This is a genomic window from Bacteroidota bacterium (assembly GCA_037133915.1).
Classification (GTDB): Bacteria; Bacteroidota; Bacteroidia; order Bacteroidales; family CAIWKO01; genus JBAXND01.
This window is the reverse complement of the sequence record JBAXND010000014.1, coordinates 1-90,599: the sequence shown is the minus strand read 5'-3', so window position 1 is coordinate 90,599 and position 90,599 is coordinate 1. Positions and strand designations below refer to the sequence as shown.

Here is a 90,599-nt window from a genome sequence, read left to right as displayed (position 1 = left end):
GAATTTCACTCACGATGTGATCAGCGTTCTGTTTGTCGGTTTGAATTTCACTCACGATGTGATCGGCGTTCTGTTTGTCGGTTTGAATTTCACTCACGATGTGATCAGCGTTCTGTTTGTCGGTTTGAATTTCACTCACAATGTGATCGGCGTTTTGTTTGTCGGTTTGAATTTCACTCACGATATGATCAGCGTTCTGTTTGTCAGTTTGAATTTCACTCACGATGTGATCAGCGTTCTGTTTGTCAGTTTGAATTTCGCTCACGATGTGATCAGCGTTCTGTTTGTCGGTTTGAATTTCGCTCACGATGTGATCGGCATTTTGTTTATCCTGTTGCAGCTCATTTATTATATTATCAGCTGTATGTTTATTTTCCTGCAGCTCATTAATAAGCCCGTCGAGTGCACTTTTTTCATGGTTGACTTCAGCTAAAATTCCGTCAAAATTTTCTTTTTCAGATTGCAGTTCTGCGATGAGGGCCTCTGCGGTGTGTTTGTCATTTTGTAATTCGGTATTAATAATATGCGAATCGCCAACATCGGCGCTGGAATTGTGCTGTAATGATTCCATTTCGCTACGCAAAGTTTCAATATCATGTCGTAGCTGCTCATTCTCTGTTTTTAACAATTGAAGTTCATTGTTGAGATTTTCGAGGGCGATGTTAATCTGAACATCTGAAATATCTGAAGCCATTTTTCTAAATTTACTGAACGGTTATTTTTTTAGTGCATTTTTTAACGCAAGCGATTTTGAAAGTACCTCCGATGCAGCACCGCTTAATATTCCATTATTTTTACCCGTACTAAGTTTATAGTCTTTATAGTATGCTTTTTTATAGTCTTCTAAATTCTTGTATTTCTCTTGTGCATATACATTTTCAAACCCATCAGACGTCTTTTTTATACCAATTTTTTCGTTCTGTTTCCATTTGTCTTCAATGATTTTATCCCAATAACCCGATTCGTTAGACTTAATCTTGCCGTTCTCATCAAAGCATTCTTTTATGTGATGTATTCTATGATCTCCGAAAATTGATTTATCATAAAGATTCGATTCATCGGGAGGCCTTGTATAAATATTCGTCACATCGCCAAACCGATTATTTGCTATATCTGTACTTACATGACTTCCATTAACAACATAGCTCTGATGATTGCTCATGTTAATGTTTTTTCCGTCTGGCACATATTTATCAATGATATTTTTTATTGGAGGGGCATCAAATGCCCACGAATTTTTTCCATTGGAAGCGGCAGCGAATTGAGCGAGCCCGCCACCTAATGAATGACCAGTGTTCGTTACATCAGCTCCGGCAAATTGTTCACTAAATTTTTTCGCATCTTCAAACTGCTGAGGCAAGTCTGGTCTATCGGTGAATTGATTTCTGCCTATTTCCAGATCTGTATTCCAATCTCTCCAATCTGTTGTTTCAGTTCCTCTGTGAGAAATGAAAATAGCCCCATTCTCATCCTTAAAAGCAACACCGTAATACCCCGATGGTTTATTACAAACATCGAGAACTGTATATGAATGGCCGCTAAAACTAACTTTTTGTCCTTTTCCCCAATCCTGGTAACTCGCTTCAGCAAGTTCTAAGAATTCTTTTGGGTTTGTATTCATAATTTCTACAATTGGTGCCGACATAAGTTGTTAGAATATTTGCAGAACAAATCTGTTGACCACGCAATTCTTCATACAATAGTTGTTTTTTCAAAAAATTGCATTGTAAATATATAAAAGAAATTAATAAAATTAATACTTTGTTAATTATTTTTATTTTAGTTAATTCCTTTTTTATAATTTAGCGAAAAAATGGAACGATGCGTTTTAAAACCTACTATTTTACTGTACTATTTTTGTTGCTTCATGGCTTAACTAATGCCCAGATAATTATACCGGATAACAAGCCAAAACAAAATAATAACACAAATCCACAGCCAGCGAATACTGATAATAAGCTCGTTCTTAAGATATCTCCTAATTTGAAATGCAAAATTAAAGTGGATGGAGAGGATAAGGGTATCGTGGATGCCGGTGGAATAAAAAAGGTGTATTTGCAAAAAGGTGAATTTAAAATTGAAGCCATCAGCACTGAAAATGTACTGGATATTTTTGTAACAAAATATACAGTTGAAGAGAAAGATATTAACTCTGAGAGGTTATATGAAATTGATCTTGAAAAATTACGCGAAACCCGTCTTGATAATGAAAAATTACAGCTTAAAGCGAAAATAGATGAACTCATTAAAAATGGAAATACGTATACATCTCAGGGAAATTATGAAAAGGCAATAATTGAGTTCTCAAAAGTTATTTTATTAGATCCTCAAAATCCAATTTCGTATAATAATCGTGCGAACTCATACAATAGCTTAAAAATCTATGACCTAGCTATCAAAGATTATTCGATTGCGATAGAATTGAATCCCAATGACCCCATCTATTACAACAATAGAGCTGTTTCCTTTAACGATCAGGGAAAGTATGATCTTGCCATCGCTGATTTTTCAAAAGTAATTGAACTTCTTCCAACTTTCATTTATGCATATATTGGTCGTGGGGATGCTTATAATTCACAAGGGAAATATGATCTTGCGATTGCAGACTATTCTCAGATTATTTCTGTTAATCAAAATTCGGCTGAAGCGTTTGCATCGCGGGGCAATACATATTACGAACAAGGCAATTATGATCTTGCTATAAAAGATTGCACCAAAGCTATAGAAATTGACCCTCAATATTCGTGGGCCTTCAATATTCGAGGGATCGCGTTCTATAATAAAGCCATGTACGATACAGCAATAGCGGATTATACTAAGGCTATTATCATCAATCCAAATTATACTGACGCTTATGTGAATCGTGGTGACGCATATATGAGTCTAAATAATTATACTCTTGCTATTGCGGACTACTCTAAGCTGATTGAAATTGATCCAAAAAGCAGTAAAGCATTTTGTGGGCGTGGCGATGCATATTTTTACCAAAAATTATACGATTTGGCAATTGCCGACTATTCGAAGTCAATAGAAATTGATCCACAATATATAGAAGCCTACCTCGGTCGGGGCGCGTTTTATAAATTTCAGGGAAAATACGAGCTTGCCATTGCGGATTATTCTAAAGTCATTGAGATATCTCCAGAATATTTTGAAGGCTATCGCGAGCTAGGGGATATTTACTCTGATCTAGGAATGTATGAAATGGCTTTGAAAGATTACGATAAAGTAATTGAGCAGGAACCTGATTGCTATTATTGTACCGTGGAGCGGGGAAATATTTTCAAGCAGATGGGAAATCTAAGAATGGCTCTTGTTGATTTTACAAAGTCCATTGATTCAGGGAACACCTGGGCATATGTAGACAGGGGGATGATATACTACGCTCAAGGCAAGTTTCGGCTTGCAATTTCAGATTTTACAAAAATTAAAGATGAGGAGCGTGAAGCATTTCCTTGGTTATCTATAAATTATAGATTGAGAGGATATACATATTATAAGCTAGGGGATAAAGTTAATGCAGTATCTGATTTTATTAAATATAAAAATCTCACCGGTTATGATTGCAACAATGACATTGATTGGGACAAAATGACCGATACCTTGAAAACAAGTGAACAAAAAGAGAGTGCCCATAATAACATTTTGAAGGAAATTAAATCAAATATGGTGTTTGTTCAGGGTGGCACATTTATGATGGGATGCAGGGCAAAAAGTGATATGGATTGCCGAGAAGATGAAGAGTCAAGTCATCCTATTACCGTTGGAGATTTTTATATCAGTAAATTTGAATTAACACAGAAACAATGGGAAATAATAATGGGTAGGAACTACTCTCTCACGAACGGTTGCGAGGACTGTCCCGTTGAATCGGTGAATTGGTTTGATGTTCAGGAGTTCCTTGCTAAATTGAATTTAATAACAAGCCGAAAATTTAGATTGCCAATGGAATCTGAATGGGAATTTGCTGCACGAGGTGGAAATAATTCAAAAGGGTACAAATACCCTGGAAGCAATAATATTTGTGACATAGCCGATACAAACCAAAAAAATAAATTTAATTATAGAGTCGGTCAGTTTGCACCTAATGAACTGGGAATTTACGATATGTGTGGTAATGTTGATGAACTCTGTTCAGACGTATACTTTCCAGCAAAGTTAACGCCTATTAATCAATCGGGGATAAATGACAAATACAGGGAAAAAATACATGCTGTAAGGGGTGGGTGGGGTTCAAATCCTTTTAGTTGGGATCAGAAAAGGGATTATCGTATAACAAATCGGTATGGTGTTCCGGCTGGAAAAAATGTAGGGACAATAGGTCTTCGGCTTGTATTGACTCCGTAACTTAGGCTAATTGCATAAGGTCAGTAACCTTTTTAGAACGTGTGAGGAAAAGAGGTGAGGAGTTGTATAGCCGAAAGTTTACCTCTGTGCACTCACAGTATTATTATTAAAAAAAATAGTTCAAGCATGAAAATAAAAATCAAATTAATTAATCTCATTTTTATACTGCACCTTCTTATACCGCTTGCGGTGCAGGCACAGATAATTATACCGGAGAACAAACCGAAACAAAATAATAAGCCGACCAACTCGCAGCCAGAAAATCTAAATAAACTTACGCTGAAGATTCTGGCGAATAAAAATTGTATAATTACGATCGATACCGAAGATAAGGGTCTTGCACAGGCCAATGTTATAAAAAAGATTTATTTGCCGAAAGGGGAGTTTCTGCTAGAAGCCAAAAGTACAGAAGACAGCCGCGATATTTTTTATATGAAATATACCGTCGTACAGGAAGATATCAATTCCGAGAAGCTGCTCGGCATTGATATTGCCAAAGTAACAGAAGCCCGCCTCGAAAAAGAAAAAGCCGATATCGAAGCGAAAAAGGATGCAGAATATCTAGCACAACAGCAGAAATATTCACAACTCGATGCCGAAGAAGAACAGCGCAAAGCAAACGAAGAGCTAGAGAAGGATAAGGCCCGCCTTAATGTGATGCTGAAAGAGCTCTCTGATAATATGGTAGTGGTGGAAGGTGGGACATATACCATGGGCTGTACTTCCGATCAATGGCCCAATTGTTATGGAAGTGAAAAGCCAGCGCATGAGGTGAGCGTCGGGAGTTTTTATATCAGCAAATATGAAGTTACACGCACTCAATGGAAAGCTGTAATGGGAGTGGATGTAGATAATAACTCCGCCTGTGATAACTGTCCTGTAGAAAATGTTAGTTGGGATGATGCCCAGGAATTTATTGCCAAACTAAACGCGCTTACCGGACAAACTTATCGCCTTCCAACCGAAGCTGAATGGGAGTTTGCAGCTCGTGGAGGAAACCTCAGTAAAAAGTATAAATACCCGGGAAGTAATAAACTCAATGATGTTGCATGGTTGGCGGAGAATAGTAATTATATAATTCACCCTGTAGGGATGAAAAAACCTAATGAGTTAGGTCTTTACGATATGGGCGGCAACGTGTGGGAATGGTGCAGCGATTGGTTTGGCGATTTTACGACGGATAAACAGGCAGATCCACCCGGTGCTGATATTGGCTCAGGGCGGGTTGTTAAAGGTGGCAGTTACCTGATCGGGGCACTGCGAGGGCGCTGTGCATCGAGGGGTACCTCAGATCAAACTACAGCAGAGGCTGGGACTGGTTTCAGACTCGCCAAGGGAAAATAGTGTGTTAATATTAAGTAATACTATATTTATATTTATTAGTTTTGTTTACATTTAACACTAAATTTATATAAAATGAAAAAGTTATCCATTCTATTATTTGCATTAGTAATTTTAACTTCATGCAAGTTTTATAAATTAACCGTGAGCGACCGCAAGATTTTTGAAGGCAGCAAAATGGATATTAAAAGTCTGCAACTCTACAGTCCCGATTACGATTGCATTTTCATTGCAGGGGTTGAGGATTCCAGAAATGCTGTTAATGAAAAATCTCCAATGCCCTCAATGCCTTTTCCCGGAAAGGTCGCCGGTGAAAGTGTCAATACCAAAACATGTGCAATAGAGCGAATTAGTGATGTTTACCATGAGCGAATAATTTTGCGTAAGCATACAAAATTAACCTGTACATCAGCAGACTCTACCGGCCTTTTTGTATCGCTTGATAAGGCGTATTCTCCTGTGCTTTTTAAGGTGACCAAAGATGGCTATTTCCATATTGAAAAGAATAGTTTCATAAAAATGACCGGGAAGGAATATTATGTATTGAACGAGGTGTTTTTAAATGTTAAAGGGAAATTTGTTGACAAGCATCACTCTATTATTATTAAGTTGAAAGGAAATGCTCCTGAATGTAAATAAATATTAATGTCAATACTTATAAACCTCTGTCTTATGAAAAAATTATTTTTTCTGGTGGCTGTTTCAGTTCTATTAATTTCCTGTAACAAAAATATTTTCAAGTTTGCGCCAAACGATAAAAGAATATTTGATCAATGTAAACTTGATTTAAAAAATCTGCAGTTGTTCAGTCCGCAGTACAAATGTTTCCTGATAGGCGGCACCTATAATGTGGCGGAAAGTGTAAATCCATTGAACTGTCGCATCGAAGCGCTTGGCAAGATCAAAACAGATATCCTTTATTTGCGACCTTATACTAAGTTGACCTGTGTAAAAGAAGAGAATGGCGAACTGTATATTTCAATTGACGAGTCGTTTCCACTGCTCGTGTTTCACGAAGGGTTGGATGGCTATTATCTAAAAACAGACAATAGCGGATTCATTACAATCGATGGCAAAGATTATTATTGCCCACAAGCTTTTTATTTGATGGTTAAGGGAAAATATATGGATAAATCAAAGTCCTCTATAAGGCGAATCAAAGGAAATAAACCGAAATGCCAATAGTCCGGCAATAAGTGCTTTAATTCAAATGATATGAGTAAATCAATTATTGCATTCGCGATATTTTGCTTCAGTCTTGTAAACACTTTTTCGCAACCGCGAAACATCGAGCAAACTTACGGGCCGTTCAGGTTTTCAGTTCCTGAGAACTGGAGTACGAATGCTAATTCGCCCGTGACACATAGTCGCTTATATGAAAATCCGGCAGGTGACTGTTTTTTTGGGATAATAACTTTGCAGGATACAACGAGGCTTTTTGAAAAGCTATCATCAGAGATTCCGGGTATGACCGGCGCAACGGGGCTGCTTGAAGAAAGCGAGGAAGCGGCATCAATAAATCAATATACGCTGCTCACGTATAATAGTGCATCAAAAAAAATGATCGTACAGTTATATCAGATCAATAAAATGACCTACTGTTGCTTTTTATCTTTTACCAATACGCTTTCAGACCGTGATCTTAAAATAGTAAAAAATATAATAACGACGGTATCGACAGCGGAAGGGCCGGCCCCCGTTGCTGTAAAACAGAAAACTTTTTTTCAGAAATATTGGTGGTTGCTTTTGATAATTCTGTTAGTTTTGAGGGCCGCCTGAGAGAATTGCGGAATAATATTTTTCTTAATGAAAAGCAGGAATATCTTAATAAAATGTCTTGCGACTATAGCTTGTCTATTGTTCAACAGTGTGCTATATGCGCAGATAATAATTCCTGAGAATAAGCCGAAGCAAAATAATAACACGAGTCCGCAGCAAGCCACATCGAATAAATTTATACTTAAAATTTCATCTAATCTTAGATGCAGAATTAAAATTGACGGAGAAGATAAGGGTATAGTCGAGAATGGTGGGATAAAGAAAGTGTATCTGATAAAGGGCGTTTATAAAATTGAAGCCATCAGTACAGAAAATAATTCTGATTTTTTTAGTTCTAAATATACTGTTATTGAACAAGACCTGAATACTGAAGACTTGTATGAGATAGACCTATTGAAAATCCGAAATAATAGGATTGCAAATGAGAAGGCAGCAGAAAATGAAAAAGCTGCTGTGAAAGCGAAAGCCAAATATGATTCGATTGCCCGGGCAAACGCTGAAATTGCAGCCAGAGTTAAAGCTCTAGCACAGGCAAAATCAGATTCTATAGAAAGGATTAAACGTGAAGACATTGCTAAAGCGTTGGCAATTGCGGAGTTTAAGGCGGATTCGACAGCGAAAGCCAAGGCAGATTCAATTGCAAAAGCCATTGAATCTGCATGGAATGCAATGCCACAGGAAATAATTGATCAATATGATCTTACTTTTGTTAAAGTAAATGGGGGCTATTTTTTAATGGGCAGTCCATATTCTGAAGTTGAAAGGAATAGCTATGAAACGCAGCACCGAATCGAGCTTAGTAATTATTATTTGGGAAAATATGAAGTGACAGTCGCGCAGTTTAAGGAATTTGTTGATGCGACAGGAATAAAAACTGATGCCGAAAAGGATGGTTGGAGTTGGGTGATGAAGGGCAAGAAATGGAAAAAGCAAAAAAAAGTTACCTGGCAATATGATAATAAAGGCCGCAGATATAAGGGCGACCTTACCGAAAATGATCAGGCTGTTGTTCATGTAAGTTGGCATGACGCCAGTGCCTATTGCAACTGGCTTAGTGAAAGAACAGGAAATGATTATCGCTTGCCTAATGAAGCGCAGTGGGAGTACGCTGCAAAAGGCGGATTAAAAAGTAAAAACTACATTTTTTCTGGTAGCAATAACATAGATGCAGTAGCTTGGTACCTGGGAAATGGGGAAAATAGAATCCATGCCGTTGGACTGAAGCAGCCCAATGAACTTGGAATTTATGATATGAGCGGGAATGTGTCAGAGTGGTGTAGTGATTGGTATGAGAATGCATACTATGAAAAAGGTCCTACACAAAATCCTGAAGGACCTACAGATGGGACTGAACGTATTTACCGTGGTGGTTTTTGGGGGGCTAATTCTGGGGATTGCCGAGCATCTTTTCGGAATTACAGCAATCCTGGGAATAGAGGTGGTAGCGTTGGCATCAGATTGGTCTTAATACCATAACTCACAGGTTGGAAATTTTGTAAAAAAACGCTTTAGAACTTGGATTATATTGGGGGCGCATCAATGTTATACATGTTCTTTAAGATTTTTTTTCCAGAGCCGGGATTAACATTGAATGTAATTCCGAACAATAAATTACCAGAGTATGTTTTATTTATTTCTTGAAGTTTTGAGATATCTGAGAGGCCGATATTATTTCTTGCTTCGATAGAAAAACCTCGTAATAATTGAACACCCAATCCGACAGTTAGTCCAGCATCTATTGTTTTGAATACTTTATTGGAATTTTGAGTTCCTGAAATATTAGGGTCTTTATACTCCTTGCTATGATTCAATAAAAGCCCCATGTAGGGTCCGAATGTGACAAATATATTATGCCCAAATCTAATTAATGCGGGGATAACTAAATAATCTAATTTGTTTATTTCTCTTACTCCCCGCCCCACGGAGTCCATAATTTGATACCCGAACCCTTTGCGTTCATAGCAAATGTTTGTTGAAATTGAAAAAAAATGCCCCATAAAAATGGTATAAGAAAGTCCGGCTGAAAACCCTACCCTGACATTATATTTTGCAAAATCTGAACTGATATGTGTTATTGTTGGCCCTACTAATACTCCTATTCGTTGCTGGCCAAAACTTAATTCTCCGATAAAAAGGAGTGAGATGAACATTAAAAATTTGATTATTTTCATCACATATATTTTTCTCATTAATAATCAGAATCAAAATCATTACGATGTTTAGCTAAGGTCAATACGCTATTTGAGATAATTAGTAATGCACAGATTACAATTTTGCAATCTCGCTGCGTCCAACTTTGGCATATTAATTTATTCCTGTTTCAAAATGATATCCCCATCTTTTTGTTCAGTGGTCCAGATACCGTCAATGTAGCCATACCCGCCGCCGGGTGTTGTTATATAAAAAGCATAAAAAAGCACACTGCCATCCCAGCTTATGCTATTTCCTCGTACGTCTTTTCCATAATACTCAAGCACCGGAGTTGTCTTGCCCGGGTCCAATGGATATTTCCAGAAAAAGGCAAGATGCTTTAATTGTTTATTTTCATCCAAAAATAGCACTGACATGCGTGTAATCGTAAACTGATATTCCGATTTGTTAGCGATCTTTAATTTGCCATTCTTCATAAATGGAGCAAATGAAGAATGCAACTGCGTGGAATCAGCGCGAAGTTTTGAGATGATTGTTTCCTGTCCTTTCATTACTTTATCGCGCTTCATAAACATGATAAAAAATGACAATCCAACGGCAAAAAATATGACAGATCCTAATAAAAACATCACAGGCAGCCCCTTGCTCTTTAGGGGTTTATTCTGCGGTTTTTTATCATCTTTTTTGCTTTCAACCTTATTTGAGATATTAATATTTATATTTGAAGGTGAAGTCCCTATCAACGGCTTGTCGGTTGGTAAAAACTGCGTTTGGTCAACCTCCGCATCAGGGCAGAGTACCCTAAAAGCGTCTTCAAGTTTCTGGATGTTCTGATTGTAGATCTTTTTAAGATTGGGTGTTGGCGCATTTGTAAGCCTTAACATAAAATCGGAATACATTTCGCGATATTTTTCCAAAATATCATCGTTGCTAGCTTCATTCGATAAGTCGAATAATTCGAGCGCTTCTTCTCTGGTCATACTAAACAATTTATTGTAATATTGTTGACTAACGCTTTTTGCGTGTAAAGGTAATTGCTTTCAGCTCCATGCATCCCGAAGGTCTGATTCAATTGTTGCCCCGTTTGCGGGTCAAATGCTTTCACATTAACAGTCCCGTTAATAGTATTTTCTATAGTAACTTCAATAGGATAATTCCGCTCTGTACCGCGGTTAAGTAAGATGACCATATTGCCAAGGCTTATAGGGGCGGTCGTTTTGTCAATGTATTGAACAAAGTCAAGCAGCATTTTTTCCTGCAGGGGATGCGTTGTATAATACGTTTTGCATACCGTTACCGGTAAGGGTGTATTTTTGCTGATTAGTGTATCTATTTTTACTCTTCCAGTCGCAGAGTCGATGCTTCGGATGCCTGTATTATATCCGCAAACACCCTTAAGTTCCGGGGGAATATTATATTTTGCAGCATCGCCGTCGAGCTGACAAACATGCATGGCCGCGCCTGCGGCAACCGCTTTCATTGGATTATGAAACAGTACTTTTTGGGTGTCCTTATGGAAGATCTGATGTATCCTATTTTTTATCAACGGCACCATGGATGAGCCTCCGACCATAATTACCGAATCAATATCTTCTGTCCCAATGCTTGCACTTTTTATGCAGCGGAGCAATACTTCCACTGTATTTTCAACATGTGGTGCAATCGCTTTTTCAAATTCGTCAGCGGTCACATAAGCCTCAAAAGGCTTGTTCCCGAGCAGGCACATTTTTTTTACAAAACGTGTCCCAGGCATTCCCAGCTCTATTTTTATTTGTTCGGAAACCTTGCGCAGGTTAAGTAAAAATTTTGCATCGGGTTCTGTTTCTTTACCATAATGATGCCAGTATTGTTTCAAGATAATCTCGCCGATACGCTCGTCAAATTCTTTACCGCCGAGCTCAGTCAGGCCGTCCTTGGCCAGTACAAAAACACCTTTTTCATTCATGCTTAGTAACGTAACGTCAAAAGTTCCGCCCCCAAGGTCATACACCAGAATCAGTTTATCCATCGTGTTTTCGGTGATACCGTAATGCAGGGCGGCCGCTACAGGTTCTTCAACGAGACCTAGTACGGGAATTCCTGCCATAAACGCCGCGTTGAGCACTGATTTGCGTTGCGGATCCGAAAAATGAGCAGGTATAGTAATTACGGCACCATCAAGCATTTCTGATGCATATCCTTCAGCATCCGCCTTTAGCTTTTTCAACACAAGCGCGCCGATAGTGTCAGGGTACCACGGTGTTCCTTTGCTGTCGTAAAATAGCGGTTTTTGTTCACCGAAATTTCTTTTAAAAAATCGGATCGCAGGATGGTCGGGATTTTGCTCAAGATAGGATTCGGCAAAAAGCCCTACCAGTGCCGTTTCATTGTTGAAATTTACGATTGATGGCGTAAACAAATTCTGCCTGTAGGTGATATCCGGTATATAAATTACACTGCCGCCACTACCCATTCGGGTGATCAACGAAAATGTTGTTCCTAAATCAATTCCTACTTTCATAATTTTTGTTGAACAATTAACAGGGATTATTTACACTGGTGTAATCGCATCGGCAATTGTTTTGATTTGCTGCCTAAGCTCTTTTTCATATTGCACAATATGGTGCTGCAATTGGTTATTACTTATCTGTGCAGCCGCGAGTTTTTTTTCTTTAACGTCAATACCCTGTATCTGTTTATTGAGTAGCTGTTTTTTGTCGCCCTGATCGGAAAGGCGTTTTGAGAGCACCCCCTTCACATGCCTTTCGATATGGGCAATATACGCCTGCATTTGTTCTCGCTGATGTTCGGTTATCACTGAAGGCCATTCGCGCTGGACATCCGAAAACATCCGCTTGGTTTCGTTCAGAAGTGATTCTTTGGCTTTGTCTAATTCTTTTACTGCCATTTCATCCTTTTCTTTTTTTACCGTTTTGAAAACAAAGTATCCACCTATAACCAGTAAAATGATGGTCAGTGGTATCATTATTTCGAGCATCCCACGGATAAATGACAGTCCAAAAGTAGAGAACATCATAAAAAATATCATTTGATACCTTCTAATTGCCATGAAATATTCGTATCCCCCCATACGCCTTAATTCGCTTTTATACGGGCGATCAATGCGGACCGTGCTATCAAGTATTTTCCGGTAAGAATCATCAGTAAGATGCTTGAAATAATATGGTACAACTGCAATATTTGATTTGCCTAAGTCTTCCTCCATTTTTAAGCTGAACGAATCATACATGTCGCTCATTGAAGATATATCCTTGGCACAGTGATCGTTCAGATGCTGATATAAATTATTCAGGAAATTATTTTCAAATAATGGAGGGATGACGAACTCATGTCGTTTAGCTTTTTTTTCCGAATCCAGTGCCGCAAGCTCGTCTAATGAAGTTTCTGTCGCATACCACAACCGCCCTGTTTTAGTGCGAAAATTTTCATCAAGATGCCTTTTAACTCCTTTTTCAAAATCATTAAATACAAGTTGGGTTTGGTTTTTGACATTCTGAATTATATCGCTCTGAATGTTACGGTCCTCATTTTGCTTTTGGGATATCCCTATTTGCTGTTGAAGAGACATTTTTTTTGTCTGGATCTCGGCAATATCCTGTTCGATATACATTCCCAGGTAGGAACTGATATTATTCAAAGAGCATATTGCAGACAAATCTGTCAGATTAGTTTGCAGTGCATCATTATCCAAAAAATGAGCAAATACTGATCGGTTTTCATCTGTGACGTCTCCAATATCTTTGATAAATACGAAGATCCCCAGGTTTTTTAACCCCAGACTTACTTTTTTCTCTACTGTGATCCCGTTGCTGGTAATTAGAAATAAAAAAGGAGCATTATCTATGAACCTGCTTAATTCAAGCATAAATGATTCAGCATTGGAAATAGGTTCATTTACATAAACGATCGTGCAGGAGGGGGTAATCCTTTCAGTTTTTTGGGGTGGCGGTTCTCCTATTAAATATATTGGGATGCTTGCCCGAAATCCTGATTCATTTATTATGATATTTGTTCTTTGTGTATTGAACGTGAGGCCATCTATGATGTGCTGATTTATTTTACCAAAAATAGCGTTTGACAGAGATTCTGCTTCAGAAATCTCAAGGCGTTTTAGTAAAATTATCTCTTGAATTAATATTTCTTTTTCAATAAACTCTGTCAAAGCATTCAGCGCTTTAATTAGCGGCTCAGGGTATACAAACAGTTCCGCAGATTGCAAATTTTTTTGCATTTCCCGGAGAAACTGGTTTGTTTTGTCGTGTTTAGTCGAAACCATAACTCACTGCTTGTGCCGCAAACATACATAAAATAAATTATTTTTTTCAACTTGTTAACAATAGAAGCATTCTTACTAAAGTTAGAATGAAATGCTGAAGCCAATCGAAACTTATTGTTGTTAGTATTTGTGTAATGCATGCTCAGGTGAATACATGCTCCCCATCAAGTAATGTCATTGAAAATGCGATTAAATGCACGAATAGATTTCAATATGATAAAAAATAGTAACTTGCCATGCCCTCAAACGCGAAATCACGAAATATCCTTTATTATCTAAGGCGAGCGAAAGAATTGACCGGAACTTGGGTATGCAAAATTGTTGATTTTCCGGAAAGTGGGCAGCGCATAAAAACCTTGTCAATAATGGGCTGCAAAAGGTGCATTTCTTTATTCTTACCCTTATTCTTACCCCAAAAAAACAAAAGCCCCATAAACAGGGGCTTTCAGAAGGATAATCGTACCCGGAGCGGGACTTCATATATTTTAATCAGGATTAATTATTGTTTATTAATAATGCTGTTTATCAACACATTATAAAATATAGATTTATTTAGTTTTGTTATGTTTGTTCTTATTTTTGCATAAATTTGGGTACCCAATTTGGGTACCCACTTTTTATTATCTTTGACCTCTCAAAACTCAACACAAATGGCAAATATTAACTTCTATCTTAAATCCGGAAAACAAAATAAATTAGGTGAAAAGTCGATTGTAATGCGAATTACTTTCGATATGCAGCGTACGATAATTTTTACAAAATGTATGATTCATCCTAAATTCTGGAATGCCAATAAGCAATTAGTAAGGCCTCCAACCCAGCGTGAACCAGAAAACAATCACGTATTCATCAATGAAATGATTCGGACATACCGGAACAAAGTCGAAAAAGCCATTCAGGAAGCATTGGAAAATAACCTGACATTGAGTGAAGCATACTTCAAGAATTGTTTAGTGAACAAACATACCCGTAAAATAAGGAAGGGCTTTTTTGAATGGATGGATGATTATATTGAATCCGGCAGGCCTCAGAAGGCACCCAGAACAATTACAGGTTATATAACCGTTAAGAATTTCCTGAAAGCATTTGAGGAAGATACACACTACAATATCGACCTCAACGCAATTGACATGAACTTTTATGACAGCCTTAAGAAATATGCTTTTCTCAAACGTCGCATACAGGACAATTACCTTGCAAAGATTATTAATGTGCTGAAGTCTTTCCTAACATGGGCGAAAGACAGGGATGCGAAAGTCAGCGACCATTATTTCAAGTTCTCCGCACCGGAACGGGAGAAAGATATCATTTTTCTGACCATTGAAGAATTAATGACGCTATATCGTTTTAAGTTTCCCAATAAAAAACATGAGAAGGCTCGCGACCTTTATTGCTTTGGCTGTTTTACTGGTTTGAGGGTTTCTGATATACAAGAGCTCCGCCGGGAGCATATCAAAGAAGGCAGTATCCATAAAACAATCCGTAAAACTAAAGTGAGCGAGATCATTCCACTGAACCAGTTTTCTGAGGAAATTCTGAAAAAATACGATGATGGAGGTGACCGGCCACTCCCGGTAATTTCCAGCCAGAAGCTGAACGATTATATCAAAGAGTGCTGCAAAAAAGCAGAGATAAACGACCCCATCTCAATTACCCGTTTCTTTGGTGGAAAAACGGAAGTGCTTACTTTTCCCAAGTATGAGCTTATAACAACACACACAGCCCGAAAGACCTTTCTTACCAATAGTATATTACTTGGGATGAATTACATGGCAGCACGAGGTATTTCCGGCCATAAGCGGGATAAAAATTTCAACCGTTATGTGAAAATTGCCGAAGATTTCAAGCAAAAGGAAATGGATAGAACATGGGGGCAGTTGGAGAATCGAAAATAATTAAATGTATCTTTATCATCCGGAACACGGATATTAAAAGTTGTCTATGCAGAAGTTAAAAGTATTTATAAGCAGCGTGCAGAAGGAATTTGCCAAAGAACGCAAGCAACTTTTTGAGCATTTTAAAACGGATGCCCTCTTAAATAGTTTTTTTGAACCTGTAATATTTGAAAAGCTTCCGGCAAGCAGTCAAGCTCCGAATAAAGTTTATATTGATGAAGTCAAACAATCGCAGGTATATCTGATTCTCTTAGGACAAGATTACGGCTTCGAGGACAAAAATGGCATTTCCCCTACTGAGCAGGAATATACACAGGCAAGAGCACTTCATCTGGACTGCCTAGCGTTTATTAAAGGAGATACAGGAATCTTCCGCCATCCCAAAGAGAGTGAGCTTATAAGTAAAATTCAAGACACACTTTCGTATAAGCGATTCTGGAAAATCGAAGAATTGATTCAGGAGGTGAATTATGCCTGTGTCACTTTGTTAAAAGATAAAGGTCTTGTTCAATTGACGTCTTTCGATGAATCAGTGCATCCCACGGCCAAAATCATAAATTTGAATGTGGCAAAGGTTGACAATTTCATCGGCATCGCCAGAGCGAAAAGGGGATTTCCATTAAGGCAGGGAACTGCTATTGAGAAAGTGTTGTCGCATCTTCATCTGCTCCAAGGGAAGAAAGTCTGCAACAGTGCCTTGCTTGCATTTGGAAAAGAGCCACAACAGTTTTTCCCCACGGCGGTTACGAAATGTGCACACTATCATGGTCTGATTGTAGAAAAACCCATTCCCGACCACAAGGTATTTCAGGGAGACGTATTTGAGCAGGTTGATCAGGCGGTTGACTTTATTTTGTCCAAAATAAGCGTCTCTGTTGGAATAAGGGATATAAGCACTCAGGCACCCATACAATATGAAATACCGAAGGCTGTTATTGCCGAGGCAATAGTCAATGCTGTGGCTCATCGTGATTATACGAGCAATGGCAGTGTTCAGGTGATGCTGTTTGCCAATCGCCTTGAAATATCTAACCCCGGTCGTCTGGCACCTGAATTAAGCATCTCCCAATTAAAGGCAGATCATTCCTCCTATCCAACGAATCCGCGCTTAGCCGAGCCGATGTATCAGGCAGGCTATATTGAACGTTTCGGAACTGGAACCGGAGAGATTTACAGATTAACAAAAGAAGCTGGATTAAAGGAGCCTGTATTTGATTTATCAGAAGGTTTTAAAGTTATTATCTGGAGACCTGCCGAACAAGCCACCGACCATGTTACCGACTATGTTACCGACCATGTTACCGACCATGTTGATGAGTTGGTTATAAGGCTTATTATGGTACTATCAAAGAATAAAAGCCGCACGGAATTAATGGAGTTACTTGACTTACGACACTCAGGAAATTTTCGCGATAATTATCTCTACCCTGCAATAGAAGCCGGTTATGTTGAAATGACCTTACCCGAAACGCCTAAAAGCATAAAACAGAAATACCGGCTTACACAAAAGGGTATAGAACTGAAAAAGGGATTAGACAATAAAAAATGACACGTAGCAAACCTTACGAATAAAATGCAACCGCCTTACCCTTATCCTCGGCAGATGTTTATTTATCCTTTATGCGGAGGGGTAAACCAAGAAATGATAAAATGCTTCAAAAGAAACGTCCAACTCATGGTAATCAAATCAAAATTACCATATTGATTATAAAAATAAGTCCAATAATTCGTTTCAATTATACTTCCAATACGGTTGAAACAGAAAGAAAATTCCGTTATGAATACTATAAATAATTTTCTTTAGACTATATCCTTCTCCCAGTAAAACAGCATCATTAACGAAGGTAAAACAACCGTCAGCAGAGGAATAGCGACAAGAAACCCTCCGATAACAGCCGTTGCAAGTGGTTGATGTAACTGCGAACCTGTTCCTATGCCCAGTGCCAGCGGCATTAAGGCAATAATAGCTCCGAAGGCTGTCATCAGGTTCGGGCGTAAACGCAAAGAAACAGCCGTATTAATGGCTGTTCTGATGTCCATATCCAGCCGACATTGCGTGAATTGCCTAAACGTGAAAATAGCATTTTCGCCAACTATTCCCACAATCATAATCAGGCCGGTATAGCTGCCCACATTAAGCGGCGTGCCTGTCAGGAAAAGTGCCAGTACACTTCCCCCGGCGCCAATTACAGAAATAAATAAAATGAGCAGCGATGCTTTTAAATCTTTGAAAAGAATCAGTATCAGCAAAAAGACCAATGAACTTGCAAGAAAAAGAATCATAAGCAGCTCCTTGAATGATTGCTGCTGTTCGGCATAAGCGCCCCCATAATCAATATGGTAACCCTTAGGCGTATTAACCTTATGCTTGACATTAGTTTGAATATCTTTCATTACGCCGCCCAGATCACGGTTCTCAAGACGTCCGGTAACGGCCACCATTGTCTGAAGATTTTCGCGTTCTATCTCTACGTCACCTTCGTCAATATGAATATCGGCCACTGACGACATTGGCAAAAGTTTTCCAGTTGGAAGAAATATATTTTGTCCGGATAGCTTACTAATGGGCAATTTAAATGTTCCGGGATACAGAAGCCGGATTGCAGTTAGCTGTTCTTTTTCCGGAATGCTGCCACATTCCAAACCTTCGAGCTGTAATTTTACCTGACTCTGAAAATCGGCCGGCGAGATCTGGTACAGTGCCAGTTTTGACTGATCGGGCTGCACATTTATAGCCGGGCCAACAACGGTTATGCCATCGAATACATCGGCTGTGCCGGGCGTTGCTTCAACAACAGCCGAGACTTGACCGGCAATTTCCTTTAATTTTTCATGATCATCACCGAAAATTTTAATCTCGACAGGCTGTACCGAAGCCATCAGGTCGCCCAGCATATCGCCTATCACTTGCCCAAAATCCACACGCAATGCCGGCTGCGTGGCTTCAATGCGCTGACGAAGTTCGCTTGTGACTTCTTCTGTAGTGCGGCTTCTCTGAGTTTTTAATTGTATCAGATAATCGCCTGTGTTGGGTTCCGTAATAAAAAACCCCATCTGTGTTCCGGTTCGTCGCGAGTAGCTTTCCACTTCCGGTATTTTGGCAATAATCTTCTCAACTTCCTTCAGCATACGGTCGGTTTCTTCCAGCGATGTTCCCGGTGGTGAAACATAATCCAGCACAATGGAACCTTCATCCATTTCGGGAAGAAAACCTTTTTCAAGTTTCGTAAATAACAAGGCAGATGAAGCCAGTAGAAGCACAATAAAAATGATACTCCAAACTGGATTACGTGAAAAATAGGATATCCATTTTTTCGGACGTATCACTGCAGGTATTGACTCTGTTATTCTTGTCTTATCACGATGCAGGAAAACATAAAAATATCTAAGGCCAATCCATGTAACAAAGAACGAACAAACCAGTGTGATGATCATGGTCGTAGTAAGCACCTTGAAATAAGCGCCGGCCACACCACTCATCAAAAAGAATGGAATAAATATTACAATCGTGCTGATGGACGATCCAAGCATGGACGGGAATAATTGTTTGATAGACGTTGACACCAGCCAACTGCTTTTTTCCGCAGGATGCAGTTCATGCGTTCGATGAAATTGTTCAACAAGCACAATAGCATCATCAATTATCAGACCGATGGATGCGGCAATAGCGCCCAGAGTCATGATGTTAATCGTGTAGCCACAGGCGTAAAGGACAATCAGCGTCAATCCAAGTGTTACCGGGATAGTAAACAAAATGGTTAGTCCCGCCTTAACGGAACGCAGGTAAAGGAAAACGACAAATAATGCAAGTAAAAGTCCGATCCATAAGCTATCGGTAACGCTCCGCATCGCGCCTTTCACAAAATCAGCCTGCACATAATAGGGTTGTATAACGACACCCTTTGGCAGGATGGTTTTCAGCTCGGTAACTTTCTTTTCCAGATCTTCTGATACTGTGAGCAGGTTGGCGTTGGGCTGTTTCACAATTCCAATCAGCAGAGATTCCTTGCCGTCTGCATTGATCTTAACATATTCCGGCCGTACTCCCACACCAACACTCGCTATATCTTTTACTTTAATCACACGCTTGCCATCGCTGCGCAGTACACAATTTTCAATATCCTCTTTATTATCAAAAACGGCATCGGTAAGGGCAAGATACATGCGGTGATAATCGCTCACAAAACCATTTGAGGAGATAAAATTCGCCCGCCCAATAGCTTCCTGCACCATCTGCGGAGTGATGGAAAAAGAGCTCATTTTATTCTGGTCGAGTGTAACATAATACTCTTTGTTCTTCCCGCCGAGAATGCGTACTGCCGATACACCATTCACCTGAGAAATATATGGCTTGATGATATTGTTTGCTATTAGATTCAGTGCAATGGAATCCTTTGAATTGCTTTCCAACTTAAATCCCATGATGAGCAGAATAGAAGGATTCATCTGCTCAACAGTAAGCTGTGTGCCGTCGGGCAAATCATTTTTGATCTCGGCAATTCGTGACTCCATCAATTGCTGGCAAAGATTGATATCGGAATTCCAGTTGAAGAAGGCAGATATTTCGCAGCTTCCGCGGCTGGTAATACTTCGAACGGTTTTCAGGTTCGGTACTTGCTTTATGGCATTCTCAAGGGGCTTTGTAACGGTAATCATCATTTTGTCGGCAGGCTGTAATCCGCAGTCAGCAATAATCTTAATCTTTGGAAACGTAATTTCAGGGAAAAGAGACGTTTGAATTTGCTGATAAACGAAGATGCCACCCGCTATAATAAGCAGCATAATGACCATTACCGGGACCTTATAATCCGAAAACCCTTTCCCGTCTTTCATTTTATGATGTGTATTTTTGCAGTATCCGACAATCCATAGCTTCCGGTTACAACGATACGATCCTCCGGTGTGAAAAGCGGAGCTATAATTTCGACACTTTTGTCTGTTTCTATTCCTTTCGACACAGGAACCTTAACTGCGAGGCTATCGGAGATAAGTTTCATGACCCACCAGTTGGTCTGGGCTTCATCACATAATACAGCTTCTTTCGGCACTGTGACTGCATTGGGTTTTAGATTCTTGGTGAAATGAACAACGGCAACAAGGTTTTCCGGCAAGCTTAACGTACCTTCAGGATTTAGGATAAATTTTTCTGTCTGCGCAAGCGGTTCAATTGTTGAAAGCTTTGCCCCAACGGTGGCTGTGATCACTTTACCATCGGGCAATGTGATTCTGCAATGTTTCCCTGAAGTAACGTATGCATGCTGATCATAAGGAACCTCAAGGATAAAGACGAGGCTGCTCAGCGAAGATATTGTTGACAACTCCTGCCCTTCCTGCACATAATCGCCTTGCTGAATATTTGAAGCGGTAATCTGTCCGTAAGCGGGTGCACTGACTTTAATAATACCGGCAAAATTGCCGATACTGTCGCGCTGTTTTCCTTCAAGTGCCAGGCCTTCTTTGGTCTGAACATAGAACATGATATCGCCTTTTTTCAAGGTGCTGCCGAGGTTCACCAACACCTGTTTAATATACCCGCTGATGGGTGACCTGACACTGCTTTTGTCAAGAAAGGAAGATGTAGCATTGAAGTCAACGGTCTCTTCAAGGGTTTCCTTATTGACATTGGCGACTGTTACAGGCGTGATGGACTCTGTCGCACTATCCGCGGCATTGTCAACAGGTGAATTGCATGAGGCAATCATACCAAAGAGAGCGAGAACCAAAATATACGGGCGAAACTTATTCATCATACATTTCTCTTTTACAAATAAAAAAATCAATTGCCCAGCCAATAGCTCAGCTCATTCAACAACAGCAAGCGTTGAGTCAGTAAAGAAGACTTGTTGCGTCTGACTTCCACAAAATTCCGAAGGACGGTTATGAAATCAATCACAGAGATGCTCCCTGTATTTATCAGGAGACGGTCGGCATCTAACAGTTCTTTGTAAGGCGCGACCTGCAGTTCCGTCATTGCAATTAGCGAATCATACTGGCTGATCTGCGCTCGTAACTGGGACACCTGCATTGTGTATTGCTTGCTGAAGAATTCTTTGTAGGTCTTACGGCTGTCTTCTATCAGGCTCAACTTTGACAATTCAAGATTTTTCTGTTTTCCTGAATTCAGCGGCATCGAGAAATTCAATCCAGCGCTAAATCCAAAATTCTTATGAATAAGCATCGGATCGGTATTATTCAGCCCGGCGTCGGCATACCAACTAAGCTTGGGGATGTATTTCAGCCGCGTCATCTCCATTTCATTCTGTGTTTTCAGGCTGTCAATCCGAAACTGTTCAAAAAAAGGTAATTGCTGAGGATTTTCCTTAACCGGATTTATCGCCGGCTCTGTCAACGAATATACGGTTGTATCCGTAATCCCGCAAATACGATTCATTTCAAAAAGACCCTGAATGTATGCCAGCTTTAGCTGCTTGATATTTATCTGCTGCGTTTGTATCTCTATCTGCATTGCAAGATACTCGGCCTTGTTATACAAGCCTTGCCCTGCAAGTTGTTTCACAACATTTTCCTGCTCCTGAAGCATTGCAAGCACTTCATAATTGTATGCTACTTCTTTACCTGATGCCCAAACGGTGATGAATTGATTGGCTATTTGACGTTTCAGTTCCCGGCGTGTGAGTTGTGAGCTGTTTTGTACTGAACGACCCAGTAAATGTATGTTCTCGTATTGATTCTGATTTGTCCTTTTTACAAGAAGTTCCTGCGAAAATCCAACAACTGCAGAAAATGTATTTCCGTTCGTAATTGCTTCATCATAGCCATAACCATTAATCACCGGTGCCGCGAGCATAATTCCGTTGGCACTGATTTGCGGCTTGCGGGATATTCTAACCAGCAGGCTATCGTAGTGAAGTGCGCTTTGTTGATTGCTAAAATCCTTTAATGACGGGCTATTGCTTATGCCGGTCTGCAAATAATATTCAAGAGTTTGCATGGGTGCCTGTCCTGCTGCAATGCAGGAAAGCCCGGTTACATAAAACAATATGAGCAAAAGTTTTTTCATCATACAGGATGTAAAGATAATTAATTTAAAAAACCGCCTTTCACCCAATTGCAATGAAAGGCGGGTCGATTACCTGCTGTCTATATCTTCTTGACTGGTTCCCTGTTGCTATTCTTCCTTTTTATAATTGAAAATGTACGTAAACCCTGGGCGGTATAACAAGGCGTTATTATTATCATAGGTAACTCCAAGCGCAATAAAAAACTGTGGTTTAATATAAAACCTCGCCCCGATCATGCCTGTAAGTTCTCCACCGGCCAATTCAGGTGAAATATTTGCAGCATTCTCCGGCGAAGAATTAATATTATCAGGTGATTCGGACATTGAGCTCGTGTTTCCGACAACTTCGGCAAGCAGGTCAATCCTTTTGCTTAGATGAAATTCTGTTGCAAAGGCATAATCAATTATGTTATCAATTTTAATCGTATCAGGATTTCCAAGAAAAGTATACCCGATATTTCCATGGAAGTTAAATTTCCCAATCTTTTTACTGGCGACCAAATAAACGGTATAATCTGTCATTCCTGTACCTATTAATTTGTTGTGCGCGGTTGGTATCTTCACTTCACCTGCAACAGCAATGGCCGGACAGTATTTCTTTTCATGAATAAAATTCCATGTAAGTGTCACTTCAGCATCTCCGATACCGGTGGTGCTTTTACCGTGCTTGGGACTAATATTGGTATAGAAAACAGGCTCTACCAATAATTCCCAATAATCAGAGATGCCATAAGCAATGGCCATTGGATACGCCGCCTCTTTTCCTTCGCCTGAAAGTTGATATTCAAACGTATTTTCCCATTCCAAAGACTTTGCTTTCAGTAGTTGCCCGGTTTCTGTTTCAAGCGGCTGTTGCGCATTGGCTTGACAGAAGATGAATAATCCAAGGAAAACAAAAAGTGCGGAAATTATAGTTTTGAGTTCGACAATAAAATCAGTCTTTGTCTTCATCAGCCTCAGAATTTTTTGTTTTGGAAATAAAAATTCCGTCCTTATCATAAATGAGATCATAGGAATCGGCGCCAATCTTCGCTTCTGCCTCATAAGTGATTATACCTTTCTTTTCAATTTTTGCGGCTTCATTGATCTTGCTGCCGGGATAGGTTGTCTCAATGTTTGATTTAATATTAGCGGGCAGGTCTTTAACGGCCATTTCCGTTTCGGTTTCCAGCAATTCTGCCGTAGCGCTAATCACGCATGACATTTCCTGTTTATTCAAAGTAAATTCCGCTTCGAAGTTATTATCTTCTTTGCTCCATTTTACAGATTTAGCATCCGGAAACGATGCGACCATCTTTATTTTTACATTCGACGGAACATTGGCTTCATTGAGTTTTTGTCCGTACGAACAACTTGCAAGCATGCCTGCAAAAACGAGAATCAAAAGTTTTTTCATTTTGAAAGTTTTTAAGTTTTAGAGTACAAATGTATTTCGCAATTCTGTAGTGAATTGGGAATGGCAGGCTTTATACCGCAGGCCAGAATCAATCCTTATCGCCTGTATCGCATTCGCAACTGGAATTATTATCGTTATTATCCTGATGGTCACCTTGCTGTTCAATATCTGTTTGTTCGTTCACAAAAGAGCCATCGGTGTTAAACTGGCATAATTTCTTTTGGCCATTTAATGTTATCAGAACGCAATAGCCAGTGTTATCCTTATTAAACCATTTTTCAGCGACAACATTGGGATATTTTTCCTGAAATGCACTATTTACGGAAACAGGAACTGCCTCTGCAGGCACAACAGGACACGAGTTTTTGTTTTCTTTCCGTTTTTCGCATGAAACCAAGATGACAGCACAAGCAAGAATAATAAACAGTTTTTTCATTTTTTAAGTTTCTAGTGTTCGGAAGTAAAAATAAGAGTAAATTCTGTATCGAATTGGGAATAAATCAAACTTAAAATTGATTGACATTGGGCGATCGTTGGTTATAGCCGCTTTCAATCGTAAAGCGGTAATTATTTACCTAAAATATCTGTTACTTCGGGATCAATGGTGATTCCGCTCTCATAGCGAGGATTTACAATATTGTTAAAAATAGCGCCAAAGGTGTATGTAATCCCAATCCGCAATCCATAACTGTAGTCTGTAAGAATTTCCTTGTGTTGCAAAATTATTTCTTCGGGTGTTAACCCTACATTGCTTATTGAACGTTGATTTTTGATGTATGATAAATTTCCAACAAGATTCAGGAACAAGCCCTGCGCGATATGAAAATCCATATGTCCTGTAATATCAAAACGATACCGCGATGGATGATTGATAAAATGATTTGCAGTAAGCGTCGTGGAAATGTTCCCCCAGCGTTCTATGCGGGTGTAGGTAGCGTCAAAAATTTCATTAAGCAGAAATTCCTGCTTAAACCACCGTAAGATGTTATTTCCGATAATTCAGGTCCATGATATAGAATTAGTTGTTTATCTTTGGTTAGCTGAGCATCTATTTCCATCCCATCAGCGCCCATTATATCTATTCCTGCCTCAATACTTTCAAGAGTATTCATAGGGTAAGTACTTCCAAAACTAATTCCCGAACCACGGTGTCCGAGAACAGCAATCACATTATTATTAAGATTCGTCAGCCCTTTTGTATTTGTTTTTTTACACCCGCAAATTACAATGAAAAATATCAAGGAAAATGCCAGCGGATATTTAGTGAATATTTTCACGGAATCGTTTTTGGTAACTTTTATAATGAAAATGGCGCCCTGACAACACAATATTACAACATTACTATGACTCTATGTTCCATTTCAGAATAACTGTACTTGGCAGAGAACTTATACAGATCAGCTATTTGCTTTACAATTGCCAATCCAAGTCCGGACGATGATGAAGACTGATCGTTTTTTCTGAAGCGTTCAAACAAAGTTTCCGGATTTACAAGCAGCGGCACCCCTGAATTTGAAATTGCAATTTCATGAAGGCTAATGTTAATCCTGATGCTCCCGTTCTCAATATTATGCCTAATAGCATTTGATAAAAGATTCTCGATAAAAATATCGGCTAATTCCGGACTCATTAGTATATGCAATGATTCCCTGATATCAATATTCACATCGAGTTTTTTAAAAAGAATCCGTTCTTTATAAAATGCAAGCTTTTCTTTTACTATAGATCCAATATCTACAGAAGATTTTGGAAACTGGTCATTGTTGATTTTTGCCAGTAACAGCAGAACTTCATTGATCTTACTTAATCTTAAGACCGTATTATACATCCGGTGAACGCTCAAAGCCATATCTTCAGAAATGTTCTCATTTTGCAGCAACCGCTCGCTATCCAGCAGTAAGGATGCTAGTGGCGTTTGTAATTCGTGAGATGCATTTTCAGTAAAAGCCCGTAGTTGTATATAGTTCATTTTGGCCTTTTTTGCCATTTCGCGGATCTCTTCATTCAGCATCCTGAACTCTTTTGTTTTAACGTCAGGGAGATCAAGAGTGTCTCGTTCATTCAAATCAAGTTTCTTTATTTCATTAAGGGTATTAAAAAAGGGCTTCCATAATCGCAGTGAGAACACCCCGTTAATCACCAACAGCATCACCACTAATACTGCGGCAATAGCGAGTAAAGTATATCCAATAGTATTAATTAAGTCTTCCGATTCAAAAGAAGGAACGCTCAGAAGCACATTGAATGAAGTGTTCCTGTTTTTCATCGAAAACGCAAGCACCTTATATTCAAGAAATTCTTCCTCCCCTTGATCGTAGATCATCGTGTCATGTATATATTCTGCTGCAGGGACTACTCGCGTAGTGTCTATCTTACCTGAAAAAAGAACGTGATTATTGGGTAATGAACCATGTAAAAGGTAGTATTCAGTAATCTTTTTTTTGTCTGATCGGAGGGTTTCAGTGACTTCTTCGTCGGCAAGGCGTTTAAGCTGAAAATAGAAAATGACACCCCCTGCAAAAAAAAGCAACAGAGTTGCGGCAATATAAACAAGTGCAGTTTTTGTCAGGAGTTTCATTAAATTCCGAATTTATATCCTATGCCATAAATAGTCTGGATGTGATCGGTACCGCCTGCATCCACAATTTTTTTTCGGACGTTTTTGACCTGTGAGTAAAGGAAATTGAATGAGTCGGCAGTATCGGCCTCGTCTCCCCATAAATGTTCTGCAATAGATTCACGAGTGAGTACTCTATTTCTATTGACGATGAAAAACAGTAGAAGATCGTATTCTTTTCGTGTAAGTTTTATTTCATTTCCTAACACAAAAACGGCTTGTTGATCGGGTATAATTCTTATTTCTTCAAAAATTACATCCTTTTTACCGTCAAAAGCCCTGCGTCTAATCACAGATTTTACACGAGAATTTAGTTCGGCAATATGAAATGGCTTTGTGAGGTAATCATCGGCACCTAGATCAAGACCGGCCAGTTTATCCGTTAATGAATTCTTTGCCGAAATAATTATTACACCCGTTGACGGGGCAATCTGCTTTAGGCGTTCAATAATACCCAGACCGCTGCCACCAGGCAATGTAATATCCACAAGTACACAATCATATTCGTACAGGGAAACTTTTTCTAGCCCCAAATCATACGTATCAGCAACCTGACAAATATATCCTTCGCTTGTGAGAAAATCACGTATGTTACAGGCTAAACCCGGTTCATCCTCAATTAAAAGAAGCTTCATGCTGTAAAAGTAAGGATTGAATCTGTACCAAATGTGGAATTAGTAAAAATGCAAGCGGATATAAATATATTTCATGCACTATTCTTATCTGACAAAAACAAGATGAAAAATCCCAGCGCTACAACGCCCTCCATAAAATTCCAGACAATGCGCCGCGGCCACCACTTCATGCTCGCCACAGTCCTTATTCTGCAAATTTCGGCCATCGCAACCTTGCCCCTGAGGAGCAAGTTTCAGAAAAGCCATGCTCACTTCGATTTTTTCAGAACGATCTGCGACACTGCCATCACATTTCTTTCCAATTACTCCAAAACGCCCTATTAATAGGGCCTCTTGAAAGTTCAGGCTGCTCCTGTCCCGATAGTTGTACAACTGTACAAGCACTTGTACAGATTCCCAACACTTGATTGAACAGGGGCACTTATGAATATGGCGCATGCTGAAATGACCGCCAAATAAGTAATTCAACCAGTTCTGCATTTGCTTTCCCTAAATAAGTCTGCAACAATTTCAGACGTATTTCTGTACCGAATCCTGTACAAATTATGCCGTAGTTTCATCATTATGGGTCAAAAAGGACGAAATCCTATACAATTGCTGGTAAATTGGATGTCCATTGCTGAGTAAAACGGGTTATGCAGGCCGAAATTTCTGTACAACCTCTCCGGGATGGTTAATCTCCGGCACATTTTTACACTAAACGGCAATATTGCGGCACTTCCACTGCATGGTTTCAACTTTTCCAGCATCCTGTTGACCATTTGCAACTATTATTAGGACAAATCGGCCCAGAAACGCAGACTTAGTCATGAGATTCTGTTAAAATCACGCACGTGCCAGCGTAAAAACGGAATTTTCAGCACTCACTCAGCTTTTTTACTCAGTCCGTTGGCGATTTCCCGGAAACTTTCGAGTCCTGCTTCGAGGTTTTCGATGATTTCGAGGGCAAGCACATCTGGATCGGGCAGGTTGTCGAGGTTGATGATTATTCTTGCATTTTGAAACTCAAAATAGGTTTTGCCCATTTAAACCCTCACATCTTCATCCCGTCCATGGGGTTGGAGCCGTTTTTGAGTATGTATTCGCTGTTGAGCAGATAGGAGCCTGAAATGACCACCTTTTCGCCTACCGCAAGTCCTGAAATAATCTCAATCCTGTCTGAATTACGAATGCCGGTGGTAACCATCCTTACGTTGAACATTCCGTCAGCATCCTGAACCCAAACGGTGCTGCTATTTGCCTCCTCAATAACAGCATCAACAGGTAGTGCGATCGCGTCTTTCTCATTTGATTTCAACCGGACTTCAGCCATCATACCCGGCTTGTACTTATTGCCAGCATTGCCGATATTCACACGAATCAGGCTGATAGACGAGCTTCTTTCAAGTTCAGGATTCAAGAAAGATATCTTGCCGGGCATCACTTCATCCGGAAAGGCATCAACTACCCAGTTTACTGTTGCGTTTTCACGGATACTACCTATATCACTTGTATAAGTCTGTGCTTCTATCCACAGCGTGGAATAATCAGCTAATTGAAATATCAGTGAACCAGGCATTACATAATCACCTTCTCGTGCGTTTACCTCCAAAATATATCCCGAAACATCGCTCTGTATTGAAATTGTATTTATTACTTTCGCACTTGCCTTGAGCTGTTCAAGCTGTTTCCCGCTAAGGCCGTAAAGCAATAGTTTGTTTTTGGCAGATTCAATGAATTGGGAATAATCATTACCGGAACCCCCGAGTTTCTTTTGTTTCTCCAGCGCCAGAATATATTCTTTCTGTGCTGATACCAGATCTTCACTGTATATATCATAGAGAAGGTCTCCCTTTTTAATCATGTCGCCGGTAGTTTTCAAATAAAGCTTGTCTATCCGTCCCTTCACTTTGGATGTAATCACCTGCGTAGTGTTCTGATCGACCACGAGCTTACCTGAAAAAGTAGTTTCTTCACCAATTTTCTCAAGTTTTACAACGGCAGTTTTGATATTGGCAAGCTGCATCTGAACTTTGCTGAGACTGATTCCCTGTCCGGAGGCCATGCCGGGCACAGCTTCCTCTGTAACCTTTTTACGGCTGCATGAGGCTGTAATCATCAGCCCCACTATTCCATACAGCAGGAATTGTTTACCTCTCATGGCTCACGGTCTTTATAAAACTTTCACTATCTGCCATAAACTGTGCATTTGAAGTGATCACTGTTTCGGCATCAATTCCTGAAGTAATTTCTATACGGTCACCATTTACGAGTCCTGTTGTCACAACTGCAGGAACAAAAACGTTTCCTGACTTCACAAGCGCTATCTTCTGCTTGCCGAGGTTAAGGATTGCATTTTTCGGAACCCATAATCCGGTGTGATTCCCTGCTTCAATTTTCGCTGTGACCAGTTGACCAATTTTAAATTGACGACCCGTGTTATTCATATACACCCTGACGTTCACGAACCTGTTGTTATCAGGATTGGTCGCCTCAATGTAGTTGATAATGCCTTTATACGCAGGTGCCGCCGTGCCGCCGACAAATATTTCCGCATTCTGTCCTGTTTTTATTGCTGCGATATCAGAATTATTAACACTCAACAATGCCCAGACACTTTCATTGCTCACCACTTTAAAAACAGTTTCGCCCTGCGTAACATACATTCCTTCTTTAATGCTGATGCTTTCTGTACTTTTAATGTTATTTCCCTTTTCTGACATTCCTTTTGATTCAGGCGTTGCGCTTATGTTCCCTGAAAAATCTCTTCCAACAACGTATCCGGAATAATTACTGAAAATGGCAACAAGATTTTTTGGTTTACCACTATTCTCAACTTCTTTCAGCTCTGTTTCGTTCATACCCAACAGACGAAGCTTCTCACGAGCCGAGTTGATAAGGTCGGATTCTTTGCTGTCATTCTTGATAAGGAACAACAAATCTTGCTGCGCTGTCATCAATTCCGGGCTGTAGATTTCAAACAGTTTTTGTCCCTTCACAACCGGCTGAAACGAATAACGGACGTACAATTTATCTATCCTGCCATCTACTCTGGAACTGATATTATTTATGAAACGGGTATCGTAGATTATGATGCCATTTGCTTTAATAGCCACTGGAAGTTCAAGTTTGACGGGCTTTACGGTATCCAGTGTTGAAAGAAATTTCTGAAATGTAGCGCCAAGTACAGTTTCCAGACCGGTCAATGTGTCTCCTTCCATACCACTCTTTTTCTCCACCAGTGTCATGCCACAAATAGGGCAGTTGCCGGGTTCTGAACGTATCACCTGCGGGTGCATAGAGCAGGTGTATGTCTTGTGCGAATGCTGTGCATCTCCACCATGACGGCCATTACATGATGATACCACAATAGCAGTAATTAAAGTAATAAGTAATATGAAAAATTTATTTTTCATAATTTTCCATGAGTTTTTCAAATTCTGCCTGTTGCAACAGCAACTCCTTTAATTGATCAAGATATTCAAGCTTTGCCATTTTCAGAGCCTGCCATGCATCCAGCACCATAAAAAGGTCTTCAGTGTTTTGTTCATAAGCCAACATGGTGACCTTATAGTTCTTTTCGAGTGCGGGAATGATATTTTTTTCATATAAATCAACCTGCTTTTTCTTGCTCTTTATTTGCGCTTGAAGTGATTGTATCATCCCGCTCACATCGTTCAGCAATGCTTCTTTTTCTTTCTGGCTTGATGCGATCTCAAAATTGATCCCGGCTATATTGGCCTTGTACATTTTAGATGACCAGGGCGCGATGGGAATCGTTATCATTCCCATGATCGTAAATTGTGTGGGCTGTGATCCAAAGCCAAACATATTGTCATAACGAATGCCGAAATCGGGCATGCGCTTGCTCCATTCGGCCCGTTGTTTTAGTGTGAGCACATTTATTTCCTGATCTATGGCACGTAAGTCACTGCGGGTTTTAGCAATAGTTGCCGTATCGATAAGGGTCATTTCATAATCATGGATAATATAAGTGGTGTCGATATCAAAAGTGATATTTCGATCCCTGTTCATTAGCGTATTTAGCTTTATCTGTTGTTGTGTAATATCATTGTCAGCCATCAGCTCCATGCTCTGAACTTCGGCAAGGCCTGCTTTTGCTTTATAAATATTGCCCAGCTTTTCCTGCTCCAGTGGGTAGCGTATCTCCGAAACCTTGATGATATAACTCATCAGGTCTTCACTTTCCGTCAACACAGCTTTTTTTCTTTTCAGTATAAGCCATTCTGTGTAAGCCATTTTTGCTTGCGCGAAAAGTTCATTTTTAGCAGCACTTTTATTCTGAACTTCTACAGAGGCCATTCCCTGCATATAGTTATACGATGCTTTGAGTTTAGCCGGGTTGGTAATCATTTGTTGGGCAGAGATCATGTAGGCACCCATGTTTTTCTCAAACGAGTAAGGCGTCATGTACAGACCGGTACCAATTTGCGGTGCTTCCCAACTTTTGGCACCTGCCGCGTAAGCATTATAGGCTTTAATCCTCAGGTCATACATTGCCAGCTCTGGATGCTGTTTTTCAATTATCGCTTTGATACTGTCGAATGGCAACACTTGTGCCCTTGAAAGCAATGGGGCAAACAACAACGTTGTCACAAGAAAAATGATTGCCTTTTTCATGATGTGCCTCCTTCCTTCAATCCAAAAACGTCGATCCTTCCTTTTCGTTTCAGTTCGCGCTCCTTCACGATTTCAAAAACAACGGGTGTAACAAGCAATACATAAATAGTGGACGTAAGAACCCCGCCGATGAGAGGCAGAGCAATCGGAAGCATTACATCGCTGCCTACACCGGTAGCCCATAATATTGGCAATAAACCGAACAGTGCAACCGAAACGGTCATGATTTTCGGACGAAGCCTTTTGGCTGCACCGGCTATCACGTATTCACGGATATCGGCATTCGTTATAGTTTCGCTGGAATTGCCTTTGAGCTTTACAAGGTTTTGCATGGCCTCGTTCAGGTAGATAGTCATCAACATCGCCGTTTCAACGGCTATTCCGAACAGGGCAATAAATCCAACGGCCACGGCAACCGACAAATTCACTCCATAAAAGTAGATCATGAAAACGCCGCCTATCAGCGCGAAGGGAATAGTGATCATCGTCACCAACGCTTCTTTCACGGATTTGTATGTAAAGTAAAGTACAAGCAGTATTATCAGCACTACGAATGGCATTATCAGCATCAGCGTTTTGTTTGCCCTGATCTGATTCTCATACTGCCCGCTCCATTCAATGAAATAGCCTTTCGGCATTTTTTTTATCAGCTTGTCAAGCTTGGCCTGGCATTCTTTTACGGTGCTGCCAAGGTCGCGGTCGCGGACATTGAATAGCACCGAACCCCTCAGCATGGCATTCTCTGAATTGATCATCGGTGGGCCATCGGAGATGATGATATCGGCAACAGAAGATAAAGGAATACTGCCAAAATTCTCGGTGAGTATCGGGATGCGTTTGATGTCCTCAATACTCTTTCTGAAATCCTGTGAAAGCCTCACGCTGATGCTGAAGCGCTCCCGCCCTTCAATGGTATTGGTAAGGTTCATTCCGCCAATGGCCGATTCCACGATCATATTTACATCATCAACACTAAGTCCGTAGCGACCAATTTCATCACGTTTAATCTTTATATCGAGATATTTTCCGCCCGTGATTGGTTCCACATAAAGGTCCTTGACACCGTCTATTCCTGCCAGCTCTTTTTTGAACATCTGCGCAAGCGAATAAATAGAATCAAGATTCTGACCGTAAACTTTTAGCCCTACATCCGTCCGAATACCTGTTGATAGCATGTTTATGCGGTTGATGATAGGCTGCGTCCATCCGTTCACAACGCCCGGAATTTGGAGCTTTTCATTCAGCTCATTTACAATATCTGCCTTCGAAATTCCTTTCCGCCATTCCGATTTTGGCTTTAGCAGGATGATGGTTTCGATCATGCTAACCGGAGAATTATCTGTTGCAGTACTTGCCCTGCCAGCCTTTCCAAGCACGTTATCAACTTCAGGAACGCTTTTGATGATCTTGTCCTGAACCTGTAGTATCCTTTTTATCTCCGAATTTGAAACATCAGGCAGGGTTACCGGCATAAAAAGGATGGAGCCTTCATCAAGGGGTGGAAAAAATTCACTGCCAAGACTTAGGAACATCGGAATACTCACCAGCAGTGCCATTAAATTTACTCCGATGGTCGTTTTTCGCCAGATAAGACAAAATTTCAGGATGGGCGTGTAGATCTTTTCAAGTGTCCGTGTTATGGGATTCTTGTGTTCGGGCTTCAGTTTTCCTTTCAGAAAAAATGAGATCAGGACAGGAGCCAGCGTGATGGCCACTACTGCATCAACAAGCAAAATAAGTGTTTTTGTCCAAGCAAGCGGATGGAAGAGTTTCCCTTCCATACCTGTCAAAAGAAAGACAGGCAGGAAGGAAACCACCACCACAATGGTAGAGTAGAACACACCGGGGCCTACCTGGTGCGACGACTTCTCAATTATTTTTATACGCTCCTCTTTGTTCATTTTCAGTTGCAATAAGTAATTGTTCCATACCCGAAAAATAATGAATCAACATTCGGATTACCTGTATTTGCAACAACCCGGCAATTTGTTGTATGCTTTATCCGGCGCTTTGCCAAGCTCGGTGTCGTGGCCTGCTTTTCCCACTGCGGTACTTACATCTTCTTTTTTCACGCTTCCGTCATAAGAATATACGAGCATGCCTGTGGTCTCATTCCACTGCGCATCTTTAATGCCTTTAACCGTAAGGGCTGCTGTCTCAATGCGGGTTTTACACATGCCGCATTTACCGGATACTTTCAATGAATCCTTTACTGCACCGGCAGTTCTGTTCTGTGAATTTGACGGTGTCGATTTATGGCAGGAAGCTTTTTCTTTACCGCCGCAACATTGTGCATTCGCTGCATTCGGACTGATGATGGCTATTCCAAAGAACATGGCCATCGTGATAATCATAGTTTTCATAAGTTGAATTTTAGAGTTGTTTGTGTTAATGTTGAACAGAAAATTTTCCATTTGAATATTGAATATTTAACTTGTTTACCAGATAATAGATGTAATTACCATTGGCAAATTCAGAAGTGTTTATTTTAAAAGCAGTGCCTGAAATACTTTTCTCCTCCATAATGTTACCAAGCATATCTGAAATAATTATCCGGTCTCCCTGTTGAAATGTAGTAGTACAGGCAAATCCGATCTCTTCATTTGCAGGATTTGGATAACTGTTTACCACCATTGATTGCACATTGTTTTCTGAAATTCCGGCGACTGAACCTGAAAACGCCAGATTATCAACCCACAGGTAATCATTTTGTGCAGGGTTTGAACCACTTGCTTTGAGAACAATAATACATGTATCAGGAAACTCTCCCGACTGGTACACGAAATTGATATTGAAATTCCCCCAGCTCATCACCATTCCTGTTAATGTCTGGCTTGCTGTGGCAACAGTTTCTCTCACACTAAGTGCAGTATTCCATCTTGTGAGAAGTACAGAAACAGATCCCTGGCTTGAGCCATAGATCATGTGCTGCCATTTTCCACCAAAGCTCTGAGGCCTGAGTGTAAAAGGGAATCCTGATTTCGGTGTCTGTGTTATCGAATCCAGTATTCCACTTACAGCGATTCCATTCAGAACACTGATGCCAATTAATTTAGAAGTGAGCTTCAGATAAAATGAACCGGGATTGCCCGGGCTGCCCTTGGTTGCAGTAAATATACTCGTTGCTGCGGTTGCATTGTTCATAGTGCCCCATGATTGAGGGTTTTCATAGATGCCCATTGTCGTCCAGTTCTCAAATCCCGAATTCTGGATCTGCGCAAAGCCAGTACTGGCAATAAGTGCGAGAAGAATCGTTTGAAGTGCTTTTCTCATAACATCATTCATTATTTTGCTGAAATTATTTATGTTTCCGTTTGTTGTTTTTCCGAAATATGCCGGTATGAATTTTCAACCATCACAATGCCATCGTCAACGATTACACTTATCGCAAGGGCAATACCTGTCAGCGACATGATATTGGATGAAATGTTGAATGCTTCGAGAAAGATAAAGGCCACCGCTATAGAAATGGGCATCTGAATCAGTATGATCAGCGCACTTCTCCAATGAAACAGGAACATCAGTACGATGAGTGACACAGCGATCATTTCCTCTATCAGGGTTCCCTTTACAGAACTTATAGCATCTTCTATCAGGCCGCTGCGGTCATAAGCCGTATGAAATTTCACCCCCGCCGGAAGGCACTTTTCTACATCAGTCATTTTTGCCTTGACGGCACGTATCACCTTGTCGGCATTTTCGCCATAGCGCATCACAACAATACCGCCTACAACTTCACCTTCGCCATTCTCATCAAAGATGCCAAGCCGCAGGTCGCCACCCATCTGCACTGTAGCAACATCTTTTATTCGCACAGGAATAGTATTGTAATTTCCCACCGGGATGTTTTCAATGTCAGCCGTACTTTTTATATAGCCCTGACCACGCACGATGTAGCCCATGTCACTCAGTTCGTATTTTCTTCCGCCGACATCATTATTATTTGTTCTCACGGCTTTGAGAACATTCATAAGCGGAATGTTGTAATAAATGAGCTTGTTTGGATTGATGGTTATCTGGTATTGTTTCTGGAAGCCACCGTAAGATGCCACTTCGCTCACTCCCGGAACCGTCTGCAAGGCGAACTTCACGTACCAGTCTTGTATAGCACGCAATTCGCCAAGGTCAAAGCCTTTTGCCTCCAGAGTATACCAGAAAACATGGCCGACACCGGTCCCGTCCGGTCCAAGTGTCGGCGTCACATTCTCAGGTAAGAGGCGTTGAGCATAATTCAAACGTTCCAAAACCCTTGTCCTTGCCCAGTATATATCCACGTCATCTTCAAAGATCAGGTAAATGAAGCTCATCCCGAACATAGAGGCAGCCCGAATATTCTTTATTTTGGGGATGCCCTGAAGATTCGACACCAGCGGATATGTGACTTGATCCTCAATCACCTGCGGGCTGCGTCCCATCCATTCCGTGTAAACGATCACCTGGTTCTCGGAGAGGTCAGGGATGGCATCAACAGGATTTTTCTGTATGGAAAATATTCCCCATACAAACAAACAGGCCGAAATGAGCAGGACGACAAATCGGTTTTTAAGTGATAAAGAAATTATTTTTTCGATCATCGCACTAAGGTGTATGATGAAATATTATTTATGGATTGCACGCTTACATCTTTTTCATTGCAGCAGAATCCATATTCATGGCTGGTTCTTTTTTCACCAGTTCCATACCGCATTTTGGACATTTACCCGGTTTGTCGCTGATAACCTCCGGATGCATCGGGCAGGTGTAAACTACTTTTTCGGTACCGTTCTGTTCGGTAGGTTCTGTCTTTTTATTTTGGGAAGAACAGGCAGTAAAGGCGATACTCATGGTCGCAAGGCCAATAACAACTAAAAAAATTCTCGTTTTCATAATGATCGGTTTTGAGTTGAAGCATTAAATGTATGACAATTTAAGCAGAATCGGAAAACTTCCGCATGCGGGCTGCGCTGAAATTCCTGTGTGTGAGGCTGACTGCATCAGCTCCGAATGATATTTCCGGCTAATGAAAATACAGCTCAATGCCCTTTGTGCATGTTCTGATACCTTAATTAAGATAGCATGAAAATGACCTCCGGCAATGGCTACACAGAAATTCGAATCATCATAATAGAAACACCTGCAGAAAGGATGGCGCGTATCGGTATTCCGGCGGGGAAGTCTCCGTAATGCACGAAAGCACCGGAGCTGAAACGGGTTCGGATAAAAATGAAACTAATACAGGGCAGGCCGCAGTATCTACCGGTGCCTGGCATAACATACTTACCTGTGATGACTGGAAGGAATCTCCAATCTTGTAAAAATGAATTTCGTGCCGGCAGCAGCTATGATCTTTGCAGCAATCTGCACTTTTACCAAGAGTCGTTGAAACAAGGCTGTTCCCACAAAAATGCCTGTCAATGATAACTCCGCTTGTCGAAATCAGCAAGATCAGAATAACGATAATATGCAGGCTCTTTTTAAGCATATAGTTTCAACAAGAGTACAAAATTACGACATCAGTTAAGCGATAGCAATCAATCAACCTTAATTGACACAAGTTTAACACAGGGAAAACGAAGACCGTCATGAAATATTGTATCGTGACTCTAAACAGCCATTAACTAATCTCACTAATTCTCATTTTCCGATATTCATAACCCAAGTTCAACATATTGTGTCTTGGACACCACCGAATGTTGAAGCTAGTCCTTGAATTATTTGCTGCTTCTGTGCCGGTGCGATACTATTGAATTTCTGTATTAGTTCATTTATCTGAGGCTCGATATCTTTCAATGAGTTGATATTTTTATTAGTGATGAGCGTTGTTACAATATCGGAAGCAACAGGCATAAAAGGTGCAATCCAATCTTTCCAAACATTCTTGTCGGGTTTGTTATCTAGCTTTTTATTGACCTTATCAAATTCTTTTAGAATATCAGATTGGGTTTTCATAAAATCGTTTTTCAGGGAGAGGCTCTCGATATCTCGCTTCTGGATTTCTATATATAGCCTCTCAATTGTTGCCTTATTTGATGTGTTCTCGGCGACTTTAACCAAAAGCTTTTCCTTTTCATCTGAAAAATCAATTTTTTTCTCACATAGCTCATCATAGGCCTGACTTAGCTCTTGCTCCCTGTTGCGAATATCATTATCTGTTGAACGTTGCTCATTTTCCAAATGCCTGATCCGGTCTTCCCGCAATTGAAGTTGCTTTTCCCGTTGAGCCAGCTCCATGGCTTTTTGTTGCACTTGTATTGTTGTAGATAATAACACTGCGTTTTGATCGCAATTTTCAGCATTCTGGCCAAGACCAGCAATATTATCCTGCAAGCCGAAGGTGAAATACTCAGATACTAAACTTGACAAAGACGTCTGTTTCCCGGAAGCCGATTTTCTTTTCCGTTGCTCCTCGCAAAGCAATCTGTGTATCTCATCAGATACATTTACCCTAATTCCTACGTTCATCATGACACAAAGAATTTATGGAGGGGTTGCCCCCTCCGGTTACACATTAAAAATTATTCATCCTCCGGTTCAACGATCTCCATCAGTTCGAACACTGCAGCTCTTTCGTCAGAGTCATAGCTTACTTCCACAATCATTTCGTCATCACCTGAGGTTCCAACAATAGTGTTGGTTAATCCACTGTTTTCAATGGCTTCAGCAAACTCCAACATGGAATCTACCGGTACAGAAAATTGTCTGCTTTTCATGATACTCTTGTAATTGGTTAGTACATATTTGATTTTGATTTACGTAAATCCGCATTTGCATCAAGCAATACATTTCTGGGTATGGCAAAAGTCTTCCCATACTGCCTGTACAGATTTTTTGGAATAGTGTTCTTGATTTTCTGGGCTGTTGGCAGAGAACAATGGAATAGTTTTGCTATAGCACCGAGACTGGTTAGTAATTCCTCTTGACCAACTATATTTTCAATAGTGTCAGGCGAGATTCTACTCTCTGCTAAAACCTCTTTAAAAATCCGTCTAAGATCATCTTCGTCTAAAACAATTATTCGTCCCATTTTTTCTATATTTAGGGACAAGATGACCTAATGTGAAGGCAAAATCCTGCATGTTTGCCGGGTCGGCAAAAAATCACAAAGTCGGCAAATTAAATACAGGCAAATAGTTCCTTAAAACCACTTTTGGAGAGGGTTTCGGAAGCAATAGTTATCACTGAATTTTTCAATAGAAATTTTGCCGAAACTGGAATTCGGCAATAAGAGAGCAAATTATTGCTCCGGAAAAAGAGTTTGATAGTACGTTATTGCTTCGTCAAAAGCATAGCCTTTTGAACGTGCCGTTCTATCCACAAATTTCAGATTCAATCTTGCGCAAAATATCTTTACCGCGGCAGTTCGGGATCGACATTTGATATACCCGAAATCTTCAAGAAGTTCAACTAATGCAGGAACATCCTGAAATTTTCCTGTGTGCCCCTTCCACACACCCTGGAAGTCAATAAGATTACCTTTAATTACTCTTTCTGCAATATCAAATGCATGTGCACTTACAAACAATTTTCTATATTGAACCTCAGGACTAACCGTATTGCCCAGTGGATTCGTACTTTTTGAAATGTTCTTTTTTAATGCTTTTCGAATAACGCTAATATGCGATTGAAACAGATCGCATATTTCATTATAAGCTGCCAAATGTGCGAGTTTAACGACGATAGCTTCATCGGTCTGCTTCAAGAATATTTTAATTTGGGGCAAATACGAATGACCCTTATAATCGGATAAGACTTTATTTCTAGACCTTTCGACTTTTTCCTCATAGGTGAAAGGGCCACCATTCAAAAAGGAGATTTCTCTGGCAAAGGCTTCGATCCAGTGATATTTTTCTTTAGGATCTACATTTTGCGTAAAAAACAACTCTTGCCGTTCCAACAAGAATAGTTTCTTGTTGTATTCTATCGCAGCAACCTGATCACTTTGGGGCACGCTGTTAATTTGGTCTTTTATCTTGCTGAAAACATCAAAGACCTTTTCTTGCTTTTCCTTTTCAAACAATTCTGAGAGCAGCATATCGTATTTGTAATTTTTGATTGAAGTCAAAATTAGGCAAAATGCAGTTCCCGAATTGAGGTATCGGATTTAATAGGCTGAAAGTGGGATAAAAAGAGATGTTTAGTTCTGAACATAAATTTGGGTACTTATTTGGGTACCCAAAAAAAAGAAAGCCCCATAAACAGGGGCTTTCAGAAGGATAATCGTACCCGGAGCGGGAATTGAACCCGCACGCTCGCGAGAGCACAGGATTTTAAGTCCTGCGTGTCTACCAGTTCCACCATCCGGGCAATGGATAATGAACATTTTGATATTGTTACACTGCATTCAAATAACACCTAAAAAAAATCCCTCGATATTTCAGAGGGCATTTTTGGAGCAGAAGACGAGACTCGAACTCGCGACCCTGACCTTGGCAAGGTCATGCTCTACCAACTGAGCTACTTCTGCATGGTCAAATAAGGGCTGCAAATATAAACAAAATTATGTTTTCGCAAAAAAAAAATCACTTTTTTTCATTCCCCGAATTAAAACATCCTAATATGGAAGAAAAAAACACTCCCCGACACCAACTTTATTATATATAATGAGTAATTTCGCACCTGTGAAAAATCAGGATATTACGTAAAACTCACGATATTAAGTTATTAAACAGATTTTATTATGGAAAAGAAAGACCGTTTTGTAACGTGTGACGGCAATTACGCAGCAGCACACATTGCCTACATGTTCAGCGAAGTAGCATGTATTTACCCCATCACGCCCTCATCGAATATGGCAGAAAATGTGGACGAATGGGCCGCAGCAGGAAAAAAGAATATTTTTGGTGAAATCGTCAGCGTTTCTGAAATGCAGTCGGAAGCAGGTGCCGCAGGCGCTGTTCACGGAGCCCTTCAGTCAGGCGCTCTTTGCTCAACCTATACTGCCTCACAAGGTCTGTTGCTGATGATACCTAATATGTATAAAATTGCCGGTGAACTTTTGCCGGGCGTTTTTCACGTATCAGCACGCAGCATCGCCGCTCAGGCATTGTCAATTTTTGGTGATCACAGCGACGTGATGAGTACCCGCTCATGCGGTTTCGCTATGTTAGCTACCGGCAGTGTTCAGGAAATAATGGACTTGGCCGCTGTGGCTCACCTTACAGCCATTAAATCAAGAATTCCTTTCCTGCATTTCTTTGATGGCTTCCGCACATCTCATGAAATTCAGAAAGTAGAAACCGTCCCTATGGAAGAATGGGCAAAACTGCTTGACTGGAAAGCATTGCAGGAATTCCGCGACAGGGCGCTCAATCCCGAACATCCCGTTACACGCGGTACTGCTCAGAATCCGGATATCTATTTCCAGACCCGCGAAGCATCCAATAAATTCTACACCGTCATCCCCGACATGGTAGAAGATTATATGGTAAAAGTTAAAGAACTCACCGGCAGGGAATATCATCCGTTCACCTACTACGGTGCACCCGATGCCGACCGCGTTATTGTTGCCATGGGCTCCATTACGGAAACCATCAAAGAAGTGATTGACCATATGATGGAAAAAGGCGAGAAAATAGGTCTTGTCAACGTACATCTTTACAGACCATTCTCAGCCGATTATTTCTTCAAAGTATTCCCGAAAACAGTTAAAAAACTGACTGTACTTGATCGTACCAAAGAACCGGGCGCCAACGGCGAACCCCTGTATCTGGACGTAAAAGATATTTTTTACGGTAAAGAAAATGCGCCAACAATTTATGGCGGTCGCTACGGACTCAGCTCAAAAGATACGACACCTGCCATGATGCTCTCCGTATTTGAGAACATGAAATTGAAAGAACCTAAAGATCATTTTACGGTTGGTATCGTTGATGATGTTACCTTCCTGTCATTGCCGCTGCTCCCCGAGATTAGTGTTACGAAAAAAGGAACATACGAAGCCAAATTCTATGGTCTTGGTGCCGACGGTACTGTAGGTGCAAATAAAAACTCCATCAAAATTATCGGTGAAACAACCGATAAATACTGCCAGGCATACTTTGCTTATGACTCCAAAAAATCGGGTGGTTTTACTGCATCACACCTTCGTTTTGGTGATGCACCCATCCGCGCACCGTATCTTGTAAACAACCCCGACTTTGTGGCCTGTCATGTTCCATCATACATCGATAAGTATGACATGATTCTTGGTCTTAAAAAAGGCGGTTCATTCCTGTTCAACAGCATCTGGGATGCCGAAGAAACAAAACGCCGTTTACCTGATCATTTTAAAAAATACCTTGCCGAGAACGAAATCAGATTCTATATCATCAACGCGACCAAAATTGCAGAAGAAATAGGACTGGGCAATCGCACCAACACTATCATGCAGTCGGCATTCTTCAAAGTTTCAAACGTTATCTCGTTTGAAATGGCCATCGACCATATGAAAACCGCTATCAAGAAAACATACGGACGCAAAGGCGAAGAGATTGTAAAGATGAATATTGCCTCTATTGAAAAAGGCGCCGAAGTTGAAGAAGTAGCCGTTCCTAAAGAATGGGCATCTATTGTTGTAAAAACAAAAACAGAAACCAGCAACGTTCCTAAGTTCATCCATGATGTGGTTGAACCTATCAATGCCATGAAAGGCGACTTGCTGCCGGTAAGCGCATTCAACGGACGCGAAGACGGAACCTTCCCCTGCGGGACTACCCGTTACGAAAAAAGAGGTATTGCCGTGAATGTTCCCGAATGGATTCCCGCAAACTGTATTCAGTGCAACCAGTGCGCGTATGTATGCCCTCACGCTTCTATCAGACCTTTCCTTATGACAGAAGAAGAAGTGAAAAACGCTCCTGCCGGAACAACTACTCTTAAAGCTATCGGTAAAGAACTTGACGGACTGCATTTCAGACTGCAGTTAAGCCCGCTCGATTGCACCGGATGCGGAAACTGCGCCGATGTTTGTCCTGCCAAGGTAAAAGCCCTTGAAATGAAACCGCTGGGTTCGCAACAGGCAGAGATTGCCCGCTGGGAGCATATGGAACATAAAGTGGGTTACAAACCTGCTGCATTCGATAAATTCAAAACATTTAAAAACAGTCAATTCGCACAGCCGTTGTTCGAGTTCTCCGGAGCTTGCGCAGGTTGCGGCGAAACACCGTATATCAAACTTATCACTCAGCTTTACGGCGAACGCATGATTGTTGCCAACGCTACAGGCTGTACCTCTATTTATGGCGGTTCTGCACCATCCACCCCTTATTCCGCAAATAAAGACGGTAAAGGTGTTGCCTGGGCAAACTCACTGTTTGAAGACAATGCGGAATATGGATTCGGTATTGCTCTCGGCGTGCGCAAAATGCGCGACCGCATTGCAAGACTGATGAAAGAAGCGATGGAGTCAAACCTGAGCGCAGGAGTTAAAGAAGCATTCACCGGCTGGCTCGATGGCATGAACAATGCCGAGGCATCTATGGCTGCAACCGAAAAAGTTCTTGCCGTGATGAAAGATGTAAATGATCCTATCGTTAAACAAATCACCGAACTGAAACAGTACCTCATCAAAAAATCTGTATGGGTATTTGGTGGCGACGGCTGGGCATATGATATCGGTTACGGCGGTCTCGACCATGTACTGGCATCAGGCGAAGACATCAATCTGCTGGTTGTTGATACCGAAGTGTATTCAAACACCGGTGGTCAGTCATCCAAATCCACACCTATCGGCGCAGTTGCAAAATTTGCTGCAGCAGGTAAACGCATCCGTAAAAAAGATCTTGGTATGATGGCCATGTCATACGGTTATGTTTATGTAGCACAGGTTGCTATGGGAGCCAATCCCGGTCAGTATTTCAGAGCACTGAAAGAAGCCGAAGCATATCCTGGACCTTCCATTATTATTGCATACGCACCCTGCATCAACCACGGTATCCGCTCGGGAATGAACAAAGCCCAGGAAGAGGCCGATAAAGCTGTAAAAGCAGGTTACTGGCATCTGTACAGGTACAATCCGCTGCACGAAGCCGAAGGAAAGAACCCATTCACGCTCGATTCGAAAGAACCGGCATGGGATGAATTCCAGGGATTCCTGGCAGGCGAAGTAAGGTACGTTTCACTCAAGCAGTCGTTCCCGAAAGAAGCAGACGAACTGTTTAAAGCAGCCGAAGAAGCCGCCAAGTGGAGATTCAGAAGCTATAAACGCCTTGCTGACGCAGATTATACAAAATAATAAACCCGTAAATCAATCTAAATAATAATCAGTAAACAACATATCAATATGGCAAACCTGAGCATTAAATACATGGGTATCGAACTTAAGAACCCATTGATTGTCGGGGCCTGTAATCTGGTAACCGATATAAAAAATCTCAAAAAGATAGAAGAAGCAGGCGCAGCAGCCGTTGTATACAAATCACTTTTTGAAGAACAAATCCAGCTCGAAGGACTCGAGCTGGAAAATGATATTGCCGAATACACCGAGCGCAATGCAGAAATGGTAAACCTGTTTCCCGACATCAAACATGCCGGTCCCGTGGAATACCTGATGCACCTTGCCGCAGCAAAGAAGAGCCTGACCATTCCGGTTATCGCCAGCCTCAATGCAGTATATCAGGATTCATGGATTGAGTATGCACAGAAAATTGAAGAGACCGGTGTTGACGGAATTGAACTCAATTTTTATTCGGTTCCCAAAAGTCTTGACATAACAGCTGCACAGATAGAAGACGAACAAGTGGAAATTTTGAAAGCGGTGAAGGCTGCCGTAAAAATTCCGGTAAGCGTGAAACTGAGCCCCTACTACAGCAATCCATTAAACATTGTAAGTAAAATGGATAAAGCCGGTGCCGGCGCATTCGTTTTATTCAATCGTCTTTTTCAGCCCGACATCGATATCGAAAAATTAGAGCAGCACTTCCCCTACAATCTCAGTAATGTTGAAGATAACAAGCTTGCCATGCATTTTGCAGGCCTTCTCTTCGGCGAGGTAAAAGGAACTATTTGCAGCAACACAGGCATCTTCACCGGCGAGGATATGATTAAAATGATTCTTTGTGGCGCAGACAGCGTGCAGGTTGTAAGCACTCTTTACAAAAATCATGTAACACAAATTACCACGATGCTTGATGAACTGAACGCATGGATGGATAAAAAAGGATATAAAACCATTGCCGACTTCAAAGGAAAACTTTCAAAGAAGAACAGCAAGGATCCTTTTGCCTACAAAAGAGCGCAGTATGTTGACATCATGATGAAATCAAACAGCATCTTTAAGAAATTCCCAATAGTATAACCGAATACAAATCAGAAAACGGCTATTATAATGAAAAAAACTATTGCACTTATTTTTCTCGCCGGCGCGTTGTTAGTGTCATGCACTCCCAAAAAGGAAAACACCGCTGATAAAAAATGTTGTAAAACTGACTCAAGCTGCTGCGCCAACGAACATTTGGTAATGGGCGTGCTCTACAGCCAGAAAGCAGCAGAATTCAGAGCGCTGACCTATCAGGCATATACCCTGGCCGGGATGATGCTGGAAAAGAATCTGGCCGATAAAGCAATCAAACAAAAACGCGCCGTTGTCCTCGATATTGATGAGACTGTTCTCGACAATAGCCCTTATGAAGCCAAATGTGCTGCCGAAGGAATCGGTTATCCCGAAAAATGGGACGACTGGTGCAATTTGGCAAAGGCAAAAGCAATCCCCGGCGTGGTTGATTTTTTGAAATATGCCGATTCAAAAGGTGTTGACATATATTATGTGACCAACCGCAAAGAAAACCTGAAAGACGCCACGATTAAAAATCTGAAAGAAACAGGTTGTCCTCAGGCAGATGAAAAGCACCTGATGCTCCGCGTTGAAGAAAACAGCAAAGAAGGCCGTCGTCAGGAAATCATGAAAACACATTACATTGCCCTGTTGATTGGTGATAATCTTGCTGATTTTGCGGTTGCTTTTGATGGTAAATTAAGCACTGAAAAAAGAGCACAGCTTACTGATAGTCTGAAGGCTGAATTTGGTCGTCGTTTTATTGTACTTCCGAATGCCATGTACGGAGACTGGGAAGGCGCAATCTACGATTGGGATTATAAAAAGTCAGCTGCCGAAAAGAAAAAAATCAGGCATGAAAAGCTTGAAAAATTCTAAGCAAAACACCCATTTTTTATAGGTTAAAGTTACGTTAAAGCCCTGCCAATGTTTGGTGGGGCTTTTTTTATTTATTATTTTTGTACAGATTTATTCTAAATAAGATAATTAAGAATTTGATTAATTGATTTTTGGGTATAGGTTCTTTGATTATTGATTTTCTGCTTTTGCACAAAATAAAAAATGATTTTCATAACCGGTCAGTACTGCATTTTACTACGACACTTGATAATCGACCGGACTCGAACTGCTTATATACTGTGCAAAAGCAAGCTATTTGAAAAACGAAAGAGACCTGTTCTGATGTAGACGTTTCAGGTCGGAACTAAATCAACTGTTGAGCTTAAAAGCCATTCCTTTAAGGAGTGGCTTTTTTTTTGTGATTATCAATCCTGATAAAAAACTGTGGGTATTTGTTGCATCGGGTTTATTTGTTGGGTATCTTTGGCTTCATAGAACCTAATCTAATATTCGACCAATATGAAAAAATACACACTTATTCTGGCTACGTTTTTGCTGGTTCTTTTTACTGCCAACGTTGCAAAAACACAAACATTAAAACCCACACTGAAGTTTGATGATGAACCGCGCACCCACAACGTTCACATCGCATCCGACGGTCAATACCTGTATTCCGTAAACGGCGGAAAGCAGATGGAAGGACAAATCAGCCGGTTCTCTCTTGAAGGTAAATGGATCGCAAGTTTTGATATCGACCTCGACATGCGCTCTATTATGTATAATGGTAAAGACAAAAAGTTCTATGTGTGCACTTACGAACGGAAAATTTATCGGTTAACAGACATTGAAAAAGGAACCTACGAACTGGTACTTGATGGTATATACGATAACGAACAGGCCAATCTTGCCTTAAGTCCCGACGGTAAGTACTTATATTATTTTGACGCAGGAACCTTGAAAATATTCAAGTTCCCCGGCGGCAAACTCAGCAAAACAATTACCGGGCTTGATTGCGGTAAAGAGGTTGGTGATGGCAGTTCGGCGGTAGCCGTTGATGCCAAACATATCTACACATGGAATGCAGCCTACGGTCTTGTATTTATCTATGACCTTAAAGGAAAAAAAATAAAATCGGTTACAATAAAAGAGGGTACTTACGGGTTCTCTTTGTCTGTAGCCAACGGACTGGTATTTGTTTCTAAAGACGGGGATTATGAAACAGGCACCTGGTTTGGATATGATGTCTGGACCAAATAAGCCTCAGTATCGCTGCTGATAATTCATTGTCGAAACCGTCAAATCCTGCCAATGGAAAAGATTGCCGTTTTACAGAAAAAATTTGAGCCTATTTCTTTAAAAGAAATGGACTATGTTCAATTGATGAACAGAGTAGATTCCAAGTATATTGCAAATTTCAGCAGCTTACACTTATTGCTTGAAGGCGCATGGAATCATGGTTATCGTATTCTCGAAATTGAAGGGAATCGCACGTTCAACTATCTCACCACGTATTACGACACCCCCGATTATAAATTTTATTACGATCATCATAACGCACGTTCAAACCGCATAAAAGTGAGAACCCGTGCATATCTCAACACAGAACAATATTTTATTGAAATAAAAATAAAAAACAATAAAGGCAAGACTGCCAAGAAAAGAAAAGAAATAATTTCAGCCGGTCTTGGCCTGGACGAAAAAGACTATAAATACATTAATAAAGTATCGGAGGGAGAATATAATGACCTCGAACCGAAACTTTCCAGTGAGTTTTCTCGTTTCACCCTTGTTAATATCGAGAATAAGGAGCGCGTGACTTTTGACTTCGGAATAACATTTTCATACAACGAAGAAAAAGTGCCGTTGAAATCGCTGCTTATAATTGAGATTAAACAGGAAAGTGCCAGTGCCCGTGATAACTTCACGGAAATGCTGAGGCGGGAACGGATACCCATCACGAATTTCAGCAAGTACTGCATCGGTGTTGTCCTGTTGCACAAAGATGTGAAGTATAATAATTTCAAATCAAAAGTTTTAAAAATAAACAGGATTTGCAATGGCTGTCTTACTCTTAAACACAATCAATGATGTAACCTTTCTTGGGATAAACCTGATTAATGTTGAGGATTTCGCGGATCTTGTGATCCGCTTTTTCTTTAATACGCTGGTCTGTTTTATTCTTATCAGGCTTTTATATTATAAAAGAAGCCGTCGCAAAGATTACCTGTTCACGTATTTTCTGATAACAACCATTGTATTTCTATTGTGCTGCTTACTCGGAAACGTGAAGCTGCAGCTTGGATTTGCACTCGGATTATTTGCCGTTTTCGGAATTTTGCGCTATCGCACCAATCCTATTCCCATCAAGGAAATGACTTACCTGTTTGTACTCATAGGCATTTCGGTTATTAATGCCCTTGCAAACAAAAAAATCAGTGTTGCGGAATTGTTTTTTACCAATTTTGCGCTTGTATTTATTACCTGGGGACTGGAATTTGTATGGCTTTCAAGAACAGAATCGCGTAAGCTGGTTATTTACGAAAAGATTGAAAATATAAAACCCGAAAACAGGACACGCCTGATAGAAGACCTTCAAATCAGACTTGGCGTGAAAATAAACCGCGTGGATGTTGGTCGTGTTGACCTTATGAAAGACGCGGCACAGGTAATTGTTTATTACGTAAAAGCAGACAACTTGCCCAACCTTGCCGACGATTTGTACGGCGGAGGCGGCGATGATGATGACTGATTAATAAAAAAGAGAGGCTCGGGAGCGCCTCTCTTTTTTTTACTAAAATATTTTTTTGGGATTTAATAGATGATTAAATCAAATGGCAGCCGTGCCTGAACACCGCTTACTTTCGACATATTTTTCAGATACTGGTAATACACATAATTCTCACCCAGTTCCTTTTTAATCATTGCATCACCGCCTTCACCGGTCATTTGTTCAATAATCTGGGTAAACGGATCTTTTTGCTTGGGATAATTTACGAGCTTATAATCGGTAATGTTTGCAAGACCTGCAGCCACTTCAATCGCCTTGTCAATTCCACCAAAATCGTCGATGAGCCCGATGCGTTTTGCATCCACACCACTCCAAACGCGGCCCTGACCAATGCTGTCAACCTGGGCTGTGGTCATTTTACGTCCATCGGCCACATGCTTGATAAATATCTGATAAATATGCTCTATCTCATTCTGCAAAACTTTGGTTTCATATTCATCCATAGGACGTGCGGTCGACATAAAATCAGAATGCTCATTGGTATTTACGCCATCGAATGTAATCCCGAGTTTGTTTTTAAAGAATTTCTCCATATTCGGGATAAGTCCGAAAACACCGATAGAACCGGTAATTGTGTTGGGGTCGGCAATGATTTTATTCGCCGCGCAAGCAATATAATATCCGCCTGATGCAGCCACATCGCCCATAGAAACAACCACCGGTTTTTCTTTACGTGCCAGTTCCACTTCGCGCCAGATAATTTCCGATGCCAGAGCGCTGCCCCCCGGAGAGTTCACGCGAAGTACAATTGCTTTAACCGATTTATCGGTACGTGCAGCACGAATTGCTTCCGATATGCGGTCGGAGCCAATAGTCTGATCATCGCCTTCACCGCTCTGTATCTGACCTACAGCATATACAACCGCTATTTTTTCTTTCTTAAGTTTGTTTTCGACTCTGGTGCCTTTTGCATTTTTATATTTTGCAATGCTCACAAAATTAATCTTGTCATTATCACCAATGCCAAGGTCTTTGCGAAGTTCTGCCTGCATTTCATCTTTATATTTGAGCCCGTCCACCATTTTATATTTTAAGGCATCGGCGCCGGTTTGTACCAGCAGGCTGTCGGCAATTACTTTCAGCTTTGCGGAAGTCAGTTTGCGTTCTTTTGCCATATTGGTAACCATATAATCCCAGATAGATCCAACATATTTTTCCACCTGCTCACGGTTTGCATCGCTCATTTTATCCATGATGAACGGCTCTATGGCACTTTTGAATTTACCATGACGAATTACCTGTGCCTGCACTTCAAGTTTCTCAAGCGTGCCTTTGAAAAACATCATTTGTGCCGACAATCCTTTGAAAATAATGAAGCCTTCGGGATTCATGAAAATTTTATCGGCAGCAGTTGCCAGATAATATGCTCCTTGCGAATAGCCTTCGCTGTAAGCATAAATAAATTTCCCCGATTTTTTGAATTCGAGCAGGGCATTCCGTATTTCTTCAATCGTAGCAATGCCCGAAGGAATGTTTGTTATATCAAGATAAATGCCTTTGATACGATCGTCGCTGGCAGCTTTTTTAAGGCTTTTGAGAATGTCGTCGAGCCCGGGATTATTCATTGATTTCATACTTCCGAAATCAAAATTCTGGAACGGATTTGACGGAGCCCTTTCATAAATAGGCTGATCGAGTTTAAGTGTTAGAATCGATTTATCTTTAATCTGAATAACCTGCTTTGACGATAATGATGCCACAGAAGCAACCATTATAAAAAAGAATAGTCCGCAGATGATGCAAACCAGGAGGTATCCCACCATGGATGCAAACATAAATTTAAAAAACTGTTTCATAGAAATTGAGATTAGGTATGTGAATACAATTTTACTAAGAATTTTGATAAAAAGGCACACTATGTATACCCGATTTGTTAAATTTCCGGGGACAATAATATGAATTTGACATTTATGACGTTGTCAGCCCTTGAAAGTTACAGCGTTGAATAACTTTTCAATAGATTTGAACAGGCATAAATCTGAATACAGGAATTATTATTTTTACAAAACGGAAGTGGGAAAATGGCATGTACTTACCTATTATTAGGCAGTAATCTTGGCAACAGCCTGAATATCTTGAAGAAGGCAATCGAAATGATAAGCCGGGAAGCAGGAGCGCCAAAAGCATTTTCATCAGTTTACGAAACAGCTCCCTGGGGCGATGTATCAGGAAACAATTTTTATAATTGCGTTGTTTTAATTGATACAAAACTGGAACCGCAGGCGTTGCTCGAAGTACTGCTCCGTATAGAATCAGAATTAGGGCGCGTCCGTATAGAAAACAAGCCGGAGCCGAGGACGATAGATATTGACATACTGCTTTACAACGATGTGGTAATAAACGAACATGGGCTGCAGGTACCACATCCGAAGATGCATTTACGGCGGTTCACGCTTGAACCTATGGCTGAAGTGGCTCCCGGAGTGATTCATCCCGTAATCGGGAAAAGTATGATGCAATTAACAGAAGAATGCAGCGACACATTGCAGGTGACAAAAATTTTTGACAACAACATATTCCGGAATTAATGCTGGGCCGATGACATACAATTACATTGCAATAGAAGGAAATATTGGCGCAGGCAAAACATCGCTGGCAACAAGAATATCACAGGATTTCAACGCCCGGCTTATACTTGAGCAGTTTGAGGATAACGCCTTTCTGCCAAAGTTTTATCGCGACCCCCAGAAGTATGCTTTTCCACTTGAACTTTCATTTCTTTCATCACGCTATCAGCAGCTCAAAGAGCAATTATCGCAAGGCGATCTTTTTAAAAGTTTTACTGTTTCCGATTATTTCATTTATAAATCGCTGATTTTTGCCCGCAAAACATTGCAGGATGACGAACTGAGCCTTTACACGCGTTTATATTTCATCATCAATTCGGTACTTCCACGGCCCGACTTACTGGTGTATCTTTATGTAAGTGTGAAGCGCTTAAAATGCAACATTGTAAAGCGTGGTCGCAGCTATGAACAGGATATCGAAAGCGAATACTTATCGAAAATTCAGGATGGTTATTTTGAATTCATCAATCAGCAGCAGGATTTGCGTGTGCTTATTATAGATGTGAATGAAATTGATTTCGTAAAAAACCCCGACGATTATAAACTCATTGTCGATACCATAATGCAGGAGTATTCGGTTGGGGTTCACCGCATCTCGCTCAAAGGCTCTAACAGCAGCACTTCCGAAGAATGCAGCGCCCAAAAATGCGGTGAACAGTATACTGCACAAAAATAAAAAAGACCATCCTTTGCAGGACAGCCTTTTAATAATTAATGAGGTGGAATATTATTCCTTGGGGGCCTGTTCAGGATTATGCGTACAGGCACTTTTAATCGTTGTTCCGGCAGGTGTATATTCAGTGCGGTAGCCTAATTTTTCAATAGCAGCAACCAGCTTATCCTGATTTGTTTTGTCGACGTCATAAACAATGGTTACTATCTTCGTATCAAGGTCGGCAACAACAGTTTTCACACCGGGTTCTTTCACTATTTCCGTTTCAATATTTGCCTTGCCGTTGGGACAATGAAAACCGGTTTTTATTTTAGCTTCCTTGGTTGCAGTTTGCGCCATTATTGAGGTACAAAAAAGCAGTAATAACGGAAGTATAATTAATTTAATTGCGGTTCTTTTCATGATAAACAAGTATTTTGTTTTGATTATTTTTCAAAAATAAACGTGCTGGAACCAATGTTATTACCATCCACAAAAATGTCGATATAATAAGTGCCCACGGTAAAGTCTTTGGCTTTTTTCCAGTAGCTGCAAAGGTCAATCGGTTTGTTTGTATAATTGATTTGCTCTTTAACAGAATACTGAAGTTTTTTACCCTGATATTCGAAGGAATATTCATCGCCGGTACCCAGGCTGAGAATACTGCCACTGGGTTCAGCAATTCTCAAGTATACAGTTTTTGGACCCGGAGTCGTGAGTGGATTTTCGCCAATGGTGAAACAAACACGAAGTCTGTCGGCACGTTTTGCTTTTTTGGTGGGAAGTTCTTTGCCCGATGATTTTGAAATAATACCGCCTGCATTGATGTCGTAGCTGGTAAGAACAGAACCTTTGTTCACTTTATCGCTCAGGTTGGTGTTCTGGTTTGACAGTTCTTTATTTTCAACGGTTGCCGAATCAAGCTGGGTTTTAATATTGAAGTTGGTTTCAATCAATTCTTTATTCTGAGATTTCAGCTGTTCAATCTGCTGTTCATATTCTTTCAGCCGGCCTTCCATGGCCGCAACTTTACCTTTATATACTTCTATAGAGCCGCTGCTTTTTTTAACTTTTTCGAGCAATGTGCTGACACGTTCTTTTTCTTTGTTGAACATATCGCTCAACTCGGTATTTTCCTTGCTCAGCTTATCATAATCTGCTTTAAGCCCTTCGAGCTTGGTAATGAGTTGCCCCTTTTCGTCATTCACAGCCTGCTTTTCAATAGTAATCGTTTCTATCTGTTTTGTGGCGGTGAGAAGTCGCCATCCAAGAATGGCAATTACTAATAAAAGCACAAACGAAAGCCACATAAACCAGTTTACTTTACTTTTTTCTGCCACGGGGGCATTTTCCTGAGTATCCATAAATTGTTGAATTTTGAGGTTATTATTAATTATTTTATAATTCTATTCAAGTGAAAAACTGCCCGGTGTAATTGCTTTATCAAGGTACACTTCTACGGAATATTTTCCTTTTTTATACTGTTCCGTACGCGTAAGGTACATGCAAAGATCGAGTGGATTTCCATCAAAATAAAAGCTTTTGCGCATCGAGTACATCAACTTTTTTCCCTGCCATTCAAATTCACCCGAACCGCCCGTATTATCAAGTAAAACAATGCCACTTTGGTCGATTATTCTTACATACGCTACTTTCGATCCTTTATCTGCTGAATAATTTTGCAATACCCTGAAACATACCCTGATCTTTGATACTTTGGTTGTCTCTCTTACCGGTGTTTCTTTTTGATCAATGCCTTCGGCAGCAAGTTTTCCAATTCCCAGATCGTTTTTGCTGACGGTGTGAGTTTTGTTATCAGCGCCTGTCTTTACTTTGAGCAAGGAGTCGTAACTTATCTTATAACGATTCGATGAAGAAAGCAACTTTCTGTTTTCCGCTTCCAAATCTCTGATTTTTTCTTTGAATACCTGCAGAGAAATCTCAAGCTTTGTGACATCGGTTTTAACTTTATCTGTATTATTCTTCTCCCCTTCCACGTCGTTCAGCATGCTGTGCAGCTTTTCCTTTTCACGGCTGAAGAGCGAATCGAGCCCTTCATATTCGCTTCCAAGTTCATCATACTGCTTTTCCAGATTCTGGAGGTACAGTTTGAATCGTTGATTATCTGTAACAGCTTTCTCGGCTACTACACGATTTGCAATACTGGTTCTTGTACTGAAGTACACATAAATCAAAAACCCGGTTGACAGAAAAAATAACGATGCAAGAAAGATAAGAACACGAATTCTCACTTTTGATTTACCGTTGTTGTTTTTTTCTGAAACCGGCAGATTTTCTTGCCGTTCCATGGTATTTTGGTTTTGTTGATTTTTTTATTTCAGCGTTAGCTGAGTCTGGCCAATCTCCTGACCGCCTGTAAAGATAGCAAAATGATAAGTTCCGGCGACAATACGATCGGTTTTTTCGTAATACAGTGAAATATCAATCGGCTTACTTTGATAATTAACCGTCGTTTTTAAGGAATACATAATAGCTTTACCTTCAAAATCAAATTCCCCACCGTCGTTTAGTATTTGATTGTCGGGGCGGGCAATGCGAATATATACTTCTTTCGGACCTTCCGATACCAACGGATTCTTGGCAAGAGTAAACGTAATTTTTATTTTATCAGCTTTTTTGGCTCTGTCGGTTGCTTCCTCCTTTTTACCTCTGAATTTGATTGCCTCAGCTTTTATTGAATAGGCGGCCAGCACGGCGGCTTTGGTTATCTGCTCTTTCAGGTCTTCTTTATCTTTCGTCAGCGCGGCACTTTTTTGCTTCTCATCTTTGATGTTATCTTCCATGCCGGCAATTTCCGTTTTAAGCTCTTTATTTTCTTTAAGGAGTTTGTCAATCTGCGCAACATAATCCTGGGTTATTCCGCGCAAGTAATCCAGTTTTTTCTGGATTTGATTTTTGCCGGCATTACTCACGATAAGTTTTTGTATTTCTGTTGCCTGAGCCTGAATCATGCTGTCTTTTGCAATCAGCGCCGTACTCATACTGCCATATTCTTTTTTAATCTTATCGTGTATTGTAATAAGACTGTCAAGCTGGTGCTGCAAACCCTGCCGTTCACCAACCGCTTTTTCCTTTTCTACAATAAAGGTATTTACTCTTGTTTTGGTGACAATCAACTGCCACAACAAAACCACAATAATCAGGGAAAGAACCCCGATAATGACCTGATGTACTCTCAGGCTTTTTTTATTTGTATTTTCTTCACTCATAAGGCATACGGTAATATGGCGGCAAAGATATTTATTTTTTTTTGATAGTCTTGCATCAACAACGTCAAATAATCAATTAGTTTTGAATAAAAAAACTATGAAGGGAGCAAACCTTTTCTACGACCTTTTTGCCGTTTTTTTTCCGAGAACCTGCGCAGCCTGCGAAACAACGCTGCTTAAGCACGAACGCGTTATCTGCAGCTATTGCGAATTCAATCTTCCGCGCACCGGTTTTCATCTTGAAGAAGAAAACGCCGTAAGCGCTGCCTTCTGGGGCAGAGCAATCATTAACCGCGCTGCGGCATTTTATTATTTCAACAAAGGCAACAAAGTACAAACGATGATTCATAAACTTAAGTATAAAGGTCGAAAAGATGTTGGAATGCGCATAGGAGAAATCTATGGAAAAGAGCTGGCTAAAGCCCCTTCATTTTCTTCTGCCGACCTGATTATTCCGGTACCATTACATCCAAAACGCCAGCGAAAAAGAGGATACAACCAAAGTGAGTGTTTTGCAAACGGGCTGGCACTGTCAATGAACGCCAAAGTAAATACTACCGCGCTTATCAGAACCGTTGCGTCACAAACACAGACAAAAAAATCGAGGATGAGCCGTTGGGACAACGTAAGCGAAATATTTGAAGTGAAAAGACCGGAAGAATTAGCAGGAAAAAATATTTTATTAGTCGACGATGTAATGACGACCGGCGCCACCCTCGAAGCCTGTGCAATGCGGATTCTTACCGTTCCCGGAACTAAAATCTGTATTGCAACCATAGCATGTGCTATAAAATAAGCTCAATCATAGCGCTTTAATATATGGATATTATTGTTATTTCACGACTTTCGTCCTTTTTAATAGTACATTTGATGGTTACATTACGTTTATGGTAACCGTTGTAGAAATCGATATTAATAAAGTAGCATCGCGTGTTGAAGTATTTTATATCCGCACGCAGGTTTTTATTTTTGAGCAGGGCGTTGATCCATCGTTAGAGTACGATGAATTTGACGACAATGCACATCATTATCTTGCCCTTGAAAACGAAACATCTGTTGGTGCTGCCCGATGGAGATACACAGATGAAGGTATAAAGCTTGAACGATTTGCTGTTTTGGCAGCGTTCAGAAATTGTGGTGTTGGTGCCGCCATTCTAAAGAAGGTAATGGAAGATGTAAGACCACTCTCTAAAAAAATATACCTGCACGCACAAATAAAGGCTGTGCCTTTTTATGAAAGGTATGGTTTCGTTAAAGAAGGGGATGAATTTACAGAAGCCGGAATGAAACACTTTGCCATGGTATGGAAAGACCAAACCGGATTCTGAACTTCACAATTCGAGCGGAAAAGCTAATATCGGCGTTCATCTTAAACAGACAACAGGATTCTTATAATACAGGTATTTTCAAACTTTCAGTTTGTCCTTCAGCACGAACGTTGAGATAATAAATACCGCCACTTAAATGTCCTGTATTTATTGATGATGCGAATTTTTCATCGCATGAAGCGTCAAACCTTGTGCTCCCTATTTTCTTCCCGGAAATATCAAACAACGAAACATCATAAGACGTGCCTGCCTTGAGGTTCATGCTAAATTTAATTTCATTGGTTGACGCATCAGGATAAGCATAATTAATTATCGTATTTTTTTTTTCGGTGCCCTCTATGCCCAGCTGGCTCCCGTTAATCGGACTTCCGGCTTCATACCATGCAGTATAAATCAGGTCTGCCAACGATACCGCCGCGTGCTGAAATAATATTTTTGTGCAATTGCTGGTTTTAGCCCATAATGCATCATAATACACAGTGGATGTATCGTTGCCGGCAAGCGCTAAGGCATACGTATCAGCCATCAGCACTGTATCAACATACTGAAAATTACTATAAATGTAATTGAAGACATACTGGTTCACATCGGGCACATAATGTACTGCTTGCCCTGTGATACTTATCTGGCCAATGTAATACCAAATCATATCCGATTCATAGCGCGAATGTATTCCATCCTGTCCCGTGAGCTGCCCGTCGTAATTCGCGCATATATGCAGCGGCATGTGACCGTCGGCAACATAATGACCAAGGTCAGAAGCAAACAGCATCGCTTTATGCCAGTCGTGACGGATAAAAGCATTTTTCAGCGAGTCAAAAGTTACCATCGTTGCCCAGGGCAGAATACCCGTGTTATACACAAAATAACTTCCGTGTATCATAATGGCTGAATCAAGCGTTGAAGGAATGCGGCCTGTGCCAACAAATTCCGAGTAATCGTCGATATCAATATAATGTTTCGGCGACTCAGTACTGTCCGTGTATTTTCTGTCATCGGCATCCGATGCATGAGCTGCAAGAGAATCGGCCCAAACAGTAAAAGAATTCATCTCAAACGGAAACGACAAGGTCGATTTTTTATTGATTTTTTTATGACCACTCCAACCCCAGCTTCCAAGCAGAATAGTGAGTGCGAGTAAGACGAAAGTGCGAATAATAGTTCTGTTCATCACGATTAATTTTGACAAAGGTATTGAAAAATGAGGGATTTCCCCATCTTTTTGCTATTTTTGCAGTAAATTCATAAGCACCTAATTGTTTATAACATATACTATTACGAACATGCGAAAAATAATTACTACTGCGGCATTCATTCTGTTCCTTTTCCAGGGATGGGTTTTTGGACAGGGAACTTCTATTAATACTACCGGCGCTCCGGCCGATCCTTCAGCTATGATTGATGTGAGCAGCCTTGATAAAGGAGCATTGCTGCCACGCATGACAGATGCTCAACGCAATGCCATCACAAACCCTGCGGAAGGCTTACTTATTTTCAACACGACCACAAAATGTTTCAATGTTTTTAAAACAGGTGCATGGTTTGAACTGTGCGGCAACTGCCTCACACCACCCACACCCGTAATAGGAAGTAACAGCCCGGTTTGTGCAGGCGATACGCTCAAACTTACGGCATCCACCATTCCAAATGCCACGTTTCAATGGACAGGTCCCAACGGATTTTCATCCACACTTCAAAATCCTAAATTACCAAATTCCACTTCAGCAGAAGCAGGTATTTATTCACTCACAGCAAGTGTTAGCGGTTGCAACAGCGCAGCAACCTCTGTATTCGTAAGCGTTAATTTGCTGCCTGTTTCGACATTTACATATTTACCAAACCCTATTCCGCTTAATCAAAATATTACCTTTTCGCCTGCGACTTCCGGAGCCGCTTATAGCTGGACATTTCAGAGCGGAACCCCTGCTACCAGTACCGTTCAGAATCCGGTTGTACAATGGACTTCTACCGGTACATACAGTGTTAGCTTAACGGTTACTCAGAACGGTTGTTCATCATCGACAACAAGCACTGTTACACCCACAAACTGCACCAACCTTCACGGAACGCAGACATTCAGTTATACCGGCGGTGTTCAGACATTCACAGTTCCAACCTGCGTTTCACTTGTGACTATTGAGGTTTGGGGTGGTCGTGGTGGTAATTCAATTCAGAATGGTGTTGCACCCAACTGGGATCATTATGGTGGATTAGGAGGCTATGCTAAAGGCGACCTTGCCGTAACTGCCGGACAGGTATTGAATATTTACGCAGGAGGTCAGGGTGGCGATGCCCCGAGCGACGTCTATATCACTCCTATTTGCGTTCGCGCCGGATGGAATGGTGGCGGCTGCGCAACAGAGAATCGTGACGGTGCCGGTGGTGGCGCCAGCGATGTTCGCGTTGGCGGAACAACATTAAACGACCGGGTTATTGTTGGCGGAGCCGGCGGCGGCGCCGACCAATCGCAGGGCAATGGTGGTGCAGGCGGTTATCCAAGCGGAACCAATGGTTTCGGCGATCCTTCAGGATACGGATATGGAGGTACACAAACAGCCGGCGGTCAACAGGGAACGTATCAGGGCGGTGCAACTCCGGGCACATTCGGTATCGGAGGCAATGGCGGAACAACGTACGCTCCCGGCGGCGGCGGCGGCTGGTATGGCGGCGGCGGCGGTACCGATGTTGGTGGCGGTGGCGGTGGCTCTTCCTATATTGGAGGCGTTACAAATACATCTACCCAAAACGGTATCTGGTCAGGAGATGGCAAAGTTGTTATTACCTGGTAAATCAGGTAACAGAAAATTTGAAACATTTAATTTCTTTTCTTAAATACTACCCGTAATGAACTTTCTGAAGGTCTTACCATTTGCGCTTTTAATGACAATAGCAAGCGCAGCTTTTTCTCAAGGAACTGCCATAAACAGCACCGGTGCAGCACCCGACGCTTCTGCCGGACTGGATGTAGATTTCAGTAACCGTGGTATGCTGGCTCCACGTCTTACCGATGCTCAGCGAAACGCGATTGTAAATCCCGCAGAGGGTTTATTTATTTTTAATCTCACTTCCGGATGTTTCAATTATTACCATGGGGGTGCCTGGTTTCAATGGTGTGGCAATTGTATTCCTCCGGCATCTCCTGTTGCGGGCAGCAACAGCCCTGTATGTTCCGGAAATGCCGTAAATCTGACGGCATCTTCAGTTCCCGGAGCATCCTATTCATGGACCGGACCAAACGGCTTTACGTCTACCGCTCAAAACCCTGCTATAGCCAATGCACAAACGGCAGCATCGGGCGTGTATTCCGTTTCTGTTGTGCTTGGCGGATGCCCGAGCGCGCCGTCTACCGTAAATGTTACCGTAAACCAAACTCCGGTTTCAAGTTTCAGTGCATCGCCGAGTCAGGGCAGCATCAATCAGGACGTAACCTTCACACCAACGGTCACAGGAGCGGTTTATCTATGGAAATTCCAGAGCGGAAATCCCTCCACAAGTACGGTGCAGAACCCCTTAGTACAATGGTCATCAACCGGAACGTTTAACGTAAGCCTGGTTGTTACGGCCAATGGCTGCACTTCAGATACGACACATTCCACCATTACAATCAGCACGTGCGCTCACAGCAGCCAGACGTTTTCGTATACCGGCAGCATTGTAACATGGACAGTTCCCACGAATATTTGTTCTCCTGCCACCATTGAAGTTAAAGGCGGCGAAGGCGGACAAAACTTTTTTAACGACCGTATTACCGGCAAAGGCGCGATTATTAAAGGTGATTTTGTTCTTACCGGAGGTCAGCAATTGCGGATAATTGTAGGTCAGCAAGGGCTCACAGGTGTGAGCAATCCTTACGGAGCAGGCTCCGGCGGCGGCGCATCAGCTGTATCTGTGGTAGGCAGCAGCACGCCGCTTATAGTTGCAGGCGGCGGCGGCGGTTGCGGCGGAAGGCAAAGCACCTATTACGACGGCGGTCCGGCACAAACCGGGAATAACGGCGGAAGCGCGTATCCGGGCGGACCATCTGTTGGCGGAACAAGCGGTAATGGCGGTAATGGCGGTATCGGTCATCAGCATTGCGGCGCAGCAGGTGGCGGATGGTACACTGCCGGTGGCAATACTATTTCTGATGCTACATGCGGCAGTGCGCTCAACGGAACCGCGGCAGGCGGTATTGGCGGCTCTTACGGCAACACAGGCGGTTTCGGCAGCGGCGGCGGCAGCAATATTGCAGGTGGCGGCGGCGGTGGTTACTCAGGTGGTGCCGGCGGCGACCAGACCTCGGGCTGGAATGAATGGGGCGGCGGCGGCGGCGGCTCATTCAACACAGGTACCAACCAATCGAATACGGTAGGCAACACCGGAAATGGTGTAGTAACGATAACGTGGTAGAAAAACTGTAGATAATTCAGCTAAAAATGCGGTCACGGCAAGCTTTCGCAAACCGTGAACCGCATCAAATAAAGTTTAACCCAAACCAGATTTTTGTTCGTTTAAATATTCATCATTTCACAAACGCCCGGCTGACAGTGCTTCCGTCATCCATAAGTAAAACGAGGCGGTAAACTCCTGAAGCTAGTTTTTGATTGTCAATCGTAATTTCATTTTCGCCAATTGTGAGTTCAATATCCTTTTCAGAAAGTTGCCTTCCGGTAATATCAAATACCTGCATTTGCATGCCTGTAGGCTTTTTAACGCCCAAACGAATTGCGGCATTTTCATTCACAGGGTTCGGAAAAATTTCACTTATAAATGAAAGTGATGGTTCCGCAACTTCAACCCCCGCAACCACATTATTCCCGGTTACGGTAAACACCAAATTAGTAACTGTTGGATTAGCGGCACTGATGGTTATTGTGATGGGTGTAGTTGTTTTTCCTGCTATTTCAGGATAAATAATATAGGTGCCGTAAGCAATTCCTGAAAAGGAAAATCCTCCATACTGATCGGTATTCATGTATGTAAGCACGTTGCCGGCGTTATCTTGCAGCATTATTTCAACACCTGCAAGCGGACCCGTTTTGGCGCCCTGCTGAATAATCCCGCCTATCTGGCCTTGTCCGGGGCTGGGACCGGGAATGGCAAGTAAATGAATGTCCTCACCATAAAGATCCATATTCAGATTTATAATGGTGGCATTTGACCAGTTCAACACATCGCCATAATAGGTGGGTGCGTAATTTCCAAATTCAGATGATACAGACGATGGCTCGCATTTTACATAATAATCAGCCGCCGGCTGCTGCATGAAAAAATAATAACCGAGGGTATCAAAATTCATCCATCCTGCCTGTGTTATATTTTGTCCGTTTATAACCGAAAGGGTGGAGTTTCCGTTATCAAGCGGCAATAAGCCTGCAAAAACCTGCCCGGCCAAAATAAAGCCCGGATAGGTTACATGAATTGTATCGGAAGTACATGCTGTTAAAGGATTTGCGCAAGGCGCATTAGAGGTCATTATGCAACATATTAAATCTCCATTCGCAAGGCTGTCATTTGAATACGTAATAGAATTTGTACCCACTGCAACGCCATTGAGCGACCATTGAAACACAGGTGCTGTTCCGCCATTGCCGGGATATGCAGTATAAACTACGTTCGTGCCATAGTTTACAATACCTGCAGGTGATGCGATGATACTTACACTCGGCACAACATTATTATTCACGACAACATTTACTGTGGCTGTTGCTGTTCCGCAACTGTTGGTTGCGCTCAACTTATAGATTCCTGCTTGCGCGGCGGTTGTGATTGTGAATGCTGCCGGGTTTTGTGCCGTTGAGGTGTATGAATTTGGTCCACTCCAATTCCAGCTTGTTACGCCGGTTCCGGCGCCAGTCAATGTAAGCGTGCTGCCCAAACAAACCGGGTTTGGGTTTGCAACAGCGGTTACTGCGGCAGGGGGCGTATTTACAACTATTACAATTGTATCTGTCATTCTAGCACAACCATGGACATCTGTAACCATTGCCCAGTAGTTTCCGCTTTGGTTTACACTGATGGTGGAATTTACCGATCCCGTTGACCATACTATAGTTTGTATATTCGGAATACAGCAAGGGGCTAATTGCAAAGACGTTCCCTGGCAAATTGTCGTATCATTATAATTAAGATGTCTGTCCGGAGACGTCAGCGTAATGATATTTGAAATTACAAAATTAGGGTTCGCACAAATTAATGACGACGTCATCTCGCACCACACACTGTCACCTGACGATAACGTACTTGACGTATATGTTGATGTATTTGCGCCAACATTTATCCCGTTTACTTTCCATTGCCACGATGGTGATGTTCCGCCATTGACAGATGTTGCAGAAAAAGCAATCGGCATACCACTGCAAAGTGCGCCGGGAGGATTGGCCACAATGCTTATTGATGGCACCGCTCCAGTGCTAAAACTCCAGCCGGTATTATTACCATTATCTATACTGTTGGCTCCGGCATTAAAACCGGCACCGCCCGTTGCTTTACTATCCTGCAGGTTTATATAATCCAAAGACACACAACCCGAGGCTTTGTAAATACTAGCCTGACTTCCCGGTATTGATGCATTGATTGTAATTAGATTTGCCGGTGCGCCTGTTGCCGACAAGGTGGCCGTCGCATTCAGTGTTTGTGTTTTTGCAGATTGCAATGTGTATGTTTTAGCCGGAGCAAATGACAAAGTCCCGCTGTATGAATTGTTTCCATTTATATTTGCACTTCCAGTGAAAGAAACATTATAGAAATTGCACGTATTCCCGCTTCCGTTATTAAGCGTTCCGGTTATCGAAGCATTTGTCCATTGGAGGTTGTAGAAGGTGAGGGCATTCCCTGTAAGCATATCAAGAGTCGGTGCAGAACTTCCCGAAAAAATAAATGTCGAGGCTCCGGAATTAAAAATAAGTCCCGAAGGATTAATCGTACTTCCCGCACCGGTAAGGGTTACTATCGAGCTACCAAGATAAAGTGCTCTTGCATTTGTAAAATTCTCATTGAGAAAAGTACAGCGAACACTGTTATTATTCGTGTTAAGTGTTCCGTAAGAATGGTCTATTTCACCTGTTGTAATAAAATTATCCATCAGTGTCCACAGACCTCCGTTGCCACTGAAGTGTACAGTATTGCTGAATTGCTTTCCGGCCATTGTTATCGATTTACCGGTTGTTGTGGCTTCAAAATAAATTTTGCCTGAAAAGTTTTGTGTCATTGCGGAAATAAATTTCAGGCTTCCGTAAATCGATAATGTATTTGCTGAAGAACCTGACAATACAGGTACATTCATCGCGCCTGTCCAATCCATGTCATTGCAAATTGATGCCACATTTATGGTAACGGTTTGCCCTGCACCGGAAAAACTGTTTACATCAAAAAATACATTATCTGTAGCGGAAGGAACCACTGCCATATTTGGTACGCCCCCGGATGTTGCCGACCAGTGGCTAAGATCGTTCCAGTTGCCGCTTCCTCCTATCCAATAATAATTTGTCGAAAATGAAAACTGACTAAAGAAAATCATCACAGCAAATAAAATAAGTGCGCGAAAATCTTTCATTGTTTTGTTTGTGTTCATAGCTGTATATTTTATAAATTGTTTGTTTTTCCTCATTGATAATTTTTGCAAGATTCATGGGTAAGCGTTATTCAATCTTCACAAAAACCCCGGCACGCAGGCCAAGCGAACAAGGCTTAATTCCTGCATCTGCGTTTGTTCCGTATATATTCTTTAAGTAATACCTTAATGACGGTTCTATCGTGAATCCCAGCAATCGGTTGATGTCATATGATAATCCGCAATCGAGCAACAGCACATAGCCATTTTTATTCGGTGCTGAACCCGTTTCATTATCGCGGTAACTGACTATACCATTCATTGATGGCTCCGGTATATTAATTCTGTCGGCAATACGCATTGAATATCTGAAACCGGCTTTAGGTGTTACTGAAAATCGTCCGAACTGCTTTTTATATCCTGCCATCAATTGAATATGAAGCAGGGTGCTTTTTTGTTCAGCTTGTACATTCTCACTTTTCTGAACGCTGTCATAGAGGTTAACCGTTTCGGTAATAAATGCGGGAGCGTTGGAAATGCTGTCCCAAAAAATGCGCACAACGTCCTGATAAGTTGCCGTCAACTCATTTACTTTATAGCGTAGTTCATGGTCCGTCTTGATTTTTGAAAACCCCAGGCCCAGGCCGCCTTCAATGACCCATCCTTTACAATTGTATTCGCCAAATAGTTCATAGGAATACGTCCATCTGTCAGGTGTACTATTATTATTTTGAATGAAATATTCCGGCGTAATATTCAGAAAAAGTTGCCATAAAGAACAGGAACCGCCATTCAAATTATTGTGAAGCTGTAATGGTGTTATTTCGTCTGTCATAGTGTGTTTAACCTCTGCCACGGGTTTTCCCAATGAATCTGTAATTAATTTTATTTCATCAACGGCGATTAATTGTGTGCCATTTAAATCGTTTCCTTCTTCATTTATAATCATTGGGATGACACTATTTTCTTCAACAAGCGGCAATTCCATAATGTTGGTCTTGTCTTCTGAAATCGCATCTATATTCGTCTCCTGAGTGTCGGCAGCAACTTCATTTTGCAGTGTATTGTTATCATCACCGGATTGTACTTCCGTCGTTTTTTCAATTGAATTTACACTGAGTATTTTCTTCGTTTTGATTTTTTTATCATGAACAGTATTGAAATTTGTTGAGCCTTTTCTAATTTGATTATTATTCATTGAGAATTGAAGTTTTAAAACTGATTTTTCAGTAATTCCGCGGGAAGCGCAATTTGTCACCGAAACCCCAACAATAATAAATGCGGGTAAAATAACGATAAGCATTAACGACCAGAACTTCCAACCCGGCGACCTGCGTTTATTGCGACGCATTGAATGTTTGATATTTTTCCAAATGCGCGGAGGCGGTTCTTCCTTATACTGACCGAAATTCTCTCTGAACAAATCATCTATATCAAATTGCTTGTTCATAGCTGTGAATATTATAATGTGTTTTCATTTTTTCCTTAATGATTTTTCGTGCGCGAAGCAATGTTATCCGCGATGAAGCTTCGCTCATTCCGAGCAACTGTGCAATCTCGGCATGGCCAAACCCTTCTATCACGCTGAGATTAAAAACCAAACGATAGTTATCCTGAAGATTGTTGATTACCGCCATCAGCTCGCGCGTGCTTATTTGCCCAACGGCTTCGTTTTCCACAGATTCATCCGGCATAAATCGCTCATCTTTATAATCAAATTTCAAACTGCTTTTGTAATGATTCAATGCGGTGTTTACAATAATCCGTTTAATCCAGCCTTCAAAAGAGCCATCGTCCCTGAAATTTTCAAGATTATCAAAAACCTTGATAAACGCCTCCTGCATGATATCGTCAGCTTCTGCTCTATTGCGCACATATCGCAAACATATACCGTACATCAATGGTGCAAAACGACGGTATAACTGCTCCTGCGCAACAACATCATTTCTCAAACAGCCGAATATTATTTCCTTCTCAGTCCTCATTTTCTATTGACGGTTAAACAAAAGACAATACAAGTTAATCTTTCGTTACTCGAAAACGAAGGATTTTTATAAAAAATAATTGATATAATATACACTATATTAAAGAGTTAAAATAGGCAGCTGTTTCCCTTTTATGCATTGGTCATTATATTGCGGAGGTATGTTATTTTGCTTTAGCGAACCGGAAGTTGTGTGGTTATCCCCGTCATAGGCGCATTAGAAGCGATATGAGATTCAAAAAGTAAATTTCAATGGAATCCAACCATTGAAAAAAATATTAGTTCGTCTATTAATTGAAATTTACAAATAGGCTTATAGTCCAACAAAAATGGCCATCCCGCAGGACAGCCATTTTTTCAAAAGAAAGTGAAGATGGGTATATATATAGAGCAATTCTTAGCCGTAATTCTGCATCACAAAATCAAAGCGATAGTAAAACGTTTTTCCGGCATAGGCCGATGCGTTGTCTACCGACACCTCCGCTAAGTCGGCTGTAAAATGTTGCTGAAAACCCGGTTCACTGGCGTTGATGGCTTTTATATTCAGTTTGCCGTTTTCCATTACTTCAAGAGACACCACCACAAATCCTGATGTCAGCGTTTCTTTTGCAAAGTCAGGGAATGAAACGTGATCTGTTAGAATTTTGCGCAATGCTTCCGATGTTCCCGGAACAGGCTTGCCTGCAGATACAAATCCGCTGGTGAGCAGTACCACAAATAATGTGGCAATTCCTGTGATAATTTTATGGTTTTTCATGTTGCTTAGATTAGAGTTGAACATTTTGTTGATTATTGAATTGTATTATTAATCTGTGATGAAACAAAAGTATATGCGGCGGTTTCTGTTTACAAATAACTTATACACACAGTCACATCTGCTATACCACAGGCACAACTACCCAAATCATGGGTTTGTTTAATGCGAATAATGGTTTGTTGAATGTCGCTTCCCGTTCATTGAACCTTCAATTGTAAACATTACCGTGTTTTCAGTAATGCGACGGACAGCCTTATAAAAAAGTTACAGGGAAAATTAAAAGTTGAGGCATAGCCGAAATCCGCCAATGGCGGATTGTGAGTCGTGAGTCAAAAGTCGTGTTAACTGATAACTGTTAACTGCTATTTGTTTCCAGACACAACGATGACTACTTCGCCTTTGATGCTGCGGTTTTCGTAATGCTTGATAAGTTCCTGCAGCGTGCCACGGGTGTTTTCTTCATGAATTTTACTCAGCTCGCGCGATACTGAAACAAGCCTGTCGGGGCCCAATGCTGTTGATAATTCGCCGAGCGCCTTTAATAAACGGTGAGGCGATTCGTAAAGTATAAATGTGCAATTATGTTGTTTCAGAGATTCCAGTTTTGTTTGCCTGCCTTTTTTCTGCGGAAGAAAGCCTTCGAAAATAAAACGCTCATTCGGAAGTCCTGAGTTGACCAGTGCAGGCACAAATGCCGTTGGTCCCGGAAGGCATTCAACCGGAATGTTTGCCTGCACACAGGCGCGCACCAGCAAAAATCCGGGGTCGCTGATACAGGGCGTTCCTGCATCGCTGATTAAAGCAGCCTTTTCGCCATTTGCAATGCGAACAACAACATCCTGCAGCGTACGGTGCTCATTGAATAAATGATGGGAAACCATCTTGTTTTTAATATCGTAATGCTTGAGCAGGAAGCCCGAAGTACGGGTATCTTCCGCAAGTATAAAATCAACCTCCTTTAAAATCCTAACAGCCCTATACGTTATATCTTCCAAATTACCTATAGGCGTAGGTACTACATAGAGTCTCGACATGTTCTGAATTTTGAGTAAAATTAAAAATTATTCCGGAGCAAACGGATTTCACTTTATATTTGAATCTAAAATCATCAGAATACGATGGAAATAATTTCAATGCTGCTGCTCATTATACCGTTGGCAATTGCACCGGGCATCGCTATTTCTCTTTTCATTTATTACAAAGATAAATATGAAAAAGAACCGTTCAGGCTGCTGCTGTTCTGTTTTCTTTTCGGCTTATTAAGCATTGTACCTGCACTGATAGTTGAACTTTCTGCCGGCGCCATTGGTATCGACGACATGCACGGTCCATTCATCACTTTTGTTTACGCGTTCTTTATCGTTTCCCTTTCCGAAGAATTATCAAAATTCTTTTTTCTGCGAGTATTTGCCTTCCGGAAAAAAGAGTTCAACGAACCTTTTGATGGCATTGTGTATTCGGTAATGATATCAATGGGTTTTGCCACACTTGAAAATGTTATCTACTCTTTCAGCGGCGGTTTTTCTTCTACCATGCTGCGCATGTTTACGGCGGTACCGCTGCATGCCAGCTGTGCCATACTTATGGGCTATTTTGTCGGACTTGCCAAATTCCGCTCTGCGCCTGCACTGTATATGTTCTTAGGTGTAATCTTCGCAGTAATGCTGCATGGCATTTACGATTTCTTTTTATTTATGAATGATATCCCTGCGCTCGCCGTTGTTGCTTTTGCTTCATTGGGTGGAGGTGTCGCCTTATCATTTATTTCCATGAATAAATCAGTGAAAATGTCGCCATTCAAAAACAAGCAAACAGAAACTGTACCAGCAGAAAAAGACGTACCGACTTCATCATCGGATTAGCCTGTATACCTTGCCGGGAAGACATTTTATCAATCCGCTGAATTCCAGATTTAGTAATAACGAAGCCATGCGCCCCGGCATAATTCCCGTGTCGGTGCATAATTCGTCAATACTTAGTTCTTCTGATTGCCTAAGCAACTCTACAATTTTTTCTTCTTCGGGTTTTAATTCCGGAAACAACAATTGTTGAACAGGCTTACCGTTTTTTGCCGTATCGTCCCAACCCATGATATATTTGATATCATCGGCAGAAACTGCGAGCGCGGCTTTGTTTATTTTAATAAAATAATTGCATCCTTCAGAATACACATCTCCTACTCTGCCCGGTACGGCAAAGACATCACGGCTGTATGAATTGGCTATTTCACCGGTTATCAGCGCACCCCCTTTTTTTGCAGCTTCAATTATAAGTACTGCATCAGCCATACCGGCAATGATACGATTCCGCTTCGGAAAATTTTCCTTTTCGGTTCTTGTTCCTGATGGAAAATCAGTAATCAAGGCACCATTCTCAAGCATTTTTTCAGCCAGCGATTTATGCAAGGGCGGATAAAGTAAATCATGCCCGTGAGCCACAACACCCACCGTAGGAATATTATTATTAAGCGCTGCTTTGTGCGCCTGACCGTCAATCCCGTATGCAAGGCCACTTACAATAAGCATATCAGGACCGGCAAGTCCAGCAACAAAACGATCGCATAACTCGCGCCCATAGTCCGTTGCGCTGCGCGTGCCTACAATACTGACAACACGTGCCGCGTTCAGGTTGGTTCGTCCTTTCATATAGAGCATTACGGGACCGTCAATACAGTTTTTCAGGCGAAACGGGTAATCCGTATCGAGAAAAAATAAGGGCGTAATGTCTGATTTTTCAAGAAAAGCCATCTCCTGTTCCGCTCGGCAGAGTGCTTGTTCTTTACTGAGAAGAATAAACTCGGCAATGGTCTCACCTATGCCGGGAATGCGTGTAAGCAGGCTTTGCTTCTCACTGAAAACGGCCTCGGCGCTCCCACAATAAGCAACGAGTTTTTTAGCAGTAATATCCCCTATACCCGGAAGAAAGGTAAGGGCCAATTGAAACTTAAGCATTTAATTTTATTAGATGTGATTTAAGAAATTTTAACAAAAAAACTAATCCTGTTTGTCTTTGATTTTTTCGATATAAAAATAATAAAAAATTAGAATGGTCGCGGATTTCAACGCATCTGATGCATTTTTTTTTTGCAGATGCATTCCAGCCTGTTAATAGCCACAGAATAAAGACGTATGCTGATTGAAAATATTTTATACTTTTGCCCGCTTGTTTCACTAAACTAATGTATGATGCGGAAACTTTATGCTATTCTGTTTTTTCTTCCCTTTCTTTTTTCTACGGCAGTTGCTCAACAAGCAACCATAGAGGGAAAGATTATCAACAACAGTTCAAAAGAAACGCTTCCCGGCGTGAATGTAATCCTTAATACTACCACGGGCGTTGTTACGGATATCAACGGGAACTACTCGATAAAAGTAAATGCCGGCAAAATCAAACTCACGTATAAATACATTGGTTTTGCTTCAAAAGAAGTTACTTATACCGTTACCGCGGGACAAAAACTCACGGCCGACGTTGCTATGACAGAAGAGTCGATGATTATTGAAGGCGTGGTTGTGAGTGCCGGAAAATTCGAACAGAAAATTTCTGACGTTACGATTTCAATGTCGGTGCTTCGGCCCGAGCAAATGGAAAATCAGAACACCAATTGTGTTACCGAAGCACTGAATAAAATACCGGGTGTTGACATTATGGAGTCGCAGCCCAGTATTCGCGGAGGTAGCGGCTACAGCTACGGTGCCGGAAGCCGCGTGCTGGTAATGGTTGATGATATGCCATTGCTGTCGCCCGATGCCGGCGATGCCAAATGGAACTACATTCCTATCGAAAATGTTTCACAAATAGAAGTACTGAAAGGTGCGTCATCGGCACTGTTTGGTTCTTCTGCGCTCAATGGAGTGATAAATGTTCGTACAGCTTTTCCGACGGATAAACCAAAAACGAAGATTTTATACAACGCGGGCATTTACATGAACCCGGCGCGCAAAGAAACAAAATGGTGGGGACAAGACAGACCCTGGTATGAGTTCTGGAAAGATGAACAACCGTGGTTTTCAGGTTTAAACCTGTTTCACTCACGCAAAATCGGCGACCTTGACTTAGTTGTGGGCGCAAACGGGTATAAAGATCAAAGCTTCCGGAAAACTTCGGAAGAGCTGCATGGCAGATTAAACGTGAACCTTCGCTATCGTCCCAAAAAAGTCGAAGGCCTTTCACTTGGTGTCAATACAAACTTTATGTACGTTGGCAAAACAGACTTCTTTCTGTGGCAGAATGACTCAACGGGAGCACTTATGCAAAACCCGGGATCAATCAATGTTAATCAAGGTTATCGTGTGAATGTGGATCCCTATTTTCTCTATTTCAATAAAAGAGGAAGCAAGTACAGCCTTAAAACCAGGTATTTCAGATCGACGAACCTGTTTAAAGATAACCCGGATAAAAACAATATTGCAGACCTTTATTACGGCGATTACCAGTATCAGCGCTTCATAAAAAACAAACTGAACTGGACTGCCGGCATTTCCGGTTCATACACAAAAAGTACTGCCGAACTTTTTGGTGATCATTATGGCGTAAATGCATCATTTTACAGCCAGTTTGATGCAAAACTCTGGAAAAAACTATCTGTGTCTCTTGGTATACGTGTTGAATACTATCGTATTGATACGGCTGAATCGGTTTCAACCTATGCGCTGTATGTTTCAAAAGACACCATCAAGCTGCCTATCTGGCCGGTGTTCAGAGCCGGAGTAAATTATCAGCTTGCGAAATATACATTTATCAGAGCATCATTCGGTCAGGGTTACCGTTTCCCGTCTATCGCCGAGCGTTTCATAAAAACGAATATCGGAGGACTGAATCTCTTCCCGAATACAGCATTAAAACCCGAAACCGGATGGAGCGCTGAAATTGGCGCCAAACAAGGGTTTAAGATGGGCTCATGGAATGGTTTTCTTGATATCGCAGGATTCTGGACAGAATATTCCAATATGATGGAATTTACCTTCGGTATCTTTAAACCGGATACGGCATTATACCCCACGCTCAACGATATCGGCTTCAAGTCAATCAACGTTGGTCACGCACGCATTACCGGTCTTGATATGTCGTTTGCCGGACAAGGCAGCATTGGCGGATTCCCGGCTTACTACCTGATTGGTTATACGTATACCAATCCTATTGATCTTGGTGACACTACCGGTAAAATTGAAAACAAAATTCTTAAATACCGTTATTATCACTCCATTAAAGGCGATTATGAGATGTCATTCAGTCGTTTCACGGTTGGTGTAAGTTTTAACTATACCAGCAAAATGATAAACATTGATACCATTTTTGGGGCAGAACTTGTAACTGGTCTGAAAAGCTCCGTTATTCTACCCGGTATAAACGAGTATCGTGCAAAACATGATAAAGGATATTTCGTGTTCGACCTTCGCGGCTCTTTTGATATAACCGAAAAAATGAAAATCGGGCTCATCCTTAAAAATGTTTTGAATAATGAGTATATGACACGTCCGGGGTATATTGAAGCACCGCGGAATCTGGCAGTTCAATATTCGCTCACATTCTGATAACAATAATGTGGAACGCAGGACGGTATTGGTTTGTCCACTCAACTGGGGACTGGGTCATGCCAGCCGTTGCATCCCGCTGATTGAGCAATTGCTTACCGCCAATACGAATGTAATCATTGCCGGAAACGGCGATTCGCTTGAATTATTAAACAAAGAATTTCCCGGAATTGAAAAAATCAATCTTCCGGGATTTTCTGTTTCATACCCCAAAGGAAAAAATTTGGTGCGTAAAATGATGTGGCAAATGCCTCGCATTATTTATGGAATATGCCGCGAACACAGGCAGCTCAGAAAGATTATCAAAAAATTTCACGTTGACCTGGTGATTTCAGATAACCGTTTCGGCCTGTGGAACAAAAAGACAAAATGCATCTTCATCACACACCAGATTTTTATTAAATACCCTTCGTCCGCATCTTTTGAGAAAAAAATATTGCGTCTCAACAATTGGTTTATCTCCCATTTTTCCGAATGCTGGATTCCCGATCATGAAAAAGAAAATGTACTCTCCGGAACGTTGTCGCACGATTACCAACTTCCTAAAAATGCCTGTTATATTGGTCCGTTATCAAGATTTTCAGGAAAATTACTTACTAAAAATTCACAAAAAAAACATGATGTTGCAGTGATTCTGTCCGGACCGGAGCCGCAGCGCAGCATTTTCGAAGAACTACTGCTTCGTCAGTTGAAGGAGTTTACCGGCTCGGCGTTGATTATAAGAGGCGTCTCAACAAAAGAAACAAAAATTGATTTACCTCCACGCGTAGAAATCATTGACATGGCCGATTCCGAACGGCTGCTCGAAATATTCGCCACCTCATCACTCATCATATGCCGCTCGGGTTATTCAAGTATTATGGATCTCGCGTGTCTTGGCGTAAAAGCTGTTCTTGTGCCCACACCCGGGCAAACCGAGCAGGAATATCTCGCAGAATATCTTTTTGAAAAAGGATATTATTTCACGATGCCACAAGATGAATTTGATCTTGGTAAAGCTATCGTCCGGTCACAAAAATTCAAAGGGCTGCATTTTGATTTTGATAATTCCGTTCTTACGGAACGCTTGAAATTACCGGACTTTTAGGCACAAATCCTCACGTCCCATTTTTACCCATGACTATCCGCTCATGTCCGTTTTTTGCCATTTTTTGGACATGAACCAATTCTCATGTCCGTTCTCTACCCATAATCCTTTTCTCATGTCCAAATTTTGCCATTTTTTGGACATGACTATTTTAACTGAGAACTTAAAATGCCTGTCCGCCTCTGTCAGGAAGAATTAAAAACTGAAACTGTGATTTGTTGAATTGTCAAATTGACAAATTATCAAATTGACAAATTGAGGAACAGTTCTCTTATTTTATCCAGCCCAGTTCTCACGGTCCAGATTGCGAAAGTGAATCGCTTCGGCAAGGTGTTCAGACAAAATATGTTCGCTTCCGCTCATATCGGCAATAGTACGCGAAACCTTAAGAATACGGTCATAGGCGCGTGCCGAAAGACACAATTTTTCCATCGCATTTTTTAGCAGCGCGGAGCCGGCTTCATCAATTTCGCAGCAGCTATGCAGCAATTTCGTTGTCATTTGGGCATTGCAGTAAACGCCTTTCAATTCCGCGAACCGTGCTTCCTGAATCTGGCGGGCATTGATTACCCGCTCCCGGATTGAGCCGCTGTGCTCACTCGCCTGCACACGACTGAGTTCGCGGAAAGGCACGGGAGTAACTTCCACATGAATATCGATGCGGTCGAGCAACGGACCCGAAATACGGTTCAGATATTTTTGTACAATGCCGGGACCACATGAGCAATCTTTTTCAGGATGATTGTAATAACCGCATGGACATGGATTCATGGCAGCTACAAGCATGAAACTTGCCGGATATTCAACAGTGCAGCGTGCTCTTGATATTGTGATGCGCCGGTCTTCGAGCGGTTGACGCAATACTTCAAGCACGGTGCGCTTAAATTCGGGCAGCTCATCCAAAAACAATACGCCGTTGTGCGCCAGCGAAATTTCTCCCGGCTGTGGATTCCCGCCACCACCCACCAGCGCAACATCACTTATGGTATGATGCGGCGCACGAAACGGACGCACGGATATCAGTGCTGCCTCTCGTGGCATCTTCCCGGCAACGGAATGAATCTTGGTGGTTTCCAATGCTTCGTGCAAACTAAGAGGCGGAAGTATTGAAGGCAGCCTTTTGGCAAGCATTGTCTTCCCGGCGCCCGGCGGACCAATGAATATCACATTGTGACCACCTGCTGCGGCAATTTCAAGTGCGCGTTTAATATTTTCCTGCCCTTTTACATCCGCAAAATCAAATTCATATTCGTTGAGTCGTGCGAAAAATTCTTCGCGGGTATTGATAACAACAGCTTCCAGCTCAATTTCACCGTTGAAAAAACCGGTGACCTCACACAGATTTGACACACCATAGACTTCCAGATTGCTTACGATGGCTGCCTCACGCGCATTTTCCTTGGGCAGGATAATCCCTTTAAAACCATTCTGCCGTGCCTCAATGGCAATAGGCAGAGAGCCTTTAACGGGCTGTAAACTGCCGTCTAACGAGAGTTCGCCCATAATGATATACTCGTGCACGTTTTCGTGACGTATCTGCTCAGAAGCCGCCAAAATGCCAATGGCAATCGTAAGATCATACGAAGAACCTTCTTTGCGTATATCGGCAGGAGCCAGATTCACAACAATTTTCTTTCCCGGCATTTTAAAACCATTGTTTCTGAAAGCAGCTTCCATGCGCTGATGGCTTTCCTTTACAGCATTATCGGGCAATCCGACCATGCTGAAGTTCACCCCCTGGTCAATATTTACTTCAACCGTTATCGGGATGGCATTAATGCCGTGTATGGCGCTGCCGAAAGTCTTTATTAGCATCAGGCCTGTATTTTATTTTTTTTGCAAATATACAGTCTTTGCTTCTACCTTCGATATAATATTTTGTATTTCAACTAATTAGACTAATTCGTCGACACATTTTAGTTGTCTGTCGAACCAAGCGTGCTGCCCGTCTTTAATAAAAAAAGGGTGTATGTATTTTGTGAAAATTGGAAGACAGACTGTGAAAAGCGTTTCAATTATTCTTTATATGCCGCTTTTATCAAGCATGTCAAAGAATTGTTTTTTATACGTATCGCCTACAGGAATGATTTGATCGGCAATTTTGATGCGATTGCGTTCAATGCTTTCAATTTTATCGATGGCTACCATGTATGATTTATGAACGCGGATAAAATTTGCTGAAGGCAGAGCATCCTCCATTTTTTTGAAGCTTTGCAGCGTGATTACTTTTCCGGTAAGAGTGCGAATTACAAGATACTCTTTGAGTCCTTCGATGTACAAAATATCTTTAAAATCCACCCGCTTCATGCGGTAATCGGTCTTTACAAAAAGGTAGCCTTTTTCATCGCCCGTCGGAGTAACTCCGGCAGTGATATCTGTACTCTTTTTAGGAGAAATGCTATCGAACACTTTTTCGACAGACTGCAGGAAACGCTCGAATGATATGGGTTTCAGCAGATAATCGGTTACGTCAAGGTCGAACGCCTGTAAGGCATAAGAATCGTATGCGGTGGTCAGTATCACCCGGGGTTTATTTTTAAGGATGCTTAAAAGTTGTATCCCTGTAAGGTCTTCCATTTGAATATCTAGGAAAATCAGGTCAACCGTGTTGGATTTAAGAAACTCAAGCGTTTCAATTCCATTATCGAATGACTTGAGCAAATTCAGGAAGGGAACCTTTGAGATGTAATCTTCTATCTGCATCAGAGCAGGATGTTCGTCGTCTACGGCAATGCAATTGATTTTCATACGCGCTGATTTTAAGATAATTTTATTTTTAAATCGATGATATAATCCTTTTCGGTTTGATTTACGTTAAGCGTGTAATTTTTATTGTAAATCAAGTCCAAACGGCGTCGGATGCTTTTCAAACCAAACCCGCCTTTTTGTTCAATACCGGAATTTTGCGGTGCCATAAAATTCATAACATGGAATGAAAGCCAGCCTTCAATTACTTCAAGATTGATGACGATGCCCGGGCTGACATCTCTTTTCCGGCCATGCTTGAATGCGTTTTCAACAAAAGGCGTGAGCAACATGGGTGGCAGCATAACCGTGTTTGTGGCACCACTGATATTGAATTTCACGAAATCCGGATCATTTACTCTGAACGCCTGAAGTGCAATAAAACTGTTGATATAGTCTATCTCCTTTTCAAGCTGCACTTTTTCTGCATTTGCTTCATACAGCATATAGCGCATAATTTCCGCCAGTTTGATGATACCAAACGATGTTTTATCGGGATCTCTGTACACAAATGAATTAATATTATTGAGTGTATTGAACAGAAAATGAGGGTTTACCTGAGAACGCAACAAGGCCAATTCTCCCGAAATACTTTGCTTTTCCAGTTCTTTTTGTTTTTGCTTGCTGTTGAACCAATCAATGGTGAAGCAAAAGAGTGTTCCGTAAACGCCATAAATAAAATGATACCACAGCGATGTGAAAAAAAAGATATTGAAGGGCGATGTCTCAGTATCGGGCGGTAGTATTACCTTATAGATTGCCGGAATAAGCCATGAAATACCGTAAGTATAAACCAGGTCAAAAACGATGAACACTACAAAAAACAACAGCCATTTTCTCTTGAGAAGAAGATGTGGAGCCGCTCCGAAATAAAAAATATAGAATACAACAGCCAGAAAAAATTTAGTGACAAGCGTTCGTATGGCCCATATTTTTATTTCGCCAAAATCGTCATAAGTCATAAGCGGCAGCAACGTTACCGTTATGCTCAGCAACCAAAAAATGATGTGTATGCTTATAACGATGCTTTTTTTCACAGTGCCTATTCTGAAGGTTTATGTTCGTTCTCTTGCTCCGGTTTCTTTTTCACAGATAATACCATTGCCAGACCAAAAATGCCCATCAACAGCCCGATTATCGAAAGCGCACCCAGTGTATTGAACAATACGGGCGATGTAGATTCGGTAGTTATAAGTCCGGTCATTCTGAAAAAAGTAAACTGCATAGTAAGCAGAAAACCTACTATCAGTAAATAAAATCCTGTGGATGTCTTTTTTTTCATCTAGTTGTAAGTTAAAGTTCAAAAATATTCAAGTGAACGATGAACATTTCTTCATTCGTTTCACACCTGAGTTCGTAATTGGTTCCATAAATAAGGTCAAGACGCCGTTTGATGTTTTTAAGTCCAAATCCGCCCTCGCCTTCAATCCTGGGTTTGACTTTAACAAGATAATTTTTTATTTCAAATTCAAGTGCATTTTTTTCAATATTGAGTTTGATAAACACACCGGCACTGCTCACTTTTTTCCGCCCGTGTTTGAATGCATTTTCGATAAACGGAATAAGCAGCATGGGTGGAACCATTATCCCTGTCACTTCACCAATAACATTAAAACTAACATAATCAGGTGTGCTGACGCGTAACTTCTGAAGTTCAATATAGCTGTTGATGTAGTTGATTTCTTTCTCAAGAAGCACCTTGTCTGCATTGGCTTCGTAGAGCATGTAACGCATAATCTCCGACAGGCGGATGATACCAAAGGATGTTTTATCGGGATCGCGATGTACAAATGAGTTTATATTATTCAGTGTGTTGAACAGAAAATGTGGATTTATCTGAGAACGCAAAAGAGCCAGCTCACTTGAAACATTTTGCTTTTCCAGTTCTTTTTCTTTTTGTTTGCTTCCAAACCAGTCTATTGAGAAACGGAACATGGTTCCCCATAAGGCATATACAAAATGATAGGAGAATGAAAAAAAATACCATCGAACCATTGAAACAGGTTTTTCAGGTGCCGGAATGATACTAAAAAGCAACCGCGGATAAAATGACATAATGAGCGCCGTGTACAGAATTATAAATGCAATGAAAACCGCCAGAAAAAGTAAAATACGGTTACGCGAAAGAATTTTGGGACCGATAATCAAATAGAAAACATAAAAAATTATGACACAGAAGGTCGTAATGAATACTTCTTCAACCAAAGCTTCACGCACTTTCACCATATCATTAACAGTAACAAGCGGCAGCAACTCAACAGTGAGTGCGAGTATCCAGAAAACAATGTGCGCAATAATCACAAACTTTTTCTTCATCATCCGGAAAATTTATTCAAAAGAACATCTTTTGTTTTCATTTTCCAAAGATTTTATACAAAACAATACTAATAACCAATCAGATGAGGCAGACACAGCACTCGGCAGTCATTTATAAAAAACGCTTGTTGGTTGAATAAACCATCTTATTGGTTGAATTTTATTGGTAGTTTATTGAATGCGGAGCATCTTTGGGGAAATGTTGAATAATTGCAGTGAATAATAATTGTGCAAATCCTAAAAGCCGTATGAAAAAAATAATCTTTTTATTACCGCTATTTTTAATTGCACCTTTTTGGTCATTTGCCGAACAACAACCCGATTCGATTGCATCAGCAGAGCATCCGAACTATTCTCTGAATACGGGCGCACACGGTGCAGGCGCATTACCCGAGATATATGGTTTGCGAAACGACTGGATGAATGAATTTTCAGGCAAAAAATCGGATACCCTCAAAAAAGGGAACGCATTTTATGAGATAAACCTTATCCAATGGATGCCTCCGGGCTGTCCTTCGTGCCGTAAAGCACTTCCAAAAGCCTGTTTATAGGCTCATCATTTTTCAATGAACGCCCTTCTGATTTATACCAACCGGAATTTTCTCCGGTTTTTCTGTTTTCAGACTCTGAAAGCCAGATGGTACGGTGTTTATCGCCTTGCGTAGAATTTATTTGTATTCCGCATAAGGCACAATATACTTTTACCTCACGGTTCAGGAAAACATTTTTTTTCACGCCTGTAACTTTTGCAGAATCCCGTCCGTCAGCTATTAAAATCAAGTACAGAAAAGGAAAAATCAAATTATCAATTAAAGTATAAAGGAGAACAAATCATGAAAAAAACAGCAATTAAAATAGCCGCAATAGTGATTGTCATTTTCACGACATGTGGTTACCATTCAGTTCAGGCTCAATCATACCTCAAAACAAAAAAGCCCATTCTGCGCGATATTCCGACGGCAGTTGATGACAATACGAATATTGAACTAAAGGCAATTGATAATGTAATTGTATCATCCTCTGAAGGCCGGCTTACCATTCATTTTACAAAAGAAACCGCAGGGCAGGTTGATATCAGCGTGTACGATATCAGCGGCCGGTTGATACTTAAAGATAATGCAACATCGGGAACCGGCAGCTTCAACAAAACCTATGATATGGACTTTGCCAATGGCATTATCATCGTTGAATTAAGGAACCTGAGCCTTAAAATTGTGAAGAAGGCAATGGTGTGAGAATTTCCGGGCATGGGTTGTTCAGAAAAACTGATTTGTCCGGCTTACCAATTAACACGGCACTACGTGCAAAATCATACGCATACTTTGGTTAGGGAAAAGAGACCGCCTCACAAGGGCGGCCTCTTATTTTATAGCAACTTTTTTATTATCTTGCACCCCTCAATAGAACCATTCATTAACTAATTTATAGGAGACGATAGTATGTCTGAACAAGTACAGGAAACGCGCAGCCTTCCGGAGAATGCATACCGCGAACTGAAACCGGGCGAAGAATACAAACCGGTAATGCCCGCAGGGCAGATTTTCCCTGAAGTAACGGCATGGTCTGTTTTTATGGGATTGCTGATGGCTGTTATTTTTTCGGCAGCAGCGGCGTATTCTGGACTCAAAATCGGACAGGTTTTTGAAGCGGCCATTCCCATTTCCATCATTGCAGTGGGTGCATCAGCCGCAGCGCGCAAAAAAAATGCGCTTGGGCAAAATGTAATTATTCAGTCTATCGGGGCAGCTTCCGGCGTGATTGTGGCAGGTGCCGTTTTTACAATTCCCGGACTGTACATCTTGCAAAGCAAATATCCTGAGATTCAAGTCGATTTCTGGCAGATATTCTTTTCATCACTCCTTGGCGGATTTTTGGGCATTTTATTCCTGATTCCCTTCCGCAAATATTTTGTAAAAGACATGCATGGTAAGCTTCCTTTTCCCGAAGCTACTGCCACTACCGAAATTCTGATGACAGGCGAAAAAGGCGGCAGCCAGGCAAAACTTCTCATTGTCAGCGGACTTATCGGCGGACTGTTTGATTTTTGTTTTTCGGCCTTCAAGCTGTGGAGCGAAGAAATAACCACCCGAATCATTCCTATTGGCGAAACCCTTGCCAATAAAGTAAAAATGGTGTTCAAGTTCAATGTGAGCGCACTCATTTTTAGTTTTGGTTATCTCATAGGCTTGCGTTATGCGCTTATTATAACTGCGGGTTCACTCCTTTCATGGTTCGTGCTTATTCCGCTTGTAAATGAAATCGGAAACATAGTGGCAGCAGCCGGTGGCGGAACAAATCCTTTTGATGCCATGACGGCCGAAATGATTTTTAAGATGTATGTTCGCCCAATTGGTATCGGCGCTATTGCCATGGCAGGAATCATCGGCATTATAAAATCGTCGGGAGTTATCGGAAGTGCATTCAAACTCGCGTTCGGAATCGGTCCCAAAGCCCATGCAGAGGCAAAAGTGGAACGCACACAAAAAGACATAAAAATGTCGTTTGTGATGCTGTTCATCGGTCTCACACTGGTCGCAATTTTTATTTTCCTCTTACTTGGCGTGAAAATTACGATGGTTCAGGCAATCGTCGCACTGGTCACTGTGCTTATCATTTCATTTCTGTTTACAACGGTTGCAGCAAATGCCATTGCCATTGTTGGTTCCAATCCCGTTTCCGGGATGACGCTGATGACACTCATTTTATCTTCGGTTGTGCTGGTAGCCGTTGGTTTAAAAGGATGGCAGGGCATGGTCAGCTCACTCATTATCGGAGGCATTGTATGTACGGCACTTTCAATGGCCGGCGGCTTCATCACCGACTTAAAAGTCGGCTACTGGCTGGGAAGTACACCGGCTAAGCAGCAGTCGTTTAAATTCCTTGGAACCTTGCTTTCTGCCGCTACCGTTGGTATCGTAATATTTATTCTGAACAGTGCATACGGATTTGTTCAAACACCTGCACATCCTACGCCTATGACGGCACCACAGGCTAATGCCATGGCAGCTATTATCGAGCCCCTGATGTCGGGTTCGGGTGTTAGCTGGGTATTGCTCGGCATTGGCGCCATTATTTCAATTATTATGAACTGGCTGAAAATATCACCTCTGGCATTTGCACTCGGAATGTTCATTCCGCTGCCGTTGAATACGCCTCTTGTTGTTGGTGGCTTACTGAACCACTGGTTCACCAAGAGTACCAAAAATGAGAAACTTGCGAACTCACGAATCCAGCGAGGCATTCTTATTTCGTCAGGATTTATTGCCGGAGCCGCAATATTCGGCGTTATCGGGGCATTCATAATATTCTTTACGAATGACGGAAACGCCATGAACCTCAGAGTCTGGGCGGACGAAAATGCTGTCGGAGCCCAGATTACTGCATTGGTAGCCTTTATAGCACTTATTGCGTATTTTGTTTGGGAATCATTCCGTGCAAAAGAAAATGATTAATAAACCCATTTTATCATGAAAGAAAAAGTTCTTGAACGCTTTTTGAGTTATATAAAAATTGACACGCAGTCGGATGAAAATTCCGAAACCTGCCCCAGTACAGCCAAACAGTTCGACCTAGGCAATCTTCTTACCGAAGAATTAAAACAACTCGGACTGACGGATGCCTCAATCGATGAAAACGGTTATGTGATGGCCACGCTGCCGGCAAACACCGATAAGAAAATTCCTGTGATTGGATTCATTGCTCACATGGATACCAGTCCCGATATGCCCGGCGTTGGCGTTAATCCGCAATTCATCAAAAATTATACGGGCGATGATGTGGTTATCAACAAAGAAAAAGGTCTGATTTTGTCCGTGGCAGAATTCCCGGAACTGAAGGGCTATATAGGGCAAACCCTCATCACCACCGACGGGAATACCTTGCTTGGCGCAGATGACAAAGCGGGAATTGCAGAAATTATGGCCGCCGTCGAGTATCTTGTTGAGCATCCCGAAGTGAAACACGGAACCATTAAAATCGGATTCACTCCCGATGAAGAAATAGGTCGCGGTGTGGATAAATTTGATGTGGAAAAATTCGGCGCCGAATATGCTTATACCTTAGATGGCGGAGGCGTTGGCGAATTGGAATACGAAAACTTCAATGCCGCTCATGCCAAGGTAATCATTCAGGGACGCAACATTCATCCGGGTTATGCAAAGAACAAAATGGTGAATGCAATGATACTTTCCATGGAATTCAACGGACTGCTTCCGGTAAATGAACGGCCTGAATTTACACAGGATTACGAAGGTTTCTATCATATCATCAAGATGGAAGGAAGCGTTGAAAATGCATCCTTACAATACATTATTCGCGACCACGACAAGCCTAAATTTGAAAAGAAAAAAATATTCATCACGAAGCTTGTCGATTATATGAACCAGCGCTACGGAGAAAAAGTCTTTACACTTGAACTGCGCGACCAGTATTATAATATGCGCGAAAAAGTTGAGCCTGTATATCATATCGTAGCCATTGCTCAGCAGGCAATGGAAGAATGCGGAGTTAAACCGCTGGTAGTACCTATACGCGGAGGAACAGACGGAGCAAGGCTTTCATACATGGGACTCCCCTGTCCCAATATTTTTGCAGGCGGACACAACTTCCACGGTAAGTTTGAATACGTGCCGGTTGAATCGCTTGAAAAGGCGGTGCGCGTCATCCTGAAAATGGTGGATTTATACGCTGCAAAATAAGATGTCGGAGGTAAGACATAAGATAAAAAAAGAGGCCGAAAGCCTCTTTTTTTATTTAGAACATTTTGCCGCGCTTCACTAAATATGAGAGCAGCACATGATGGAAACCATCATTGATGTCGGCTTCCACAAAGTCTATATGGTACTGCATACAGCGCATTTTTAACTCGGCTTTGTACTTGGCTATCGCCTCTATATATTGCTTTTTAACTTCCGATGGCTGTATCTTAAGCTCACTGCCGCTTTCCATATCAATAAATTTATACGGGCGGTTGTCGAAATTAAAATCCAGCTCTTTACTTTTATCCACCACATGAAATAATATCACTTCATGTTTATTGTGCTTGAGATGTTGAAGCGCGGAGAATAAAGGTTCCGTATTGCCTGAACTTTCCATCATATCGCTAAAAATAACCACCAGCGAGCGCTTGTGAATATTTTCGGCAATCTTATGCAACGCTTCTGCTGCGGCAGTTCCTTTATGCGACTTTTGATCCCAGGCCTGCAGCATGCGCTCCAGTTCATAATAGATACGCTTTTGATGCACCGGACCCGAATGAGCTGAAGTTTGCACCTCCACGTCATCGGAAAACATACTTAATCCCGTGGCGTCGCGCTGCAGGCGAAACAGGTAGATGAGTGCCGCACAGCAATAAATGGAGAAGCTGATTTTATTCGGATTCTCAATGCTGACGCTATCCTTAACGGGATAATACATCGAAGAACTGTTATCGATGATGAGCTGACAGCGAAGATTGGTTTCTTCCTCAAAGCGCTTCACAAAAAGCTTATCGGTACGACCGTAGAGCTTCCAGTCAATATTTTTGATTGATTCTCCCGGATTGTAGAGGCGGTGTTCCGAAAATTCTACAGAGAAGCCGTGAAACGGGCTTTTATGGAGCCCCGTAATGAAACCTTCCACTACCTGCCGCGCAAGGAATTCGAGCTTCCCGAACTGCTGTATCTCTTTCTGATCTATAGCACTCATGAGGTAGTGATATGGGTATTAATAAACTACAATAAAGCCGTCAGTTTTTCTTCCAGTTTGTTTTTGGGAACCGCGCCCACCTGTTTGTCGGCAATCTCACCATTTTTGAAAAATAAAACAGTAGGAATATTGCGGATACCAAAACGGGCACTTACGCCGGGTGCATTGTCAACATTTACTTTGCCAACAATGGCCTTGCCATCATATTCTTTTGCAAGTTCTTCTACAAACGGACCAATCATCCGGCACGGACCGCACCATTCAGCCCAAAAATCGAGCAATACGGGTTTGTCTGATTTTAGCACCAGTTCTTCAAAATTTGTGTCATTGATTTCTATTGCCATATTATGTATTGTTAGAGTTTTTTCAAATACAAACGTATGCGTTTTTTCACAGACAGCAAAATCTCAGTCGTCAGACCGGTCATATTAAACCACGAAAATCACATCCGTACTCTATGGTTCTAATTTAACTTAAATCCGATTTCGTTTGCCATCAGGCTTTTTAGAAATTCCGAACCACTTACTTTATATTTTTTTGTCATCATTTCAATCGAGAAATTATTATCCGGATCCATGATTCGGAATCTCAGACTGCATTTACCCGGGTGCGCCACTACCAGTGCATTAATATTATCGGCCATTTTATCGTCGATAGTATTTAACGGCAGATTGATGGTAATATTGCGGGTTAGTTTATCAAGTATCTCCGAAAGCAGTTCCATGTTCTGAACCTTCACTTCTACTTCATCCTCGCGGCCGTAACGGGCTTCTATCTTACCACGGACCAGCAGAAAGCGGCCAACATCCATCAGATGTCTCATTTTAAGATAGGACTCTGAAAAAAACATCAGATTGAGTGCGCCGTGATAATCCTCAATAGTCATGGTACCAAAGGGCTTTCCCATCTTTGTGGTTTTATGTGCCGCAGCGGTAACCATTCCGCCAAAAGTAACATCACGACCTTTAAATACCTTAAGATCTTCGGCGAGTTTGCTTACAGTTACACTGCAAAACGAATTGAGTTCCACCTTGTAATCATCCAGCGGATGCCCCGACATGTAAAATCCGATGACGTCATTTTCGTTTTTCAGTTGTTCCAGCCGTGTCCATTCTTCGCAAACCGGCATGGGCGGATCTTCAATCCGTACATCGTCGGAATCACCGAATAGCGAGTGTTGTTGTTCATTAACGCGACTTTGCGAAATTGTAATGTGACGCACCAGTTTCTCTATAAACGTCGAATCTTCGGAGTTCTCTTTATAAAAGTATTGTGCCCTGTGTGTTCCTTCAAAGCCGTCGAAAGCGCCTGCGTATGCAAGTGCCTCAATACTGCGTCTGTTCACCGCGCGAAGATTTACCCGTTTCAGAAAATCAAAGATGGAAACATAATTGCCATTTTTATTGCGCTCGCTTACGATGTTTTCAACCGCGGCTTCGCCCAAGCCTTTGATTGCGGCTAATCCAAACCGTATCTCACCTTTTTTGTTCACAATAAAACGCAACTCACTTTCATTCACATCGGGACCCAAAACAGGAATAGACTGTTTGTGACATTCATCAATAAAAAAGGTCACTTTTTTGATGTCCGAAAAGTTACGGCTCAGCACGGCAGCCATAAATTCGGCAGGATAATGAGCCTTCAGATAAGCCATGCGATAAGAAGTATACGCATAGCACGTGGAATGCGATTTATTGAACGCGTACTCCGCAAAAGCCTCCCAGTCGTGCCATACTTTTACCGCTACTTTTTCTTCAATACCTTTGGCACCGCATCCTTTAATGAATTCCTCCCTGAGCGAATCCATCATCGCCTTTATTTTCTTGCCCATCGCTTTGCGCAATGAATCGGCCTGCCCACGCGTAAAGCCTGCCATTGAGCGCGACAACTGCATAACCTGCTCCTGATAAACCGTTATCCCGTAAGTGTCTTTGAGATATTCTTCCATCAACACGTGATCATACGTAATCACTTCTTTTCCGTGCTTTCTGCGGATATAACTCGGAATGTACTCCATAGGACCCGGGCGGTACAGGGCATTCATGGCAATAAGGTCTTCAAAGCGGTTTGGCTTCAAATCCTTTAAATGCTTTTTCATGCCATCCGACTCAAACTGGAATATGCCGGTAGTATTTCCTTTACTGAAAAGTTCATAAGTGAGCGCATCATCAAAGGGAATATTATCCAGATCAAGCGCCTCACCTTTGCTGTGTTTTATATTGGCAAGGGCATCTTTGATAATCGAAAGCGTTTTCAGACCCAGAAAGTCCATTTTGAGCATCCCGACAGATTCAACCTGATTGCCCTCATACTGAGTAACCAACAGCGGAGAATCTTTGGATACGCAAAGCGGAAGATAATCTATCAGATTTCCTTTACCTATGATAACACCGCATGCATGAAGGCCGGTGTGACGCACAGAACCTTCCAGTTCCTCAGCATATTTAAGTGTTTGAGATATTAATTTATTTGAAGAACTTTTTGAATCTTCGAGTTCTTTTACTTCTTTGAATGCCTTTTTAAGTGTGATGCCGGGTCTTTCGGGAATCATTTTCGAAAGACGGTCAGCTTCAGACAAGGGTAAATTCTCTACACGCGCCACATCTTTAATGGCCATTTTAGCCGCCATAGTGCCATATGTCACAATCTGAGCCACGCGGTCTTTGCCATATTTTTCAACCACCCATTTTATCACATCATCGCGACCGTCTTCATCAAAGTCAATATCAATATCAGGCATGGATATCCTGTCAGGATTCAGGAAGCGTTCAAACAGCAAGTCATATTTCATCGGCTCGATGTCGGTAATACGCAGACAAAATGCAACTACCGAACCCGCTGCCGACCCTCTTCCCGGACCAACGGAAACGCCCATTTCGCGGGCAGCACGTATAAAGTCCTGAACAATGAGAAAGTAGCCGGCAAAGCCCATGCGGTTCACAACCGACAGCTCAAAATCAATACGTTCTTTTACCGCGTCCGTAACTTCCGGATAACGCACCCGGGCACCTTCGTAGGTGAGATGGTGAAGGTAGTCTTCCGCTTTTTCAAATCCTTCGGGAAGCGGAAAATCGGGCAGAATAGGTGCATGATTCAGTTTATATTCTTCGATTTTATCGGCAATCTCCATGGTATTTGCAATGGCATCGGGATGATCGGGAAAAAGCGCGCTCATCTCTTCGTATGTTTTTAAATACTCCTGCTTAGTGTAATGCAAACGGTCAGGATCACTTAAAAGTTTGCCGGTATTGATGCAGATAAGACGATCGTGAGCTTCGGCATCGGTGGCACGTATAAAATGAGAATCGTTCGTTGCAATTAACTTTATCCCCAGTTTTGGTCCGAGCTCGCTCAGCCCTTTATTCACGATTTCCTGAAGCTTCAGGGTGTCGTTATCAATAACAGGGTTTCCGGTTTTGTGCCGCATCAGCTCAAAATAGTAATCCTCTCCGAAAAGATTTTTATACCAAAGGGCCGATTCTTCCGCTTTCACAAGATTGTTGCTCAGGATAGCCTGAGCAATTTCACCCGCAAGGCATGCCGAAGATGCAATGATTCCTTCGTGGTAAAGTTCAAGCAGCTCTCTGTCAATACGCGGCTTGTAATAATGCCCTTCAATCCATCCCAACGAAACGAGTTTTATCAGATTTTTATAGCCTGTATGATTCTTTGCCAGAAGAATGAGGTGATAGCCTGCCCGGTCTTCCGATTCGGCTTTATCATGCCGTGATTTACTTGCAACATAAACCTCACAACCTAAAATTGGCTTAATCCCTTTTTTGGTGGCTTCATTATGAAATTCTTTGACCCCAAACATATTCCCATGGTCAGTAATTGCCAGAGTGGTCATTCCCAAATCTTTGGCACGATCCAGAAGGGCGCTTATGTTTGAAGCACCGTCGAGAATCGAATATTGTGTGTGTACATGTAAATGCGTATAATTTGCCATAATGGAAATCGAAGTTACTGAAGTGTGATTATTCCCGCCATCTGCGTTTTGAGAAATCCGGGATTAATAAGGCGGCTAAAAATCATATTCTTACAATTATAAGGTCGATAAAATAGCCGTTTTGTAAAATTATTGAAAAGAATGCAAAATTTAGGCATTGTTGATAAAAATAGAATCAGACGGTAATTCTATGATTAACGGAGGGTTCAGTTGTTCAAAAATATTAATGGTGAGGCATTTGGCTTTTTAAAAACTTTTATTTCGAGGCCGCAAATAATAGAAAATGCAACAATGTTTTGAAATTATTAAAATATTGAAACAATGCGTCTCCAATTTTAATTATTTTTGCGTGCGAATTTATAATGTATAAATGTAATCGGATATCTTAACTTATGGCAACAACCGCAGAATTTAGAAACGGTTTGTGTATAGAATTCAATAATGACCTTGTAACCATTGTAGAATTTCAGCACGTGAAACCCGGCAAGGGCGCCGCTTTTGTCCGTACCAGGCTCAAGAGCCTTACCAACGGCAGGGTGGTGGAGAACACCTTCCCTTCGGGCACTAAAATTACCATTGCACGCGTAGAAAGGCGCCCGTACCAGTACCTGTATAAAGATGACATGGGATTTAACTTCATGAACAATCAGACTTTTGAGCAGGTTTCTGTTGCAGAAAATATGATAAGCGCTCCCGATCTTTTGAAAGAAGGTACTACCGTAGAAATTATGTTCCACGCCGATACCGAACGGGTGCTCTCATGCGATCTTCCTCCTTTTGTTGATCTGGAAGTGACCTACTGTGAGCCCGGTTTGAAAGGCGATACTGCGAACAACTCCTTGAAGCCTGCCACCACCGAAACCGGTGCCATCATAAAAGTACCCCTGTTCATCAACATTGGCGAACGCATAAGAGTGGACACACGCAGCTATAGTTACTACGAAAGAGCTAAAAGTTAAATAGACGACGATGAAATTTGAAAAACCTTTTACACTTAAGGAAATAGCTTCCTTTATCAACGCTAAATTTGACGGGGATCCCGGGCATATGGTAACCGGGTTGAATGAAATTCACCGCGTAGAACCGGGCGACCTTACCTTTGTTGATCATCCTAAGTACTACAGTAAATCACTCAACTCAGCCGCAACAACCATTATCATCAACACCAAAGCTGATGTTCCTGCGGGCAAAGCATTGATTTTCTCAGATGATCCTTTCAGAGATTATGTTATGCTGGTTAAAAAGTTCCGTCCGTTTGAGCCGAGCAGCAAAATGATTAGCGACAAATCAGTGATTGGTGAGGGAACCATTATTCAACCGGGCGCTTTTGTCGGAAATTATGTAAGTATTGGTAAAAACTGCATTATCCACTCCAATGTAAGCATATACGACCACACCACTATTGGCGACAATGTAATTATACACTCTAACAGTGTGATTGGGGCCGATGCATATTATTTCAAAAAAAGGCCTGAAGGATTTGATAAACTGGAATCCTGCGGTCAAACGATTATAGAAGATAATGTTGAAATTGGCGCACTATGCACTGTAGATAAAGGTGTTTCAGGTGATACAATTATTGGTAAAGGAACCAAACTCGACAATCATATTCAGGTTGGGCACGATACTATCGTCGGTAAAAATTGCCTTATTGGTGACCATGTAGCCATTGCGGGTGTTACCAATATAGAAGATGATGTTATGATATGGGCCAGCTGTTCCATAAATAAAGACCTCGTTATTGGCAAAGGCGCGGTAATTCTGGCATGCTCAGGAGTAGATAAATCACTTGAGGGTGGAAAGACCTATTATGGCGTTCCGGCCGAGGATGCCCGTAAAAAGTGGAAAGAAGTTGCACTGCTTAAAAAGCTCCCTGAAATGTGGGAAAAATTCAAAAGCTGACAACAACCGTACTTAAATAATCCTAAAACGCCCCAAATCGGGGCGTTTTGCATTTCCCGATGTAACATGCACCGTGAATGTTCATTCTTCGCGTTGCAACAATGAGTTGAGCTTACGAAGGATGATTGCAAAGACAGCGTGTTTATTGAAGGTGATTATTCTTCGGGCTCAAGAATCACATTTTTTACGGCATGTTCGGGATTGAGTCCGATTTCATCAAGTCCAACATCACGCAAGTCAAAACCATTAATTTTAACTTTGCGGGTAAGTTTGTTGAATCGTGTGAAGTTTGCGAAATACACAATTCGGGCCGACTTCTTTTCATTGTCAACAGATACTACATGGTGGATATTCCGCACATAGTAGTCCACTCATTCCGCGGCAAACTGGTCCACCAA

Annotated in this window: 81 protein-coding genes and 2 tRNA genes; 30 read left to right on the top strand and 53 right to left on the bottom strand. The window is 41.4% G+C overall.

Annotated features, from left to right (window positions below; translation table 11 throughout):
- Both WCM76_06805 and WCM76_06800 read right to left on the bottom strand, forming a co-directional pair.
- Positions 1-694, bottom strand: a 694-nt coding sequence (locus WCM76_06805; protein MEI6765334.1) for a hypothetical protein, incomplete at its 3' end; no start/stop codon positions are given.
- A gap of 21 nt (positions 695-715) precedes the next feature.
- Complete coding sequence (locus WCM76_06800) at positions 716-1,621, bottom strand: hypothetical protein (protein MEI6765333.1); 906 nt, start codon at positions 1,619-1,621, stop codon at positions 716-718.
- 200 nt (positions 1,622-1,821) lie between these two features.
- Here WCM76_06800 and WCM76_06795 point away from each other — a divergent pair, with 200 nt between their 5' ends.
- The 6 genes from WCM76_06795 (at position 1,822) to WCM76_06770 (ending at position 8,943) form a co-directional block, all read left to right on the top strand.
- On the top strand, positions 1,822-4,347 hold the full coding sequence (locus tag WCM76_06795) for a tetratricopeptide repeat protein (protein MEI6765332.1): 2,526 nt from the start codon (positions 1,822-1,824) through the stop codon (positions 4,345-4,347).
- A gap of 126 nt (positions 4,348-4,473) precedes the next feature.
- The gene (locus WCM76_06790; GenBank protein ID MEI6765331.1) at positions 4,474-5,691 is read left to right on the top strand and encodes an SUMF1/EgtB/PvdO family nonheme iron enzyme; all 1,218 of its coding nucleotides are present in this window, start codon (positions 4,474-4,476) and stop codon (positions 5,689-5,691) included.
- A 72-nt stretch (positions 5,692-5,763) separates the two neighbouring features.
- On the top strand, positions 5,764-6,327 hold the full coding sequence (locus tag WCM76_06785; protein ID MEI6765330.1) for a hypothetical protein: 564 nt from the start codon (positions 5,764-5,766) through the stop codon (positions 6,325-6,327).
- 33 nt (positions 6,328-6,360) lie between these two features.
- A complete protein-coding gene (locus WCM76_06780) occupies positions 6,361-6,873 on the top strand; it encodes a hypothetical protein (protein MEI6765329.1) in 513 nt (170 codons plus the stop codon).
- A gap of 30 nt (positions 6,874-6,903) precedes the next feature.
- Positions 6,904-7,467 carry a hypothetical protein gene (locus WCM76_06775; protein MEI6765328.1) on the top strand — a complete coding sequence of 188 codons (564 nt, stop codon included), beginning with the start codon at positions 6,904-6,906 and terminating at the stop codon, positions 7,465-7,467.
- A gap of 27 nt (positions 7,468-7,494) precedes the next feature.
- Positions 7,495-8,943, top strand: a complete 1,449-nt coding sequence (locus tag WCM76_06770; protein MEI6765327.1) for an SUMF1/EgtB/PvdO family nonheme iron enzyme — start codon at positions 7,495-7,497, stop codon at positions 8,941-8,943.
- A 44-nt stretch (positions 8,944-8,987) separates the two neighbouring features.
- Here WCM76_06770 and WCM76_06765 read toward each other — a convergent pair whose 3' ends face one another.
- The 4 genes from WCM76_06765 to WCM76_06750 all read right to left on the bottom strand — a co-directional run bounded on the left by WCM76_06765 (position 8,988) and on the right by WCM76_06750 (position 13,849).
- Positions 8,988-9,638, bottom strand: coding sequence for a porin family protein (locus WCM76_06765; GenBank protein ID MEI6765326.1), 651 nt, complete (start codon positions 9,636-9,638; stop codon positions 8,988-8,990).
- A gap of 138 nt (positions 9,639-9,776) precedes the next feature.
- Positions 9,777-10,598 (bottom strand): hypothetical protein, encoded by an 822-nt coding sequence (locus WCM76_06760; GenBank protein ID MEI6765325.1) that lies wholly within the window; start codon positions 10,596-10,598, stop codon positions 9,777-9,779.
- Complete coding sequence (locus WCM76_06755; protein ID MEI6765324.1) at positions 10,595-12,118, bottom strand: Hsp70 family protein; 1,524 nt, start codon at positions 12,116-12,118, stop codon at positions 10,595-10,597. The genes WCM76_06760 and WCM76_06755 overlap by 4 nt, the downstream gene beginning before the upstream one ends.
- A 30-nt stretch (positions 12,119-12,148) precedes the next feature.
- A complete protein-coding gene (locus WCM76_06750) occupies positions 12,149-13,849 on the bottom strand; it encodes a hypothetical protein (GenBank protein MEI6765323.1) in 1,701 nt (566 codons plus the stop codon).
- Between the two features lie 695 nt (positions 13,850-14,544).
- On the opposite strand from WCM76_06750, the gene WCM76_06745 reads away from it, so the two are divergent.
- A complete protein-coding gene (locus WCM76_06745) occupies positions 14,545-15,789 on the top strand; it encodes a tyrosine-type recombinase/integrase (protein ID MEI6765322.1) in 1,245 nt (414 codons plus the stop codon).
- Positions 15,790-15,835: 46 nt separating this feature from the next.
- On the top strand, positions 15,836-17,338 hold the full coding sequence (locus WCM76_06740) for a DUF4062 domain-containing protein (protein MEI6765321.1): 1,503 nt from the start codon (positions 15,836-15,838) through the stop codon (positions 17,336-17,338).
- A gap of 251 nt (positions 17,339-17,589) precedes the next feature.
- Here the strand turns inward: WCM76_06740 and WCM76_06735 are convergent, their stop codons facing one another.
- From WCM76_06735 to WCM76_06690, 10 genes are all read right to left on the bottom strand, one after another.
- Entirely contained in the window at positions 17,590-20,622 is a 3,033-nt protein-coding gene (locus WCM76_06735) for an efflux RND transporter permease subunit (protein ID MEI6765320.1), read from the bottom strand.
- Positions 20,619-21,539 (bottom strand): efflux RND transporter periplasmic adaptor subunit, encoded by a 921-nt coding sequence (locus WCM76_06730; GenBank protein MEI6765319.1) that lies wholly within the window; start codon positions 21,537-21,539, stop codon positions 20,619-20,621. The genes WCM76_06735 and WCM76_06730 overlap by 4 nt, the downstream gene beginning before the upstream one ends.
- A gap of 26 nt (positions 21,540-21,565) precedes the next feature.
- On the bottom strand, positions 21,566-22,813 hold the full coding sequence (locus WCM76_06725) for a TolC family protein (protein MEI6765318.1): 1,248 nt from the start codon (positions 22,811-22,813) through the stop codon (positions 21,566-21,568).
- Positions 22,814-22,918: 105 nt separating this feature from the next.
- A complete protein-coding gene (locus tag WCM76_06720; protein ID MEI6765317.1) occupies positions 22,919-23,761 on the bottom strand; it encodes a transporter in 843 nt (280 codons plus the stop codon).
- Positions 23,745-24,206, bottom strand: a complete 462-nt coding sequence (locus WCM76_06715) for a PepSY-like domain-containing protein (GenBank protein MEI6765316.1) — start codon at positions 24,204-24,206, stop codon at positions 23,745-23,747. Before WCM76_06715 ends, WCM76_06720 begins: the two co-directional genes overlap by 17 nt.
- Positions 24,207-24,294: 88 nt before the next feature.
- Positions 24,295-24,642, bottom strand: a complete 348-nt coding sequence (locus tag WCM76_06710; protein ID MEI6765315.1) for a hypothetical protein — start codon at positions 24,640-24,642, stop codon at positions 24,295-24,297.
- 131 nt (positions 24,643-24,773) lie between these two features.
- Entirely contained in the window at positions 24,774-25,037 is a 264-nt protein-coding gene (locus tag WCM76_06705) for a hypothetical protein (protein MEI6765314.1), read from the bottom strand.
- A gap of 86 nt (positions 25,038-25,123) precedes the next feature.
- The gene (locus tag WCM76_06700; GenBank protein MEI6765313.1) at positions 25,124-25,483 is read right to left on the bottom strand and encodes a glycerophosphodiester phosphodiesterase family protein; all 360 of its coding nucleotides are present in this window, start codon (positions 25,481-25,483) and stop codon (positions 25,124-25,126) included.
- A gap of 53 nt (positions 25,484-25,536) precedes the next feature.
- Complete coding sequence (locus WCM76_06695; protein MEI6765312.1) at positions 25,537-26,784, bottom strand: ATP-binding protein; 1,248 nt, start codon at positions 26,782-26,784, stop codon at positions 25,537-25,539.
- The gene (locus tag WCM76_06690) at positions 26,784-27,458 is read right to left on the bottom strand and encodes a response regulator transcription factor (GenBank protein MEI6765311.1); all 675 of its coding nucleotides are present in this window, start codon (positions 27,456-27,458) and stop codon (positions 26,784-26,786) included. The genes WCM76_06695 and WCM76_06690 overlap by 1 nt, the downstream gene beginning before the upstream one ends.
- 102 nt (positions 27,459-27,560) lie before the next feature.
- Here WCM76_06690 and WCM76_06685 point away from each other — a divergent pair, with 102 nt between their 5' ends.
- Positions 27,561-27,782: a hypothetical protein gene (locus WCM76_06685; protein ID MEI6765310.1), complete on the top strand. Its 222-nt coding sequence runs from the start codon at positions 27,561-27,563 to the stop codon at positions 27,780-27,782.
- Positions 27,783-28,321: 539 nt separating this feature from the next.
- On the opposite strand, the gene WCM76_06680 is transcribed toward WCM76_06685, so the two are convergent.
- The 16 genes from WCM76_06680 to WCM76_06605 form a co-directional block, all read right to left on the bottom strand.
- On the bottom strand, positions 28,322-28,483 hold the full coding sequence (locus tag WCM76_06680; GenBank protein ID MEI6765309.1) for a hypothetical protein: 162 nt from the start codon (positions 28,481-28,483) through the stop codon (positions 28,322-28,324).
- 8 nt (positions 28,484-28,491) lie between these two features.
- Positions 28,492-29,598: an efflux RND transporter periplasmic adaptor subunit gene (locus WCM76_06675; protein ID MEI6765308.1), complete on the bottom strand. Its 1,107-nt coding sequence runs from the start codon at positions 29,596-29,598 to the stop codon at positions 28,492-28,494.
- Positions 29,588-30,853, bottom strand: coding sequence for an HlyD family efflux transporter periplasmic adaptor subunit (locus tag WCM76_06670; protein MEI6765307.1), 1,266 nt, complete (start codon positions 30,851-30,853; stop codon positions 29,588-29,590). Before WCM76_06670 ends, WCM76_06675 begins: the two co-directional genes overlap by 11 nt.
- On the bottom strand, positions 30,843-32,078 hold the full coding sequence (locus WCM76_06665; GenBank protein ID MEI6765306.1) for a TolC family protein: 1,236 nt from the start codon (positions 32,076-32,078) through the stop codon (positions 30,843-30,845). The genes WCM76_06670 and WCM76_06665 overlap by 11 nt, the downstream gene beginning before the upstream one ends.
- A complete protein-coding gene (locus WCM76_06660) occupies positions 32,075-33,979 on the bottom strand; it encodes an efflux RND transporter permease subunit (GenBank protein ID MEI6765305.1) in 1,905 nt (634 codons plus the stop codon). The genes WCM76_06665 and WCM76_06660 overlap by 4 nt, the downstream gene beginning before the upstream one ends.
- Before the next feature lie 57 nt (positions 33,980-34,036).
- Positions 34,037-34,441 carry a cation transporter gene (locus WCM76_06655; GenBank protein MEI6765304.1) on the bottom strand — a complete coding sequence of 135 codons (405 nt, stop codon included), beginning with the start codon at positions 34,439-34,441 and terminating at the stop codon, positions 34,037-34,039.
- A gap of 25 nt (positions 34,442-34,466) precedes the next feature.
- Positions 34,467-35,351 (bottom strand): T9SS type A sorting domain-containing protein, encoded by an 885-nt coding sequence (locus WCM76_06650; protein MEI6765303.1) that lies wholly within the window; start codon positions 35,349-35,351, stop codon positions 34,467-34,469.
- 29 nt (positions 35,352-35,380) lie between these two features.
- Positions 35,381-36,652, bottom strand: a complete 1,272-nt coding sequence (locus tag WCM76_06645; GenBank protein ID MEI6765302.1) for an efflux RND transporter permease subunit — start codon at positions 36,650-36,652, stop codon at positions 35,381-35,383.
- Between the two features lie 43 nt (positions 36,653-36,695).
- Positions 36,696-36,944 (bottom strand): heavy metal-binding domain-containing protein, encoded by a 249-nt coding sequence (locus WCM76_06640; GenBank protein ID MEI6765301.1) that lies wholly within the window; start codon positions 36,942-36,944, stop codon positions 36,696-36,698.
- Between the two features lie 232 nt (positions 36,945-37,176).
- On the bottom strand, positions 37,177-37,539 hold the full coding sequence (locus tag WCM76_06635) for a hypothetical protein (protein MEI6765300.1): 363 nt from the start codon (positions 37,537-37,539) through the stop codon (positions 37,177-37,179).
- Positions 37,540-37,718: 179 nt separating this feature from the next.
- Positions 37,719-38,522 carry a hypothetical protein gene (locus tag WCM76_06630; GenBank protein MEI6765299.1) on the bottom strand — a complete coding sequence of 268 codons (804 nt, stop codon included), beginning with the start codon at positions 38,520-38,522 and terminating at the stop codon, positions 37,719-37,721.
- Between the two features lie 50 nt (positions 38,523-38,572).
- Positions 38,573-38,767, bottom strand: coding sequence for a hypothetical protein (locus tag WCM76_06625; GenBank protein MEI6765298.1), 195 nt, complete (start codon positions 38,765-38,767; stop codon positions 38,573-38,575).
- A gap of 17 nt (positions 38,768-38,784) precedes the next feature.
- Entirely contained in the window at positions 38,785-39,081 is a 297-nt protein-coding gene (locus WCM76_06620) for a hypothetical protein (protein MEI6765297.1), read from the bottom strand.
- A 210-nt stretch (positions 39,082-39,291) separates the two neighbouring features.
- Complete coding sequence (locus tag WCM76_06615) at positions 39,292-40,089, bottom strand: hypothetical protein (protein MEI6765296.1); 798 nt, start codon at positions 40,087-40,089, stop codon at positions 39,292-39,294.
- 188 nt (positions 40,090-40,277) lie between these two features.
- Positions 40,278-40,361, bottom strand: a tRNA-Leu gene (locus tag WCM76_06610).
- Between the two features lie 84 nt (positions 40,362-40,445).
- Positions 40,446-40,521: transfer RNA gene (locus tag WCM76_06605), tRNA-Gly, on the bottom strand.
- Between the two features lie 213 nt (positions 40,522-40,734).
- Here WCM76_06605 and nifJ point away from each other — a divergent pair.
- The 6 genes from nifJ to WCM76_06575 all read left to right on the top strand — a co-directional run bounded on the left by nifJ (position 40,735) and on the right by WCM76_06575 (position 48,895).
- Complete coding sequence (gene nifJ, locus WCM76_06600) at positions 40,735-44,268, top strand: pyruvate:ferredoxin (flavodoxin) oxidoreductase (GenBank protein ID MEI6765295.1); 3,534 nt, start codon at positions 40,735-40,737, stop codon at positions 44,266-44,268.
- Between the two features lie 48 nt (positions 44,269-44,316).
- Entirely contained in the window at positions 44,317-45,330 is a 1,014-nt protein-coding gene (locus tag WCM76_06595; protein MEI6765294.1) for a dihydroorotate dehydrogenase-like protein, read from the top strand.
- Between the two features lie 30 nt (positions 45,331-45,360).
- Positions 45,361-46,185, top strand: a complete 825-nt coding sequence (locus WCM76_06590) for a 5'-nucleotidase, lipoprotein e(P4) family (GenBank protein ID MEI6765293.1) — start codon at positions 45,361-45,363, stop codon at positions 46,183-46,185.
- Between the two features lie 480 nt (positions 46,186-46,665).
- On the top strand, positions 46,666-47,403 hold the full coding sequence (locus WCM76_06585) for a hypothetical protein (GenBank protein MEI6765292.1): 738 nt from the start codon (positions 46,666-46,668) through the stop codon (positions 47,401-47,403).
- A gap of 51 nt (positions 47,404-47,454) precedes the next feature.
- Positions 47,455-48,234 (top strand): polyphosphate polymerase domain-containing protein, encoded by a 780-nt coding sequence (locus WCM76_06580; protein MEI6765291.1) that lies wholly within the window; start codon positions 47,455-47,457, stop codon positions 48,232-48,234.
- Positions 48,203-48,895 (top strand): DUF4956 domain-containing protein, encoded by a 693-nt coding sequence (locus WCM76_06575; GenBank protein MEI6765290.1) that lies wholly within the window; start codon positions 48,203-48,205, stop codon positions 48,893-48,895. Before WCM76_06580 ends, WCM76_06575 begins: the two co-directional genes overlap by 32 nt.
- A gap of 62 nt (positions 48,896-48,957) precedes the next feature.
- Here WCM76_06575 and sppA read toward each other — a convergent pair whose 3' ends face one another.
- A complete protein-coding gene (gene sppA, locus WCM76_06570; protein ID MEI6765289.1) occupies positions 48,958-50,730 on the bottom strand; it encodes a signal peptide peptidase SppA in 1,773 nt (590 codons plus the stop codon).
- 225 nt (positions 50,731-50,955) lie between these two features.
- On the opposite strand from sppA, the gene folK reads away from it, so the two are divergent.
- Together folK and WCM76_06560 are read left to right on the top strand one after the other, a co-directional pair.
- Positions 50,956-51,462 carry a 2-amino-4-hydroxy-6-hydroxymethyldihydropteridine diphosphokinase gene (folK, locus tag WCM76_06565; protein MEI6765288.1) on the top strand — a complete coding sequence of 169 codons (507 nt, stop codon included), beginning with the start codon at positions 50,956-50,958 and terminating at the stop codon, positions 51,460-51,462.
- Positions 51,463-51,472: 10 nt separating this feature from the next.
- Positions 51,473-52,177 carry a deoxynucleoside kinase gene (locus WCM76_06560; GenBank protein MEI6765287.1) on the top strand — a complete coding sequence of 235 codons (705 nt, stop codon included), beginning with the start codon at positions 51,473-51,475 and terminating at the stop codon, positions 52,175-52,177.
- Between the two features lie 51 nt (positions 52,178-52,228).
- On the opposite strand, the gene WCM76_06555 is transcribed toward WCM76_06560, so the two are convergent.
- The 4 genes from WCM76_06555 to WCM76_06540 are packed head-to-tail and all read right to left on the bottom strand — an operon-like array spanning position 52,229 to position 55,383.
- Positions 52,229-52,576, bottom strand: a complete 348-nt coding sequence (locus WCM76_06555; protein MEI6765286.1) for a heavy-metal-associated domain-containing protein — start codon at positions 52,574-52,576, stop codon at positions 52,229-52,231.
- A 23-nt stretch (positions 52,577-52,599) separates the two neighbouring features.
- A complete protein-coding gene (locus WCM76_06550; GenBank protein ID MEI6765285.1) occupies positions 52,600-53,517 on the bottom strand; it encodes a hypothetical protein in 918 nt (305 codons plus the stop codon).
- A gap of 42 nt (positions 53,518-53,559) precedes the next feature.
- The gene (locus WCM76_06545) at positions 53,560-54,462 is read right to left on the bottom strand and encodes a hypothetical protein (protein MEI6765284.1); all 903 of its coding nucleotides are present in this window, start codon (positions 54,460-54,462) and stop codon (positions 53,560-53,562) included.
- 24 nt (positions 54,463-54,486) lie between these two features.
- The gene (locus WCM76_06540) at positions 54,487-55,383 is read right to left on the bottom strand and encodes a hypothetical protein (GenBank protein ID MEI6765283.1); all 897 of its coding nucleotides are present in this window, start codon (positions 55,381-55,383) and stop codon (positions 54,487-54,489) included.
- Between the two features lie 97 nt (positions 55,384-55,480).
- Here WCM76_06540 and WCM76_06535 point away from each other — a divergent pair, with 97 nt between their 5' ends.
- Together WCM76_06535 and WCM76_06530 are read left to right on the top strand one after the other, a co-directional pair.
- The gene (locus tag WCM76_06535; protein ID MEI6765282.1) at positions 55,481-56,179 is read left to right on the top strand and encodes a phosphoribosyltransferase family protein; all 699 of its coding nucleotides are present in this window, start codon (positions 55,481-55,483) and stop codon (positions 56,177-56,179) included.
- 91 nt (positions 56,180-56,270) lie between these two features.
- Complete coding sequence (locus WCM76_06530) at positions 56,271-56,711, top strand: GNAT family N-acetyltransferase (GenBank protein MEI6765281.1); 441 nt, start codon at positions 56,271-56,273, stop codon at positions 56,709-56,711.
- A 61-nt stretch (positions 56,712-56,772) separates the two neighbouring features.
- Here WCM76_06530 and WCM76_06525 read toward each other — a convergent pair whose 3' ends face one another.
- Positions 56,773-57,882, bottom strand: coding sequence for a T9SS type A sorting domain-containing protein (locus tag WCM76_06525; GenBank protein ID MEI6765280.1), 1,110 nt, complete (start codon positions 57,880-57,882; stop codon positions 56,773-56,775).
- A 112-nt stretch (positions 57,883-57,994) separates the two neighbouring features.
- On the opposite strand from WCM76_06525, the gene WCM76_06520 reads away from it, so the two are divergent.
- Together WCM76_06520 and WCM76_06515 are read left to right on the top strand one after the other, a co-directional pair.
- Entirely contained in the window at positions 57,995-59,500 is a 1,506-nt protein-coding gene (locus WCM76_06520) for a glycine-rich protein (GenBank protein MEI6765279.1), read from the top strand.
- A 55-nt stretch (positions 59,501-59,555) separates the two neighbouring features.
- On the top strand, positions 59,556-61,100 hold the full coding sequence (locus WCM76_06515) for a PKD domain-containing protein (GenBank protein ID MEI6765278.1): 1,545 nt from the start codon (positions 59,556-59,558) through the stop codon (positions 61,098-61,100).
- Positions 61,101-61,212: 112 nt separating this feature from the next.
- On the opposite strand, the gene WCM76_06510 is transcribed toward WCM76_06515, so the two are convergent.
- From WCM76_06510 to rsmI, 5 genes are all read right to left on the bottom strand, one after another.
- On the bottom strand, positions 61,213-64,263 hold the full coding sequence (locus tag WCM76_06510) for a T9SS type A sorting domain-containing protein (protein ID MEI6765277.1): 3,051 nt from the start codon (positions 64,261-64,263) through the stop codon (positions 61,213-61,215).
- Positions 64,264-64,330: 67 nt separating this feature from the next.
- The gene (locus tag WCM76_06505; protein ID MEI6765276.1) at positions 64,331-65,692 is read right to left on the bottom strand and encodes a hypothetical protein; all 1,362 of its coding nucleotides are present in this window, start codon (positions 65,690-65,692) and stop codon (positions 64,331-64,333) included.
- Positions 65,676-66,194: a sigma-70 family RNA polymerase sigma factor gene (locus WCM76_06500; protein ID MEI6765275.1), complete on the bottom strand. Its 519-nt coding sequence runs from the start codon at positions 66,192-66,194 to the stop codon at positions 65,676-65,678. The genes WCM76_06505 and WCM76_06500 overlap by 17 nt, the downstream gene beginning before the upstream one ends.
- 429 nt (positions 66,195-66,623) lie before the next feature.
- A complete protein-coding gene (locus WCM76_06495) occupies positions 66,624-66,983 on the bottom strand; it encodes a hypothetical protein (protein ID MEI6765274.1) in 360 nt (119 codons plus the stop codon).
- A 362-nt stretch (positions 66,984-67,345) separates the two neighbouring features.
- Positions 67,346-68,017: a 16S rRNA (cytidine(1402)-2'-O)-methyltransferase gene (gene rsmI / locus WCM76_06490; GenBank protein ID MEI6765273.1), complete on the bottom strand. Its 672-nt coding sequence runs from the start codon at positions 68,015-68,017 to the stop codon at positions 67,346-67,348.
- A gap of 84 nt (positions 68,018-68,101) precedes the next feature.
- Here rsmI and WCM76_06485 point away from each other — a divergent pair, with 84 nt between their 5' ends.
- Positions 68,102-68,845, top strand: a complete 744-nt coding sequence (locus WCM76_06485) for a PrsW family glutamic-type intramembrane protease (protein MEI6765272.1) — start codon at positions 68,102-68,104, stop codon at positions 68,843-68,845.
- Here the strand turns inward: WCM76_06485 and dprA are convergent.
- The gene (gene dprA, locus WCM76_06480) at positions 68,834-69,934 is read right to left on the bottom strand and encodes a DNA-processing protein DprA (GenBank protein MEI6765271.1); all 1,101 of its coding nucleotides are present in this window, start codon (positions 69,932-69,934) and stop codon (positions 68,834-68,836) included. The two genes, WCM76_06485 and dprA, sit on opposite strands and share 12 nt — an antisense overlap.
- Before the next feature lie 231 nt (positions 69,935-70,165).
- On the opposite strand from dprA, the gene WCM76_06475 reads away from it, so the two are divergent.
- Positions 70,166-72,517, top strand: coding sequence for a TonB-dependent receptor (locus WCM76_06475; GenBank protein ID MEI6765270.1), 2,352 nt, complete (start codon positions 70,166-70,168; stop codon positions 72,515-72,517).
- A gap of 10 nt (positions 72,518-72,527) precedes the next feature.
- A complete protein-coding gene (locus WCM76_06470) occupies positions 72,528-73,604 on the top strand; it encodes a glycosyltransferase (GenBank protein ID MEI6765269.1) in 1,077 nt (358 codons plus the stop codon).
- 276 nt (positions 73,605-73,880) lie between these two features.
- Here the strand turns inward: WCM76_06470 and WCM76_06465 are convergent, their stop codons facing one another.
- From WCM76_06465 to WCM76_06445, 5 genes are all read right to left on the bottom strand, one after another.
- The gene (locus WCM76_06465) at positions 73,881-75,419 is read right to left on the bottom strand and encodes a YifB family Mg chelatase-like AAA ATPase (GenBank protein MEI6765268.1); all 1,539 of its coding nucleotides are present in this window, start codon (positions 75,417-75,419) and stop codon (positions 73,881-73,883) included.
- 207 nt (positions 75,420-75,626) lie between these two features.
- Positions 75,627-76,352, bottom strand: a complete 726-nt coding sequence (locus tag WCM76_06460) for a LytTR family DNA-binding domain-containing protein (protein ID MEI6765267.1) — start codon at positions 76,350-76,352, stop codon at positions 75,627-75,629.
- A gap of 11 nt (positions 76,353-76,363) precedes the next feature.
- Positions 76,364-77,386: a histidine kinase gene (locus WCM76_06455; GenBank protein MEI6765266.1), complete on the bottom strand. Its 1,023-nt coding sequence runs from the start codon at positions 77,384-77,386 to the stop codon at positions 76,364-76,366.
- 5 nt (positions 77,387-77,391) lie between these two features.
- Positions 77,392-77,631, bottom strand: a complete 240-nt coding sequence (locus WCM76_06450; GenBank protein MEI6765265.1) for a hypothetical protein — start codon at positions 77,629-77,631, stop codon at positions 77,392-77,394.
- Between the two features lie 11 nt (positions 77,632-77,642).
- Positions 77,643-78,668: a histidine kinase gene (locus WCM76_06445; GenBank protein ID MEI6765264.1), complete on the bottom strand. Its 1,026-nt coding sequence runs from the start codon at positions 78,666-78,668 to the stop codon at positions 77,643-77,645.
- Between the two features lie 245 nt (positions 78,669-78,913).
- Here WCM76_06445 and WCM76_06440 point away from each other — a divergent pair, with 245 nt between their 5' ends.
- From WCM76_06440 to pepT, 4 genes are all read left to right on the top strand, one after another.
- Positions 78,914-79,216: a hypothetical protein gene (locus WCM76_06440; GenBank protein MEI6765263.1), complete on the top strand. Its 303-nt coding sequence runs from the start codon at positions 78,914-78,916 to the stop codon at positions 79,214-79,216.
- Between the two features lie 282 nt (positions 79,217-79,498).
- Entirely contained in the window at positions 79,499-79,900 is a 402-nt protein-coding gene (locus WCM76_06435; protein ID MEI6765262.1) for a T9SS type A sorting domain-containing protein, read from the top strand.
- A 204-nt stretch (positions 79,901-80,104) separates the two neighbouring features.
- On the top strand, positions 80,105-82,117 hold the full coding sequence (locus tag WCM76_06430; protein ID MEI6765261.1) for an oligopeptide transporter, OPT family: 2,013 nt from the start codon (positions 80,105-80,107) through the stop codon (positions 82,115-82,117).
- A gap of 15 nt (positions 82,118-82,132) precedes the next feature.
- Positions 82,133-83,362 carry a peptidase T gene (gene pepT, locus WCM76_06425; GenBank protein MEI6765260.1) on the top strand — a complete coding sequence of 410 codons (1,230 nt, stop codon included), beginning with the start codon at positions 82,133-82,135 and terminating at the stop codon, positions 83,360-83,362.
- Between the two features lie 55 nt (positions 83,363-83,417).
- Here pepT and WCM76_06420 read toward each other — a convergent pair whose 3' ends face one another.
- From WCM76_06420 to dnaE, 3 genes are all read right to left on the bottom strand, one after another.
- Positions 83,418-84,350: a DUF58 domain-containing protein gene (locus tag WCM76_06420; protein MEI6765259.1), complete on the bottom strand. Its 933-nt coding sequence runs from the start codon at positions 84,348-84,350 to the stop codon at positions 83,418-83,420.
- A gap of 26 nt (positions 84,351-84,376) precedes the next feature.
- Complete coding sequence (trxA, locus tag WCM76_06415; protein ID MEI6765258.1) at positions 84,377-84,694, bottom strand: thioredoxin; 318 nt, start codon at positions 84,692-84,694, stop codon at positions 84,377-84,379.
- Between the two features lie 119 nt (positions 84,695-84,813).
- Positions 84,814-88,299 (bottom strand): DNA polymerase III subunit alpha, encoded by a 3,486-nt coding sequence (dnaE, locus tag WCM76_06410; GenBank protein MEI6765257.1) that lies wholly within the window; start codon positions 88,297-88,299, stop codon positions 84,814-84,816.
- 392 nt (positions 88,300-88,691) lie between these two features.
- Between dnaE and efp the strand changes: the two genes are divergently transcribed.
- Both efp and WCM76_06400 read left to right on the top strand, forming a co-directional pair.
- Positions 88,692-89,258 carry an elongation factor P gene (gene efp / locus WCM76_06405; GenBank protein MEI6765256.1) on the top strand — a complete coding sequence of 189 codons (567 nt, stop codon included), beginning with the start codon at positions 88,692-88,694 and terminating at the stop codon, positions 89,256-89,258.
- 10 nt (positions 89,259-89,268) lie between these two features.
- A complete protein-coding gene (locus WCM76_06400; GenBank protein MEI6765255.1) occupies positions 89,269-90,201 on the top strand; it encodes a UDP-3-O-(3-hydroxymyristoyl)glucosamine N-acyltransferase in 933 nt (310 codons plus the stop codon).
- 155 nt (positions 90,202-90,356) lie between these two features.
- Here WCM76_06400 and WCM76_06395 read toward each other — a convergent pair whose 3' ends face one another.
- A complete protein-coding gene (locus tag WCM76_06395; protein ID MEI6765254.1) occupies positions 90,357-90,572 on the bottom strand; it encodes a hypothetical protein in 216 nt (71 codons plus the stop codon).
- Between the last annotated feature and the right edge of the window lie 27 nt (positions 90,573-90,599).

Bases quoted from the DNA above. Each gene is read 5' to 3' on its own strand.
- WCM76_06800 (MEI6765333.1), bottom strand. From the start codon at position 1,621: ATGAATACAAACCCAAAAGAATTCTTAGAACTTGCTGAAGCGAGTTAC.
- WCM76_06795 (MEI6765332.1), top strand. From the start codon at position 1,822: ATGCGTTTTAAAACCTACTATTTTACTGTACTATTTTTGTTGCTTCAT.
- WCM76_06790 (MEI6765331.1), top strand. From the start codon at position 4,474: ATGAAAATAAAAATCAAATTAATTAATCTCATTTTTATACTGCACCTT.
- WCM76_06785 (MEI6765330.1), top strand. From the start codon at position 5,764: ATGAAAAAGTTATCCATTCTATTATTTGCATTAGTAATTTTAACTTCA.
- WCM76_06780 (MEI6765329.1), top strand. From the start codon at position 6,361: ATGAAAAAATTATTTTTTCTGGTGGCTGTTTCAGTTCTATTAATTTCC.
- WCM76_06775 (MEI6765328.1), top strand. From the start codon at position 6,904: ATGAGTAAATCAATTATTGCATTCGCGATATTTTGCTTCAGTCTTGTA.
- WCM76_06770 (MEI6765327.1), top strand. From the start codon at position 7,495: ATGAAAAGCAGGAATATCTTAATAAAATGTCTTGCGACTATAGCTTGT.
- WCM76_06765 (MEI6765326.1), bottom strand. From the start codon at position 9,638: ATGAAAATAATCAAATTTTTAATGTTCATCTCACTCCTTTTTATCGGA.
- WCM76_06760 (MEI6765325.1), bottom strand. From the start codon at position 10,598: ATGACCAGAGAAGAAGCGCTCGAATTATTCGACTTATCGAATGAAGCT.
- WCM76_06755 (MEI6765324.1), bottom strand. From the start codon at position 12,118: ATGAAAGTAGGAATTGATTTAGGAACAACATTTTCGTTGATCACCCGA.
- WCM76_06750 (MEI6765323.1), bottom strand. From the start codon at position 13,849: ATGCAAAAAAATTTGCAATCTGCGGAACTGTTTGTATACCCTGAGCCG.
- WCM76_06745 (MEI6765322.1), top strand. From the start codon at position 14,545: ATGGCAAATATTAACTTCTATCTTAAATCCGGAAAACAAAATAAATTA.
- WCM76_06740 (MEI6765321.1), top strand. From the start codon at position 15,836: ATGCAGAAGTTAAAAGTATTTATAAGCAGCGTGCAGAAGGAATTTGCC.
- WCM76_06735 (MEI6765320.1), bottom strand. From the start codon at position 20,622: ATGAAAGACGGGAAAGGGTTTTCGGATTATAAGGTCCCGGTAATGGTC.
- WCM76_06730 (MEI6765319.1), bottom strand. From the start codon at position 21,539: ATGATGAATAAGTTTCGCCCGTATATTTTGGTTCTCGCTCTCTTTGGT.
- WCM76_06725 (MEI6765318.1), bottom strand. From the start codon at position 22,813: ATGATGAAAAAACTTTTGCTCATATTGTTTTATGTAACCGGGCTTTCC.
- WCM76_06720 (MEI6765317.1), bottom strand. From the start codon at position 23,761: ATGAAGACAAAGACTGATTTTATTGTCGAACTCAAAACTATAATTTCC.
- WCM76_06715 (MEI6765316.1), bottom strand. From the start codon at position 24,206: ATGAAAAAACTTTTGATTCTCGTTTTTGCAGGCATGCTTGCAAGTTGT.
- WCM76_06710 (MEI6765315.1), bottom strand. From the start codon at position 24,642: ATGAAAAAACTGTTTATTATTCTTGCTTGTGCTGTCATCTTGGTTTCA.
- WCM76_06705 (MEI6765314.1), bottom strand. From the start codon at position 25,037: ATGGATTTTCATATCGCGCAGGGCTTGTTCCTGAATCTTGTTGGAAAT.
- WCM76_06695 (MEI6765312.1), bottom strand. From the start codon at position 26,784: ATGAAACTCCTGACAAAAACTGCACTTGTTTATATTGCCGCAACTCTG.
- WCM76_06690 (MEI6765311.1), bottom strand. From the start codon at position 27,458: ATGAAGCTTCTTTTAATTGAGGATGAACCGGGTTTAGCCTGTAACATA.
- WCM76_06685 (MEI6765310.1), top strand. From the start codon at position 27,561: ATGAAAAATCCCAGCGCTACAACGCCCTCCATAAAATTCCAGACAATG.
- WCM76_06680 (MEI6765309.1), bottom strand. From the start codon at position 28,483: ATGGGCAAAACCTATTTTGAGTTTCAAAATGCAAGAATAATCATCAAC.
- WCM76_06675 (MEI6765308.1), bottom strand. From the start codon at position 29,598: ATGAGAGGTAAACAATTCCTGCTGTATGGAATAGTGGGGCTGATGATT.
- WCM76_06670 (MEI6765307.1), bottom strand. From the start codon at position 30,853: ATGAAAAATAAATTTTTCATATTACTTATTACTTTAATTACTGCTATT.
- WCM76_06665 (MEI6765306.1), bottom strand. From the start codon at position 32,078: ATGAAAAAGGCAATCATTTTTCTTGTGACAACGTTGTTGTTTGCCCCA.
- WCM76_06660 (MEI6765305.1), bottom strand. From the start codon at position 33,979: ATGAACAAAGAGGAGCGTATAAAAATAATTGAGAAGTCGTCGCACCAG.
- WCM76_06655 (MEI6765304.1), bottom strand. From the start codon at position 34,441: ATGAAAACTATGATTATCACGATGGCCATGTTCTTTGGAATAGCCATC.
- WCM76_06650 (MEI6765303.1), bottom strand. From the start codon at position 35,351: ATGAGAAAAGCACTTCAAACGATTCTTCTCGCACTTATTGCCAGTACT.
- WCM76_06645 (MEI6765302.1), bottom strand. From the start codon at position 36,652: ATGATCGAAAAAATAATTTCTTTATCACTTAAAAACCGATTTGTCGTC.
- WCM76_06640 (MEI6765301.1), bottom strand. From the start codon at position 36,944: ATGAAAACGAGAATTTTTTTAGTTGTTATTGGCCTTGCGACCATGAGT.
- WCM76_06635 (MEI6765300.1), bottom strand. From the start codon at position 37,539: ATGCTTAAAAAGAGCCTGCATATTATCGTTATTCTGATCTTGCTGATT.
- WCM76_06630 (MEI6765299.1), bottom strand. From the start codon at position 38,522: ATGATGAACGTAGGAATTAGGGTAAATGTATCTGATGAGATACACAGA.
- WCM76_06625 (MEI6765298.1), bottom strand. From the start codon at position 38,767: ATGAAAAGCAGACAATTTTCTGTACCGGTAGATTCCATGTTGGAGTTT.
- WCM76_06620 (MEI6765297.1), bottom strand. From the start codon at position 39,081: ATGGGACGAATAATTGTTTTAGACGAAGATGATCTTAGACGGATTTTT.
- WCM76_06615 (MEI6765296.1), bottom strand. From the start codon at position 40,089: ATGCTGCTCTCAGAATTGTTTGAAAAGGAAAAGCAAGAAAAGGTCTTT.
- nifJ (MEI6765295.1), top strand. From the start codon at position 40,735: ATGGAAAAGAAAGACCGTTTTGTAACGTGTGACGGCAATTACGCAGCA.
- WCM76_06595 (MEI6765294.1), top strand. From the start codon at position 44,317: ATGGCAAACCTGAGCATTAAATACATGGGTATCGAACTTAAGAACCCA.
- WCM76_06590 (MEI6765293.1), top strand. From the start codon at position 45,361: ATGAAAAAAACTATTGCACTTATTTTTCTCGCCGGCGCGTTGTTAGTG.
- WCM76_06585 (MEI6765292.1), top strand. From the start codon at position 46,666: ATGAAAAAATACACACTTATTCTGGCTACGTTTTTGCTGGTTCTTTTT.
- WCM76_06580 (MEI6765291.1), top strand. From the start codon at position 47,455: ATGGAAAAGATTGCCGTTTTACAGAAAAAATTTGAGCCTATTTCTTTA.
- WCM76_06575 (MEI6765290.1), top strand. From the start codon at position 48,203: ATGGCTGTCTTACTCTTAAACACAATCAATGATGTAACCTTTCTTGGG.
- sppA (MEI6765289.1), bottom strand. From the start codon at position 50,730: ATGAAACAGTTTTTTAAATTTATGTTTGCATCCATGGTGGGATACCTC.
- folK (MEI6765288.1), top strand. From the start codon at position 50,956: ATGGCATGTACTTACCTATTATTAGGCAGTAATCTTGGCAACAGCCTG.
- WCM76_06560 (MEI6765287.1), top strand. From the start codon at position 51,473: ATGACATACAATTACATTGCAATAGAAGGAAATATTGGCGCAGGCAAA.
- WCM76_06555 (MEI6765286.1), bottom strand. From the start codon at position 52,576: ATGAAAAGAACCGCAATTAAATTAATTATACTTCCGTTATTACTGCTT.
- WCM76_06550 (MEI6765285.1), bottom strand. From the start codon at position 53,517: ATGGATACTCAGGAAAATGCCCCCGTGGCAGAAAAAAGTAAAGTAAAC.
- WCM76_06545 (MEI6765284.1), bottom strand. From the start codon at position 54,462: ATGGAACGGCAAGAAAATCTGCCGGTTTCAGAAAAAAACAACAACGGT.
- WCM76_06540 (MEI6765283.1), bottom strand. From the start codon at position 55,383: ATGAGTGAAGAAAATACAAATAAAAAAAGCCTGAGAGTACATCAGGTC.
- WCM76_06535 (MEI6765282.1), top strand. From the start codon at position 55,481: ATGAAGGGAGCAAACCTTTTCTACGACCTTTTTGCCGTTTTTTTTCCG.
- WCM76_06530 (MEI6765281.1), top strand. From the start codon at position 56,271: ATGGTAACCGTTGTAGAAATCGATATTAATAAAGTAGCATCGCGTGTT.
- WCM76_06525 (MEI6765280.1), bottom strand. From the start codon at position 57,882: ATGAACAGAACTATTATTCGCACTTTCGTCTTACTCGCACTCACTATT.
- WCM76_06520 (MEI6765279.1), top strand. From the start codon at position 57,995: ATGCGAAAAATAATTACTACTGCGGCATTCATTCTGTTCCTTTTCCAG.
- WCM76_06515 (MEI6765278.1), top strand. From the start codon at position 59,556: ATGAACTTTCTGAAGGTCTTACCATTTGCGCTTTTAATGACAATAGCA.
- WCM76_06510 (MEI6765277.1), bottom strand. From the start codon at position 64,263: ATGAACACAAACAAAACAATGAAAGATTTTCGCGCACTTATTTTATTT.
- WCM76_06505 (MEI6765276.1), bottom strand. From the start codon at position 65,692: ATGAACAAGCAATTTGATATAGATGATTTGTTCAGAGAGAATTTCGGT.
- WCM76_06495 (MEI6765274.1), bottom strand. From the start codon at position 66,983: ATGAAAAACCATAAAATTATCACAGGAATTGCCACATTATTTGTGGTA.
- rsmI (MEI6765273.1), bottom strand. From the start codon at position 68,017: ATGTCGAGACTCTATGTAGTACCTACGCCTATAGGTAATTTGGAAGAT.
- WCM76_06485 (MEI6765272.1), top strand. From the start codon at position 68,102: ATGGAAATAATTTCAATGCTGCTGCTCATTATACCGTTGGCAATTGCA.
- dprA (MEI6765271.1), bottom strand. From the start codon at position 69,934: ATGCTTAAGTTTCAATTGGCCCTTACCTTTCTTCCGGGTATAGGGGAT.
- WCM76_06475 (MEI6765270.1), top strand. From the start codon at position 70,166: ATGATGCGGAAACTTTATGCTATTCTGTTTTTTCTTCCCTTTCTTTTT.
- WCM76_06465 (MEI6765268.1), bottom strand. From the start codon at position 75,419: ATGCTAATAAAGACTTTCGGCAGCGCCATACACGGCATTAATGCCATC.
- WCM76_06460 (MEI6765267.1), bottom strand. From the start codon at position 76,352: ATGAAAATCAATTGCATTGCCGTAGACGACGAACATCCTGCTCTGATG.
- WCM76_06450 (MEI6765265.1), bottom strand. From the start codon at position 77,631: ATGAAAAAAAAGACATCCACAGGATTTTATTTACTGATAGTAGGTTTT.
- WCM76_06445 (MEI6765264.1), bottom strand. From the start codon at position 78,668: ATGATGAAGAAAAAGTTTGTGATTATTGCGCACATTGTTTTCTGGATA.
- WCM76_06440 (MEI6765263.1), top strand. From the start codon at position 78,914: ATGAAAAAAATAATCTTTTTATTACCGCTATTTTTAATTGCACCTTTT.
- WCM76_06435 (MEI6765262.1), top strand. From the start codon at position 79,499: ATGAAAAAAACAGCAATTAAAATAGCCGCAATAGTGATTGTCATTTTC.
- WCM76_06430 (MEI6765261.1), top strand. From the start codon at position 80,105: ATGTCTGAACAAGTACAGGAAACGCGCAGCCTTCCGGAGAATGCATAC.
- pepT (MEI6765260.1), top strand. From the start codon at position 82,133: ATGAAAGAAAAAGTTCTTGAACGCTTTTTGAGTTATATAAAAATTGAC.
- WCM76_06420 (MEI6765259.1), bottom strand. From the start codon at position 84,350: ATGAGTGCTATAGATCAGAAAGAGATACAGCAGTTCGGGAAGCTCGAA.
- trxA (MEI6765258.1), bottom strand. From the start codon at position 84,694: ATGGCAATAGAAATCAATGACACAAATTTTGAAGAACTGGTGCTAAAA.
- dnaE (MEI6765257.1), bottom strand. From the start codon at position 88,299: ATGGCAAATTATACGCATTTACATGTACACACACAATATTCGATTCTC.
- efp (MEI6765256.1), top strand. From the start codon at position 88,692: ATGGCAACAACCGCAGAATTTAGAAACGGTTTGTGTATAGAATTCAAT.
- WCM76_06400 (MEI6765255.1), top strand. From the start codon at position 89,269: ATGAAATTTGAAAAACCTTTTACACTTAAGGAAATAGCTTCCTTTATC.